Genomic DNA, 114,112 nt, shown 5'->3' on the forward strand with positions numbered 1-114,112 from the left:
CGTGAGCGAGTTGAGCGCGGAGAAGGGCCGATATGTCGAATCCACTGGTGGCCGAAAAGAAGGACTCGACCTCGGCGATCTCCGGCATCTCGATCCTCGAGGCCGGAAAGGGCCTGAAGGACGGTATCGAGTCCGGCGACTGGGCGGCGACCGTGATGGGCGCGGTCGGGGTCGGCATGGAAGCGCTCGCCGCGGTGATGGACCCGTTCGGCGCGATCCTCGCCGCGGGTGTCGGCTGGCTGATCGAACACGTCGGCCCGCTCAAGGAGGCGCTGGACAAACTGGCCGGGGACCCGGACCAGATCCACGCCTACTCCGAGACCTGGAAGAACATCTCCAAAGAGGTCGGCTCCGTCGCGCAGGATCTCGCCGCGCAGGTCAAAAAAGACATCGAGTCCTGGGAGGGCGGCAGCGCCGACGCCTACCGCAAACAGGCCGAGGAGGTCGCCAAAACCCTCGAAGGCGCCGCGCAGGCCTGCGAGGGCGCGGGCAGCGGGGTGAAGACCGCGGGCGAGGTCGTCGGCGCGGTGCGGATGCTCGTGCGCGACATCATCGCCCAGGTCGTGGCGCACCTGATCTCGTGGGCGCTGCAGGTGCTGTTCACCCTCGGCATCGGCATGGCCTGGGTGGTGCCGCAGGTGGTCAACCTGGTGGCCAAGACCGCCAAGCAGATCGCCGAACTGGTCAAGAACCTGACCAAGGCGCTCAAGGAACTCGGCAAGCTGCTCACCAAGGCGCGCGGCCTGTTCGACGACGTCGCCAAGTCGATGAAGGGCATCAAGTCGGGCGGCAAGGACGCCGGGCACACGCCGAAGGACATCAAGACGGGCGGCGGGTCGACCAAACCGTCCGGCGCGAAGGACACCCCGAACGAAAAGGGCGGCGGTGGCGGTGAGAAGCCGCCGCCGGTCAAGGACGAATCCACCACCACCTCCGGAGCCCACGACGGGCCGCCGGAGAACAAAGGCGGCGCGAACCACGAGCCGCCCCCGCGCGAACCCGCGAAAGACGAGACGCCGGGCAACGGGGAATCCGGTGGCGGAGCGGGCAAAAACGACCGCGGCGGAAACGAGCGGTCCAATCCGGAGAAGGACAAGACCGAGGCGTCCAACGCGAAGAACGAGGGCGACGGCGATCCGCCCTGCCTGACCGACCCGGTCGTCATCTCCAGCGGCGAGGTGCTCGTCGAGGACTACGACCTCGAACTGCCGGAATTGCTGGTGCGGCGGACGCATCGCTCGTCCTACCGTTCCGGGGGCTGGTTCGGCCCGACCTGGGCGTCCACTGTGGACCAACGGCTGGAGTCCGGCGACGAATACCTCCGGTTTTACGGGCCGGAGGGCGTCATCCTCTACTACCCGAAGCCCGCTGGGGACGAGCCGGTGCTGCCGATCGAGGGCGCGCGCTGGCCGCTGACCCGGCACGCCGACGGCAGCTGCACGATCGACCAGGCGCGTCCGGACCGGACCATGCGGTTTTCCGGCGAGGGCAAGACTTTGCCGCTCCGCTCGATCGAGGACGCCGACGGCGCGCGGACCGAACTGTCCTACGACGACGCCGGCGCGCCCGCGCTGCTCACGCATTCCAGCGGACTCCAGGTCGGCTTCCGGACCGACGGGCACCGCGTCACCGAACTGCGGATGATCGGCGCCGGCTCGGCTCCGGACGTCGTCGTGCGCGGCTATCGCTACAACTACCAAGGCCAGCTTTCCGAGGTCGTCAACTCCTCGGGAACGGCGATGCGGTACACCTACGACCCCGACGGCAGGGTCACGAGCTGGCAAGACCGCAACGGGGTCTCCTACCGCTACGTCTACGACGCCGAAGGGCGCTGCGTGCGCACCGAGGGCGATCAGGGCTTCTACAGCGGTGCCTTCGAATTCAACCCCGCGGCTCGCATCACCCGGTTCACCGATTCGCTCGGCCACGTCTCGGAATACGAATACAACCTGGAGGGACGCCCGGTCCGGGAGACCGACCCGCTGGGCAACGTGACGCTGTCGGAGTGGGACCGCTATGGCAATCTGCTCCGCCGGGTCGACCCGCTCGGCCGGGTCACCGAGTACACCTACGCCGAGGACGGCACGCCGCTCACCATCGCGCGTCCCGACGGCAGCCTCGCCGAACTGGAGCACGACGGCACCGAGCTGGCCTCGATCACGGTGCACGGCAACGGACGGACCTGGCAGCGCCGGTACGACCAGCCCGCGGAACCGGAGCTGATCGGCTTTCCGGGCGAAGCCGAGGTTTCCGGCGAGGAGCTGGACCAGTTCGGCAGGCCGCGCACGGCGCCCGAGGTCGGCGGCGGACGCGTGCGGCTGGGCTGGACGGTCGACGGCAAACCCGCCTCGCGCGTCGGGGTGCGCCGCGAGCGCGCGATGTGGCGGTACGACCGCGAGGGCAACGAGATCGAGCACGTCGACGAACTCGGCCGGGCGACCCGGCGCGAATACGGCCCGTTCGACGTGGTCACCGCGGTCATCGACCCTTCCGGCGCGCGCACCGGCTACACCTACGACACCGAGCTTCGGCTGACGTCGGTGACCGATCCGCTGAACCGCACCTGGACCTACACCTACGACCCGCTCGGCAGGCTGGTCGCGCAAACCGACTTCGACGGCCGGACCCGGACCTACGCCTACGACGCGGCCGGACAGACCGTCGCGGTGACCGAGCCGGACGGTTCGGTCACCGCGAACGAGTACGACCTGCTCGGCAACCGCATCGAGATCCGCACTCCGCACCGCACTGTGCGCTACGCCTACGACCCGGTCGGCAACGTCGTGCGCGCGGAATCCGCGGACTCGGTGGTGGAGTTCGACCGCGACCTGTACGGCCGGGTCGTCCGCGAGGCGATCGACGGCGTCGAGGTGCGCTTCGCCTACGACGAGGAACAACAGACCATCCGCCGCCGGACCCCGTCCGGCGCGGAAAGCGTGTGGGCCTTCGACGAGGAAGACCGGCCGGTTTCGCTGACCACCGCGGGGCACACCGTGCGCTATCGGCTGGACGGCGAAGGCCGCGTGCTCACCCGCGACACCGACGGGATCAGCACCCTGCAGCAGGCGTTCGGCCCTCGCGGGCTGGTCACCGCGCAGCAGGTTTCCCGTGGAACAACGCCGGTGCGGCGGCGCGGTCTCGAGTACTACGCGGACGGCAGTCTCGCCGCGGTGCAGGACAGCCTTTCCGGGAGAACCGCCTACACGCGGGACCCGGCCGGGCGCGTGGTCGCGGTGTCTTCGCCGGCGGGCACGGAGGAACTGCGCTACAACCCGGCCGGCGAACTGACCGCCTGGTCGGGCAGCTCCGGGCTGTCGTCGGACTACGACTCCCTCGGCCGCCGGATCCGGCACCGCGAGGTGCATCCGGGCGGCGTGCGGGTGTGGGAGTACTCCTGGACCGGCGAACTGCTCACGGGCCTGCGCACGCCGGACGGCGCGCAGTGGCGCTACCGGTACGACCCGCTCGGCCGGCGGATCGCCAAGGAGCGGTTGCTGGCCGACGGCTCCGTAGCGGAATCGACCCGGTTCGTGTGGGACGGCTTCGTGCTCATCGAACAAGAGCACACCGACCCGTCCGGAGTGCGCCGGACGACCACCTGGGAACGCAGGCCGGGCAGCGACGAGCCGGTCACCCAGCTCGAACGCGGCCCCGGCGGCGACCGGTTCGCGTCCGTGGTCACCGACGCCATCGGCACCCCGACCGAACTGATCGACGAGCACGGCGGACTCGCCTGGAGCGCGCGCCGAACGCTCTGGGGCCGGGTCCAGCCGGGCGGCATCCCGCTGCAGTTCCCCGGCCAGTACGCCGACGCCGAATCCGGATTGCACTACAACGTTTTCCGCTACTACGACCCGGCCGTCGCGCGCTACATCAGCCAGGACCCGCTCGGGCTGGAGGGCGGGCCGAACCCGAGCAACTACGTTCCCGACCCGTTCGCCAACACCGACGTGCTCGGCCTCAAATGCGGCGACAAGGACACGAGCCCGCCGCCCGCCGACTCCACGGCCAAGCACAACGCCGACAACGGCGGCGGGAGCACCAGTTCCGCCTCGGCCGACAAGGGCAAAGGCAAGGCCGACAACAAGCGCAAGCGCGACAAGGACGACGACGGTTCCAGCGGCTCCGACGGCAAGTCGAACGCGAAGAAAAAGAAGGACGACGTCTGGGACCGGACGGCGTGGAACTCAGACGCCAAGAACGCGCGCAAGAACCAGACCGGCGACAAAAACGATCCGTTCTACAAGGCCGACAAAAATGTGGCTCAGCGGCACATCATCTCGTTCCAGAAGATGCGCGACGGCTTGAAGAACTGGGTGCACGAGCAGCCGACCGAGAAACAAAGCGCGCTGACCAAGAAGTACGGCGAGGAAGAACTGCCGAAGCTGCACAACCAGCCCAAGAACCTGCCGCTCGGGCCGCAGCACACCAACGCCGGGATCGGCGGCGTGGCCACCCGGATCGACAAGATCGAGGACGGGGTCGCGGGCAAGATCAAGGTGGACAAGAACGACAAGATCACCACCGAGAAGCCGAAGTGGCCGAGCGAGTCCCTTGACAAGACCGGCGGCTACGCCACCAGGGACAACCCGACACTCAACAAGCATTCGACCCCGATCGGCCAGCAGGCGGACCGCATCACCGATCCGAAGGAGATGAACCGGGCCACCCGGGACATCGGCGACAGCGCGGACTTCGACTGGCCCGGCGGAAAGAAAGAGGAATTCGAGAAGTGGCACAAGTCCTTCCTCGAATTCACCGATCTCAAGGAAAATCCGAAGAACTACACGCAGAAAGACGTGGACGGCATCATCGACCGCTTCCATAATCTGCCCACACCGTCCGGGCGGCATCCCACGATCGACGAGTTCAACAAGGCCCCGGACGGCCACCCGTACCGGTTCGACGACAAGGGCAAGCCGGTCGACATCAACTCCGACCAGCACCCGGACTGGAAGCGCCCGGACAAGCCGCTCGACGGCAACGACATGCGCACCGAGTGGGGCAACCGGAACGCGCAGGGCAAGGGTCCGACTGACAAGGACTGGGACGACCTCGAGAACGGGAAGTACGACCCGAAGGAGTGGAGCGACCCCAAGAAAAAGGAGTACCTGGACGGGGTCGGCGAGCCCAGCAAGGACGACATCACAGAGGCCGCTGCCAAGCACGAGGCCACGGCCAAAGAGTGGACGGAGAGAGCGGACGAGAACGCGAGGAAGAACGGCTGGAAGGACTGACGCCGGAAGCCCGGTGCGGCAAGAGAACCGCGCCGGGCTCCGCGGATGTCAGGCGGTTTCCTCCGCGTCGCGGGCGGCGAACACCTCGCGTGCGGCGAAGGTGGCGTTCAACGCTCGCGGGAATCCCGCGTACACCGACGAGTGCAGGAGCGCCTCGGTGATTTCCTCTCGGCTAAGCCCGACGTTCAGCGCCGCGCCGATGTGCACTTTCAGCTGCGGTTCGCAGCCGCCGAGCGCGGTCAGCACGCCGAGGGTGACCAGCTGGCGGCTGCGGGGGTCGAGACCGGGCCGGTCGTAGATGTCGCCGAAGGCGAACGCCGCGACGTGGTGCCCGAAGTCGGGGTTGATGTCGGCGAGGGATTCGATGACGGCTTCGCCCTGGTGACCGTCTATCCGGGACAGCACCTCGAGGCCGTGCTCGCGGCGGGCGACGTTCTCCGGGCTGTCGATGTCGTGCTGAGTCACGGCCGGGGGCCTTCCTGGTAGAGAGCGATCTTGTATTCGGTGGCGGCGAGGGAAAGCTGGAGCTGGGCGATCTGCGCGCGCAAGGTGTCGCGATGCTCAAGCAGCATCTCGACCCGTTCGGGCACCGTGTCCGTGCCGGAATCGATCAGCTCGACGTACCGGCGCAGATCGCTGATCGGCATGCCCGACGTGCGCATCCGCGTGAGAAACACGAGACGGCGCACCGAAGCCGCGTCGTAGACCCGATGTCCGGCACCGTCGCGGGCGACCTGAACCAGCCCGATCCGCTCGTAGTACCGCAGCGTGTGCGGGTTCAGCCCGAGGTGTTCCGCCGTGGTGGCGATGTCCCATTCGGTCGCGTCGTCGTCGCGGGCCAGCTCCCGCAGCGCCTCGACCGACACTCCGCCCGGCGGGTCGACCGCCAGCCGCAGCGCCTCGATCAGCGCGTCTTCCTTCTCCATGCCGCAGACGCTAAGCCTGTGAGCGCGCTCAAACGCAAGCCCTAACCCACCGACCGCACGCGAGTCACCAAAACCCCGGCCAGCAACGTCGCCACGGCGGACGCCCCGAACAGCCCTGGATACCCGCCGAGCCACTGCAGGATCAACGTCGTCAGCAGCGGTGCGACCACCTGCGGCAGCGAGTTCGCGATGTTGACCACGCCGAGGTCCTTGGCGCGGTTCTGCGCGGCGGGCAGCACCTGGGTCAGCATCGCCAGCGCCACCGCCATGTAGGTCCCGAACCCGATGCCCAGCAGCGGCGACGCCACCAGCGCCACCGGCCAGGTCTGCCACACCACCAGCAGCACCGCGGCCAGCGCCATGATCGCCGCCGAGCCGAGGACGTACGGCTTGCGCTTGCCGGACTTGTCCGAGAAGTGCCCGGCCAGCACCGCGCCGATCACCAACGCCACGCCGTACAGCCCCATCATGATCAGCAGCCCGCTGTCCGGATCCGGGTAATGCACCGCGTCCTTGAGGAAGAACAGCAGGTAGAGCGTGCCGAACGCGTTGCCGAGGTTGATCATGAAGTGGCAGCCCCACGCCCACGCGAAATCCGGGTGCCGCCGCGGCGAGACCCACAGGTCGACGAGGATTTCGCGGATCCGGCCACTCGGCCGGAATTCCACCGGGAGCCGCGCGTCCGGCGTGCGCAGCACGAACGCCGCGGCGCCGGCGAGCACGATCGCGGCGCAGACCGCGTAGCCGAGCGGCAGTCCGGCGAGGTCGAGCATCACCACGACCACCACCGCGCCGAGCACGGTGCCGAGCATCTGCGCGATGCCGACCAGCCCGCCGACCTGCGCGCGCTGCCCGACCGGAACCCGGTCGGCGATGCCGGACATCAGCGTCGCGAGCATGCCGTTGAGCCCGGCCTGCACGAGACACCAGCCGATCGTCATCACCACGACGTTCGGGGCCTCGGCCAGCACCAGCAGCCCGGCCGCGCCGAGCGCGCCGCCCGCGATCGTCCACGGATGCCGCCTGCCGAACCGCGAACAGGTGCGGTCCGAGAGCAGGCCGATCGCCGGGTTCGCGACGAGCGCGACGGCCGCGCCGATCCCGGTCACGATGCCGAACACGGCTTCCTTGTGCGCGGCGTCGAGCAGTTCGGCCTGCTGGGGCAGGAGAACCTGAATCGGCGCGTAAATACCCAGCCAGAGCGCGATGTTCGCGAGGAACAGCAGCGTCATCCACCCGGCGCGGACGCGTTTGACCGGCTCGGCGAAGACGTCCGGGACAGCAGCGGCGGCGGTGTCACTCATGGCGGACCAGCTTCCGGTACCAGGCGAAGGAATCCTTGGGCGTACGGCGTTGCGTTTCGTAATCCACGTGCACGAGCCCGAACCGCGGCGCGTAGCCCTTGGACCATTCGAAGTTGTCCAGCAGGGACCAGACGAAGTATCCGCGCACGTCCACGCCGGCATCCATCGCTTCGCGCAGCGCTCGCAGGTGGCTGTCGAGGAATTCGACCCGTTCGGGGTCGGGCACGGTGCCGTCGGCGGCCGGTTCGTCGGCGAAACTGCAGCCGTTCTCGGTGATCTGGATCGGCGGCAGGTGCTCGCGGTAGCGCTCGTGGAAGGACACCAGCAGGTCGCGCAACGCCTGCGGGACGATCGGCGAATCGTTGGTGGTCATCGGATAGCCCTCGATCGGGCGCAATTCGAACGGCAGCGGGTTGCCCTCGCCGGGAGCCGTCACGCCTTGGGGTTCGTAGTAGTTGACGCCGTAGAAATCGAGCGGCTGCGCGATCGTGGCCAGGTCGTCGGCGAAGTTTTCCGGCAGGTGCGGGTGGACCTGTTCGGGGTAGCTGCCGAGCAGCATCGGATCGGCGAAGGTGCGGTTGATCAGCGCGTCGAGCCATTCGGCGGCTTCGCGGTCGGCTGGCGTGCCGTGGTCCGGCCAGATCGGCGAGTGGTTGTTCGCGGTGCCGATGCCGGTCGCGCCCGCCGCGCGCAATGCCTGCACGGCCAGGCCGTGCGCGAGATTCTGGTGGTGCGCGGTGGGGAGCGCGTCGAGCAGGAGGAACTGGCCGGGCGCGTACTCGCCGATGCCGTAGCCGTAAATCGACATGACCATCGGCTCGTTGAGCGGGATCCAGAGTTTCGCCCGATCGGCGAAACGTTCGCCCACGATCGTGGCGTATTCGGCGAAGCGGAAGGCGGTGTCACGGGAACGCCAGCCGCCCGCGTCCTCGATCGCCTGCGGCGTGTCCCAGTGGTACAGCGTGATCGCCGGGGCGATCCCGGCCGCGCACACCTCGTCGATCAGCTTGTCGTAGAAGGAGAGTCCTTCCGCGTTGGGCTTGCCGGTGCCGTCCGGCTGGATCCGCGGCCACGCGATCGACATCCGGTAGGCGCCGACGCCGAGTTCCGCCATCAGAGCGATGTCCTCGGAGTAGCGGTGGTAGTGGTCGGCCGCTACCTTGGCGTCCTCGCCCCTGGCGATCTTGCCTTCGGTGGCGGTGAACGTGTCCCAGATGGACGGTCCGCGGCCGCCTTCGGCCGTCGCCCCCTCGATCTGGAACGCCGAGGTCGAGACACCCCACAGGAAGTCGGGCGGGAAGGTCGGATGGTCCACGCTGAGCACCCCTTGCCTCCGGACACCCTCGCGGGTGAACGTGAAAAGTTCTCATATGTTAGGTCGTCACTCGTCTCGGGGGAAGCCCCGCGGGGCGCTAAAGTCCCAGATCAGATGAGTGAATCGCGAGAGACTCCGAGGAACGACGTGGCCGAGACCCAGGCTGAACCCACGCCGCTGCGGCGAAAGCCGGTTCAGCAACGCAGTGCCCGGCGGGTGGAACAGATGCTCGACGCGAGCGCCGTGCTCATCGACGAGCTGGGCTACGACGCGCTCACCACCACGCTGATCGCCAAACGCGCGGGCGTCGCGGTCGGGTCGCTGTACCAGTTCTTCCCGGACAAACGCGCGGTCGTGCAGGCGCTGACGCAGCGAAACCTGGAACGGTTCGTCGCCGCGGTGAACGAGCGGCTGCAAGAGCTGAGCCCCGAGCACTGGTGGAACATCGTCGACTCGGTGCTGGACATCTACCTGCGGATGCACCGCGAGGTGCCGGGGTTCTCGAAGGTCCACTTCGGAGACGTCATCGACGTCCGGCTGCTGGCCGACGACCGCGACAACAACTCGGTCATCGCGGATTCGCTGGTCGAAATCCTGCGCGGGCACGTCGACCGGCCCGCCGACGAGCTCCGGTTCGCCATCGCGATCGCCAACGAAACGGCGGACGCGCTGCTGAAACTCGCCTTCCGCCGCGATCCGAACGGCGACGAGCGGATCGTCGCCGAGGCGAAGAACGTGGTGAAGGGCTACCTGGCCAGCAAATTCGGCGACTGAGCGCTCAGCCGAAGTTCTGCCCCTCGCCGCGGTAAGTCGGGACGGTGCGTTCCACCTGGCTGCCGCGGACGAGGTGGTAGGCCAGGAACCGCTCGGCCAGTTCCCCGGCTTTCGCGTGCCGCAGCCAGACCCGGTCACCGAGCCGCAGGGTTCGCGCGGCCTCGCCGGTCACCGGCGTCTGCACCTCGCCAGCACCCTCGAAACCCAGCAGGCGCAAGCCTTCCGGCAGGTACGGCGACGGTTCGCGCGAAGGACCGGTCGGGCCGGAGGCGATGTATCCGCCGGAGTACAGCGTCGCCACGTTCTTCGCCGGACGGCGCACGACCGGCAATGCGAACAGCGCCGCCGGGCGCGGGTGGAAGTGCGAGTAGCCGTCGAACAGCGTGGGCGCGAGGAATCCGGAACCGGCGGCGATCTCCGTGACCACGTCCTCCGCGCCGGTGGTCTCGATGCTCCCGGTGCCGCCGCCGTTGACGAACTCCAGGTCCGCGACCTCGCGCACGGCACGCACCGCGGCACTCCGGCGCCGGGCGAGTTCAGCCGCGGAACGGCGTTGCATCCAGGCGACCACCCGGTTCTGCAAGCCTTTTCCCGCGGCGTCGCCGAGTCCGGCGATCTGGCCTTCGTACGCCATCATCCCGACCAGCTGGAAGCCCGGCCGGTCGACGATCTTTCGCGCCACCGCTACGGCCTGCCCCGGTGTGAACACCGGCGAGCGCCGGGTGCCGACGTGCACGCCGGGCAGCGGACGCCAGGACGCGTCGAGTTCGAGGCACACGCGGATGTCCGGGTGACCGTGGCCGAGCGCGGCGTCGACGAGGTCGAGGTGTTCGGTCGAATCGACCATGATCGTGATCGCCGCACGAGCACGTTCACTCGCGGCCAGGCGGCGGAGGGCTTCGTGGTCGGCGGTCGGGTACGCGACCACGATGTCGTCGGAAGTGCCCAGCTCAGCGTGCCAAACGGCCTCGGCGAGCGAGTAGCACATCAGGCCTTCGAAGCCGTCTCGCGCGAGCGCTCGCTCCAGCAGCGCACGGCAGCGCACGGACTTGCTGACCACCCGGATCGGCTTGCCCGCGGCCCGGCGCAGCAGGTCGTCGGAGTTGGCGTCGAAGGCGTCCAGGTCGACAATCGCGAGCGGCGGATCCAGGTCCTTCGTCGCGAGGTCGTACCCGTGCGCTGAGGTGGTCACGGCACTTACGGTACGACAACAAAGCTTGAAACGCGAATACTATTCACTTACGGTTCCGGCATCTATCGTGGGAACCTTCCAGCGAAGAACAGGTGCCGCAATGACGTGGAGCAACTGGGCCGGAACGGCCAAGGCCACCCCGCAACGGGTGCACCGGCCGCGCAGCACGGCCGAGATCGCCGAGGTCGTGCGCGGGGTGACCGAGGCTGGGCACCGCGTGCGGGCCTGGGGCAGCGGGCATTCGTTCACCGCCATCGCCGCCGCCGATTCCGACGCGCTCGACCTCACCTCCTGGACCGGCATCGAACGCGCCGACCTCGAAACGCGGCAGGTCACGGTCCGGTCTGGCACGACTCTGCGCACCCTCAACGCCGCGCTCGACGCGCTCGGGCTCGCCATGACGAACCTCGGCGACATCGACGCACAGACCATCGCGGGCGCGATTTCCACCGGCACGCACGGCACCGGTGCGCGGTTCGGCGGGATCTCGACGCAGATTGTCGCGCTGGAATTGGTGCTCGCGGACGGTTCGGTGGTCCGCTGCGCGGCGGACGAACGTCCGGAGTTGTTCCACGCCGCGCGCGTCGGCCTTGGCGCGCTGGGCGTGATCAGCACCGTGACCCTCCAATGTGAACAGTCCTTTGTGCTCTCCGCGCAGGAACGCCCGGAGCCGCTGGAACAGGTCCTCGAAGCCTTCGACGACAACGCGGCGAACAACGACCACTTCGAGTTCTACTGGTTTCCCTACGGCAGCAAGGCTTTGGTGAAGCGCAACAACCGCCTGCCACTGGACGCCGAGCGGAAACCGCTGTCCCGTCTGCGGCAGTTCGTGGACTACGAGCTCACCGAGAATGTCGCGTTCGGCGGGCTTTGCCGGCTCGGCCGTGCGGTACCGAAGCTGGTGCGGCCGCTCGGCGCGTTCGCGTCGCAGGTCTCGTCGCCCCGGGAGTACAGCGATCTCTCGCACCGCGTTTTCGTGACCCATCGCGGCGTGCGGTTCGTGGAATCGGAGTACGCGGTCCCGCGCGAATCCGTGCTCGACGTGCTGGCCGAACTGCGTGGAGTGGTGCCGCGGCTGAAAGATCCGGTGGCGTTCCCGGTCGAGGTGCGCGTGGCTGCGGCGGACGACATCTGGCTGTCCACCGCGAACGGCCGCGATTCCGCCTACATCGCGATCCACCAGTTCCTCGGCATGCCTTACCGCGAATACTTCGCCGCGTTCGAGGCCATCGCGGGCCAGGTAGGCGGGCGGCCGCACTGGGGCAAGATGCACGACCTCGACGCCTCCGTGCTGCGCACCCGCTACCCGCACTTCGACGATTTCCTGCGGATCCGCAAGGAATGCGACCCGGCCGGGACGTTCGCGAACACCTATCTCGACCGGGTACTCGGCACCGCGTGATCAGCTCGGTTCGAACAGCGAGCTGACCGACTCTCCATTGTGGATTCGCCGCATCGCCTCGGCCAGCGCCGGGGCGATGGACAGGATCCGCAGTTTCTCCGTGCGTTCCTCAGCGGGCACCGGCACGGTGTTCGTGCAGACGATCTCCAGCACGTCCTCCTGGCCGCCGATCCGCTTAAGCGCGCCGTCGGCGAACAGGCCGTGCGTGCAGGCCACCCGGATCGACCGTGCGCCCAGTTCGCGCAGCCGGTCCAGCAGTTCCAGCACCGTGCTGCCGCGCGCGATCTCGTCGTCCAGCACGATGATGTCGCGGCCGGCGATCTCGCCGATCACCGACGTGATCTCGACCCGGTCGTCGGCGAACCGCTGTTTCGCTCCAGCCGCGACCTTCGCGCCGAGCAGCCGGGCGAAATGCGCGGCTTCCTTGGCGTTGCCCAAATCCGGCGACACGACCGTGGTTTCCGAGAGGTCGTATTGCCGGAAGTACTGGGCCAGCTCGTGCAGCGCGTGCAGATGGTCGACCGGCACGCTGAAGAATCCATGCACCTGCGGCGAGTGCAGCGTCATGGTGAGCACGCGGTTCGCGCCCGCGGTCACCATCAAATCCGCGACCAGCCTGCCGCCGATGGAGATCCGCGGCGCGTCCTTTTTGTCCGAGCGCGCGTAGGAATAGTGCGGCATCACGACGGTGGTGCGCGCGGCCGAGGCTCCCCGGGCCGCGTCGAGCATCAGCAGCAGCTCGACCAGGTTTTCCTGCACCGGTTTGACCAGCGGCTGAATCAGGAAGACGTCCCGCTCGCGGCAGTTGGCCTGGAGCTGGACCTGCAGGCAGTCGTTGGCGAACCGGTCGATCTGCACCGGAAGCAGCGGAACGCCCAGGTTGGCGCAGATTTCCTCGGCGAGTTCGGGATGCGCGCTGCCGCTGAAAACCGCGATGTCGCGCATCAGATCCGGGACAACGCGTCGGCGATGGCGTCGTCGCCGGAGACCAGCTCCAGCGTGCGCCGGGCGGTCGCCGGGGTGTCGAGCAGCGCCAGCAGCACCGCGGCGACGTCCTCGCGCGGGATCTCCCCGCCCCCGGTCGTCTCCGCGATCTTCACCCGGCCGGTGCCGGAATCGTTGGTGAGCCGCCCGGGACGCAGGATCGTCCAGTCGAGGTCGCGGGCCTTGAGATCCTCTTCGGCGGCACGCTTGGCCCGCAGGTAAGCGGCGAAAACCGGCTCGTGCCCGGGGTCGTCCGCCTTGTCCGCGTTGATCGAACCGACCTGGATGAACCGGCGGACGCCCGCTCGCTCCGCGGCCTCGGCGAACAGCACGGCCGCGCCGCGGTCCACAGTGTCTTTGCGCCCCTCGCCGCTGCCCGGACCAGCGCCCGCGGAGAACACCGCGGCGTCCGCGCCTTCGAGCGCCGTGGCGACGGCGTCCACATCGGACTTTTCGAGGTCGAGCACGACGGTCTCGGCGCCTACCGCGGTGAGGTCGGCTTCGTGGTCCGGGTTGCGCACGATGCCGACCGGCGCGTCGTGCCGCTGCGCGAGCAGCTTTTCCAAGTGCAGGGCGATCTGGCCGTGTCCACCAGCAATGACGACTCGCATGAGCCCGACTCTATCGCCGCGCCAAGCCCGACGCCGGGAGTTCAGTCCGCCTCGGCGGGGACCGGAGCGTCGGCGTCCTCGCGCAGCAGCAGGTCGTAGGCCATCTCGTTGACCCAGCGCGAAACCGGGTCCTCCTGCAGCAGCACCCGGTCGTGATGGGTGTCGAGGTCGAGGTCGGTGGTGGCGTACGGGTCTGCGGTGACGACCGCGAGGCCGTAGGCGCGGGCGCGCGGCAGGCAGTTCGTCACGTAGTCATCGGTCAGCACGGCAGGCGATGGGAGCACCATCGCGGCCTCGCCGTAGCGCGAGAAGGGCACCGCGGAGGCCATCGCGGTCCGCCAGTGCCGGGCGACCGCGAGGACGCCGATGATCTCGGCGGCCGGCGCGGGTGCGGTCGCGGCCAGCTCTGGCCAGGTCCAGGTGTCGACGAGGGCGCGATCGGCGACGGGACCGACACCCATCGCGATCCGCTCCGCGTGCACGTCGGTCTTGAGCTTCGCGACGATGCTGACCTTGCGGCCGAGCAGGGTCGTCGCGGGCAGCACTACGCCGTTCCAGCCCAGCAGGGCCGCGGCCTTGCGCGCCAGCTCGTCGACGCTCGCGGGGAGCTCGATCGGCGGCAGCACCCGGCTCGCTGTCGTCCGGCTGCGCTTCGCACCGCCGGCGACCGTCGAGCGCTCGGTGTTCTGTGGGGTAGCCGCCACGAGTCCGCCTCCTTCAAGCACCTGTTCCTCGTACCGGCGAAAACCGGTACATGAACTGAGTACCAGGGCAAAGTCGCGAGGTCTCCGGGTTGCCGAGGCACGTGCGATCGGCGGCGCTCAGCGGTCGGTGACCGGTCGGTAGGCGGTCATTCGACTTCAGCCCGACCGTGCGGCCAACCGAGTGAGACGGAGGTGAGTGGCGGGTACGGAGCGCGTCCCCTGGGGTGTCGCGCCGCCCCGCGCGAGGCAGGGCAGGCGGCGCAATGGCTTACTCCGATCGGCCTAATAACCTCGGTTCCACAGTGGACTTCCGCTGGTCACCGGCGTCACCCGGATGGCGGGTGAGCTTCGCCGCAGCGAGGGTCCGGGTCTCCGGTTTAGGGTTACTCGTCGGTCAAGTACCCGCCGGGAGGACCAGGATGCGCTCGCCGAAGGACTTCTTCGCCCCGCTCGCCGTCGGAGCGCCGCAGCCGCCGCGGCAGATCCCGGTGCGGCCGTCGCGCATGATCCACTTTTTCGATCCCGGCAACGAAAAGATGGCCGCGAAGGTCCCCGACCTCGCGAAGAAGACCGACGTGCTGCTGGGCAACCTCGAGGACGCCGTCCGCGCTGACCGCAAGGAAGCCGCGCGCGCCGGGCTGGTGTCGATCGCGAAGGCGACGGATTTCGGCCGCACCCAGCTGTGGACCCGGGTGAACAGCCTCGACTCGCCCTGGGTGCTGGACGACCTGATCACGCTGGTCACCGAGATCGGCGACAAGCTCGACGTGATCATGATCCCGAAGGTCGAAGGCGCGCAGGACATTCATTACGTCGACCGGTTGCTGGCGCAGCTGGAAGCGCGGGCCGGACTGACGGAACCGCTGCTGGTGCACGCGATCCTGGAAACGGCGAGCGGCGTGGCGAACGTCGAGGAGATCGCCGGGGCGTCGCCGCGCATGCAGGGCATCTCCCTGGGCCCGGCCGACCTGGCCGCGAGCCGCCGGATGAAGACGACCCGCGTCGGCGGCGGGCACCCGGGTTATCTGGTGCGCACCGACCCGGTCGGTGAAGATCTCAACGAGGGCCGGTCGACGTATCAGCAGGATCTGTGGCACTACACGGTCGCGCGGATGGTCGACGCGTGTGCGATGAACGGCATCCTGCCGTACTACGGACCGTTCGGTGACATCCGCGACGTGGTGGCGTGCGAGGACCAGTTCCGCAACGCGTTCCTGCTCGGCTGCGTCGGTGCCTGGAGCCTGCACCCGGTGCAGATCGACATCGCGAAGAAGGTGTTCTCGCCTTCGCCCGCCGACGTGGCCTGGGCTCGCCGCGTGATCGCCGAGATGGGCGACGGCACCGGCGCGGTGATGATCGACGGGAAAATGCAGGACGACGCCTCGGTCAAGCAGTGCCGGGTGGTCGTGGAACTGGCCGACGAACTGGCCGCGACCGACCCCGAACTGGCCGCCGCGTACGACGCCGCGACGAAGGAGATCCAGTCATGACCGAGCTGCGCCCGCGGCGGTCCGTGCTCTATATGCCTGGCGCGAACGAACGCGCGCTGGAGAAGGCGAAGACCCTTCCGGCGGACGCGTTGATCCTGGACCTGGAAGACGCCGTCGCCCCTGACGCGAAGGAAGCCGCACGGGAGCGGGTCTGCGCCGCAGTCGGTACTTATGGCTCGCGCGAGGTGACGATCCGGGTCAACGGCCTGGACACCGAATGGCACGACGCCGACTTGCGCGCCGCAGCCGCCGCCGGTCCGGCCGCTGTGGTGGTGCCGAAGGTGAATTCGGCGGCCGAGGTTCACAACATCGAGCGCGCGCTGGAGCTGGGCGGAGCGCCGGAGCACACGAAGATCTGGGCGATGGTGGAAACGCCCGTCGCGATGCTGCACGCGGAAGAGATCGCCGGGGCGTCGGAACGGCTGACCGTACTGGTGATGGGCACGAACGACCTGGCGAAGGAATTACACGCGGAGTTCGTCCCCGGCCGGGGTCCGTTGCTGGGCGGGCTTTCGCTGTGCCTGCTGGCCGCCCGGGCGACCGGAAAGGTGATCCTGGACGGGGTCTACAACGACGTCAAGGACGCGGCCGGCTTCGAGGCGGAATGCGTGCAGGGGCGGCAGTACGGCTTCGACGGGAAGACGTTGATCCACCCTTCGCAGGTGGAGCCGTGCAACCGGATCTTCGCGCCGTCAGAGGAGGAGATCGACCGGTCGCGACGGATCATCGCGGCGTTCGAAGAGGCTTCGGCCGAGGGACGCGGTGTGGTGACGGTGGACGGGCGGATGATCGAGAACCTGCACGTGGAGAACGCCCGGCGGGTGCTGGCGTTGGCGGAGGCGATCGGCGCGGGCAAGCCGCTCAGCTGACCGGCCAAGGACGCTGTTCCCCGCGCAGCTCCTCGAATGCCGCCGCGACCCGCAGCACCTCCAGGTCCGCGAAGCGACGTCCCGCGATCTGCAGGCCGATCGGCAAGCCCTCCGGGGTGTAGCCGCAGTTCAGCGACACCGCGGGCTGGCCGGACATGTTGTACGGGACGGTGAAAGCGATGTGCTCGAACGGCCGCTTCGGGTCATTCGTCGGGGACGGCCAGTCCGCGGGCGGGGGCCCGACGGGGCAGGTTGGCGACAGGACAACGTCGTACGGTTCCGTCGCACGCAGGGCTGCCACGCTGATCGCGTCGATGGCGGCGAAACCGCGGTAAGTGTCCACACCGGACGCGGCTGCTCCCCCGGCAGCCCATTCCGCGATGTACGGCAACACTTTCGCGCGCTGGTCTTCGGACAACGCGGCCATGTCCGACCAGGCTCGGACGCGCCAGAAGGTGTCCAGGCCGTCCAGGTGCTCGCGGGTCAGGAAAGGGGCGATGGGTTCCACGATCGCACCGGCGGCGGAAAACAGGTTGGCCGCGGCCGTGACCGCGTCAGCGATCACCGGGGTGACGGAGAGGCCGACGCCCGGGTCCAGGTGGAGGCCGACGCGAAGGCCAGCGAGGGAACCGGACAGGGAAAGCCAGTCGATCGAAGCGGGTGGCAGGCTGAGGTGGTCTCGCGGGTCGGGTTGGGCCAGGACGCTCATCAGCAGGGCGGTGTCCGCGACGGTCCTGGTCAAGGGTCCGGCGACGCGGCCGAGGAAGGGCGGGTCGACGGGCACGCGGCCGAAGCTGGGTTTCAAGCCGACCAAACCGCACCAGCCGGCGGGGAGACGGATCGAGCCACCGATGTCGGTGCCTACGTGGAGAGGGCCGTAACCCGCGGCGGCTGCGGAGGCGGCACCGGCGCTGGAGCCGCCGGGGGTGCGCGTGACATCCCACGGGTTGCGCGAGGCGGCGTGGAAGCTTGAAAGGCCGGAGGTGAGCATGCCGTAGTCGGGCATGGTCGTCTTCGCGAGCAGTACTGCGCCTGACTCGCGTACGCGCGCCGCGGCGGGAGCGTCGGTCGAAGCAGGCGTTAGTGAAGTGGCGGCGGTGCCTAGCGGCGTGGGGACGCCGACGGAGGCGATGTTTTCCTTCAACGTCAGCGGGACGCCATCAATGGGTCCGGAGGGTTCGCCGGCGTGCCAGCGTGCTTCGGACGCCTTCGCTGCTTCGCGGGCCGAAGCGGCGTCGTACGCGTACAGGGTGCGTAGTTCCGGCTCGCGGGCGTCGATGCGGGCGAGGACGGCTTCGGTGACTTCGACCGGCGAGAACGTCTGCGCGCGGTACCCGGCTACCAGCTCGTTAGCGGTCAGGTCGGCCAATTCGGTCATCGCGGAACCTCCGATTCACGAAGCGGGTGGGTCAAAGCGACCGTCGACTGCGGTCCAGCCGCCGTCGACGGCGAGGACGGAGCCGGTGACGAAGGTCGAAGCGTCCGAAGCGAGGTACACGACTGCGCCGGCCAGCTCGTCGGCGCGCGCCCAGCGGCCGAGGGCTCCCTTCTGGGCGTAGGCGTCGTACCAGTCGGGGCGCGCTTTGATCTGCGCGGTCAGTGGTGTCTCTACAACGCCAGGGGCGATGGCGTTGACGCGTACGCCGGACGGTCCGAACTCAGCGGCCGCGGTGCGGAACAGCTGCACTAGGCCGCCCTTCGTCGCTGCGTACGGGCCTTGGCCGGGTTCGACGGTGGTACCGCGGATCGAAGAGAAGCCGATGATGCTTCCCCGGCCTTGCGCGACCATCGGAGCGCCGAACGCGCGTAGCACCTCGAAGGCGACGCCTAGGTTCAGCTCCACCACCCGGTCGAACTCTTCGCGCGTGTAGTCGAGCAGGCGTTTCCGGACGTTGGTGGCTGCGGTCAGCACGACGGCGTCCAGCGGGCCTAGTTCGGTGGCGGCAGCAGAGATGGCACCAGGGGCGAGCAGGTCGATCTCGTACGCCTCGCCGACGCCGGTCTCCCGAGCGGCGGTGACGTCGCGGTCCGCGCAGATCACCGACGCACCGTGGGCGGCCAGCGCTCGGGCGGCCTCGCGGCCGATTCCGCTGCCCGCGCCGAGCACGACGGCCCGGCGGCCGTCCATGCGGAACAGTCCGGCGTAGTTCACGGGCGCAGCACCGCCATCCTGGTCACGGTCAGCTCTTCCACGGCGAATCGCGGCCCCTCGCGGCCGATCCCGGAGTCCTTGACCCCGCCGTACGGCATCGTGTCGGACCGGAAACCCGGCACCTCGTTCACCACTACCCCGCCGACCTCCAGCTCGTCCAGCGCCCGGAACGCGGTCTTCAACGAACGGCTGAACACGCTCGCGTGCAAGCCGTACCGCGACGCGTTGACCGCGGCGAACGCTTCGTCCACATCGGACACTGTGCGCAGACAGACGACCGGGCCGAAGATCTCCTCGTCCCAGCATTCGACGCCGTCCGGGACGTCCGCGAGCACAGTCGGCTCCAGTACGCCGTCGCGCACCGAGCCACCAGCCAGCAGCCGTGCACCCGCGGCGAGCGCTTTGTCGATCCATTCGGCTACGCGGGCGGTCGAACGTTCATCTATCAGCGCCGAGACGCGAGTGTCCGGCGAACGTGGGTCACCAATAGTCACTTCACCGAGCCGCGCGAGCACCTTGTCGGTGAACTCCGCGGCCACGGCCGACACCACCAACACCCGTTGTACGGAAATGCAGGCCTGTCCGGACGCATAGAACCCGCCACGCAGCACGGCATCGGCGGCCGCATCGAGATCGGCGTCCTCCGCGACCACCAGCGCAGCGTTCGAGCCCAACTCCAGCAGGGTCTTCGTCGGCGCGGCGTCGCGGGCGATCTGGTGGCCGACGGCGGCCGAGCCAGTGAAGGACACCGCACCGATCCGCCGGTCCGTGACCAGCGCCGACCCGACGGAAGCGTCTCCGGTGACCAGCTGAACCATCGCGGGCAGGTCAGTGCACGAGCGCACCAGGTGCACCAGCCACAGCGTCGCCAACGGCGTTTGCGGCGCGGGCTTCACCACCACCGGACAGCCCGCCGCGATCGCGGGGGCGATTTTGTGCGACGCCAGCAGCAGCGGATAGTTGAACCCCGCGATGCCGACCACCACGCCGATCGGCTTGCGCTTCCAGAACCCGACCAGCCCGTCGCCGGACGGCAACAGGTCGAGCGGCACGGTTTCGCCATGCAGCCGCGACACTTCCTCAGCCGCGGCCTCCCAGGTGACGATCGTCCGCGCGACCTCGACCTGGCAGTCGACCAGCGGTTTTCCAGTCTCCAGCACGAGCAGTCGCTCAAATTCCGCTCGACGTTCGCGGATCACCGAAGCGACGTCGTTCAGCAACGTCCGACGGGTCCGCGAAGGCAGCGAAGCGACTTCGCGAGCAACCGCCACCGCCTCGTCGACAGCCCGCGCAGCCAGCTCCGCGGTGCCGACCGGTGCTTTGCCGATCACGCTGCCATCGTAGGGAAACACGACGTCCGCAGTATCCACTGTGGACACCCAGCCGGGACCGATCGGCAGGCCGTCCGGGTAGTCAGGCATCCGTTTCTCCCTTCAACCGGGCCAGCTCGGTCCGCAGATTGGGCGCGGCGGCCAGCAGTTCCCGGGTGTACTCGTGCTCCGGCGCGGCGTAAACCTGGTCGACCGCACCGATTTCCACGATCTCCCCGCTCCGCATCACCGCGACGCGATCGCAGACATGCCGCACCACGCCGAGGTCGTGCGATACGAAAACCAGCGTCAGCGAGAACTCGTCGACCAGCCGGGCCAGCAGATCCAAAATCTGCGCGCGTACCGAAACGTCCAGTGCGCTCACTGGTTCGTCCGCGATCAGCACACTCGGGTTCGGCGCGAGCGCGCGAGCGATCGAGATCCGTTGCCGTTGCCCGCCGGAGAACTGGTGCGGGTACCGCATCGCCGCGTCCTCGGGCAGTCCGACCGCGGTCAGCAGCTCGGCGACGCGCTCCGGCGACCGGCGACCGAGCGGTTCCGACACGATATCCCGCACACGCATCCGCGGATCGAGGGAGCCCATTGGATCCTGGAAAACGATCTGCATTTCCCGGCGCAGGAACCTCAGCTTTCGTTCGGGCAGCGCGTCAATCCGCTTTCCCTGGAACGACACCGTGCCCGCGGTCGGCCGGTCCAGCGCGGCGAGCAAACGCACCAGCGTGGACTTCCCCGAGCCCGACTCGCCGACGATCCCGAACCGTTCACCAGCGGAAACGTCGAAACTCACGCCGCGCAACGCGTGCACGTCCCGCCGTGCGTACCGCCGCTCCAAGTCCCGTACGGAGATCATCGCGCGCCCTCCAGGTCAGACGCCGCAAGCAACCGCTGGGTGTAGGCGTGCTTCGGTGCGGTCAAAACCTCCCGCGTCGAACCATGCTCCACAATGGACCCGTTGAGCATCACCAGCACCCGGTCGCACATCTGCGCCACCACCGCCAGATCGTGCGTGATGAACAGCAGCGAGCTTTCCGCCGACAGCCGCTGCCTGATCAGCGACAAAATCTGCGCCTGCACGGTGACGTCCAGCGCGGTCGTCGGTTCGTCGCAGATCAGCAGCGCCGGGTCGTTGGCCAGCGCGATCGCCAGCACCACCCGCTGCCGCTGCCCGCCGGACAGCTGATGCGGGTACGCCCGCGCGACCCCCGGCAAGCCAACCGCGGCAAGCAGTTCCTCCGCCGGACGCCCGCGACGGCCGTGCACCCGGAACGGCTCGGTGACCTGCCGTCCGATCCGCATCGCCGGGTTCAGCGCCGTCATCGGCTCCTGAAACACCATCGCCATCCCGTTGCCGCGCAACCGGGACAGCTCCTTTTCCGGCGCACCGAGCAGCTCCCGGCCGTCGAGCCGCACCGAGCCGGTGGCCGACAGCCCTTCCGGCAGCAGGCCCAGCACGGACAGCGCGGTCAGCGATTTCCCCGACCCGGATTCGCCGATCAGCCCGACCCGCTCACCCGCGCCCAGTTCGAACGAGATCCCGCGCACCAGGTCCGCGACCTGCAGGTTCTCCACCGTCAGCGTCATACCCGCGCCGCCAATCGGGGGTCGAGACGGTCGCGCAGACCGTCGCCGAGGAGGTTGAACCCGAGCACTGCCAACGCGATCGCGACACCGGGCACGAGCGCCAGCCGCGGATGCGCGGTGAGCAGCTCTTGCGATTCCTGCAGCATCCGGCCCCACGACGGCGTCGGCGGCCGGGTGCCGAACCCGAGGAACGACAGCGCCGCCTCGGCCAGCACCGCGATCGCGAACGACACCGAAGCCTGCACGATCAGCAGCCCACCGATGTTCGGCAGCACGTGCGTCCAGGCGATCCGCGGCCGGGACCGTCCGCCGGCCCGCGCCGCCAGCACGTACTCGCTGCTCATCACCTGCAGCGACCCGGACCGGGCGATCCGGGCGAACGACGGGATGGTCGCGATGCCGATGGCGGCCATCGCGGTGAGCGTGTCCGCACCGAAGACCGCGCCGAACATGATCGCCAGCAGCAGCGCGGGAAACGCGAGCACCAGGTCGTTCACCCGCATCACGAACTCGCCGAGCCAGCGCGGGGACATCGCCGCCAGCACACCCAGCGGCGTGCCGATCACCGCCGCGATTCCGACCGCGACGACGCCGACGTACAGCGTCGTCCGTGCACCGACGAGGAGCTGGCTGAAGACGTCGCGGCCGAATTTGTCCGTCCCAAACAGATGCTGCGCGGAGAAGCCGAGCAACCGGTCCGCCGCGTTGACCTGCACCGGGTCGTACGGCGTCCAGACGAACGACACCAGCGCGGCCAGCACGACGAGCGCGACCAGAATCCCGCCGAGCAGGAGATTTCCGTTGCGGCGCATCAGGACCCCCGCAGTCTCGGGTCGAGCACCGAATACAGCACGTCGACCACGAAGTTCACCAGCAGCACCCCGGCGACCAGTACCAGCACGATCCCTTGCACGGTCAGCAAATCGCGCCGCGCGACCGCGTCCAGCAGCATGCTGCCGAGCCCGGGCAGCACGAACACCCGCTCCACCACGACCGCGCCGATCAGCAGCGTCGTCAGCTGCAGGCCGAGCACGGTGACCACCGGGACGGACGCGTTGCGCAACCCATGCCGAAACAACGCCTGACCAGGCAGCAGGCCCTTGGACCTCGCGGTGCGCAGGTAGTCCTGGCCGAGCGTGTCGAGTACCGCGGAGCGGACGTAGCGGGTGAGCACCGCGCCTTGCACGAGCCCGAGCGACAACGCCGGGAGGATCAGTCCGCGCAGGAATTCGCCCGCGTCCTGGTCCGGTGGCGTCCATCCGCCGCTCGGCAGCCAGCGCAGCTGGACGGCGAAAATCTGCACCAGGATGATGCCCGCGAGGAACGCCGGGATCGCCACCCCCACCTGCGACAGCCCGGAAACCGCGACGCCGCTGGCCTTGCGATGCCGCACCGCGGCGAACGCGCCAGCGGGCAGAGCGATCACCAGCGCGACGATCATTCCCGCGCCGACCAGCCACAACGTGACGCCGAGCCGGTCCACCAGCTGCGGGCTGATCGCCTCGCGCGTGACATACGAACGGCCGAAGTCGCCGTGCAGCACGCCGCCCATCCAGCTCAGGTATTGCTCGACCAGCGGCCGGTCGATGCCGAATTCGGCGCGGGTCTTCGCGAGCAGCTCCGGCGTCGCGTTCACGCCCAGCGCGACCTGCGCGGGATCGCCCGGCAGCACCGCCATGAACAGGAACACCACAATGGACGCCACGAACAGGCTCACCGCGAAGACGGCCACCCGCCGCAGCACGCGCGCGGTCATGCGGGCCTCACCCCGGTCAGGTCGAAGGATTCGCTGACCTGGTTGCGCGCGAGCCCGGTCACCTTCTTCTTGGCGACCACGACGTTCGGGAACAGGAAAAGCCAGTCCGCGGCCGCGTCGGTGTTCAGCTGCCGCGCGACCTCCTTCATGTCCGCCACCTGCTCCTGCGGCGTGCCGCTGTCCGCCGCGGCGAGCAGCTGCTGCACGCGCTTGCTGTCGTAACCCCAGTAGTACTTGGGCTTTCCGAACGTCGCGATGTCGCGGGCCTCGACGTGCTGGATGATCGACAGGTCGAAGTCGTGGTCGGTGAAGACCTGCTTGAGCCACACCGCCGGGAAGTCGAGCGGCTCGATCGTCGCGGTGACGCCGATGTCCGCCAGCTGCGACTGCACGACCTGCGCCGCCGATACCGCGTAGGGAAGGTTCGGAATCCGTAGCCGCAGCTTGAGGTCGTGCACGCCCGCCTCGGCGAGCAACTGCTTCGCCTTCGCCGGGTCGTACGAGTAGACCTTCGATAGGTCCTCGTACCACGGATCGGTGGGCGGGACCATGCTGCCGATGAGCGTGCCGCGACCGCTGAAAACCAGGTCCAGGACGGCTTTCCGATCGATGGCGTAGGTGAGCGCACGGCGGACGCGCACGTCGTTCAGCGGCGCGCGACGGCCGTTGAACGCCAGCGTGACCTCGCTGTTCGTGGTGCCCTGCTGCACGGTGAACCGGTCGTCGCCCTGGAACTGCGGGATCGAATCGGCCGAGGTGAGATTGGAGATCACGTCGATCCCGTTGGACAGCAGTGCGTTGTTGAGCGCGGTCGGATCGGCGAAGTACTTGAGCACCACGGTGCGATACGCCGGTTTCTGGCCCCAGTACCGCGGATTCTCCCGCAGCACAATGGAATCGCCACGCCGGCGCGAGGCCACCTCGTACGGCCCGGTGCCGACCGGATGGTTCGCCAGATCCGCGACGCCGGTCGGGCTGAACATCGCCCCGAGCCTGCTGGTGAGGCTGAACAGCCAGCCGTTGCTGGGCTTCGACAGCACCACGCGAGCGTGGTCCGGCGCGACGACCTCGACGTGGTCTACGACGTCCATCGCCGACTTGAGCGAGATCGTCCAGTCGGTCTTGACCCGCATCAGCGAAAACTGGACGTCGGAGGCGGTGAACGGAGCGCCGTTGCTGAACTTGACGCCCTGCTGCAGCTGGAAATCGTAGGTTTTGCGGTCCGGGCTGATCGTCCAGGACTTCGCGAGCAGCGGCTCGATCCGGCCCTGCGGATCGAGCTTCACCAGGCCCTCGTAGACGTTGTAGAGCAGCGCCTGCGGGATGGCCACGCCGTCGGAACGGGTGAAGTCGAAGTTCGCCGGTTCCGCCGTGTAGCCCACGGAAAGCGTGTCCGGACCTGGGGAAACGCTCGCGCTGGAGCCTGCCGAGCAGCCGGACGTCACGAGCAGCAGCGCCAGTGCCGCCGCAAGGCTCCGGGCTTTCATTCCGCCTCCTGTGCCCTGCGGGATACCCGCACCCAGTCGGCGTCGCGAGCAGGCTGTCGCGATGATATGCCCACGCCGCCTCCAACTCAGTACACTGGTCTGACCAGTAACCCTAGGCAGACTCGCATCCGGCAGACACCGAGGTCAAGATGAAGTTCGAACCGGTGGCTCCGGTCCGCGCCTACGAGCGGATCGTCGAGCAGATCGAGGAAGCCGTGGTGAGCGGCCGCCTCAAACCCGGTGAACGGCTGCCCGGGGAACGGGAGCTGATGACGCAGTTCGGCGTCGGCCGCTCGACCGTGCGCGAGGCGCTGCGGGTGCTCCAGGCCGCCGAGCTGATCCGATCGCGACCGGGCGATCCACGCGGACCCGAGGTGCTGGCCGCTTCGCCGGGCGCGCTGCACCGGTCGATGCACCGGCTGGCGAGAGCGGAACACGTCGGACTGGCGGAACTGCTGCAATTCCGGATGGTGCTGGACGGTTCGTCGCATCTGCTGGCCGCGGAACTGCGCACCGCCGAGGATTTGTCCGCGCTCGACGCCGCGTTGGAAGGAATGGCGACCGCGGACGGATACGCCGAATTCAGCCGCGCGGACGTCGCTTTCCATGACGTCATCGCGCGAGTTTCGCGGAATCCACTGCTGGTGGTCAGCGGCGAAGTGGTCCGCGGCGTGGTGCTGGAATTGATCGAGGACAAACTCAGCCACGCCAACGACCGCGGCACGCTGATGCACTCGTGGCTGCGGCACCACGAAGAGGTGCTGAACGCGATCCGCGCCGCCGACGGGGAGTCGGCGGCGCGGCTGGCGCGTCAAGCGCTGTATGACAATTACGCGGAATACGTGCCGAAGGACCAGCGAACGCTGCTCACTCCGCTGCTGACCTGAGTCAGGAGACCAGGTTCGCGTACACCACGATGTTGTCTTTGTAGCTGTGCTCGGCGCGGTCGAACACGCCGCCGCAGGTGATGATGCGCAGCTGCGGCTTGTCCGTGTTGCCGAAGACGGCCTGGGTCGGGAACGTGTCCTTGGGGACCTGGTCCTTGTGGTCCACCACGAACCTCAGCTTCTTGCCGTCGCTGCGTTCGACGTCGACCTCGTCGCCCGGGTTCACGTCCTTGAGCTTGTAGAAGATCCCCGGCTTGTGGTCGCCGTCGACGTGCCCGAGCACGATCGCCGGGCCCACGTCGCCCGGCACCGGCGAAAGCCGGTACCACGCGGCCTGCATCGGGTTCTTCACCGACGGCACCGAAATCTGCCCGTCCTTGTTGGGCATCACGGTGATCAGCGACGATTTCGCGCCGATCTTCGGGATCTCGACCGACGTCGGCCGCAGCCCGGTGAACGGCTTGGTCACCGGGACCGCCGCACTGGCCGGAGCCTGCGCGGCGGGCGCCGCCGGGGCGTCCGAACCGCACGCGCTCAGCGAGAGGGAGAGGAGCAGAGCGCCCGCGAGAGCGACGCCCTGCCCGTACTTCCTGGTCATCAGGCGGCCATGCCCCCGAAGCCGGTTTCGACGCCGTGCTTCGGCGCGTACTTCACCTGCGAACCGCCGTGGCCGCCGGTGGTGCCAGCGGAACCCGCGCCCGCGCCGCCCGCCGGGGGAAGCTTGCCGCCGTCAGTCGGCTTGCCACCGCAGGTCCAGACCGCGCGCACGGTGCCGTTGTCGAACGAAACGCCTTCGTGGCGCTTGACGATCCACGACCAGTAGCGGCCGTCGGTCTCGTCCTGGTGCGGGCCCTCGACGAGGTCGAAGTCGTTGGAGTGCAAGCCGGTCGGCTCCCCCGCGGCGCACGCGATCACCACAGCGCCGTAGCCGTCCTCGAGGTCGAGGCCGAAGCCGATGTCGTCCACGTACGGCGGCTCTTCCGGAGTGCTGGTCTCCGAGGTCGGCGTGGTCGGCTTGCTCGAGTCGGTCGGCTTGCCGGTCTCGGTCGGCTTGCCCGTCTCGGTGGGCTTGCCGGTCTCGGTCGGCTTGCCCGTCTCGGTCGGCTTGCCGGTCTCCGTCGGCTTGCCCGGCTCAGTCGGCTTGCCGGTCTCGCTGGCCGGAGCCTCCGAGGTGGGAGCCGTCTCGCCGGAGGTGGCCGGCGCCGAGGAGGACGTCGCCGGGGCCTCCTCCGCGTTCGCGGCAGGCACGACGGCAAGGCTGATCAGGGCGCCCGCGAGCACAGCGCCCGCGAGTCTGCCCAGGGTCTTCTTCAAGATGATTACCCCTCTGAGAAATGCGCGATGACCCCCACCGCGCCCGCTGATCCTGCCGAAGATTCAGCCCAAAGAGGTAACCCTTTAGCTGGTGATTAATGACACGAGAGAAAGCGGTAACGAACGCCTTCCTGGCGGCGATGATTTCGCCCGGATGCCGGAATTCCGGCCCGCCGTGCCCATACCGTAACAGTCGCCAGGCAACCCGCACAGCCCTCGTTAATAAGTGGCGGAAATCAGCCGAGCGCGGTCAGCAAATCCCGCCACAGGTCCTCCGGGTCTTCCAGCCCGACGGAAAACCGGATCAGCCCCGGCGGCACGCGTTCCTCGCCGGGAAGCCACGCACGCCGTTCCACCAGGCTTTCTACCCCGCCGAGGCTCGTCGCCGACCGGATCAACCGCACGCTCGCGCACACCTTGTCCGCCGCGTCGGTGCCGGCGACCTCGAACGCCACCATCATCCCGAAACCGGGGTAGCGAACCTTGGTTACCGCCGGGTGTTCCGCCAACCGGGACACCAGCAACTCCGCGGTCCGGGTCTGCTCGGCGAGCCGCACCGGAAGCGTCCGCAGACCGCGTAAAGCGAGCCAAGTCTCGAGCGTGCCCGGTGTCGCGCCGACCCGAGTCCGTGCCGCGCGAAGTTCGTCCACAGTGTTCTCATCGTTCGCGACCGCGACGCCGAGCAGAAGGTCGCTGTGTCCGCCGATGAGCTTCGTCGCGCTGTGCACCACGATGTCCGCGCCGAGCGACAGTGGTTGCTGATACAGCGAAGTCGCGAAGGTGTTGTCGACAACCACGCGTCCCCGCGTGCCGCGCGCGATCGTCTCGATCTCCATCACGTCGAGCGTCGGATTAGTCGGCGATTCAAGCCACAACAGATCGGCATCGCAGTCGAGCCACGCCTGAGTGTCCGTCGGCTCCAATTCGGTGACCGTGAGGCGGCCGATTTGCTGTGCGTGCTTCAACGCTCCGCGCGTGACGGCGTAACTGAATGACGGAACCGCAACCGTCGACCCGACCGGCAACGAATCCAGCACTGCGGACAACGTCGCGACCCCCGACGCGAAGGCGACCGCAGTGCCGCCTTCCAGCGACCCGACGACCTCTTCGAACGAGTCCCAAGTGGCCGTTCCGTCGGAGCGGGAATACACCGCGTCCCCGCCGGCCTCGAAGGTGCTCGTGGCCACGATCGGCGTGTTCAGCGGCTCGCCGGGGCCGTGCGGCCGGCCCGCCGCGATCGCGCGGGTCCGCGGAGTCCAGTCGTCCATGCGGACACGGTAACTTCGCGACCGCGGGAACGGCAGGGCGACGAATATCACCAGGTGGGCAGTCGTTCCACAAAGTGGGCGGCGTCCTGGTCGGCCGAGCGATAGTGCAGGTAGACGGCGCGCGACAGCCGCGGCTCCAGCGGCCGGACCGCGACGGAGGGCGGTGGCGGATCCGGCAATGCCATCGCCGGCGCGACCCCCGCAGTAATTCCGGCGGCAGCCATCGCGACCACGGTCCCGACGTCGCGAACCACATGATCCGGCCGCCATTCGACCCCGTGCGCGGCGAATCCCTCCGCCAACGCGGGACCACACGTTCCGCCCGGATCGGCGACCCCAAGCTGGATCAGCTCCGCGAGCCCGACCCGGTCCCGACGACTGGCCGGATGCTCCTTCGGCACTACGGCAAGGAATTCGTCGTCGATCATCCGCTGAGAATCCGGACCGGACTGGGTGGTCACGGCGAGATCGATGGTGCCGTCGGCGAGCCAGCTGACGAGTTCGTCGTCCTCACCCTGCAACGTGAGCACCTGGCTCCGCGGCCAATCCCGGCGCAGCCGCTGCACTGCCGTCGGCACGAAGCGCACCAACGCACTCGCCACCGCACCGACCCGCAACGTCGGCGCGCGAACGTCCGCGGCGAGCTCGTTGATCGTCCGCAATCCGCCCAGCACCACCGAAGCGTGCGCCGCCACCGTGCGGCCCAATTCGGTGAAACCGACCTCGCCGCGATGCACGACCGGCCCGCCGAGCGCGCCTTCCAGTGCGGCAACCGCCCGGCTGACCGCCGACTGCGTCCGCCCGAGCGCTTCCCCGGCGCGCGTGAAGCTGCCGTGCTCCCCCACCGCGAGCAAGGCTTCAAGCTGGGCCACCGTCACGTCCACCGCTCGATGATCTCACCGCATCCTGCGAATGACGAGAAGTTGTTGGACGCATAACCTCAGGTGAGCTGTCCTGGAGCGCATGGTCGTTTTCGCGTTGGCGGGTCTCTGGCTGTGCTGGGGAACGTCGTTTCCGGCGATGCGGGTCATGGCGCAGACGCTGCCGCCGCTGTCCGCTTCCGGTGCCGCGTTCCTCGCCGCAGGCCTGGCACTGTGCGCACTCCGGCCGACCGCGTTGCGTGGCTTGAGCTTCCGCCAATTCGCTGCCGCCGCGGCGATCGGCATCTGTCTGCTTGGTGCACAAGGCACTGTCGCGCTCGCCGAACGCACGACCTTCGCCGGAACCGCAGCACTGGTAGTCGCCGCGCTTCCGCTATGGGTAGCCGTACTCTGCGAACGCCCGACCCGAGCCGGTTTGGTCCGGATCCTCGTCGGTTTCTCCGGTGTCGCTCTGCTGACCGGCACGCAAGCCAGCGCCTGGACCTTCGTCGTAGCGGCCGCCGGTTTCGTCTGGGCGATCGGCACCGTCCTCACCGCCCGCACGACCAACCTCCCCGGCCCGTGGGCAACCACCGCTATCCAACTGCTCAGCGGCGGCCTAGTGCTGCTCGTCATCGGTACGGCGACCGGCGAAATGGTCAACCAGCCCACAACCGCATCCTGGCTGGCGCTGGCCTACCTCGCACTGGTTGACTCCCTGGCCGGTTTCGGCCTCTACACCTGGCTGCTGCGCACGGCCTCCCCCGCTCTCGTCAGCACCTACGCCTACGCCGTGCCCATCCTCGCCTGCCTGATCAGCGTCCTGTTCATGAAAGAACCGCTCCGGCCGATCATGCTGGCCGGAGCGGTTCTCATCGTCACTTCAGTAGCGACCGAAGTCAGTGCGCGTAGACCTCGAACTCGTACAGCGAATACCCGTACTTAGTCCCGCGCGAGACTCCTTGCATCCGCACGAACCGCGCGTCCGAAGGCGCGAACGAGACGTTGTCCGTCCCGCCGTTCCCCTCCGTCACCACCGCGGCGTCGTGCCAGTCGGTGCCGTCCGTGGACAGCTGGATCTTGTATCCCTTCCCGTACGCCTTCTCCCACGACAGCACCGCTCGCGAAACCTGCTGCACTGACCCGAGATCCACGGTGATCGACTGGTTGTCGCTCCAGTCGCTCGCCCAGCGGGTGCCGGGGTTGCCGTCGACCGCGTTCGAGGCGGGCGAGTTGTAGAAGCCGGTTTCCGCGCTGGAAGCGTTCACCGGTTTGCCCGCCGCGAGGTTCGAGACGTTGTCGCCGCGGTGTGCGGGGTACTCCACGACCTGCTGGAACGTCGGCCGGTTCTGCGTGCTGATCTTGCCGTGCGTGATCCCGCCCAGCGGACGCTGGATCACCGTGTCGGCGCACCACTGGTCGCCGGCCGAGCAATCGCCGTCGCCCGGGTACACGGTGTTCGCGGGCTGGCCGGCCGCCGCGGTCAGCGAGTCGACCAGCGTCTGCCGGCACGCGGTCAGGTCGCCGCCGCCGCAGAACTTCGCGCCGAGCGGGCCCGCCACCGGCTGGCCGAGCGCGGTGCGGATGTCCTTGCTGACGTAACCCCACCAGCCGTGCTGATACGCCGAACCCTGGTGCGGCTGCCCGACATGCTTGCCCGGCGTTTCGTTCTGGAAGCCGGACGGGCTTTCGTTGATCTGCGACACGTTCACCATCGCGCCGAACGCGTCGTCGCCCATCGCCGGTTTGAACTCGCCGGTGACCAGCAGCGGCCACCAGGCGTCCATGATCCGGATCGCGTCGGCGTCGTTGTAGGTCTTGCTGCCCGGACTGGACTCGACGCGCTGGTGCCCGTGCTGCATCCACGTCTTCAGCTTCGCCTCGGCGTCGGCCGCGGCACCGGTGAGCGGGGCCTTGTCGAGCACCTGCAGCAGCAGCGGCAGCACCTTCTCCGCCCGCAGGTCGGCCAGCGCCGCGTCCTCCATCGCCTGGGTCAGATTCACCCGGGTCACCTTGGTGCCGCTGGAAAGCAGCGCCTTGACGCGGGCGTCCAGCAGATCGCCGCGGTGCACGGCGGACTTGTCCGCGCCGCCGGACGCGTAGCCGTTGGCCTGCGCGTTGTTCCAGCTGATGTAGTAGTCCTGGTTCACCGACTGCGGGTGCTGCGACGCGGGCGTGTAGTCGGCCTTGTTGCCCGCCGGGTTCCAGCCCGACCAGTCGAACCCGCGGTCGCCCCACGTCGGCATCATCGGGTCCACAGTGGAATTGCGCACCGGGTTCGCGCCGGAGTTGAAGTACGCGATGTCCTTCGAATCGGCGTAGAACCAGTTGAAGGTGAAGTTGACGTCGTTCGCGGCGCGCTGGAAGTCCGCGGCCGATTTGACGAAGCCTGGGTCGTTGAACTCCTGGAACCCGATCAGCGAATCCACCTCGTGCTGGAACGACGACCGCAGCGAGGAGTACGCCACCGGCTTCCCGCCCACCGTCGCCCGCGAGGTCACCGGGCCGTATTTCGTGCGGTAGCTGCGCAGGGTGTAGGACCCGGCGGCGGTGCCGTCCGCGACCGTCGGCGACCAGGCGTTCTTGCGCTCCACGGTGTCCATCGGGAGGCACTTGCCCTGGTAGAGATAGTAGTTCGAGTCCTTTGTGGCCGGTTTGCCGCTCGGGTCGCACAGCGGCAGCGCGTAAGTGTCGATGATGTCCTGCGCCGCGGTCGTCGCGCTCCACGAGTAGTCCTGGCCGCGGCCGAGCAGCACGTACATGCTGATCCCGGCGAACGACGCGCCCCGCGCGCTGATGCCGGGACCCTGGATTTCCTGCAGCAGCAACAGCTGCGGCGCGAAATACCCGGTCTGCGGACCGAACACGGCGACCGGATGCCCGCTGGCGGTCTTCGCGCCGGACACCAGCAGCGCGTTGGACATGCCGTGCTTTTCCTTGAGCATGTTGCCCGGCAGCACGCCGTTGTCGAACATCCCGCGCGCCGATTCCTGATCCTTCGGCGCGGGCACCTTGACCTTCGGCTGTGCCGAGGCGGCCGAACCGGTCTGATCGAACACGAGCTGCTGGTTCGTCACCGACCCCTTGTCCGGCAACGCCGCGCCCTGCGGGTTCGCCGGAGTGTTGCCGTACGGGAAAGTCTGCCCGTCGTGCAGGGTCTTCACGGCCTCGGGATCGTCCGCGGCGCGCAGGCTTTGCCACACCTTCTCGCCCTGCTCGACGCCGTACTTCTCCTGCAGCGCCAGCTTCGCGACCGCGTTCTGCACCTCGCCGCCGCCACCGGCGCCGAACTGCGCGCCGACCACCGAGGCGAGCACGACAAGGTCGGTGAGCTTGAACGGTTCGATGGTTCCCGCGTTGGTGATCGCGTCGACGTGCCCGGTGAGCACGTACTCGCCCGGGAAATACCGGCCGTTGTGCGAATCGGTGATGTATTTGTTGATGCCTTCGATGTAGTCCTGCGCGTCGGCGAGCCCCTGCTTGCCGCGCGGGCCGCTCGCCGCCACCGCGTCGATCTGCTGCTGCAGTTCTTCCTCGGTGTAGGGCGCGGAGGCGAAGAAGGACTGCTCCAGCTCGCGGTTCGCTTCCGCGCCACCGGCATACGACGTCAGCTGGCCGCGCCCGACCCGGCGCATGATGTCCATGAGCCACAAGCGATCCTGCGCCGCCGCGTAGCCCGCGCCGTATTCGGTGCCGGACCGCGTCGTGCCCTGGATGTGCGGGACGCCGGTGGCCTTGTCGCGCGTGATCGTCACGTCGTCGCGCGGTTTGATCGTGCTCGCGACCTGGTCGGCGGGCACCCCGAAGGACGAGTCGTTGAAGAATTTGCCGATGGTGTCGGTCGTCAGCGTCTTGTACCCGCCCGCCAGATCGGCGTATTTGCCGAGCTGGTCGTCGGCGTGCCCGGGCTGGGTGCCGAACGCTTTGTTGGCGAGGATTTCGGCGAGCGTCGCGCTGCCGTTCTCCCCCGGCGGGAGGATGTCGTTGCACTGGCCCGCGCAATAGTCGTTGCCGGGCAACGCGGCGGAAGCCGGTGCCGCGGTCCCGATCTGCACTAGCCCGGCCGTGAGCACGGCTACCGCGCCCGCGGCCAGGATGGGGATGCGTCGTCGCATGCCACAGCTCCGTCCACGAAGGATGCCCCAGGGTGACCCAGCGCACGCTACCGACGGGTAGGACACATGTGAAGAGTTTTCGCGTTTATCCCCCTATTGGGAGTAGTCCATCCGGCGGTACTCCATCCGGCGCAGCGATTAAGCGATAGGTACGGTGAGCCCCATGAGCGTGGAAAAGCCCCAAGTCGAGCGCCCGGACGGACCGCCGCCCGCCGAGCTGCAGATCACGGACATCACCGTCGGCGACGGCCCCGAAGCCAAGTCGGGCAATGCCGTCAGCGTGCACTACGTCGGGGTCTCGCACTCCACCGGCGCGCAATTCGACGCCTCTTACGACCGCGGCGCGCCGCTCGATTTCCAGCTCGGCGCGGGACAGGTCATCCCGGGCTGGGACCAGGGCGTGACCGGCATGAAGGTCGGCGGCCGCCGCCAGCTGGTGATCCCGCCGCACCTGGCGTACGGCGAACGCGGCGCGGGCGGCGTGATCGCGCCGAACGAAACGCTGATTTTCGTCGTCGATCTCGTCGGCGTGAGCTGAGCCGGAAAGAAACGCGGGCAGCCGGGCAAGCCCGATCGGGCAGCCCCGGCTGATCCCCCTTTCGGGGGAAACGGAAGGCGCCTAACGTTCGCGTTGAGTAGTCGTCTTCCGGAGGATATTTCATGCGTTTGCGTGCCGCCCTTTCCGCTGCCTTCCTCGCCGCCGGAGCCGCGCTAGCCGTCGCGGCTCCCGCGTCCGCGGTCGCGAACGGCAACGATGTGGCACCCGGCGAATATCCGTTCGCGGCCAAGCTGTCCATGCCTGTCATCCCAAAGGCGGACGGCACCACCTATTCGAGCGGATGCTCGGGTTCGCTGATCGCGCCGCAATGGATCATCACCGCCGGACACTGTTTCCACGACGTCAACCGCAAGCCGGTTTCCGGCCCGGTGCCGTACGCGACTTCGGTGCTTCTCGGCACGAATGTCGATCAGCCCGGCCAGGGCGAGCGGCGCAGCGTCACCGAGGTGCAGCAGTCCGGCGTCAACGACGTCGCGATCGCCAAACTCGACCGGCCGGTCACCGACATCAAGCCGCTGACGGTCTCGCCCGCCGCGCCGGTCAACGGCCAGAAGGTGCTGCTCGCCGGCTGGGGCAGCCTGACCGAGGTTTCGCCGAAGCCGTCGGACAAACTGCAGCAGGGCGAAATGCGGGTGGTCGGCTCGGACGCCACCACCGCGAGCATCGTCGGGGTTTCGCCGCAGAAGAACACCAGCGCGTGCAGCTACGACTCGGGCGCGCCGTACTTCGTCGACGACGGCGACCACACCGGCCGCCTCGTCTCGGTCGAATCGACCGGCCCGGACTGCCCCCACTCCACCCCCGAGACCACCGCGCGCGTCGACATCCTCAAGAACTGGATCACCTCGCACATCCAGTGAGGGCAAGTCGCGAGATCGGTCGGTTTTAGTCGCCCATCAAGGGAATTCCGCCGTGCGGACGGTGTCGTTAGCGTGGAAGGCCGAGTGCATCGGCATCCGCCGGTGACCCGGACGAAGGGACAGAATGCGCGTCCGCGCCGCGATCTCCGCAGCAGTTCTCCTGCCCATCCTCACCGCGAGCCCGGCCTTGGCCGTCGCCAACGGTTCTGACGTCCCAGCAGGCCAATACGGCTTCGCCGCGAAGCTGAGCATGACCGGAATCCCGCTGCCGAACGGAAGCACGTACTCGAGCTTCTGTTCGGCAGCGCTCGTCGCGCCGCAGTGGATCGTGACCACCGGCCACTGTTTCCACGACGCGAACAAGAACCGGGTCTCCGGCCCAGTCCCGTACCCGACGACGGTGTCGCTCGGCCTGGTCGACGAAACCAAGGAAAAAGGCGTCCAGCGCAAGGTCACCCAAGTGCTGCAAGCGGGCCCGAACGACGTCGCGCTGGCCCGGCTGGACAGTCCGGTCACCGAGGTCGAGCCGCTCACCGTGAACCATCTGGTGCCGGGCGTCGGACAGCAGGTCACGCTGGCCGGCTGGGGCAGCCGGACGGCGCAGAACCCGGTGCCGTCCAAGCAGTTGCAGCAGGGCACGATGAAGGTCTCGTCGGTCGGCGGCACGACCGTCGGCATTCGCGGGGTCTCGCCCTCGGCGTCCACCAGCGCGTGCGCCTTCGACACGGGCGCGCCGTATTTCACCGACGGCAAGCTGATCTCGATCGAGAACAACGGCCCGGACTGCCCGCACAGTGCCGCGGAGACAACCTCCCGCATCGATGTCATCGCGGAGTGGATCGACGAGCACGCGAAGTGAGTACGGTGGAAGGGCCGTCGACCTGAGGAGAGTCGCATGCCCGAGCCGATCCTGACCGCTGTCGCCACCGCGCTGGCCACAAAGGCCGCGACCGGCCTGTACGACCTGGTCAAGCGCAAGTTCTCCGGCAACAGCAAGGCCACCGCGGAACTGGAGGCAGCCACTCCCGAGAACCCGGCCACCGTCACCGCGCTGGCCGAGCGGCTCGACGAGGTCAGCCGCCAGGACCCGGAATTCGGCGCGGCGCTGCGCACCGAGTTCGAGGTGCACCAGGAAGCACGCAGCGGCGGGGTGACGAACCACGTGGGCACCGTGGCCGAAGGGGCCAAGGTCGTTCAGCTGCGTGACGTACAAGGCAATATCAGCCTCTGAGCCTTTACGGACGACCGGCACGGAGCGCGATCGGTAAGATCGCTCTCCGTGCCTTCGTCGTCCTACCCCGTGCCGCGCCGCTGGCGCACCGTGCCCACGGAACGGACGATGCTGGCGGTAGTGCACAACGTCACCGCGGCGACGCGGCTGCTGGACGTACTGCCGTTGTTCGCCGGGGATCCGCGGGTGCAGGTGGTGTTCACCTGCCCGGATTCGAGCGCGTTCACCCGGGGGACGCAGGAGTACCTCGCCGCGCGCGGAATCCCGCTGGAGCCGTGGGAAGACGTCGTGACGGAGGATTTCGACTGGGCATTGGCGGCCAGTTACGGCGGGGATTTGCATCGCTTGCGTGCACCATTGACGGTTTTGCCGCACGGAATGGGTTACAATAAGTTTTTGGAAACCGGAAACCGGAAACCGGAAACCGGAAACCGGAAACCGGAAACCGGAAACCGGAAACCGGAAACCGGAAACCGGAAACCGGAAACCGGTTTTCGGGTTGTCCGAGCAATGGCTGATGCACAACGGCGAGGTGATCGCCGAACATCACGTCCTGTCCCACCCCGAGCAGCTCACCCGCCTGCGGCAGTACTGCCCGGCAGCCGCCGACCGCGCCGTCATCGCCGGAGATTCCTGCCTTGACCGCCTGCGAGATGCCCGAGAACTGCGCGAAACCTACCGCCAAGCCCTGGGCGTCACCGGCGAGCAAACCCTGGTGCTGATGTCGTCCACCTGGGGCCAGCTCTCGTCCTACGGCTCCGGCCCCGACCTCCCCGCCCGCATTGCCAAGCAATTACCACTGGACGAATTCGCCGTCGTTCTCGCCCTGCATCCCAACATCGGCCAAGGCCATTACCCATGGCAGCTGAAAATGTGGCTGCGAGATTGCCAGCGCGCGGGCGTAATCGTCCTCCCGGAAGAAGATCTGTGGCAACCAGCCGCGGTGGCCGCCGACGTCACCATCGGCGACCACGGCTCCGTCACCTACTACTCCGCCTGCCTGGGCACCCCGATCCTGCTGGCCGCTACCCCGCACGAGGCCGTCGACCCGGATTCCCCGGTAGCCGCCCTGCTGCGCACCGCCCCCGTCCTGACCGACGAAAACCTCGCCGACCAGCTGCGCACCGCCACCCAACCCGCGACCCTGGCCGCCGCGACCGCACTCGCCACCAGCGTCCCCGGACAGTCCGCGGCCCTGCTGACCGAACTCGGCTACCGCACGCTTCAACTCCCGCCCCCAGCTCAACCAGCCGGTTTCACCGCCTTCCCGCTGCCACGAGTCCACCGCCCAGAGCCCGGCGCGCAATGGATCCAGGTCCGCGGTGACGAAGTCACCAGATTCGCCGCGGAATCCGCCGACGCCCACCTAGTCGTCCACGTCGACGGCCCCGATCCCCGTCTATTGCGCCGCGCCGACATCGTGCTGGGCGACCGTTTCCCCGAGCCGGGACGCTGGATCGCCCTCACCCTCGCCGAATTCCCCGGCTGCGAATGGGCCGCCTGTCCAGCCGGATCAGGCTGGCTCGCGGGCAGCCGCGACGGCCTCGTCGTGTCCTTCACCGGCACTGACCTGCCGCAAGCCGTGCCGTCGCTGCTCTACACGCGCGACCAGCTTGGCCTGGATTTCCCCGAACAGCTGCCCTTCACCGCAGGCGGCCGCAAACACGAGGCACGCCTTACTGTCCACTATGGATAGTCAGAGCTGTTCGAGCCAGATCAGCAGATCAGTCGCCTCGGCCGTGAACCCGTGCATCCGAGCGATATTCACCGCGTCATTCACGTGCGCCTTCGCCTGCTCGCGGAACCCGCGAGCCACCGCCGCCTCCGCGCGCGACCGCAACGCGGCAATACGCTCCCGCTGCAGATTGGCCTGCTCCGCCGCCGAATCGAGTTCAGCCAGCACAGCCGCGCCTTCCTCGTAGGCACCGCCCTCGATCAGCTTCCGCCCCTGCCACAACCGGACCTTCACCAGGTTGCCCGGCTCGCTCTTCAACCCCTGCTCGGCCCGCGCTAGCAGATCGGCCGCTTCCTCCGGCGACACAACCTTGGCCAAATGCATCCGAATCAACGCGAGCCGACGACCGTTGCCGATCTCCTCAGCCAGCGCGAGACTTTCCCGAAAACAAACTTCCGCCTGGCCCAGCAACGAAGCCGCGTCCTCGAGCCGCCCCTGCTGTCGCGCGACCCAGCCAGGTTCGAAAAACGCGAGCCCCCGCGCTTCCAACGCGGACGCGTGCTCCTCCGACGTCGTGGCCAGCTCGGCCACCGCGGCGAACTGCTCCTGCGCCGCCGCCCAATCCCGCCGCTGCATCTGTGCGAACCCAAGCTGGGTACGGACCAACCCCTCGGCAAGCGGCATCCCCGCAGCCTGCGCCGCCTGAACCGCGTCCTGGCTCACCACCGCCAGTTCCGCGGGATACGCGCCGTCTTTGTAGACCGGCCACAACGCCCTCGCCAGCCGGATGACGTCCTCATGCGCCCCGGCCTGCAACGCGTCCTCCGCCGCGGCAAGCAAATTCGCCTGTTCCGCGAACAACCACTCCCAGGCATCCACCTCGGACGACGCCGGAGTGAAGCCCGGCCAAATCTTCGCGGGCCAGCCAGTAGGCAGTGCGCGTTCCGCGATCCGCAACCCCTGCTCGGCGTAGTACCCGACCACGACGCCGGATAGTTCGCCAGCCAGCCCAGCCGCGTGCAGACGAGCCAGCTCGGACATCCGGTACCGGCCCCGGATCACCTCGATCAGTTTGGCGGAAACCAGTTTCTGCAACGCGTCCTCAGCGTCGAACTCGTCGAGACTGAGCACCGCTGCGACCGTTTCCAGCCGGACGTCCCCGCTGCCCGGATGCGCACCGAAGAACCGGTAGACCGCTTGTTCCCGTTCGGTCAGCAGTTCGTACGCGACGTCGAACACCGCACTGGCCAAGGCGCCTTTGGCCCGGATCCGCGCGATCAGCCGCCGCACCGTCCCGCCTTGCCGGGCGAGGATCATTCCCGCGACGTTGAGTTCCGCGGCGGAACCAGCACAAATCCGAAGCAGCTCTTCCCGCTGCTCCGGCTCCGCGGCGAGCTTCTCCTCGCCCACGAGCTCGGTCAGCACACCCAGCGCCGCCTCGTTGCTCAACGGTTCCAGCTCGACCTCGCGAGCGGAATACCGAGCACGCAACGCTTCGAGCCCAGACCCGACCACGAGCACGTACGAGCCGGGATGTGTCGGCAGCAGCGCCTTCACCTCAGCCGCACTCAACGCGTCGTCGACCAGCAGCGCGACCCTGAAGTCGGCGGTCTGCGACTGCCACATCGCCGCCCGCCCCTCGAGACTCGCCTGCATCTCGTCCGGCCCGTACCCCAGCTTGGACAGCAACTCGGCGAGGACGTCAGCGCCCGCCCGATGCCCCACGCGCACGGAGTAGAAGCGATCAAATCGAGTCCGGTTCTGATGCAGCCAGGTCTCACACAGCGTCGTACGCCCACTGCCCGGCGCGCCCCGCACAATCGCGACCGCCACCCGATCAAGCGCCTCGTCGTGAATTTCGGTGAGTGCGGCCAGCTGACGCTCATTGTTCCGGTAATGCTTCGGCGGTGCCTGGACTTGCAATGCCGGCGTCGCCGGCCGCCGCGGCCCGTGGAAATGCACGTCGCCGTACACCTTGCCAGCCTGGAAGACCTTGTCCGCCTGGCCGTCGAAGTAGTTGCCGTCGCTCACCGCTTCCCCCCTCCCAGCTCAGGCTACCGGAAGCGTCACGTTCCGTGTCCAGCCTTTCACCGCGGCGCGGCATCAACATCGAGCCGTCCTCCCAGTACAAACACGCAGGCGACGGACTCCACTGCGCACTCCCCTCCCACAACACGACCGGCACGGCGTCCCCGACCTCAACCAACGCCACCCGCCCCGCCCCACGCACCACGGCGATCTCTCCGTCGCGCCCCTTCAACGCCGAAGCCGCTTCGAACGCCCGCCCTCGCGCTGGCCCGCTCGGCACTGCCACCAGCTTCCGGCGTCGCTTCGGAACGGTCACGAATTCCCAGAGCACCATGAAAGGCCAGGCGAGATTGGCGGCTATCTCGAGAAAAGTCTCCGCCACGCATCCCAGCGACCGATCGGTCCGCCTTCGCCGCCGATCGCGCCCTGCCTTGACCCGGCCGAGCACCACCACCCGCACCGGCTCCTGCCAGTCGCGCTCGAAGTGCTGCTCCAGCTCGTGCTCCATCAGCTGCTCAACCTACGGGGAGAGGGGAAGAAAAGAGAATAGGCGATGATCAGATTGACCGAGTTGAGGAGAGCCGCGATGACGGGAAGGACCAGATAAAGCACGATGGGCACCGTGAAATGGATTTGCCCCACTCCGGAATAGTTACCCGAAGTAACCACGATAACGACGTACCAGACAACGAATCCGATCGCCGCCAGCCACCCTGGGATAGCCGTCCCCAGCTGAACTCCCAGTACGGTGTACTCCTTCCGAAGCTTGAGGTGCCCGGACACCACATAGGTACGCGACACCATCAGCCCCACCCCGGAAACCAGCAAACAACACGCGGCGATAATCCCCAAGAAAACCGTCAGAGCGATTGTCACGTCATAGGAAGTCGGGAGGCTGTACCCCCAGACGGGCACGGCGATGACTATGAGCAGACCGATTCCGGCGCTCGCGGATCCCCGGCGCATCGTGGTGGCACGGATCTTCCTGACCAGAGCGGGAGGAAACCACCGACCGATCGGTGCCGGGGACGCGTAGGGGTTCATCCCTGAACACGCCAGTCAGCCGGATTCGCCATAGCTCCGTGTCGGAGGCCGACCAGGTGGAACCGAGCGTGTTCGCCAGCAGCCGCTGGCGCGATAACCACAGAGTCAGTCGCCGCCCACCGCGCGCCGATACCAGGCCGAAGCCCGACCTCGCTTGACAAAGCTCAGCCACCAAGCCCTCCCCAGGCCTTGCCGGTAGTAGCTGTCCGTATTCAGTGGACGCTCCGACGTTACAACACAACACTGCCGAAGCGACCGATTCGCACCTCACCCACCGACCACTCACAAAAATGTGTCCTGGCCCACCCCCGAGCCTCCCCCGCCAAGCGCAAACCCACCCAGCCTCCCAACCGGCACCGACAAGCACCGTGGGCTCCGAAGGCTTGGAACCTTCATATCCCATTAGCTGTCTTGACCAGTCACTTCCGAAGGAGCGCGACCACGTCCCACGGGTCGCGGCCGCGCAGGGGATCGAGGTACCACTCATTGCGATCGGTCACATCGGCGGCGCGGGGACGCAGGCGATGGCTGTACCGCTGCCGCAGCCGCTTGGACCGCCGATTCGCGCACCAGCGCATTCTCAATACGACAGGCGACAACCCCCGGCCTGCCCGATCAGCGTGACTAGGGGGCTTCTCGCCACCCAAACCCCCGCCATAGGCGAGGACGCCGACGTCGTACCTCACATCGCCCTCGGCATGCACCTCGTCCTGGCCAGCAGCAACCGAGGAACAGCAGCCGTCAAGCTCATCGACTCCGTCCTCGCACGTGGCCGCGAAATCCGGGAGATCGCCGCGGACCGCGGCTACACCCCCGCATACCGGAGAGCTTCGTCTGGCCGCTGTGGCAACGCGACATCGACATCATCGGCGACCTGCACCCAATCAGCGCAGAACCGTCCCGGGCCGAAACCCGGCACGATCTGGCTCGACGGCGACCGCTACTCCGAAGCTCCCTCCTCCAGACTCCCCGGCTTCAAACGCAACATGCCCGCCGAAGAAGAAGCGAAACTCCGCGCCATATACGACAAACGCGTCCCGCACGCCTTCACACCGCACAGCGCCCACGGCAAGGACGGCTACCAGCGGCTCAAAGGCCCCGCCGTTGCGGGCAAAGCCCACTACCCGAACGTTCCCCAGTCAACCTCCTGCTGGCCTTCCCGATGCTCGGCTACAACCTCGTCAAACTCCGCCGCTGGCACGCCCTGCGCTACCTGCCCGACCCCTGGACCCAATTCCTCGAGAACCAGACACCACCCCCGCGCCTCCAAAACCGACACGGGTCCGAACCCGTCGCCGTGCAAACGTCCTCGGCGATCGACCGGCCTAACCTTCTACCCCACTCCCACAACCCCGAATCACACTGGCCGATCGGCGGTAACCCCAGCCCGAAATCCGGTCCGCATCAGCCGCTGGCCCCGTTCAGTGCCTCCCGCAGCACACCCCACCCAGGAAATGTGTCCTGGCTCACGCCCTCAGCCCCAAGGCAAAGCCCACCCACTCAGCCCAACCCACCCCCCAACCGCCACCAACAAGCACCGCGGGGCTCCGGGGGCTCGGCCCCCGGGCGGAAGGACGACCGACAAACGGAAAAGGCCCCCAGTCGCGCAAGCGGCTGGGGGCCTGACCATGGTGGGCGAGGAGGGAGTTGAACCCTCACGTCCTTTCGGACACACGGACCTGAACCGTGCGCGTCTGCCATTCCGCCACTCGCCCGAGTTGCTTCCTTGAGGCAGCCAGCAAAGCTTAGCAGGGCCTTCTGACGGGTTTCACCGGGGGCATGCCCAACCCTTCCTCCCCCGGATAGGATCGATGCGGAAGCACACATGTGAGGAGGTTGTCCCCGGTGGGTCGCGTTGAGCGCTTCGACAGGCGGCTCGAGAACCTAGTGGGGAATACTTTCGCGCGCATGTTCGGCGGCAACGTCGTCACGCAGGAAGTGGCGGTTGCGCTCGAGAGGGAAGGCGAGGAGAACGTTCGTGAGCTGGCAGGCGGTCGGCAGCTCGCCCCGAATCACTACATCGTGTCGTTGGGGGCGGCTGACCACGATCGCATGGCCGGCGATGAGCAGCGGGTCACCGGGGTTCTCGCGAGGGCGGTGGCGGAACACCTCGCCGCGCAGGGCTGGGACACCTATGGTGACGTCGTCGTATCACTCGAGCGCAACGAGGCGCTGCATACTGGACAGTTCAAGACCCGTTCGTCCGTCGATCCCGACGCCCGCGCCAGCGCGGGGGAAGGTCCGTCACGGTCGGCACGACCCAGCAACGCAGGAGACCCACCAATGAGCCAGCCCCCCGGCTACGGCCAATACGACCAGGGTGACCCGTACGGCCAGCAGGGCCAGTACGGCTACGGACAGCAGGGTGGCCAGCAGCCCGGGTACGACCAGGGTTACGGCGGTCAGCCGCAGCAGGGCTACGACCAGGGCTACGGCGCTCAGCCGCAGCAGGGTTACGACCAGTACGGCGCTCAGGGCCAGCCGCCCGCCGCCGGGTACGACCAGGGCTATGGCGCTCAGCCGCCGGCCGCGGGGTACGACCAGGGTTACGGCCAGCAGGGCGGCTACGACCAGGGTTACGGCGGCCAGGCTCCGCAGGGCGGGTACGACCAGGGCTACGGGCAGCCGCCCGCCGGGGGCTATGACCAGGGTTACGGCCAGCCGCCCGCCGCCGGGTACGACCAGGGTTACGGGCAGCAGGGCGGGTACGACCAGTACGGCGGCCAGCCGCAGGCGGCCTACGGCCAGGACCCGTACGCGCAGCAGGGCGCTCCGGCCGCGGGACGTCAGCTCCAGGCGAGCCTTCAGCTGGACGACGGCTCCAACCGCACCTACTCGCTCAAGCAGGGCGGCAACGTCGTCGGCCGCGGGCAGGACGCGGACTTCCGGCTTCCGGACACCGGCGTTTCGCGGCGGCATCTGGAGATCACCTGGGACGGGCAGAGCGCGACGCTCGCCGACATCGGGTCGACCAACGGGACCACGGTCAACGGCACTCCGGTGCAGACGTGGCAGCTGGCCGACGGCGACGTGATCCGGGTGGGCCATTCGTCCCTGGTGTTCCGAACCCAGGGCTGATCGCAGACCGTCCACGGGGTTCCCGCAGAATTGTCGTGCGGGGGGGAACCGCGGCGTGCGTGGCGCCGCGGCTTGCAGGCACAGGCGGGAGCGGACACAACAAGTGCCAGAGCTGGTCGTTCAACTCACCAGAGTGGGCTTTCTCGTGCTGCTCTGGCTCTTTGTGTTCGCCGCGCTCCGAGTCGTGCGCTCGGACCTCTACGCCGCGTCGGGCCTCCGGGTCCAGGTGCCCTCCTTCCGCCGCAGCAAAGAGAAGAAGCCGCGGGGCAGCAAGGCCCCGCAGCAACTGCTCGTCACGCACGGAGCCCTCGCGGGCACCCGCATCGCGCTCGACGGGCGGCCGATCCTCATCGGCCGGGCCGACGACTCGACGCTGGTGCTCGACGACGACTACGCGTCGACCCGGCACGCCCGGATCGCGCTGCGCGGGGAGGACTGGTACGTGGAAGATCTGGGCTCGACGAACGGGACCTATCTCGACCGGGCTAAGGTCACTGCACCCCTCCGGGTCCCGCTCGGAGTCCCCATCCGGATCGGCAAGACGGTGATCGAGCTTCGCCCATGACTCTCGTCCTCCGCTACGCGGCCCGCAGCGACCGGGGCCTGGTGCGTTCCAACAACCAGGACTCCGTCTACGCCGGCCCGCGTCTTCTCGCGCTCGCCGACGGCATGGGCGGGCACGCCGCAGGTGAGGTGGCCAGCAAGGTCGTCATCGCCTCGCTCGCCCCGCTCGACGACGACGAGCCGGGAGACGACCTGCTCGCCCAGCTTCGCGAAGCCGTCCAGAACGGCAACGCGGCGATCGCCGAACTGGTGTCTCAGGACCCCGATCTGGACGGCATGGGCACGACGCTCACCGCCGTCCTGTTCGCTGGAAGCAGACTTGGCCTCGTCCACGTCGGCGACTCGCGGGCTTATCTCCTGCGCGGCGGCCAGTTCGCCCAGATCACCCGGGACGACAGCTTCGTAAACGAACTGCTCGAACAGGGCCGCATCACGCCGGAAGAGGCGGCGGTGCACCCGCAGCGGTCGCTGCTGCTCAAGGCGCTCACCGGACACGAGGTCGAGCCGAGCCTGACCGTGCGCGAGGCGCGTCCCGGTGACCGGTACCTGATTTGCTCCGACGGTTTGTCCGGAATGGTCAGCGACGAGACGCTCGCGGAGGCCGTGCAGATCCCGGATCCGCAGGATTGCGCCGACCGGATGATCGAACTGGCGCTCAAGGGCGGCGGCACGGACAACGTGACCGTCATCATCGCCGACGTGGTCGACGTCGATTTCGGCGACGACGCCCCGATCGTGGGCGGAGCCGCGGGCGACGGCAGCGACGAAATGCATCAGGGCGATTCCCCCGCGGCCCGGGCGCGCGCGCTGACTCAGCCGCCGCCTCCGCCCCGGCAGGAACCGCAGGCCCCGCAAGAAGATCCCAAGGCGAAGCGGCGGAAACGGTTTCGCTGGCTCGTGGGAGCGGTCGTGGTGCTGATCGTGCTGGGCGCCGCCGCGATCGCGACTCGATACTTCGTGCTCAGCCAATACTACGTCGGGGAAGGCCCTGATCAGGAGGTCGTGATCTACCGCGGCGTCCCGGGCAGCATCCTCGGCATCGACCTGCACTCGCTCGAGCAGGGCTCGTGCCCGCCGGGCCAGCTGTGCACCGACAAGCTCCGCGTCTCCGCGTTGCAGGAGGACGCGCGGATCGCCGTGCAGAACGGCGTGAAACGCGAAAGCCTCGACGACGCGCGCAAGTACATCGACGATTTCCTGCGTCTCAAGAAGAAATTGTCGGACTGCAAGCCGGCCAATTCCACGGGCGTCCCGCAGTCGGGCGCGCCCTCGTCCAGCGTGGCGCCTCCCGGCGGCACGCCTTCGTCGGCGAACCAGCCTGCGGGGAGGGACTGCTCGACGGCGGGTACGCCGCCGACAGGGGGCGGTCACTGATGGGCCAGCCGCTGGCCGACCCGACGTCCGCCCAATTCGCCACGAATCCGCCGCGAGACCTCCCCAAACGCCGGGGCACGGAGCTCGCGTTGCTGGCGTTCGCGGCGGGCATCGTCACCCTCGCCCTGGTCATCGTCGAGGCCAACCAGGAGCAGGAGCTGACGCTCTCGATCCTGTGGGTGGGGCTCGCGTATCTCGGCGTGCTCGCCACGACGCACCTCGCCGTGCGCCGCTGGGCCCCGTACGCCGACCCGGTGCTGCTGCCGTGCGTCGCGCTGCTGAACGGGATCGGGCTGGTGATGATTCACCGGCTCGATCTGGCGAAGGCCGAATCCGCGTTGCAGCGCGGCAAGGACTACTCGCCGGAGATCACCAAGCAGCTGCTGTTCACCGCCGTTTCACTGGTGCTGTTCGTGGTCGTGCTGGTGGTGGTCAACGACCACCGCACGCTGACCCGCTACAGCTACATCTGCGGCCTGGTCGGGCTCGGCGCGCTCGCGCTGCCCGCGGTGCTGCCCGCGAGCCTGTCCGAGGCCGGCGGCGCGAAGGTGTGGCTGAAACTGCCGTTCTTCTCGATCCAGCCGGGTGAGTTCGCGAAGCTGCTGCTGATGGTGTTCTTCGCGTCGTTCCTGGTGTCCAAACGCGACTTGTTCATGGTGGCGGGCAAGAAGTTCCTCGGTGTGGAACTGCCCCGCGCGCGCGACCTCGGCCCGATCCTGATCGCCGCCGCCGTCGCGATCGGCGTGCTCGTGTTCGAGAAGGACCTCGGCACGTCGCTGCTGTATTTCAGCATCATCCTGGTGATGCTCTACGTCGCGACCGAGCGCGCGATCTGGGTCGTGGTCGGGCTGTCGTTCTTCGTCGGCGGCTGCCTCATCGCCTACAACCTCTTCGGCCACGTCCAGCAGCGCGTGGAGAACTGGACCGACCCGCTCGGCCCGCGCTACGACGTGCTCGGCGGCTCCTACCAGCTCGCCCAGGGCCTGTTCGGGCTCGGCACCGGCGGCGTCGGCGGCACCGGGCTCGGCGCCGGCCGTCCGGACATCCCGCCCGCCGCGAGCACCGACTTCATCACCGCCGCGATCGGCGAGGAGCTCGGCTTCATCGGGCTGGCCGCGGTGCTGATGCTGTACACGCTGCTCGCGATGCGCGGCATGCGCAGCGCGCTCGCCGTGCGCGACACGTTCGGCAAACTGCTCGGCGGCGGGCTCGCCTTCACCATCGTGATCCAGATTTTCGTGGTCGTCGGCGGCGTCACCGCCCTCATCCCGGAAACCGGCGTCACCGCGCCGTTCCTGTCCTACGGCGGCTCTTCGCTGCTGGCGAACTACATCCTGGTCGCCCTGATGCTGCGCATTTCGGACGCGGCGCGCAGGCCGGCCACCCGGCCGAAGCCGCAGCAGCCGCAGGCTCCGATCGCCGAGGCGCACACCGTGATGGTGCGGCGTCCGCCAGCCGAGAACGACCCGAACGGGAGGACCGCGTGAACGCCCCCCTGCGCAAGGTCGGCATGGCGATGCTCGCGATGATCGTGCTGCTGCTGGCCAACGACACCTACGTCCAGGTCATCAAGGCCGACACGTACCGCACCGATTCGCGCAACCAGCGCGTGCTCTACGACGAGTACTCCCGCCAGCGCGGCCAGATCGTCACGCCGGACGGCACCGTGCTCGCCGGGGTGAAGCCCTCGACCGACAAGTTCAAGTTCTTCCGCACCTACGCCGACGGCCCGATGTACGCCCCGGTCACCGGGTACTACTCGATCAACTACGGCGCGGGCGGGCTCGAGCGCGCCGAGGACGACGTGCTGAACGGGTCGGACCCGCGGCTGTTCGTGCGCCGGCTCTCGGACATGGTCACCGGCCGCGATCCGCGCGGCGGCAACGTGAAGCTCACCATCGACCCGAAGGTGCAGAAGGCCGCCTACGACCTGATGACCAAGCGCGGCTACACCGGCGCGGTGGTCGCGATGGAGCCGAAGACCGGCCGCATCCTGGCGATGGTGTCGACCCCGTCGTACGACCCGAACCAGCTGGCGACGCACGGCACCGACCAGAACAAGGCCTGGGACGCCTACTCCAAAGACAAGAACAACCCGATGCTGAACCGGGCGATCTCGGAGAACTACCCGCCGGGATCGACGTTCAAGATCGTCACCGCGGCCGCGGCGCTGGAAGCCGGGATCGGCCCGGACACCCAGGTCAGCACCGCTCCGAACGTGCAGCTGCCGGGCACGAACACGACGCTGGAGAACTACGGCGGCGAGACCTGCCCGGGCAACACGTTCAAGGACGCGCTGGCGCACTCGTGCAACGTCCCGTTCGCGACCTTCGCCGGCCAGCTCGGCGCGGACAAGATGAAGGCGGCCGCGGCCAACTTCGGCATCGGGCAGAACGACCTGACCGTGCCGATGCGGGTCGTCGGCTCGACCGTCGGCCCGCTCGACTCGCCGGGCGCGCTGTATCAGAGCGGCATCGGCCAGCGCGACGTCCGGCTCACCCCGCTGCAGGACTGCCTGCTCTCGGCGACCGTCGCGAACAACGGCTACGCGATGAAGCCGCAGCTGATCCAGTCGATCCTGGCCCCGGACCTGTCGACGATCGAGAACGTCGACCCGGAGCAGCTCACCGGCAAGCCCGCGCTGTCGCCGGAGAACAACAAGATCCTCACCGACATGATGATCGCGTCGGAGTCCTTCACCAAGGGCGGCGGCAAGGACGACTCGCTGAAGATCGCGTCGAAGACCGGTACCGCCGAGCACGGCGCCGACTCGAAGAACACCGCGCCGCACGCGTGGTACACCGCGTTCGCGCCGTCGGACAACCCGCAGATCGCCGTGTCGGTCATCGTCGAGAACGGCGGCAACCGCGGTCTCGCCGCGACCGGCGGCACGGTGGCCGCCGAGATCGGCCGTGCCGCCATCGCCGCCCGGCTCGGGGGTGGATAGCCGATGCTGTCCTCGGGTCAGCTGCTGGCCGAGCGCTACAAGCTGACGAACCGGATCGCCGTCGGCGGGATGGGCGAGGTCTGGCAGGCGAGCGACACCCGGCTCGACCGGGTCGTCGCGGTGAAGGTGCTGAAAGCCGAACTGTCCGGCGACGCCGAATTCCTGCACCGGTTCCGCACCGAGGCGCGGATGACCGCGTCGCTCAACCACGCCGGGATCGCCGCGGTGCACGACTACGGCGAGACGGTCGACGAGGATCTGTCCATCGCGTACCTGGTGATGGAGTACGTGGAGGGCGATCCGCTGGCGGGCATCCTCGCCAAGCACGGCAGGCTCACCGCGGACTACACGCTCGACCTGCTCGAACAGGCGGGCACCGCGCTGCAGGCCGCGCACGAGCAGGGCTTGGTGCACCGCGACGTGAAACCGGGCAACATCCTGGTCACCCCCGCGGGCAAGGTGAAGATCACCGACTTCGGCGTGGCCAAGGCCGCCGACGCGGCCCCGGTCACCCGGTCCGGGATGGTCATGGGCACCGCGCATTACATCGCGCCGGAGCAGGCGCTCGGCCAGGACGCGGAGCCGGCCAGCGACGTCTATTCGCTCGCGGTGTGTGGTTACGAATGCCTTGCCGGGCACCGGCCGTTCCTGTCCGAGAACGCGGTGACCGTCGCGATGATGCACATTCGCGACGTCCCGCCGCCGCTGCCGCCGGACGTCCCGCCAGGCGCGCGGGCCGTCATCGAGGCGACGCTCGTGAAGGACCCCCGGCAGCGCTACGCCAGCGGCGGCGAATTCGCCGGCGCGGTCGCCGCGGTCCGTGCCGGCCGCCCGCTGCCCACCCCGCTCGGCCTGGTCAACGCCGCCTACGCGGCGGGACAGGCGCCACCGGTACCGCCGCCTCCAGTGCCGCAGGCGGCCGCCGGCACGCCGGTCGGGCCGAGTTCCAACCCGGCGTTCCGGCCGCTCTCGGCTCCGCCGGGTCCCCCGGTCCCGCCGCCGAAGCGGAACCAGTGGGGCTGGTGGGTGCTGCTCGCGGTGGTCGTCGTCGTGGTTCTGGTGGCCGTGGCGTTCCTGATCGCGAGAGTGGTGTCGGCCGGCAACGGCGGACCGCCGCGAAGCGTGGACAGCGGGAGCGGACCGACCTCAGCCACCCCGGCCGGTACGAGCGAGGCCCAGGGCCTGCAAGGCATGATGACCACACCTTGGACGGAATGGAACGGCACGAAGCGATGACGACACCCAGACTGCTCTCCAATCGGTACGAGCTGGGCGACACGCTCGGGTACGGAGGTATGTCCGAGGTCCACCACGGGCACGACGTGCGGCTGGGCCGGGAAGTCGCGATCAAGGTCCTGCGCGCGGACCTGGCCCGCGATCCGCAGTTCCAGGAGCGGTTCCGGCGCGAGGCGCAGAACGCCGCCGCGCTGAACCACCCCGCGATCGTCGCCGTGTACGACACCGGCGAGGCGAACACCGACGTCGGGCCGCTGCCCTACATCGTGATGGAGTACGTCGAAGGCCGGACGCTGCGCGACATCGTCAAGACCGAGGGTCCGCTGTCGCAGAAGCGCGCGATGGAGGTCATGGCCGACGTCTGCGCCGCGCTCGACTTCTCGCACCGGCACGGCATCGTGCACCGCGACGTGAAGCCGGCGAACGTGATGATCACGAAGAACGGCGCCGTCAAGGTGATGGACTTCGGCATCGCGCGCGCCATGCACGACGGCCAGTCGGCGATGACGCAGACCGCGGCCGTCATCGGCACCGCCCAGTACCTCTCGCCGGAGCAGGCGCGCGGCGAATCGGTGGACGCCCGCTCGGACGTCTACGCGGCGGGCTGTGTGCTGTACGAACTCATCACCGGCGAGCCGCCGTTCACCGGCGATTCCCCGGTCGCGGTGGCGTATCAGCACGTGCGGGAGGACCCGAACCCGCCGTCGTCGGTGAACCCGGCGGTGTCGCCGGAGCTGGACGCGGTCGTGCTGAAAGCGCTGGCCAAGGGCCCGGCGAACCGGTACCAGTCGGCCGCCGAGATGCGCTCGGACCTGGTCCGGACGCTGTCCGGGCAGCGTCCGTCGGCCCCGATGGTGATGTCGGACGACGAGCGCACCCAGGTGATGAACGCCGACCGCCGCCAGCCGGTGGCCTACGACGAATACCCCGACGACCCGGAAGAGGACCCGCGGGCCAAGCGCCGCCGCCGGATCATCTTCGGGGTGATCGCCGCGCTGCTCGTGGCGGGTGTGGTGCTGCTGATCTTCTGGCTGAGCGGATCGTTCCGCGACAAGGCCGAGAACGCGCAGATCCCGCAGGTGGTCAACCACCAGGTGACCCAGGCGAAGTCGGAACTGCAGCAGGCGGGCTTCTCGTCGTTCGCGCCGAACAAGTACGTGGTGTGCGGCCCGGAGGCGAGCAACCCCGGCGGCCTGACCTGCACCGAGGACCAGATCGACAAGGTCATCGCGGTCGACCCGGAGGTCGGCAAGTCGGTGCCGACCTCGTCCACGATCACGCTCACCGTCGGTCAGAAGCCGGGCAGCACCACCGTGCCGGACCTGCACGGCAAGTCGCAAGATGAAGCGAAATCGGCGCTCGAGCAGGCGAAGCTGAAACTCGGCAACACGACGTCGCAGCCCGTCGACAACCCGAGCGACGTCGGCAAGGTCGTGCAGCAGAACCCGACCGCGAACTCCTCGGCCACCGAGGGCACGGCGGTGGACATCGTCGTCGGGTCCGGCGTGAACCAGAAGGAAGTCCCGAACACGGTCGGCAAGGACTACGCGACGGCGAAGCAGATCCTGCAGAACGCCGGTTTCAAGCCCCAGCGGATCGACCAGGCCTCGGACCAGCCGAAGGACCAGGTCATCGATCAGCAGCCGAACGGTGGCAACCTGCCGCCGAACAGCGTGGTGAAGCTGACCGTGTCGTCCGGTCCGCAGCAGATCCAGATGCCGGACCTGACCGGGATGACCGAGGAGCAGGCGACGCAGAAGCTGCAGAGCCTTGGCTGGTCGGGCGCCATCCAGACGCAGTCGACCTCGTCCGGCGGCGGCAAGCCCTACACCGTGGTGAAGCAGAACCCGCAGGCAGGCAGCCAGATCAGCCCGACCCAGTCGATCACGCTGACGATCAAGGCCGACGACGGCAGCGGCGGCTCGACGACGTCCAGCTCCAGCGGCGGCGGGATCTTCCCGCCCGGCCACAACTGATCCGCTCGTAAGGAGGGCCCGCACGGTGCGCACCGTGCGGGCCCTTTTTTCGCGCCGGCCGATCAGTCCTGGTCGAGGAAACTCCGCACGCTGGCGAGCACCTCGTCTACGTCGTGTCCGCCGCCGCAGTCGACGTCCAGCTCTTCGACGGCCCCAGAGCGTTTCACGGTGAGCGACACCCGCCGTCCGTCGCACTGCCCGCGCAGCCAGCCGAAGAGGGACCGGCAGAAGGTGCCCGCCGACCGGCTGCTCACCATCACCACGACGCCGCTGCCCGGCCCGCCGAGCCGGACCCGGCCGGCGAGCTCGTCCTCGGCGCCGAGCCAGGAAACGAGCTGCTGCAACTCGTCCGCGGAGCCGTCCACGGTGATCGCGGCGATCCCTGCCGTCACGGATGCTCCCCTCCCGGGCCCAACAGACGGCGCGAGGGTAACCGACTCGATACCGCACCGGGAACCCCCAAATCGGCATTTGCTCAATGCAATTTGCAAGCTACATCGGCCGCGGTGGCCGGAAATACGGCTTGACCAGCGCGGAGATGCACATCGTCGCGCCGCGCGGGAAAGCTGCCGAAATCGCTACATTGCTGCCCAAACGCAGAATATTCCGGCCTCGACACCGCTGTCGGCAAGCATTAAGACCGGCGCGCGGAAACCGCGCCCACCACCGTCATACTGGCCGCCAGCAAAACCACCGACGTACCGATCGCCAACGCGAGCGGGCCGCCGTACGGGGTTCCGCTCATGAGCGATTCCAGCAGCGGATGCACCAGCGGAACCCATTTCCCCAGCAGCACCACGCCAAGTACGAGAACAGCCGCGAGAACTGTCCAGCCGATCCGCGACACCAGCAGTCGCGAGCACGGCAGGCCGATCGCGATGCCCATCAAAGCGCACGCCAGATGGGTCGCCAATCCGGCGCTGATGATCTGCCCGTGCAGTTGATTCCGATGCGTCGCGGACCATCCGACGGTCACCAGCGTGCAGACCACGGTGCAGCCGAAGACCGCCAGCACCGCGCCGCCGATGGTTTTGCGGTTGCCGCCGGCGTGGTTGAGGGTGATCAGGCGTTGCACCGGATCTTCGATGTCCAGCACCGCGATCGTCAGCCAGCAGCCGAGTACGAGCACCCCGGCGCCGCTCACGCCATACAGCGGCAGCACTGGCGAGCTCGGGTCCGCGTAGAGGATTGAGCACAACGCGAGGTAGGCGAGGCCGGCGGGTAAATACCGCTGCGAATGTCCCAGTAGCGCCAGGTAATAGCGGCTCACTGCGAGCACGGCGCCACCTCCCGCACGGACCAGCCGCCGGACAGCGCACGCAGCAGCACGGCGTCGGCGTGTTCGGCGTCGACCGTCAAAACCACGCCGCCTGCCTGATCCGCGACCGCGTGCACGCCGGGTTCGGCGGACCAGTTGTCGATGCTCGACGAGACCGGCTGCAGCGTGATCCGCTTGCGTTCCGGATGGATTTCCAGCGGCGCGATCCGGCCGGATTCGAGCCGGTATACCTCGTCGGCGTGTTCGCGCACGACGTCCGGCCGATGGTCGGTGAACACGACACTCGCGCCGCGCGCCCGGGTTTCCGCGACCAGTTCGCCGAGCACCGCGTGCGTGCCGACGTCGAGACCGGACCAGGGTTCGTCGAGGATCAGCAGCTCCGGCCGTACCAGCACGGCTTGCGCCAGGCCGACCTTCTGCGCGTTGCCTTTCGACAGCGTGCGCAGCTGCGCGTCCGGGCTGCCGACCAGCGCGAGCCGGTTCAGCAGCGGGTCGATTCCGGACAGGTCAGTCAGCCCGCGGATCCGCGCGAGATGCCGCAGGTACGCCCGCGCGCTCAGCCGCTGGCCACCCGGGAAGCGGTCGGGCAGGTAGCCGACCGCCGGGGTGCCGGTGAGCTCGCCGTACGACGCTCGCGACACCCCGGCGAGGATCCGCAGCAGCGTCGATTTGCCCGAACCATTGGCGCCAAGAATGCCGACCACCCGCCCGGCGGGCACCTCGAAATCGATGTGCGTCAGGACGGGTTCGCCGGTGCCGTAACGCTTTCCGACTCCGCTGAGCCGGATCAGCGGAGTCGGCGCGGTCACGCAGCCGCGGCCTTCTGCAGAGCGCGGGTGGCCCGCTCCAGGTCGTCGACGAGGGTCGGTTCGACCGGGTGGCCCGCCGAGGCCATCCAGTTCGCCAGCATCCGGTGGCCGTATTCGGTGAGCACGGATTCGGGGTGGAACTGCACACCTTCCAGCGGCAGTTCGCGGTGCCGCATGCCCATCACGATGCCGCTCTCGGTGGTGCCGGTGACCTCGAAAACGCCCCGGTCGATGGTGTCCGGCAGCACGGTGAGCGAGTGATAGCGGGTGGCGGTGAACTCCTCCGGCAGCCCGGCGAGGATGCCGGAGCCGGTGTGCCGCACCTGGCTGGTCTTGCCGTGCAGCAGCTCGTCCGCCCGGTCGACGGTGGCTCCGAAGTGCACGCCCAGCGCCTGGTGGCCGAGGCACACGCCCAGCATCGGCGTGCGCGTCTCAGCGCATTTCGCGATCACTTCAATGCTCTGACCTGCACGTTCCGGCGTTCCCGGCCCCGGGGACACGAGCACCGCGTCGAACTCGGGGACGCGATCGAGGTCGACGACGTCGTTGCGCCACACCGTGCAGTCGGCGCCGAGCTGCGCCAGGTACTGGACGAGGTTGTAGACGAAGCTGTCGTAGTTGTCGACGACGAGAACGCGCATGCCGCCAGCTTAGCGGCTCCCACCTGCTGGACCGTACGCCAGATCACAGTGATTGTTAGGATCGCCTAACTTACCGTGGAGCGGGTGAGCCGAATCCTTCGTGTCGCCGTCGTGGGCGCCGGTCCCGCCGGCATCTACGCCGCCGACCTGCTGGACAAGTCCGACGCGAGCGTCGAGATCGACCTGTTCGAGCGCATGCCCGCGCCGTTCGGGCTGATCCGCTATGGCGTCGCACCCGACCACCCGCGCATCAAGGGCATCGTGAACGCCCTGCACAAGGTGCTCGACCGGCCGAATATCCGGCTGCTCGGCAACGTCGACTACGGCACCGATCTCAAGCTCGACGACCTGCGCGAGTTCTACGACGCGGTCATCTTCGCGACCGGCGCGATGGCCGACCGCGCGCTGGACATCCCCGGCATCGACCTCGAAGGCAGCCACGGCGCCGCCGACTTCGTCTCCTGGTACGACGGCCACCCGGACGTCCCGCGCACCTGGCCGCTCACCGCGTCCTCGGTCGCGGTCCTCGGCGTCGGCAACGTCGCGCTGGACGTGGCGCGCGTGCTCGCCAAGACCGCCGACGAACTGCTGCCGACCGACATCCCGGCGAACGTCTACGAGGGATTGAAGGCCAGCCCGGTCACCGACGTGCACGTGTTCGGCCGCCGCGGTCCGGCGCAGGCGAAGTTCTCGCCGCTGGAACTGCGCGAACTGGACCATTCGCCGAACGTCGAGGTGATCGTGCACCCCGAGGACATGGAGTTCGACGAGGCGAGCGTCGCCGAACTGCGCTCGTCCAAGCAGACCGACATGGTCGTGAAGACGCTGCAGGAATGGGCGATTCGCGACGAGGGCACCCGTCCGCGCCGGCTGCACCTGCACTTCTTCCACGCGCCGGTCGAGGTCCTCGGCGAGGACGGCAAGGTCGTCGGCCTGCGCACCGAACGCACCGAGTACCGCGACGGCAAGGTCGTCGGCACCGGCGAGTTCCACGACTGGGACGTCCAGGCGGTGTACCGCGCGGTCGGATACCTGTCGTCGCACCTGCCGGAAATCCCGTTCGACCACACCGCGGGCGTGATCCCGAACCAGGGCGGCCGGGTGCTGGACCTGGACGAGAACCAGGTCCCCGGCGTGTACGTGACCGGCTGGATCAAACGCGGCCCGGTCGGCCTGATCGGGCACACCAAGGGCGACGCGGCCGAGACCGTCGCGAACCTGCTGGCGGACGCGGACACTCTCGCCGCGCCGCGGCATTCGTCGCCGGACGCGATCCTGGAATTCCTCGCCACGCGCGGAATCGAGTTCACCACCTGGGAAGGCTGGGGCAAGCTCGACGCGCACGAGAAGTCGCTCGGCGAGCCCGAGGGACGCGAGCGGGTGAAGGTCGTGGAGCGGGACGAGATGGTGCGGGTTTCGCGCGGCTGACGTCAGTTCACGTAGACGATCTTCCCGGGCGCGTGCTTGCGTTCGCTCAGCTCGTGCGCGGCCGCGGCTTCGGCGAGCGGGAAGGTCGCCGCGACGGGGATCTTTAGTCGGCCGTCCTCGGCGAGTTTTACCGCGGCGGCAAGGCCGTGGACCGCGAGCGGATCCGCGCCCGGGATCGTGGCGCTGTGCGAGAAGTGCACGCCATGTTGTGCTGCCGTGGCGTCGGTGATCGTGATGACCCTTGCGGGGTTTCCGGCGATCTTGATCAGGTCTGGCAATGCTCCCCCGGCGCAGTCGAAAACCGCGTCGGCGCTGTGGACTCGGTCGGCCAAGCCGGGACCGTAAGTCGTCGGCTCGGCACCGAGGGAACGTAGGAAATCGTGGTTTCGCGGGCTCGCGGTGCCGATAACGGTGGCCCCGCGAGCGATCGCCAACTGGACGGCGACCGTCCCGACCCCGCCCGCCGCGCCATGGACCAGGATCGTTTCGCCGGGGAGCTGATCCAACACCCGGGTGGCGGTTTCGATCGCACCCGCCGCACCACCCGCCTCGGCCCAGCTCCACGCGACCGGTTTGGCCGCCCAATGAACGAGAACGGCGTACTCGGCGTTGGCTCCGCGCCGATTCGCCGCCGTCATGCCGAAGACCTGCGCACCGGGTTCGATGCCGGTGACTCCGTCGCCGACCTCGTCCACCACTCCGGCAGCGTCGTAGCCGGTCCGGAACGGGAAGGTCACCGGCAGCATTTCTTTGCGCGCACCGGAGCGGATACTGGTTTCCCCGGTGGAAAAACCGGACGCCCGCACGGAAATGCGAATTTCACCCGGCCCGGCGTGCGGTTCGGCGACATCGGCGACGTGCACGACGCTCGGCGGGCCATACTGGGAAAACTGGACAGCTTTCATGCGTCCGACGGTATTCCGGCAGCTCAGCGGTTCCGCGGGAAGTGAGAGGGGTGGCGGCCGAAGTGAGACGGACCGACGCCGCGCACAACCGCGTGCGCATTCTCGCCGCCGCTCGGATGGCTGGCGCCGACGCGCCGATGCGGGAGATTGCGCGGCGGGCGCAGGTGAGCGTCGCGACGGTTTATCGGCATTTTCCGAACAAAGACGCACTGATCGTCGAAGCGTTCGCCGAGGAACTGGCGTTGTGTTCGGCCATCGTCGAGGAGGGGCTCGCCGCGGCTGATCCGTGGCAGGGCTTCGTCTCGGTGCTGGAGAAACTCACCGAGGTGCACGCGCGTGAACAGGGGTTTCGCGCGTTCGTCGCACAACTGCCGCGACGTCTCGACTTCGCCGCTGACCGCACCCGGACGCTGCGGATGCTGCTCGACCTCATCCGCCGGGCCAAGGAATCCGGAGACCTGCGACCGGATTTCGTGCTGGAGGACCTCGTGCTGGCCCTGGTCGCCAACGAAGGCATCCGGGTGGAACCAGCCGACGCGCGCGTCGCGGCGGTGCGGCGGTTCACGGCGTTGCTGATCCAGTCGTTCCGGGCTCATCCGGATGCCGCACCGCTTCCGCCCGCGGTGCGGGTGCCGATCAGCCGCGCTTAGCGGGCGGTGCTCGCCGTGCGGCTGTTCCGGTGGGAGTGATCCACCAAAGTGGTGATGAAACTCGTTTTCTCTTGTGGCCGGGTCCGGCGGGCCGGTAGCTCTGAGGGGTACCGCTGACCATGGAGGTTGTCTTGTCCTTGGACGTATCGCCCGCGCTGCTGGAAAAAGCCGAACGCGGGGAGGTCTCCGACGCCGAGTTCGTGGCCTGCGTGCGGGAATCGCTGCCGTACGCCTGGGAGGTCATCACCGGGGTGATCGCCGAAGCGGACGCCGCCGCGGACGGGTTCGCGGACAACGAAACCCCGCCGCCGAGCGAGGCTGAGCGCGGTCAGCTCCTGCGGGCGCTGGCTTCGGACGCGATCCGGGGCGGGCTGGAGCGGCATTTCGGGGTGAAGCTGGCGTTCCAGAACTGCCACCGGGTGGCGGTGTTCCGGGAGGCGGACGGCGACCGGTACCGGGCGTTTGTCTCGCCGCGGGGGCAATTGCTGAACCAGAGCCCGGAACTGCGGGACTGCTAGTCCGCACGCAGCGCGGGAAGCACCTCAGCACCGATCCGCGCGATATTGGCCATCGTGCCCTCCGGCGTACCGGACGCTTCCACGAACATGATCACGTGGGACACCCCGGTACGCCGGAGGCTCGTCCGCAGGGTCTCGACGCAATACTCAACCGACCCAACCGGATGGATCGCGCACAGTTTTTCCGTGTATTCCTGTGGATCCCGAGCCGGACCGGGTCGGTCATCCACCGGAACATGCGCGGCTAGGCCATCCGCCAGCCAACCCGGCAGAGCGCGACGCACCGCCTCGCGGGCATCCTCACCGACCTGGCACAGCACGGTCGAGACATGAGCCGCGGGCGCACCGTAAGCAGCCACAGTCGCCGCCTTCTCGGCATCATCCGCGTGCAGGCCCAGCAACAACGGCAACTCGCGTTCCGCCGCCAACCGGACCGCGGAGGAATCCGGGCCGCCGCAAGCCACCACGACTTGCGGAGCGCTTCGTGGAGTGGGACGCACCTGTACCTCGCGAAAGGCGAAATGCGCTCCTTGAGCCGAAACTCGCCCAGTGGCGGCGGTCAGCAAAAGATCCAGCGACTCGGCGAAACCCGTTTCATAGCGCGGCAATCCGGTCCCGAACACCTCTAAGTCCTGCCACGGACCACCCCGCCCGACGCCCAGCCGCAGGCGGCCGCCGGAAACCACGTCGAGCATCGACCATTGCTCCGCCAACGCGACCGGATGCGTCGTGGACAGCACGCTCACCGCGGTCCCGACGCTGATCCGCGAGGTCTGGCCGAGCACGTACGCGGCGAGCGTGATTGCTGACGGGCACACCCCATACGGCATGAAGTGATGCTCGGCCAGCCATACGTCGTCGAAACCCGCCGCCTCGGCCGCGCACGCCGCGCGGACGGTACGCCGCAGGACGGCAGCGTCGTCCTGGCCCGGAAACCGGCCCGAGACCAGGAAGACGCCGAACCTCAGTTGTTCACCGACACGTTGTTGAACCACAGCAGCGGGTCCAGCCACGGGAACACCACGAACATCAGCAACGCCACGATTCCGAGCACCAGCACGAGCGCGATCGCGAACTTCACCGCGAACGGACCGGGCAGATGCCGCCAGAGCCAGCCGTACATCAGGAACCGACTCCGATCTTCTTCAGCAACGTCGTGTAATCCGGCACCTGCGTCTTCGGCACCTGGCGGGTCAGCACGGAGGTGATGATCAGCCGCTCCTTCGCCGAGAACTGCGGGTGGCACGTGGTGAGCGTGAGCAGCGAAGCCTGCTGCGCCTTCGGCAACGCGTCAGCCGGCTTGTACGGCACCGCGTTCACCGCGTCGCCCTGGCTCGGCTGGACGACCTTGCGGCCGAACGTCTCGTCGTACGGGCCGCCGCCGGGGATGCTCGAATTGCGCAGCGTCCCCACGCCCTTGCACTCCGGCTGCGCACCCTTGCCGCTGCTCCAGCCCTTGATCTCGTCTTCGTAGGGCAGCACCTGGTAGATGAAGAAATCGGTGTGCGTCTCGATGACGATCTGGTCGCAAGAGCTCAGGTTGTCCAGGTCGTTGAACGGCGCGCCCTTGCCGACGCGGTGCCCGGCGATGCCGAAGTTGCCCGGTTCGCCCGGCAGCGCGGTGCCCTTGTAGTGGCCCGGGCCGACCGCCAGCGAATCCTCGCCGGTGCCTTCCTGGATGGTGAAGTTGAAGTCCGCGCCGAACGACGGGATGTGGATGCGCGCGAACGCCTTGCCGTCGATCAGTTCGGGGTGCAGCGTGCGGTCCTTCGACCAGTCGCCGTCGAGCTGATCGCTCGCGGTGTGCTGTTTCTCCGCGGAGAACAGGTCGGTGACCCACACCTCGTACACCATGAACAGCAGCACGATCACGCCCAGCGTGATGAAGATTTCGCCCGCGGTGCGGATCGCCACCCCGCCCTTGCCCAGCGGCGGCGGGGTTTTCTTGGCCTTCTTGTCGCCCTTGTCGTCCTTGTCGGCGACCGCGACCGCGGAGAACACCTCGGTCGGCTGCTCGGCGAACTCCGGACCGGTCATCCGCCGCCGGGACGGATCCGGGGCCCCCGGGCCCACCCGGCGAGGCATTTGACGGCCTTCTTCAGGCTGACGGCGGGGAGGACGGCCGGGGTCTCCGGGCTGGGCGCGGAATTCGCCGGTGCGGCGCGGGCCGTCGGGGCGTCGTTGCGGGGTGCCTTCGGCACGGAACTCAGCGGTGCGGCGGGGTCCGTTCTCGCGCGGTCCGCCGAAATCCCCACCGCGGGGGTCCCCCTCGCGGGGCCGACCCTGCGCCGGCCGGTTTTCGGGGACGTCCGGACGCGGTCCGCCCCGGTCGATCGGCGTGCGCTGTTCGGGTGATCTCCGGCCAGGGTCGCCGGCCACTCTCCGCCGCGGCGGGGTCTGGCCGGACTGCCGCCTCGGCGGCGGTGGCTGGCGGCGGACCGGGCGGTCAGGTCCGGTGCCGGGGCGGCGGTCGTCCTCGCCCGGCCAATCTTGCGGCGTCACGCAAGCTCCTCCCGCGCCCGGCCGGAGCCCTCCTCGGGACTCCAGGTGGCGCTATTGTCACAGTCTGAGAAACCCGACCGCTCCCGCCCGGTGCTGCGGAGCCGTCCTTTACGTTAACGTGTGCACGTGGCGCTGGTTGCGCACCCCGACAGCGGGACCTCGTCCAGGATGCCGCCACCAGGAATGCCCGAGAGCACGCGAGGAAACGATGCCGAAGTCGAAGGTCCGCAAGAAGACCGCGTACACCCCGCCTGTCGACCGCCGCACCCCGGTGAAGGTCCAGGCCGCGGGACCGTCGAACCTGTTCTACAAGATCGTCATGTTCGGCCTCATGCTCCTCGGGCTGGTGTGGCTGGTCGTGAACTACATCGCCGGCGACAAAGTTTCGTTCCTCAGCGAGCTCGGAAACTGGAATTTCGCCATCGGATTCGCCGCGATGATCGCCGGCCTGCTGATGACGATGCGGTGGCGCTGACCATCCGCCGGATCAGCTTTGCTCCGGACGGCCGATTGACACCGAATCACACCGGTGTGACTCATCCCCAGTGTGGATAACCCCTGTGGATAACCACCCGACCTCCTGGGCCCCACGCCGAAACCTCGTGGTAGTGGCGTGGGGCCTGACCACGTTGCTGCTGGTCGGAACCGTTCTGGACGCGCTCTTCGGCGACGGCAAGGGCGCGGTGCTCACCGGCCTCGCGACGCTGGCCGTCGGCGCGTTCGCGGTCCACTGGACGCTCGTGCGGCCTCGTCTGACCGCGGACGAGCACGGTCTGCGGGCCCGCACGCTCCACGGCACGCACCAGCTCCCCTGGATCGGCACGACGGTCCGGCTGCGCAGCACTCGGCGGCTCGGCCGGGACGGCGTGACCCTCGAGCTGGAACACGACGACCAGCTGTTCATCTTCGGGCAGACCGACCTCGGCGAGGATCCTCGCGACGTGCTGGACGTGCTTACCGAGCTGCGGGCCCGGTCAGCCGGAGCCTGAGAACTTGCAGGAGTACGAGTACTCCCCTTGAGCCTGCCGGAGAGAACAATCCAGCGAGGGGAACTCGGTGGCCCGCCAACTGACCAGCCCGACGAGCGCGATCGCCACGACGGCCGTGCCGATCGCCTGCCACCGGGCCAGATTGCGGGCCGGGGCGTAGAGCATCGCGCCCGTCACCAGCGCACCGGTGACAAGGCCGCCAGCGTGCGCCCAAATCGAAATGCTGGGGATGGAGAAGGTGATGTAGGCGTTGATCACCAGGTTGATGAGCAACGCCGTCGGGTTCAGCCGCAGCTTGAGAGTGATCACCGCGTAGCTGCCGAGTAGTCCGAAGATCGCGCCGGACGCGCCGACAGTGGGCGCGGAGCCCCCGAAAAGCAGCACCGCGGTGGAGGCGCCGAGCATCGACACGAAGTAGAGCGCGAGGTAACGGACCTTGCCGAAGACCTGCTCCAGCGCGCGACCCATCATCCACAGCGAGAACGCGTTCGCCGCGATGTGAATCGGGCCGTAGTGCAGGAAGCCGGAGGTGAAAATCCGCCACCACTCGCCGCCGCCGAGCGTGACCAGCGGTTGCAGTGCCCCCTGGATCCAGATGGTGGCCAGATCGTTTCTGAACAGGCTCTTCGCCTGGACGACGGTGATCAGGAAGACCACCACGTTCACCGCGATCAGCGTGGCGGTGACGGTGTAGGAGTTCGACAGCCGGGCCCCGGCGATCGTGCGGGAGCCCAAACCGGCGTCGCGATACTGCCGTTGCTGCTGTTTCCGCTGGTGCGCCCCGGCCTGGACGCAGTCGGTGCACTGGAACCCCACCGGGGCTTCGCGCAGGCAGTCCGGGCAGGCCGGACGCCCGCAGCGGGCACAGCTGAGACCGGTTGGGCGGTTCGGATGCCACCAGCAACCGGGAAGGGACGGCGCGGACGGGTTCGGCGGTTGGCTCACGATGACTCCAACCTACCGAAACCCCATCCCTGCCTGCGGCGCGTCAGTCTTCGACGGTGATCTTCTCGATGACCACGTCGGACAGCGGGCGGTCCGCCGGTCCGGTCGCGGTCGTCGCGATGGCGTCGACGACGTTGCGGGACTCCTGGTCCGCCACCTCGCCGAAGATCGTGTGCCGGAAGTTCAGGTGCGAGGTCGGCGCGACGGTGATGAAGAACTGCGAGCCGTTGGTGCCCGGCCCGGCGTTCGCCATGGCCAGCAGGTACGGCTTGGAGAACTGCAGCTCCGGGTGGAACTCGTCGCCGAACTTGTAGCCGGGGCCGCCGCGGCCGGTGCCCGTCGGGTCACCGCCCTGGATCATGAAGCCGTCGATGACCCGGTGGAAGATCGAGCCGTCGTAGAAGGGACCGGAGTTGCCGCCCTTCGCGTTCGGCTGGGTGTACTCCTTGGAGCCGGTGGCCAGCCCCACGAAGTTCGCCACGGTCTTCGGCGCGTGGTCGGGCAGCAGGTTCACGTGGATGTCACCCTGGTTGGTGTGCAGGGTGGCCTTGCGGGCGCTTTCAGTCACGCCCGCCATCGTGCCACCCCTTCGCACAAATGGGGGGTTCAGGGGGCCGTCCCGGCCCGTCGCGCCGGACGTCGGCCCAGGAAGAACACACTTTCCCGAGGTTTCCGAGACGCCCGCAGCGGGAAGCCGCAGCGGTGCGGGCGGAAAAAGGGCAGGATAGATGTCAAGCAACAGATCTGTTTCACAACGATTGATGAGGTGAAGACCATGACCCGGGCCGTGGAATCGGTCGGTGAGTCGGCCAAATCCGACTCGGCGGACCTGCGGAAGCTGGTCGTCGAGGCGGGCAAGGCGGGCGCGAAGGCCGCCGAGGCCGGCGCGGAGGAGCTGGGTAAGCGGAGCCGCCGTGCCCGGCGCAAGCTGGCGAAGAAGACGGAGCTGACCCGCAAGGAGCTCAAGAAGAGCTCCGCCGCGGCGCGCAAGGAAGCGCTCGCCCGCCTCGCCGAGATGAAGAAGCCGGGCCGCAAGGCCAAGAAGGCCGCGATCAAGGCCGCCGCGTCGGCGGGCGAGTCGAAGCGCCGCGGCAAGAAGGACTTCAAGGCGGCCAAGAAGGAGTTCCGGGCCGCTCTGGTGGAGGCGAAGAGCGCCGCCAAGGGCGTCCGCAAGCGCCGCCGCTGGCCGTGGATCCTCGGTCTCGGCGCGGTCGCGGTCGGCACCGCCGTCGCGCTGAAGTCGCGGCAGCAGGAGCCGCCGGTCGCCCCGGCGCCGCCGAAGGCCACGCCGCCCGCTCCCCCCGCCCCGAAGCCGGCTCCGGAAGCCAAGGACGCGAAGGACGCCAAGCCGGGCGAGCCGAAGACGAACGGCAAGGCGCCGAGCACCTCGGCTGCCGAGAAGAAGAACTGAACGCGCGAAAAGGGCCCGGGAAGTGCGTCCCGGGGCCCTTTTTCGTATCGCTTAAGCGGTTCCGCCGCCGATCCGGCCAGCCTCCCGGCGCGCCCCCCTGACGGGGCGGCCGGTGGCCGGAAGCTGGGCGGAGCCTGGCCTGATCAGGCCGCGGCGGCGTGCTTGTCGATCAGCTGGCCGAGACGCGGCAGCGCCTCCTCGACGTTCTTCTTGCCGTTCGGGCGCAGCTTCGAGTAGACCTTCTTGATGCTGTCGCGGCTGCTGCGCTCGGCGCGGGCGTCGGTGACCCCGAGCAGCGCGTCCGAAGCCTCGTCCGAGCGGCTGCTCAGGTAGGCGCCGAAGTCGTTGCCGCCCTGGGCGCGGTAGTCGCTGTAGAACGGCTCGAGGGCGTTGGAGAAGTCGTCCAGCAGGCTGTCGATCGCGGACGGGATGATGCCCGGCTTGATCTTCTTGACGGCGGCGAAGCCGGTCTTCACGACCGCGCCGGAGACCCCGCCCTTGTCGGCGACCTCGGCGTCCACGAGCTCCGCGAAGTCGGCGACCACGGTGGGGCGACGGCTCGAGTCAAGCAGGATTTCCTTGAGGGTGTCAGCCACGAATCTGTCCTTGTCGTCGAAAAGGGGTAACCAAAGTATTCGGTGCCGGACGGGCACCCGCCGCGCGAGTGTTGGGGGAACCGCGCGTGCTGCTTAGAGTAATACAAGATCAACTTCACTCACCCGTGCGGAGCCCGTTACTCAGAGCTTCAGGGCAGCGATAGCCTTTTTCGCCACTGTGCGTGCTTTGATGCTCTGCTTCTGGTTGCTCGTCACGATGACGGCGGCGTCCCCCTTGGCGACCGCGTACACCACCCCGTCGCCGGAGGGCTGGTAGCCGCCCTTCCAGCCGGCGGGATCCGAAGCCGGGTTCGACGTGTCGACCGGCGCGGCCTTGTTGACCAGCGCGGTCGCGACGTCGCTTTTGCCCACGTACACCCGCACGCTCAGCTGGAGGCTGCCGTCCGGGCGATAGAAAAAGCACGTCGGATGCGGCTCGTCGTCGGAAACGCTCACCTTGGTGACGTGCTGTCCGTTCGCGTCCTGCACTGTCTCGTTCGACAGGTACGGACACTCCGCGGTGCGCGCGGGCTGCGGGTCGGGCGGCAGGCCCGCCGAGGCCGACGCGGAACTCGCCGGCGCCGAAGACGGAGTCTCCTTCGCCGGGCTCGACGGAGTGCAGCCGGCGAGCAGGACCAGGGCTGGGGCGAGAACGAGAAGTCGGCGCATGGCGGGCACAGTCAACCATGCCCGGTGAAGTCCGCGCGAAGGCGGCGCGTGCGACGATGACCCCGGATTCCGCTCAGCCCCGGGGAGGTCGCGGACGTGCTCACGCCCGAGCAGTACTTGCAAGTGGTCGCCGAACGCGTGGTGCGCAGCGGCGGCAGGCTCAACACCGTCCAGATCGGACCGGTGACGACCGCGGTCGGCCTGTTCACCGAGTCGATCATGTTGTCGACGATGAACTACTGCGTGGTGGCCGGGGCGTATCCGGAGGTCGACGCGGCGACGTTGCAGCAGTTCACCGGCATGGCCACCCAGCACGCCCGCGCCAACGTGCAGGGCACGATCGGCTGGACCGCCGCCTCGGTGGTGATCTGCGGGCTGGTCGGCCGCGTGCATCCGGACGCCGCGCAGCTGGCGAGCGCGAAGACGAGCAACCAGTTCGGCGGCGAAACCCGGATGGTCGCGGTGGATCCGTACGCGGGCATGACGTACGCCTTTGTCGGCGGGAAGCTCTGGGGCGCGGCGATGCACGGCGCGATCAACGCGAAGCTGCAGTTCTGCTTCCCGCAGCCGGGCGAGGCTTTCCAGCAGGTGCAGTGGCAGGCCCAGCAGCAGGCGGCCTACGGGCAGCCGCAGCAGCAGCCTCCGCAGCAGGGTCCCGGCGGGTTCCCGGGGCAGATTCCGTCCGGCCCGATGCCGCAGACCGGCCCTCCGCCCGCCGCGGGTCCGGCCGGTCCGCAGCCGCCGCACTACCCGCCGCCGGGGCAACCGCCGTACGGTCGGTGACATGGTCTCGTTGCGCGGCTGGCAGTCCTTCCCCGAACAGCTTCCGGAATTCGACCCGGACCAGACCCCGGAAACGCCCGAGGAACTGTTCCTCGCCTGGCTGACCGAAGCGGGCGAGCACGTACTGGCCCCGCACGCGGTCACTCTGTCCACAGTGGACTCCGATGGCGCGCCGGACGCCCGCGTGGTGATCCTGAAAAGCGTCGACGAGGACGGCTGGGCGGTCGCGACCAGTTCGGAAAGCCCGAAGGGCCAGCAGCTGACGGCGAACCCGCGCGCGGCTCTGACGTTCTTCTGGCCTGGTCGCGGACGGCAGGTGCGCGTGCGCGGCCTGGTGGTTCCGGCCGCGCCCGAGGTGTCCGCCGCGGACTTCCTCGATCGCCCGCCGGCGTCGCGGGCCGAGGCGTACGTCGGGCACCAGTCGGAGGTTCTGACCGATCCGGCGAAGCTCGTCGAAGCGGCCGCGGCGGCCGCGGACTGGGTGGCGGAAAACCCGGACGTGGCACCGGAAACGTGGACGCGCTACCTGATCCAGCCGGAAACGGTGGAGTTCTGGCAGGCCTCGCACGACCGGCAGCACCTCCGGGTCCGCTACCGCCGCGAACCCGCGGGCTGGGTCCGCGAACGCCTCTGGCCCTAGAGCCGGGAGTTGGCGCGCAGCTTGGAGATCGCGCCGACGGTGGCGTAGCCGCGCCACTCCAGCGCGGCCGCCGGGGAGAAGCTGGCGAAGTCGACCGTCCAGCCGCCGTCGGGCTGCTGGCCCTGTTCCAGCCGGGTCAGGTCCGCCTCGATCGCCTCGGGGGTGAACAGCCGCCGGGACGGGCCGGGCACCGGGCTGAAATCCAGCGGACGCAGCACCTCGCCCTCGGAACCGCCCGGCACCGGGACGATCCCGTTGTCCGGCAGGAATCTCACCAGGCCAGTGAGCAGTTCGTCGGCTTCCGGATACCGGTCGTACGCGGCGTCGAGCAGGTGGATCGCGAAGCTCAGCTCGATGGCGTGCGGCATCTCCTCGATGTCCCGGATCGCCCGCAGGCACGTCTCGGTCGCCCGCGCGAGCCACGGATGCGCCGCGACCGCCGGATCGTGTTCGGCGACCCGCCACGCGGCCGACGCGGTGAACGCCGTGCTCTGCAACGAGAACACCGTCGGATCGGCTCCGGTCCAAAAGGGAGCGCACGCGGTCGGGTCGGCGACCGGGAACGCGAACGGCAACCCGCCGTCGGGGAACGAGACAGAGTCCAGCCAGTCGCACAGCTGCACGGCATGCGGCGTGGTCACCGGCGCGACGTCGGCGAACACCTCGAACGCGTGCAGCGCGCCGCCCGGCTGGCTTTCCGGCGCGCGCAGGTCGGGTTCCAGGCCCCAGCCGTAACCGCCGTCCGGATTCCGGTAGGCCGCGACCGCCGCGAGCACCTCCTCGGCCCGTCCGTTTCCGTACCGCAGCTCGAACCGCCGCTGGTCCAGCAACCGGCCGTGCCCGGCGAGGAACGGGGCGACGGCCTCCCATTTCACAGTCACCCGGACACCGTCGCACGGGCGTAGCGCGAGGGTCTTGAACGAATCGGCCACCCAGCCCGAAGGGATTACTGGGACTAGGGCGATCGTCGTGGCACGATTCGGAAGTGACCAGCAAACCGGACGACGCGCAGCGATTGGCCGATCTCGCACGGTTGCGCCGGGTGCGCGACCGGATCGACCGCGAGTACGCCCGTCCCCTGGACGTCGAGGCGCTCGCGCGGAGCGTCAACGTCTCGGCCGGGCACCTGAGCCGGCAATTCCGCGCCGCTTACGGAGAGTCGCCGTATTCGTATCTGATGACCCGCCGCATCGAGCGCGCGATGGCGTTGCTCCGGCGCGGCGATCTGAGCGTCACCGAGGTGTGTTTCGAGGTCGGGTTCTCGTCGCTGGGGACGTTCAGCACACGCTTCACTGAGCTGGTCGGGAAGCCGCCAAGCGTTTACCGCCAAGAGGAGACCGGAGCGACCGAAGGCATGGCGCCGTGCGTCGCGAAACAGGTCACGCGACCGATCAGGAATCGAGAAGCACCCCGCTCGGCGCGCACCTAGTGTGATCGCCATGGAGATGACCATTCACGCGAGCTTCCTCCCGCACACCGATCCGGAAGCGACGCTGACCTTCTACCGCGACATCCTCGGCTTCGAGGTGCGCAACAACGTCAAATACGGCGACATGGCCTGGATTACCGTCGGCCCGCCCGGACAGCCGGACACCTCGGTCGTGCTGCAGCCGGTCGCCGCGTTCCCCGGCCTCACCGACGACGAACGCCGGATGATCACCGAAATGATGGCCAAGGGCACCTACGCCGCGCTGAACCTGGCCACCAAGGACGTCGACGCGACCTTCAACCGGTTGCAGGCCAGCGAAGCCGAGGTCGTGCAGGAGCCCACCGACCAGCCCTACGGCGTCCGCGACTGCTCTTTCCGCGACCCGGCCGGGAACCTGATCCGCATCCAGCAAGCGAGCTGAAGAAGTCCGAGCCGGACCTCTGGGGAAAGAAACGGGGAGAGACGATGACGAAGGCCAAGGGGAAGACCACGCCGGGGCACGCCGCCGACAGCCATGACCTGATCCGCGTGCAGGGCGCCCGCGTGAACAACCTCAAGGACGTCAGCGTCGAGCTCCCGAAGCGCCGGTTGACGGTGTTCACCGGAGTGTCCGGCTCGGGCAAGAGCTCGCTGGTGTTCAGCACGATCGCGGCGGAATCGCAGCGGCTGATCAACGAGACCTACAGCAGTTTCGTGCAGGGCTTCATGCCGACGCTGGCCCGGCCCGAGGTCGACGTGCTCGACGGGCTGACCACCGCGATCATCGTCGACCAGCAGCGGATGGGGGCCGACCCGCGTTCGACGGTCGGCACCGCCACCGACGCCAACGCGATGCTGCGGATCCTGTTCAGCCGCCTCGGCACGCCGCACATCGGGTCGTCGCAGGCGTTCTCGTTCAACGTCGCCTCGATCAGCGGCGCGGGCGCGGTCACCGTGCAGCGTGCCGGGAAGCAGATCAAGGAGCGGCGCAGTTTCAGCGTCACCGGCGGCATGTGCCCGCGCTGCGAGGGCCGCGGGTCGATCAACGACATCGACCTCACTCAGCTGTACGACGACACGAAATCGCTCGCCGAGGGCGCGCTGACCATCCCCGGCTACACCCCAGGCGGCTGGAACTACCGGCTCTACACCGGCTCCGGGCTGGTCGACCCGGACAAGCCGATCCGCAAGTACACGAAGCGCGAATTGCAGGACTTCCTGTACAAGGAACCGACGCGGATGAAGATCGAAGGCATCAACATGACCTACGAGGGGCTGGTGCCGAGGATCCAGAAGTCGTATCTGTCCAAGGACGTTGAGGCGATGCAGCCGCACATCCGGGCGTTCGTGGACCGCGCGGTCACCTTCGCGACGTGCCCGGACTGCGACGGGACGCGGCTGAGCGAGCTGGCGCGGTCGTCCAAAATCGACGGGATGAGCATCGCCGACGTCTGCGCGATGCAGATCAGCGACCTCGCCGAATGGGTCGGGAAACTGTCCGAACCGTCGGTGGCTCCACTGCTGAAATCGCTGCACGAGACGCTCGAATCGTTCGTCGAGATCGGGCTCGGCTACCTGTCGCTCGACCGGCCGGCGGGCACGCTGTCCGGCGGCGAGGCGCAGCGGGTGAAGATGGTCCGGCACCTCGGATCCTCGCTCACGGACGTCACCTACGTCTTCGACGAGCCCACCATCGGCCTGCACCCGCACGACATCCAGCGGATGAACGACCTGCTGCTCCGCTTGCGGGACAAGGGAAACACCGTCCTCGTCGTCGAGCACAAACCGGAGGCGATCGCGATCGCCGACCACGTGGTCGACCTCGGACCGGGCGCGGGCACGAACGGCGGCACGGTCTGTTTCGAGGGCACTGTGGACGGTCTGCGCGCGAGCAAGACGTTGACCGGCAAGCATTTGGACGACCGCGCCTCGCTCAAGCCGTCGGTGCGGGAGCGCACCGGCGTGCTGGAGATTCGCGGCGCGAACACGCACAACCTGCAGGACGTGGACGTCGACATCCCGCTCGGCGTCCTGTGCGTGATCACCGGTGTGGCCGGTTCGGGCAAGAGCTCGCTGATCCACGGGTCCATCCGGGAATCCGACGACGTCGTTTCGGTCGACCAGGCCCCGATCCGCGGTTCGCGGCGGAGCAACCCGGCGACCTACACCGGGCTGCTCGAACCGATCCGCAAGGCCTTCGCCAAGGCCAACAACGTGAAGCCCGCGCTGTTCAGCGCCAACTCCGAGGGCGCGTGCCCGAACTGCAACGGCAACGGCGTCATCTACACCGACCTCGGGATGATGGCCGGGGTGGCCACCACCTGTGAGGTCTGCGAGGGCAAACGGTTCGACGCCTCGGTGCTGGAGTACCGCTTCGGCGGACGGGACATCAGCGAAGTGCTCGCGATGTCGGTCGCGCAGGCCACCGCGTTCTTCGCCGAAGGCGACGCGAAAACCCCCGCCGCGCACCGGATCCTCGAGCGGATGGAGCAGGTCGGGCTCGGCTACCTGACGCTCGGCCAGCCGCTGACCACGCTGTCCGGCGGCGAGCGGCAACGGCTGAAACTGGCCACGCACATGGGGTCGAACGGCGGCGTGTACATCCTCGACGAGCCGACCACCGGCCTGCACCTCGCCGACGTGGAGCAGCTGCTCGGCTTGCTGGACCACCTGGTCGAGTCGGGCAAATCGGTGATCGTGATCGAGCACCACCAGGCCGTGATGGCGCACGCCGACTGGATCATCGACCTCGGTCCGGGAGCCGGGCACGACGGCGGCCAGGTGGTCTTCGAGGGCACGCCCGCCGAGCTGGTGAAGAAGAAGCGGACGCTGACCGGGAAGCACCTGGCCGCCTATGTCGGCTAGTGCAGCGGCGGCCGCCGGTCGGCCCAAGGCAGCGCCTGCTCCAGCGTGCGGGAGACCTGCAACAGCAAGTCTTCCCGCCACGGAGCGGCCACCAGTTGGACGCCGACCGGCAGGCCGCTGGCCTCGTCGTGGTGCAGCGGGAGGGAGATCGCCGGCTGGCCGGTCACGTTGAACAGCGACGTGAAGACGCCCATCGGGTACGCGGCCACCACCGGGTTTCCGCTCGCTCGCCACGCGCCGATCTTCGGCGGCAAGCAGGCCATTGTGGGTGTGACCAGCAGATCGAAGCTGTCCATGAAGGCCTCGACAATGCGGCGGGACAACACCTGGGTCTGATGCACGCTCTCCGCGTAGGTCCAGGAATCGACCGACTTCGCGGCTTCGCGCTGCGCCCGGTTGTGCGGTTCGACGCGGTCCGGATCGACTAGCGGGATGCCCGCGCTGGCGACGTTCCAGACCTTCATGAACGTCGAGATCAGCTCCTCGGACGTCGGCAACGGAAGCGGTTTATCGACAATCTGGTGTCCGGCTTCTTCCAGCGCACGGAGGGTTTTGTCGACCGCGGTCAGGCAAGCCGGGTCGACGGTGATGCCATCGATCAGGGAGGTGGTGAGGACCCCGATCCGCAGGCCGGTCGGTGCTTCGGTGCTCAACGCATCGGCGAGCGACCGCGTGGACGTCGGCTGCGACCACCACGCACCCGGGTCGTGCCGGGCGAGGACGTCCAGCACCGCGGCGGTGTCGGCCAGCGTCCGGCTGACGACGCCGCTGGTCGCGAAGCCTTCGACCTCCACCACGGCGTTCGTGACCAGGCCGCGGGTCGGCTTCAACCCGACGAGACCGGTGCACGACGCCGGAATCCGGATCGATCCGCCGCCGTCCTCCGCGTGCGCGACCGGAGCCATTCCGGCGCTGACGGAGATCCCCGCGCCGCTGGACGAACCGCCGGGGGTGCGGTCCGGATCCCACGGGTTGCGCGAGATGCCCTGTGCCTCGCTTTCGGTGAACGGCACCGCGCCGAACTCCGACGTCGTGGTCTTGCCGAGCGGGAGGAAACCCGCGTCGGCGAACCGCTGCACAATCGGGTCTGACTTCGGCTGCGGAGACCGGTCGGTGGCCAGCGAGCCGTACGTGGTCGGCCAGCCTTTGACGTTGACGAGGTCTTTGATCGGCAACGGAACCCCGTGGAACGGCGGCAGTTCCTCCGGCTCGGACCGCACCACGGCGTCGGCGGCGGCTCTCGCGGCGGCCCGGACCTCGTCGTCGGCGCGGAAGCAGAAGGCGTTGAACTTCGGATCCAGTTCGGCGATGCGGTCGAGATAGCAGTCGGCGACCTCGACCGGGCTCACCTCCTTCGCCCGGACGGCGGCGGCGAGTTCGACGGCGGAGCTGAACGGATTGACCATGACGGATCCCCTTTCCGGTACCCGTTCAGCCTGGTCGGGGCGCTGGTCGCCGGTCTTGGAGAAATGTCGCGCCGCCGTACGATGGCGGCATGCGACCAGCCGAGTGGGCTCGCGACGGGGCAGCGGTGTGGGGCATCGCCGTGCCGTCCCGACCGCTCCGGCTGCCGGGCGTGCGGATGGCCGGGTTCGTCGGCGACACCGTCGATCTGGTCGACCTGACCGTGGTCCCGTACCCGGCGGTCACGCTGTTCCTCAACCTCCGCGAAAAGCTGCTCGTCAACGGCGTGGCTCGCGGCAGCATCGTCGCCGGGCTGGCTCCGCAAGGGATGCGGGTGCGCGGACAGGACATCGAATGCGTGCAGATCCGGCTATCGCCCGCGGTCGCGCACGCGGTGCTCGGGACGGAACTGAGCGGTGAGGTCGTGTCCCTCGAAGACGTCTGGCCTACCGAACTGCCCGGCCAGCTGCGCTCGCTCACCTCATGGAACGACCGGTTTGCCCTGGTAGAAGCCGCTTTGGGGAAACGGTACGAGGCCGGGCGGACGGTCGATCCAGAAGTCGCCTTCGCCTGGCGGCGGATGGACGCACACCGCGGTCAGGTGCGGATCGAGCAACTGGCCGACGAGACCGGGTGGAGCCGGAAACGGCTGTGGTCCCGGTTCCGCGGCCAGCTCGGGCTCAGCCCGAAACGCGCGGCGAGACTGGTCCGGTTCGACCACGCGGTTCACCGGCTCGCCGCGGGCGAAAGCCCGGCGTCGGTGGCCGCGGAAAGCGGATATGTCGACCAGGCTCACCTGCACCACGAGGTCAAAGCCTTCGCCGGAGTCACCCCCTCGGCCGCCGCGAACGCACCGTGGCTCGCGGTGGACGAGGTCGCCTGGTCCCGCCCCCACTGCGCGAACGGGTGATCGCGGTAGGCATGATCGCGGAGTGACTTCCCTCCGGCCCCCCGCTGTCGCGCTGCGCCGGTGGCTAGACCACGCCGGCACCCGCCGACCGGCAGTGTTCGCGCTAGTCCTCGCCGCGGTCGCCGCAGCCGCGGTAATTCTGTGGCTCGTCTGCACGATGTGGCCGCTCGACCTGGAGATCTACCGCTCCGGCGCGCGGGCGCTCGCCCAGGGCGAGGACATTTACGGCCCGCTCCCGCCGACCCGCACCGGGCTGATCCTGCCGTTCATCTACCCGCCGTTCGCCGCCGTCGTGTTCCTGGTGTTCGCCGCGCTGCCGCTGCCGCTGGGCGCGATGGTGATGCTCGCCGTCTCGCTGGCCTGTCTGTGCGGCACGGTCTACCTCGTGGTCCGGCCGCACGCCGGACGGCGGACCGCGTTGCTCGCCGCGCTGCTGATCGGCGCTGGCTCACTGGCCTTCGAACCCGTCCGCGAAACGTTGTGGTTCGGGCAGATCAACCTGCTGCTGATGGCGCTCGTGGCGATCGACTGCCTCGGCCCCCGGACCCGGCTGCCGCGCGGCGTCCTGCTGGGCCTCGCCGCCGCCATGAAGATCACCCCAGCCGGGTTCCTGCTGTTCTTCCTGCTGAAAAAGGACTTCCGCGCGGCCGTGACCACCGTGGTCACGTTCCTGCTCGCCGGTGCGGCCGGATTCCTGATCGCGCCGGAAGCGTCGATGAAGTACTGGTTCGGCGGCGGACTGACCGGCGCGTCCGGGATGAGCGGGTCGATTTTCGCGACCAACCAGACGATCCAGGGCGCGGTGCACCGATTCGGACTTCCGGACACGCCGACGCTGATCCTGGTCGCAGTGCTGACGCTGGCCGCGCTCGCGCTGACCATCCCCGCGATGCTGCGCGCCGACCCGCCGATGGCGTTCCTGCTCAACACCGCGGCGATCCTGGTGTGCTCACCGATTTCGTGGTCGCACCACTGGGTGTGGATCGTGCCCGCGATCGTGCTGTTCGCCGCTCGCGCGCACACCCGGCTCGCCGTCGCCGGACTGGCCGCCGTGGCGGCGATTTTCGTGATCGCCCCGCATTCGTGGCTGCCGAAGAACGGGTACCTGGAGCTGTCCTGGAGCCCCGTCGAGCACGTGATCGGCAACAGTTATCTGCTGCTGGCGCTGGGTTTTCTGGGCTGGCAATTCTTTTCGACGCGCCGTCACACCGCCGCGGCCTGAGCCAGCAGCGGCTCCGGCAACCGATCCGCGTGGAGGACGTGCAGCGTGCTGACCGCTCGGGTGAGCGCGACGTACAACCGTTGCAGCCCACGCTCTTCCGCCGCCACGATGTGCGCCGGTTCGACCACCAAGACCGTGTCGTACTCCAGCCCCTTCGCCAAACTCACCGGTGCCACCGTGATCCTGGCCGTCCCTTCGGCGCCCAACACCGTGTAGTCGAGCCCGTGCTCACTAAGCGCCCGGCTCAACTCCGGGATATCCGCGTCCGCGGCCAGCAACCCGATCGACCCTTCCTGCTTTAGCGCCTCCGCACAGATCTCGACCGCAGCGGCGACCGTCTCGTCCGTTTCGGTCAGGTGCAAGGCATCCGCGGAATGCCGGAACGACGTGGGACTACGCAGCTCCGGCGCGATGTGCGGAAGCAGCCGAGCCGCGAAGTCAAGAACATCCGCCGGGACGCGGTAGCCGTGCGTGAGTTCTTCGATCCGCCCGCCTGGCCGCTCCAGGTGGGTCAGCACAGTGGCCCAATCGCGGACCGCGGACGGACTGGTCGCCTGTGCGACGTCGCCGAGAACCGTGCACGCGCCGGCCAGCCTGCGCGCGATCGCCCGCAGCTGCATTGGGCTGAGATCCTGCGCCTCATCGACCACGACGTGCCCGAGCTTCGCCGGACGCTCAATCAACGCGGCGGCCTCGTCCAGCAACGCCAGGTCGAGTGTCGACCAGGTCATCGCCTTGCGGCTGCGCGGCCGTGGCCGGATGAGGGCTTCTTGTTCCTCGGCAGTGAGAATTCCGTCCGCTGCTTCGGCGAGACACGTCCGCTCGGTCAGCAGGTCGTAGATCAGCCGGGCAGGATCAACGGCCGGCCACATGTCGCGGACCGCCTTGGTGATCGCGGCGTTGCGCTGGAGTTGATGGAGCGTCGCGTTCGTGCCGCCGGACCGCTCCATCTCGCGCAGGATCCGATGTGCGAGCCGCTGCGTCAGCAATTCCCGCCCAGCGCGGTAATCCGCGCCGCGGCTGAGGGTTTCGCGGAGTTCCTCGGCGATGTCCTCGGGATACAACCGCCACGTCCGGTGCTGGTACTTGACCTCAAGCGTCCGGTCCACCGGTTGAATCCGCGCCCACAGCTGCCTCCGGACGACCTCCGCCATCCGAACGTCACCTTTGATGCGCGCCGTCCGCGGATCGTCTACATACGAGACGAGGTGCCCACGGCCGGTCAATTCGTCAATTGTGGCCTGGGAAACCGCCACCTCACCCAACGCCGGAAGCACCCCCGCGATGTACGCGAGAAACGCCCGGTTCGGCCCGATCACCGCGACCCCGCCCGCCTTCTGCAACCGCACCCGCTCGGTGTAGAGCAGATACGCGAGCCGATGCAGGCCAACCGCCGTCTTGCCGGTGCCCGGAGCCCCCTGGATGCACAGCGTCCGCTCGGCAGGCGCCCGGACGAGCCGCATCTGATCCGGCTGAATCGTGGCGACGATGTCCCGCATCGGCCCCTGCCGCGGCCGCTCGATCTCCGCGGTGAGCAGCCGATTCGCCGACGAACCGGGCCGATCGAGCGGCTCGTCCTCGTACGCGCTGAGCAGCCCGGAGTGGTCGAAACCGTAGCGGCGGCGAACCCGCACCCCCATCGGATGCTCATGATCGGCTTCGTAAAACGCCCTGGCGAGCGGTGCCCGCCAATCGATCACCAGAGGTTCGCCGTCGTCGTCACGAATCCCTCTGCGGCCGAGGTAAACGAGGTCGCGTTCGAGCGACCGGGTATGCGACCCTCGCGCGGCTTCGTAGACCTCGCCCGGCGGGTAGTCGAGGCGGCCGAAGAAGAGCGGTGCGTCGTCGATATCCGCTAGCTCCTCGGCGATCTCGCTGCGAAACTGCTTGAGCATGTGGTTGAAGTACTTGTCGTCGACCGCGTCGCCCTCGCCCATCCCCGTCGCGATCGCGGTCTTGACCTCCGCCCGCATCCGGTCCAGCTCCGCGTGACAGGCCTGGAGATACTCGCGCTCCGCCCGGATCTCTGGTTCCACTCCCGCCCCCTGTTTCTTGACTGAGTTAAATATACAACCGAGTCAAGCTTTTATCCGGGTTCGAGTTGGAGCTAGGCTGACGCCCGTGTCAGGACTGCGCGAGCGCAAACGCCGCCGCACGAGGGAATCCATCGCCTCGGCGGCGCTGCGCCTGTTCCGGGAATCCGGCTTCGACGGGGTCTCGGTAGCCGACATCGCCGCCGCGGCCGAGGTCTCGAAGCCGACGCTGTTCGCGTACTTCCCGACCAAGGAAGACCTGGTCATCCACCAGTTCGTCGACGAAAACGGCCCCGCGGAGATCGTCCGCGCCCGAGCTGACGGGGTGTCGGCGCTGTCCGCGCTGGAACGGTCTTTCCTCGACCGCCTGGCCGAACGCGACCCACTGACCGGCCTGAACGATTCTCCAGACGCGATCACCTGCCACACGCTGCTGTACTCGACGCCCGCATTGCTGGCCCGACTTGCCACTTACCTGCTGGAGAAGGAGCAGGAGCTGGTCGATGAGCTGCGGTCGTCGTGCGGGATCGAGGACGAGTTCACGGCCCGATTGGCGGCTTCGCAGATCTTTGGCGCACAACGGATCTTGGGATTCCACAATGCCCAGGAGATTCGCGGTGGTCGAAGCGCTGATGAGACGTACCCGGACGCTGTCGCGCGGGCAAAGACGGCTTATCGGATGCTGCGGGATGGCCTGTCTTCGGTGTTGTAGTCCGCAGGCCGGGTGTACGGGTTCAGGTCTGATCCGGGCTGTCGATCGGCAAACCCTGGTACCCCGTCCCCTGGTCCTGCTCCGCAGGCGGGTCCACCGGCACCCCGTTGCACCCCGTGCCCTGCTCTTGCGGGTCCGGAGTGTTCTCGTCCTTCGGCGGAGTCGTGTGCAGCTTGAAACCGTCCTTCTCGCACCGGATCTCGTGCGTGCCCTCCGCACCGGTGTCGGTCAGGCATCGCCAACCCCGGACGGTCATCAGGTAATTCGACCCGACAGCTTTGTCGATGTTATCGAAATACCCAGTGATGACATTGAACGCTTCCACGCAACCAACGGTACCGGCTTCGGTTTCGTCCGCGATCAAATCAACTTTGCGCGGTCCGACAGCGCCGCCTAGCTCGCTGCAATTAACACTCTCACTGGCCCGCCACCACCGCTGCCACCCTTTTTCACGGGCGCATTCGGCTGGCTCTTCGCCGCTACGTTGACCGGGGCGGACTGGTTGCTCGCCGGGGCTGCGGAATTCTGGCCTGAGCACGCGGAAAGCAGTGCGACCGCACCGAGAGCAGCTGCGACGGTGGCCAATTTGACAGTCTTCCTGAGCATTTCAATTCTCCCCTGACCAGCTCTTGGATTTCCCTTTGCCTATAGAGACGCACACCGCTGGGCAGGGTTGCGAAGAAATTCCGCGGACTTATCGATCAGCCCCAAAACCGCACTTCGGGATACCTGCGCGACGGCCCGTCCAGCAATCGCTGATGCACTCCGCGCAGGTGCTCGTCCAGGAACGCCGTCAAGTACGCCTCGCTGACCCGGATCCCCCGCAACGGATCGATCTTCAATCCCGGTATCCGCACCCCGGCCTGCTGAACGAGCAGCAGTTGATCGGTGAACATGCTGTGTTCCCCGTCGTCAACAGTGATCCACCGCTTCCAGCCAGCCATCTCGCGCCACGCCGAATCCCACGACGGGTCGACCGTCCCGCCCGGCTCGTGCACCGGTGTCCCGAACTGCAGAAACGGCCGATCCAGGCCAGTCACCGGAAGGTAATACATGCCGTCCAGCATCGCCCCGGCGCGAATCCGCCGGTCGGCCAGCATCGCCGGCACCGTGCTGGCTCCGCCGATCGAATGCCCGATCATCGCGATCCGCCGAGCGTCGATCAACTTTCCGCCGCCCCACACCGGGTTCCGGCCGACGAGCTGATCAAGCACGAACGACACGTCCGCCGCCCGGTTCTTGACGAGCTTTTCCCAGTCCTTGATCTGACATGCCACGCATTCGGTCGTATGCCCGTCCGGGAAGCTGATCGCGGTCGACTCGTAGTTATGCCCGATCCCCGCGACGACGTATCCCCGGCTGGCCAGTTCCTCCGCCAACGCCGACAACGTCGCACGCGGCAACGTGAACCCGGGTGAGAGCACCACCAACGGCACTCGCCGGTACTGCGGCGGAGCGTCCACAGTGGAATTCGTGCGCACCTTCGTCAGCGCGTCCTCAGGCACCGAAGGATCACCAAGCTCCTTCACCATCAACGACGATTCCCGCTGCGTGAGGTACTGTGTCGCCCGCCATCCGGGATATTGCGCCGGATACCACAGCGTCACCATCATTTCCCGCCGCTGCGAAGGAACCCACGGATCCGCGCGGGAGGTGTCGGTGAAGTGAAAGCTGGTAGTCCCGACCGGAGCGAAACCACCCGGCGCTGGCAACGCCAATCGCGGTGCCGCCTGCGCGGTGCCCGCCCCGGCCACGACGAGCATCGCCGCGATGACCGCTATCACGCGTAATCTCATGCTCTCAGCTTGGAGCGGCCAGCACCCGGGAACATCGGTGATGCCCCGGAGGCACCCCCGATGTCGGAATCATCTTCCGGGACGATGGATCAGCCGACGACGTCCGCCAGCCGGACGACTTCGTCCAGATCGTCGGTCACTGGCATGAAAATCAGCTCGTCCACACCCAACTCGGCGAACTCCGCGATGGACTTCTTCACCAGCTCCGGAGACACACAGGGCGCGACGCTGTCCGCGACTTCCTTTGGAGCCAACCGGTAAAAGTCCCGGACGTTCGCCAATCCGGCATCGACATTCCCCAAAACGAAGTACGCCAACGAAACCAGCCGCGGCCGCCCGTCCCGGCCGCCCTCGCTCCACGCACGTTTCGCCGCTTCAAACAGCGGCGCGCTCACCGACACCGATCCCGAACCAGCGATATAACCGGTGCCCCAACGCACCATCCGCCGCAACGCCTGCTCGGTATAGCCACCAAACAACATGGGCACCTGCCGAGCCCCTGCCGGCACCGCCGGGTTCTCCCCGCGAGGCTTGCCAGCCCACACTTCGCGGTAAATCTCCAGGTCAGCGTCAAACCGCGCACCCCGGTCACGCGCACCGAGCCCCGGCACCGTGAATTCCTCTTCCCGAAGTCCCACCCCGGCCCCGAACGTCAGCCGATGCCCGGAAACCCCGTCGATGCTCGCGATTTCCTTGGCCAGCAACGCAGCCGGCCAGGTCGGCGCGAGCAACACGCCGCTGAGCAGCCCGATCCGCGTCGTCGCCCCCGCCGCGGCCGCCAGCGAAACCGTGTCGCTCACCCCCGGATACGCGTACCTGCCGATCGTCGCCAGCGAAGAAAAACCCGCCTCCTCCGCCCGCGCCGCCCAGCGCGGCACCACCGCGGGGTCGACATCGCGCACTTGATTCGGAAGTCCTATGCCGATTCGCACCAGATGATCCTCTCGAACTGTTGCCTGCCCCCTGGCTAGATGACAGCATGCTGTCATGAACGAGAAGCTAGCGATACGACAGCATGCTGTCAAGAAGGCCTGCGACGCCTACAACGACCTGATGGACGAGGTCATCCGGCTCTCCGACGTCCTGGAGGCAGTCGGCAACGGCATCGCCCGCCCCACGGGATTGAGCGTCGCGCGGTACCAGGTGCTAGCCGCGGTCGAAGCGGAACCCGCCCCGGTCGCGTCGATCGCCTCGCAGCTGGGCCACACGAGGCAAAGCGTCCAGCGCGTCGCCGATCTGCTGGTCGACGACGACCTGGCCCGCTACCGCCCGAACCCCGCGCACCAGCGAGCCAAACTGCTCGAAGTCACCCCGAACGGCCGCGCGGCTTTGCACCGAATGCAAGCGGCGTACGAGGATCTGGCCCTCCGCACGACCGACGGCCTGGACCTGGAACGACTCGAACTGGCCCGGCAGACGCTCATCGAACTGCAACATCGGTTGAAGTCCGAACTGCCCTCCTGATCATTAAGCTGGTGCCACGCCAAGGAGGAAACCCGCGATGCGCAAGAGAAAAACGCTGCCGAAGAACTTCGACGAAATGCTGACGTCCACGTCACTCGCCGAACTCCAGGCAGTATTCGCACGCACCGAGTTGGACGCTCGCGGTGGATACTGCAAAGCAACGGCGCTCGGCTACCTCGATTGCCCGGACGAACTCATCGTCTGGCTGGTCGGCCAAGGCCTCGACGTCAACGCGGCCGACCAGTTCGGCGAGACTCCACTGTGGACTCGCGCCGCGAGAGGCGCGGCCGCGCAAATCCCGCTGCTGCTCTCCCTCGGCGCAGACCTCGAAGAATCACCACCCCGCCGCGGCACCCCCTTGCACGGCGCAGCCAGCCGACAACAACCGGCGACAGTGCGAGTGCTGCTCGAACACGGTGCGAATGTCCACGCCACGATCGCGGGCAAGCCGGGACTCACCCCGCTGATGTCCGGTCTGCGGGAAACCACGAACATCCGGATCGCGGGCATGGCCGAAACCGCCACGATTCTTCTCGAAGCCGGCGCGGTCGTAACCGATGAGGCGCGAGAGCAGGTACGCCGGATCGGCACCGAGTTCGAGTTTTACCGCGAGGGTTTCAATCCCGATTACCTCGACGAGATCGACGCGGGTCTACGCGAGTTGTACCGATTGTTCGACGTAGAGCCAGTCCCGCCACGGCTGACCCACGACGGCGTTTCCCCCATCACGGTGCCCGACGGCACCTGGCAGAAGCAGCACCAACAGCTGTGGAAACTGCTTGTCCCGGGCTCGGGCGCGGCGAAAACCCTTCAGGGAGAAGTGATCCGCTTGTCCGGGAAGCTCTCTCGCGAGATCCTCGACAACGGCAGCGTGAATTGGGACCGCGACTTCCGCACGCTGACCGACGCACTCTCCGGCTACTTCGCTTCTGGCTCCCCGCTACCCGAGCTTCCGGAAGCGCAGGCCCTCGCCAAACGCATCCGCTCGGGTAACGGCGACGACGAAGAACTGGCCCGGCTGTGCGAATTCGCCGTCGCGTGGGTCCGGCTCAACCCCACGCCCTTGCCGCTGGCCTCACCGGAATACCACCGTTAACCGGACAGCGCGCCACTGTCTGGCCAGCCCGCGGTACTGCGGCAGCCTTGATCAGGCGAGCTCCTTAGTCTCCAGCGAAAGACTGCGCACCATCCGATACCTCCGGAACCCACTGCCGCGCACGCCCGGAAACTCCTGCACCTTCCGCCACTCGTCAGACACCCCGACCGTCCCCCGGCCGGACCGCTCCAACGCCTCGCGATGCGACCGTTCGTCGGTCCACTCCGCATAATTGAGCACCCGGGTCCCGTCGGTGCTGACATGGAAATGCCCGGATATCCCGCCCGGCGCGGGCTCGTCCTCACTGGCCAACGCGCTGAACACGGTGTCCACCCAACGCCGCTGCCGCTGAGCATCCGCGTCGGCGAACTCCACACTCACCACGACGATGCATCCCGGAACCTCCTCGTTGTCCCGATTTCCGCTGCGATACAACCGATATTCCACCGGATCACCACCGGAAACCCGACGCACGAAATCAGGGTCCGCCGTTCCCTCCGCCCACTGGGTGTAGATCAGGGACGCTTCGGTGCTACCCAACGCATTGAACGAAAGCAGCCCCGCAGGCCACGGCTCGTTTTCCAGCCGAGCAAGAACATCTGCCGCCTCGACGGCCGTCTCCGCAACCAGCACAGCATCGACGTCCGTGCGAGCAAAGTCCGGCCGCACAACCTCGTTGATAGTCATGAATGTCCCTTCGCGATCAGTGCTGACCTACGAAGGATGGAACTTCAAGAGAAGTTGAAGTCAAGCCAGCGGCCGGTTCCGGGATCGCGCTGCGAAACCTCGGCATCAGCCCAGTCAAGCGACATCAAACCGGAAGGTCGGCGAGATCTGCTGGATTCCGATGCCCCGGCCACTCGGATCTGTCCCTCAACACGGGCCGCCGCCTGGTCACCATCCGCGCTCAACCCGGCGTTCGGGAGACCGTCTTCAAGATCATCGACTGGCTGAAGCAGATCCCCGAACGCACGAATCCCCGCCCGGCGATAGCCGAGCGGGGACTGTGAGTGGACCTGAGGGGAATCGAACCCCTGACCCCCGCCTTGCAAAGGCGGTGCTCTACCAATTGAGCTACAGGCCCGGTGCGGACCGGGGTCCGCGAAGTGGGTCAGTTGCGCGAGGCGTCCGCGGCCTTGACCGGCGCACTGCCATTCGCCGACGGGGCGGCAGGCGTCGTGGCTTCGCGCCACAGGTCAGCCTCGGCCTTGGCCGCCTTGTTCCGCTTGACGACGAACAGGACGCCGCCCGCGACGACCGCGAGTGCCAACAGCTTCTTCACCTGAAGCCCCCTTCTGAGTGCTTGCGCTACCCCACGATGCTACCGGACCCGCCGCGCGTCCCGTCCAGCGGTTCCGTCTCTCGTTCCACGTGGAACACCGGGAATATCCGGAGTGCTCGGTCCGTTGACTCCGACGGCCCCCGCGGCCACGCAACACTCAGCCCTGCCGGTCCTTCTCTTCCCGGCAGGGCTGACTCGTCTCCGCGAGCCGGGCGCGGGCACCAGCGAGACCCGATTCGACCAGGTCAGGCCGGTTGTTCTCCAGCCCGTACGTCACCTCGTACCACGGACCCAGCTGATTCCACGCCCACGCGCGACGGCGTAGTTCGGGCGTGACTTCGTACTCGTCCGAGAACGCCGCGACGCACTCCGCCGAGGTCCAGTGCAGCAGCCAAGCCAGGTCTCGCGCCGGATCGCCGAGCGACACGTCGGTCCAGTCGATCACCCCGCTCATCCGACCGTCCCGCTTGAGCAGGTGTTCCGGCCCAAGGTCAGCATGGATCAGGGTGTCCGCTGGATAACCCTGGACTTCCGCCACCAGCGCGCGAGCGCGGTCAGCCAACGGGCCGAGCAACGGCGGAACAGCATCGAGGGCCAGAACTTCCGGCACGGCACCGAGTTCGCGCGCCTTCGCCACGTCCGCACTGTGCAGAGCCCGAAGAAACCGCCCAAGCACCCGGCCGTCCTCGGCAGTCAGGTCGCCGGGCTCGCCGGGTACCAGTTCATGCCGCACGACCAACGGATTTTCATGCCACACCAACGGAATCGGCACCGTCAACGGCAACTGCGGCCCTAGCCACGGCAATACCCTCGTCTCGCGCAGCAGCCACGCGCGCACCTCGTCCCGTTTGGGCCGCCGCTCGACCCACCGTCCGTCGACAAGTGTCGCGACGCTGTCCCAACCCTCGCCCAGTTCCTCGCCATTCATGCCGAAATCCCGGCCGCGAACGCGATCTCCGAAACCTGCCTGCTGCCAACGGGAAGCGTGCCGAGCAGATCCGCGATCCGTTGCCGCTGCGCCGCCGTCGGCTGGAAATACATCGGCAGCACCATCCGATCCCACCACGCCCCGGTCTCCAGATCGACGATCACTGCCTCCCATCCGCCAAGACTGCGGTGCAGCCACCATCCCCGACGGCGCAGCTCTGGATCCGCGGATTCCTTCAATACAGCCAAATCCGCCAACGACCACAGCTGCGGACTGCTGCTGAGCACATCCCCCGCCAACCGGGCCACCCGCGAGTCTTCGCCGCTCATTTCCCGCAGCAGCCAAGGCACTTCCGAAGCGACAGCCTTCCCGCGAAGCAACGACAACCCGGTCTTCTTCAAAGCCAAGTCCGCACTCCGCGCAAGCTCGACGATCTCCGCACGGTCCAGCTCAACTCCGGTGTCCACCAGCCCGACGTACGCACGCGCCCGCACCACCGGCTCGGCAGAAGACCGCGCGACCGCCGCATAAACCGCAGCAGGATCGCGCCCCATTTGCTGCCATCGCAACCGCGCCCACATCCGCACCAGCACCGACCGGTCGAGCAGAAGTTGTTCCACCACAACGGGATCGAGCTGCGCCGCGGTCAGCTTCACCAATCCCAGCACCCGGCTTTCCGCGGACCGCCCGCGAAGCAGCGAATCGGCGATGACGTCCGGCGTCGCCTTCTCGGCGATCACCTGGATCAGCTGCCGCCGGACGAGCTGATCCCGTTCCCGAGGCAGCATCCGGACCGCGTCCGGCAACCCGAGCAGCCCGGACTCGAAGCTGCGCCGGAACGCCGATCTCCGCACGGCGAAGGTCTCGGAGTTTCGCAGGCACGCCCACACCGACGCCTCGTCGTGCGCGGCGACCAACGCACGCAAGTAGCGCGCATAAACCTCCGCACCCCGCTCACGCTGCGAAATCCGCTGCAGCACCGGCACGATCTGCTCCGCCTGCGCCAACGTCGTGCGCCGCAGCACCTCGTGTTCAGCCAGTTCGCGGACCACCTCGACGTGGTCGGCCACCCGGACCGCCAGCGCCCGATCGCTCACCACACCGTCCACAGAGCACAACACGTGTACGGCCTGCTCCCGGAGACGGCCGTCGGGATGCATCGAAGCCAACGCCGCGTCCACCAGTGTGGCGTTCTTGAGCTTCCACGCCTTCCCCAGCACCGGCTTCGGATAGCGGGACTGGCGGGCGTAGTAGTCGATCCGCAGCAGCTCGCGCGCAGTCGCCGACGAAAGCCAGGCCGCGGTTTCGGCCAGACCAGACTGGTAACGCCTGGTGGCCGCGGCGAGGCGCAACTGCTCACGGATCTGCGCTGGAGACTGCATGCGGTTGATTCTGGCGACCGCGCTACCGGACAGTCATCCGAAATACCAGAAAGGCCGGTCCGCGACTGCGAACCGGCCTTCCGGGGAACTGTGGGCCCAGGAGGACTTGAACCTCCGACCTCTTCGTTATCAGCGAAGCGCTCTAACCGCCTGAGCTATGGGCCCGTCGAACGAGGAGAACTCTACCGGACCCCTCATCCGCCCTTGCAACCGGGTAGCCGCCTTCCGAACCGCGCAGGCCTCCGCGACCCAAGAGGTTGGCCGACGCGAGGGACGGAGCCCCTGCAACCGGGTTACTCGCGCTCCGAGAGCGTGACCTCCAGCCCACCCGCGAGGTCCGCCGACACGTTGTAGATGAACGCGCTCACCGTGGCCAGCGCGGACACCAGCACGATGTTGATCGCCCCGATGATGGCCGCGATGCCGAACACGCGACCGGCGCTGATCAGCGGTTCCGGGGACGCGTTCGCGCCCTCGCCGCCGACCAGGGACGAGTACGTGCCGTTCAGCTTGTCCCATACGCCCATGCCGTCGAGCACGGTGTAGAGCACGCCGACCGCGACCAGCCAGACGAAGAACATCGCGACGCCGAGCACCAGTGCCAGCTTCAGCACCGACCACGGGTCGAACCGCTTGATCTGCAGGCTCGCCCGCCGCGGGCCCCGGCCGGGGCGGCGCAGCGCGCTCGGCGTCGGCCGGGTGCGGCCCGCGGGCGGCACGTCGGCCGCCGCCGGCGGTGCCTCGCCTCCGAAGAGCCGGGGCGCCGCCGAGCCGGTCACCGGGTAGTCGTTCTCGGCCGCGGCCGGTTCTGGAGCCGCGGTGGGCACGTCCTCGGTCGCGATCCGCGCCGTGGCCATGGCCTCGGAGTCGCCGCCGCCGTCCTTGGCGGTGCGCTGCCAGGGCGGGTTGGCCGACGCGTCGTCGGCCTTGTCGGATGGTGCCACGTTGAGTCAGTCCTTACCCGTGCGTGGGGCGCCGATCACTGCTCCGGCGCCGTGCCGTCTTCTGCTGTGGGCTCCTCCGGCGTAGCCTCGGCCGCTTCCTCCGAAACCACCTCGGAAGCCGAAACTTCCGAGCCCTCCGAACCTTCACCGGCTTCGGAAGCCTCTTCGCCACCATTGGCGACGTCCGAACCCTCGTCCGCGTTGCGTGCGACCGCGAGAAGAGTGGTTCCGTCACCCAGGTTCATCAGCCGAACGCCCTTGGTCTGCCTGCCCGCCTTGCGCACGTCCCGCGCCGGCGTGCGGATGACCCCGCCGCTGGACGTGATGGCGAACAGCTCGTCGTCCTCGTCGACGATGAGTGCCCCCACCAGCCTGCCACGTTTGCTGTCGTGCTGAATGGTGAGCACGCCCTTGCCGCCGCGGCCCTGGACCGGATAGTCCTCGATCGGCGTCCGCTTCGCATACGCGCCGTCCGTCGCGACCAGCAGGAACTTGTCCGGTTTGACCACGCTGATGCCGAGCAGTTCGTCACCCTCGTTGAACCGCATGCCCAGCACGCCCGAGGTCGGGCGGCCCATCGGGCGCAGCGCCTCGTCGGTGGCGTGGAAGCGGATCGACTGCCCGCCCGCCGACACCAGCAGCAGGTCGTCGTCGGCCGCGGCCAGCACCGCGCCCACCAGCTCGTCGCCCTCGCGCAGGTTGATCGCGATGAGCCCGCCCGCGCGGTTGGAGTCGAAGTCGGTGAGCTTCGTCTTCTTCACCAGGCCGCGCTGCGTGGCGAGCACCAGGTACGGCGCGACCTCGTAGTTCGGGATCTCGATGACCTGGGCGATCTGCTCGTCCGGCTGGAACGCGAGCAGGTTCGCCACGTGCTGGCCGCGCGCATTGCGGTTGGCCTCGGGCAGGTCGTAGGCCTTCGCCCGGTACACCCGGCCCTTGTTCGTGAAGAACAGGATCCAGTCGTGCGTGGAGCAGACGAAGAAGTGCTGGACGATGTCGTCCTGCTTCAGCGTCGCGCCCTGCACGCCCTTGCCGCCGCGCTTCTGCGAGCGGTACAGATCGGTTTTCGTCCGCTTGGCGTAGCCCGTGCGGGTGATGGTGACGACGACGTCTTCCTGCGCGATCAGGTCCTCGACCGACACGTCGCCGTCGAACGGGATGATCTGGGTGCGCCGGTCGTCGCCGTACTTGTCGACGATCTCCATCAGCTCGTCGCGGATGATCGACCGCTGCCGCTCGGGCTTCTCGAGGATGTCCTTGAGGTCGGCGATCTCGAGCTCGATCTCGGCCAGCGTGTCGATGATCCGCTGCCGTTCCAGCGCGGCCAGCCGGCGCAGCTGCATGTCCAGGATCGCGGTGGCCTGGATCTCGTCGATCTCGAGCAGCGACATCAGGCCCGGCCGGGCCTCGTCCGCCGAGGGCGACCGCCGGATCAGGGCGATCACCTCGTCGAGCATGTCGAGCGCCTTGACCAGGCCGCGCAGGATGTGGGCCCGTTCCTCGGCCTTGCGCAGCCGGAACCGGGTCCGCCGCACGATCACGTCGACCTGGTGCTTCACGTAGTGCCGGATGATCTGGTCGAGCCGCAGCGTGCGCGGCACGTCGTCGACCAGCGCCAGCATGTTGACGCCGAAGTTCTGCTGCAGCTGGGTGTGCTTGAACAGGTTGTTCAGCACGACCTTCGCGACCGCGTCGCGTTTGATCGTGACGACGATCCGCATGCCGGAGCGGCTGTTGGACTCGTCGGCGATGTCGGCGATCCCGGTGAGCTTGCCGTCGCGCACCAGGTGCGCGATGTTCTCCACCAGGTTGTCCGGGTTCACCTGGTACGGCAGCTCGGACACGACCAGGATGGTGCGGCCCTTCGCGTCCTCTTCGACCTCGACGACCGCGCGCATCCGGATCGAACCGCGGCCAGTGCGGTAGGCGTCCTCGATGCCGGACGTGCCGAGGATCATCGCCTTGGTCGGGAAGTCCGGGCCCTTGATCCGCACGAGCAGCGCGGCCAGCAGTTCGTCGTCGGTCGCGTCCGGGTTCTCCAGCGCCCACACGACGCCCTCGGACACCTCGCGCAGGTTGTGCGGCGGGATGTTCGTCGCCATCCCGACCGCGATCCCGGAACCGCCGTTGACCAGCAGGTTCGGGAACCGCGACGGCAGGACGTCGGGTTCCTGGGTGCGGCCGTCGTAGTTGTCGCGGAAATCGACGGTGTCCTCTTCGATGTCCGCGAGCATCTGCATCGCGAGCGGCGCGAGCCGGGACTCGGTGTACCGCATCGCGGCCGCCGGGTCGTTGCCCGACGAGCCGAAGTTGCCCTGCCCGTCGATCAGCGGGTAGCGCAGCGACCACGGCTGGGCGAGCCGTACGAGCGCGTCGTAGATCGCCGAGTCGCCGTGCGGGTGGTAGTTGCCCATGACGTCGCCGACGACGCGGGAGCACTTGTTGTACCCGCGGTCCGGGCGGAACCCGGAGTCGAACATCGAGTACAGGATCCGGCGCGCCACCGGCTTGAGGCCGTCGCGCACGTCCGGCAGCGCCCGCGACACGATGACGCTCATCGCGTAGTCGATGTAGGAGCGCTGCATCTCCTGCTGGATGTCGACCGGTTCGATCCGGTCGTGTTCCGGCGGCAAGGTTTCCGTCATGGGGTCCTTCTTGTGAGCAGTCCTGGGAAGCGGGTGAGAAGGGGACGCCTACACGTCCAGGAAGCGCACGTCCTTGGCGTTGCGCGTGATGAACGAACGGCGGGCTTCCACGTCCTCGCCCATCAGCACGGAGAACAGTTCGTCGGCCTGCGCGGCGTCGTCGAGGGTGACCTGCCCGAGAAGCCGGTTCGCCGGGTCCATCGTGGTCTCCCACAACTCCTCGGCGTTCATCTCGCCGAGACCCTTGTACCGCTGGATCGCGTCGTCCTTGGGAAGACGGCGACCCGCCTCGACGCCGGCCTGGATGACCGCGTCGCGTTCCTTGTCTGAGTACGCGTACTCCGGCTCCGACCGCGGCCACTTGATCTTGTACAGCGGCGGCCGCGACAGGAACACGTGGCCGTGCTCGATCAGCGGCGTCATGAACCGGAACAGCAGGGTGAGCAGCAGCGTGGTGATGTGCTGGCCGTCGACGTCGGCGTCGGCCATCAGCACGATCTTGTGATAGCGCAGCTTCGAGATGTCGAAATCGTCGTGGATGCCGGTGCCGAGCGCGGTGATCAGCGACTGGACCTCGGTGTTTTTGAGGACGCGGTCGATACGGGCCTTCTCGACATTGATGATCTTGCCCCGGATCGGCAGGATCGCCTGGTACATCGAGTCGCGGCCTTCCTTGGCCGAACCACCGGCCGAGTCGCCCTCCACGATGTAGAGCTCGCATTCGCCGGGGTCGTTCGACCGGCAGTCCTTGAGCTTGCCCGGCAGGCCGCCGATCTCCAGCGCGCCCTTGCGCCGCACCAGGTCGCGCGCCTTGCGGGCGGCGAGCCGGGCCTGCGCCGACGAGATCGACTTGTTGATGATCGTCTTGGCTTCGCTCGGGTTGCGCTCGAACCAGTCGCCGAGCCATTCGTTCGACTGCTGCTGCACGAACGTCTTGGCCTCGCTGTTGCCCAGCTTGGTCTTCGTCTGGCCCTCGAACTGCGGTTCGGCCAGCTTGATCGACACGATCGCGGCGAGACCCTCGCGCACGTCGTCGCCGGTCAGGTTCGCGTCCTTCTCCTTGAGCAGCTTCTTCTCGCGCGCGTACGCGTTGACGACGCGGGTGAGCGCGGCGCGGAAGCCCTCTTCGTGCGTGCCGCCCTCGTGCGTGTTGATCGTGTTGGCGAAGGTGTACACCGACGGCGTGAACCCGGTGTTCCACTGCATCGCGACCTCGACCTCAAGCCCGGCTCCCTTGGCGTCGAAGGAGATGACGCTCTCGTGGATCGGGTCCTTGCTGCCGTTGATGTGCTTGACGAAGTCCTCGAGCCCGCCCGGGTAGCAGTAGACGACTTCCTTGACCCTGGCCTGCTTGCCCGCGGCGTCCTCTTCGGTCTCCTCGTCGGCGACGCGCTCGTCGCGCAGCGACAGGGTGAGGCCCTTGTTGAGGAACGCCATCTCCTGCAGCCGGCGCGAGATGGTCTCGAAGTTGTAGGTGGTGGTCTCGAAGATGTCGCCATCGGCCCAGAACGTGATGGTGGTGCCGGTGTCGGAGGCCGGGCCGAGGTCCTCCAGCGGGCCGGGGACCTGGTTCGTGTACTCCTGGCGCCAGCTGCGGCCGCCGACCTTGATCTCCGCCAGCAGCTTCGTCGAGAGCGCGTTCACCACCGAGACGCCGACGCCGTGCAGGCCGCCGGACACCGCGTAGGAGTCGCTGTCGAACTTGCCGCCCGCGTGCAGGATGGTGAGCACGACCTCGAGGGTCGGCTTCTTTTCCTTGGGGTGGATGTCGACCGGGATGCCGCGGCCGTCGTCGACTACCCGCACCCCGCCGTCCGCGAGCAGGGTAACCTCGACCTTGGTGGCGTACCCCGCCATCGCCTCGTCCACGGAGTTGTCCACCACCTCCTGGACCAGGTGGTGGAGACCGCGCTCACCGGTGGAACCGATGTACATGCCGGGGCGCTTGCGAACTGCTTCGAGGCCTTCGAGCACGGTGATGGACGACGCGTTGTACTCGCTCTTGTTCTCGGTCACCGGCGTTGTTTCTCCTCGTCTCGCCCGAGCGGACGCCCGCTACTACAACAGTGTACTTGCCCGCACGCGCTCACATGCGGCTAGGACACCCCTCAGCCGGTCGCAGAGGGACGAAATCACCCTGGCTTGAGTCATCTCGTATCCGAAGCCGCGCGGCCCGGTCCTCGGGGAACTCATCAGCCAGAGCGCAACCCACGTCAGCCGTACGTGTCACGCGGCCCGCGGCCAGGCACGTGCCGGGGCCCTTTCCGCCAGCTCGGAGCGGTCGGACCTTGGATCCGCATCCGCTTGACCACGCCGTTCCCGACGCCCGCGGCGATCTTCGCCAGCAATTTGCCCTGCAGCAACCGCAGCTGCGTGGCCCACGCGGTGGAACTCGCGCGCACGGTCAGCTCGCCGTCTTTCAGCGCCACCGGCTGGGCGTGTTCGGCGACGTCCTCGCCGACCAGCCGGGCCCACTGCCCGAACACGCGCGCGTTGGTCATGGTGTCCTGCCAGCCGCTGTCGGAGATCAGCCGCGAGACGAGCCTGCCGAGCGGCTGCGGGTCGCGCGGGTCCGCGCCCGGACCGGACCAGCGCCGCCGCGCCCGGTTCTGCCCGCTCCCCCCGATCCGGCCGCGCCTGAGGTTCGGCGGGGCTCCGCGTTCGCGGGCTTTCGCCTTCGCCGCTTCGAGCGCGGCGTGCGCGAGGTCGCGGCCGCTCGGTTTGTCCCCAGCGGCCGTCTCGTTCGGCCCAGTGGAACTGTCACGCTCCGTCGCGCCACGCGCGGAATTTCGGGAAGCATCGCCCGTTTCCGGGGTGTCAAGACCGCCATCTGGCCGGTTCGTCACGCGCGGCGATAACGCGGCTCCGGGTTTATCCACACTGTCCACAGGTTTGTCCCCAGATCGGTGGGCAACCCGCGTGACCCCGGTCACCCCGCGTGGTCGTCGTGGCTGTTCAGGCACGGTTCACCTCCCCGTCGGCCACCGTGAACCTCGCGCCGGCGAGCTCCTCGGGCACGTCCTCGGCCACCGCCGCGGTGATGAGCACCTGCTCGGCTCCCGCGGAGACCTCGGCCAGCCGGGCCCGGCGCTTGCGGTCGAGTTCGGCGAAGACATCGTCCAGCAACAGGACCGGTTCGCCCGCTTCGGCGCGCAGAAGCTCGTAACTTCCCAGCCGCAACGCGAGCGCGAACGACCACGACTCGCCGTGGCTCGCGTATCCCTTCGCCGGTGCTTCACCGAGGATCAGCTCCAGCTCGTCCCGGTGCGGTCCGACGAGGCTGATCCCTCGCTCCAGTTCCTGCCGCCGCGTGTCGGCCAACGCCTTCAACAGCAGTTCGCGCAGTACCTCCGCCTCGGCCCGCTCTCCGCCAGGCACTCCGTACGAGGGTGGAAGCGCTTCGCCGAGCGAAGACTTGTACGCGATCTTCGCCGGGCGAGAGTCGGGCGCGACTCCCATATAAGCGTCGGCCGTGTACGGCGCGAGGTCTGCGATGAGGTTCAACCGTGCCGCCAGCAACTGCGCGCCAGCCACCGAGAGATGGTCGTCCCACACATCGAGCGTCGAGAGCGCGTACGGATCTTCGCGACCAGTACGACGTTTGCCCGCAGTCTTAAGAAGCGCGTTGCGCTGCTTAAGCACCTTCTCGTAGTCCGCGCGCACGCCTGCGTACCGAGGCGCGCGAAGCACGAGCAGTTCGTCCATGAACCGACGGCGTTCACTCGGATCGCCGCGCACGAGCGAAAGGTCCTCTGGAGAGAACAGCACCGTACGCAGAATGCCGAGCACGTCGCGCGGTTTTCCGACCGCGCCGCGATTCACGCGGGCACGGTTGGCGCGGCCGGGCGTGATCTCGAGTTCGACCGTCAGCTCGCGGTCTTCATTGACGACCGCGACCCGGACGAGCGCGCGCTCACAACCGTGACGGACGAGCGGGGCGTCCGTGGCGACCCGGTGCGAACCGAGGGTCGCCACGTAGCCGATCGCTTCGAGCAGGTTCGTCTTCCCCCGGCCGTTCTGGCCGACGAGCACGACCGGCCCCGGTTCGAGGGCGAGGTCGGCCAGCGGCCAGGACCGGAAGTCGGTGACCTGGAGATGTCGCAGATACACGGGCGGGGACCGGGGAGCTAGCTCCCGGCCTTCTTCACCGCGTGCCCGCCGAACTGGTTGCGCAGCGCGGCGACGGCGCGCATCGCGGCGGAGTCCTTCTGCCGCGAGGAGAACCGGGCGAACAGCGCGGCCGACAGAACCGGGGCCGGAACCGCGTGGTTGACCGCTTCCTCCAGCGTCCAGCGGCCCTCGCCGGAGTCCTCGACGTACCCTTCGAGGTCGTCCAGTTCCGGGTCCTCGTCGAGCGCGCGCACCAGCAGGTCGAGCAGCCAGGAGCGGACCACGGTGCCGCGCTGCCAGCCCTTGATCACGGCGGGCACGTCGTCGACGATCTTCGCCGCTTCCAGCAGCTCGAAGCCCTCGGCGTAGGCCTGCATGATGCCGTACTCGATGCCGTTGTGGATCATCTTCGCGTAGTGCCCGGCACCGACCGAGCCAGCGTGCGAGAAGCCTTCCTCGCGCGGACCCTCCGGACGAAGCGCGTCGAAGATCGGCATCGCGCGCTGGACGTCCGACGCCGCGCCGCCGACCATCAGGCCGTAGCCGTTGTCCTTGCCCCACACGCCGCCGGAGACGCCGCAGTCGAGGTAGCCGACGCCGTGCGCCGCGAGCAGGTCGGCGTTCAGCTTGTCGTCGGTGAACTTCGAGTTCCCGCCGTCGATCACCAGATCGCCCTCGGACAGCAGCTGCCCGAGCTCGGTCACGGTCTGCCGGGTCGGCTCGCCCGCCGGGACCATGATCCACACGATGCGCGGACCGGACAGCTGGGAGACCATGTCCTCGAGCGAGGTCGAGTCGCTGACGTCGGGGTTGCGGTCATAGCCGACCACCTCGTGCCCGGCGGCACGCAGCCGCTCGCGCATGTTGAAGCCCATCTTGCCCAGGCCGACGAGACCCAGCTGAACCATGAGATCCCCTTTGGATTGGATCGGTTTTCCTCGGTTGGACGCGCCGCTCAGCCCGGCAGCCGGACCGGCATGAGCAGGTAGAGATACCCGGGGACGACGTTGCCCTCGGCGTCGGCTGGCTTGATCAGCGCCGGCCGGTTGGGCGTGGTGAAGGTCAGCTCGGCGCGGTCGCTGTGCAGCGCGCCGAGCCCGTCGACGAGGTAGCCGGGGTTGAACGCGATGGTGACCGGCTCGCCCTCGTAGTCGACCTGCAGTTCCTCTTCGGCGCTGCCTTCGTCGTCGCCGCCCGCGGACAGCCGCAGGGAGCCGTCGCCGAACTCGAGCCGCACCTGGGTGCCGCGCTCGGCGACCAGCGACACGCGCTTGATCGACTCGGTGAGCGCGCTGACCTCGATGACGGCGCGCGAGGTGTGGTTCGCGGGCAGCAGCTGGCGGTACGGCGGGAACTCGGCGTCGAGCAGCCGGGTGGTCGTGTAGCGGCCCGCGCCGGAGAGACCGAGCAGCCCGTCGCCGGAAGCGAGCGCGAGCTGCACGGTGGTGCCCGCGCCGCCGAGCGTCTTGGCGGCCTCGGCGAGCGTGCGCGCCGGGACGAGCACCGCGGCGTCGGACAGGCCCTCGGCCGGCTTCCAGGTGAACTCGCGCATGGCGAGCCGGAACCGGTCGGTGGCGACGAGGGTGAGCGTCTCGCCGGAGATCTCCAGCCGCATGCCGGTGAGCATGGGAAGCGTGTCGTCCTTGCCGGCCGCGGTGGCGACCTGGGTGACCGCCTGGCCGAAGACGTCACCGGTGAGCTCGCCCGCGTGCGCGGGCTGCGACGGCAGCTGCGGGTAGTCCTCGACCGGCATGGTCGGGAGGCTGAACCGGGCGCTGCCGCAGGTGATGGTGGCGCGGGCGCCGTCGACGGAGATTTCCACCGGCTGCGCGGGCAGCGCCTTGGTGATGTCGGCCAGCAGTCGGCCGGAGACGAGCAGCCGTCCGCCGTCGGCGATGGTCGCGGGCACGCCGACCGTGGCCGAGACCTCGTAGTCGAAGCCGGAGACCGTGAGCGCGTCGGACTCCCCGTCCGCGCCCGCGTCGAGGAGAACACCGCCCAGCACCGGCACCGGAGGCCGGGAGGGGAGGCTTCTGGCCACCCACGCGACGGCGTCGGCGAGCCCGTCGCGCTCGACGCGGATCTTCATGCGCGCTTCCTTTCGACAGCCGAGCCCCTCGGCTCGTGAAGGGGTCGCCGGGTACCGGTCGTGAGCACCGCGTGCGACCGGGTCCCCGCCGGTCCGGTCCGCCCCGCGCGGGAACGGACCAGCTGCAGACATCCACGTTAGGCCGTCGCCGGGGTCGCCGTCACCTCGGCCTCCCCTTCACTTTGTCGACAAGACGACACGAATCTCGGCTTGTCCCCAGTTTCCTCCTCCGCCTGTTTTTGTTCTGTTCTTTCTTAGAAGAGATGAAAAACCAGTAGCAGTAATAGGTGTTGTGGATTGTGTGGACAGAGCCCGTTCTCGCTGGTCGTAGCGTGCGGCGGCCTGTGGGCAGCCCTGGTGGCGGATCGGTGGATGGTTCGGGCGATCCGTGGATGGTTTCGAGCCCTCCCCGATTCATCCACAGTTGTCCCCAGTTGTCCCCAAGGTTGTCCCCAGGTTCAGGGCGAGTTGTACCCAGGCTCTGGGGGCAGCCGAAGCGGCCGGGATCGCCCTGGTGAGTGACGACCCACAGTTGTGGATCACCTGTGGGCAACCTGGGGAATCCGCGTGGACAACCCTGGGGACAACCTGTGGATTCGGTGTGGGCGGGGTGTGGAGCAAATCCGGGTCGCCGCAGCTCTGAGATCTGTTGGCACTGTGGGCAAACTGCGCACACCCTGGGGAAAACCCCTTGTGTATCAATGAGTTTGAGAAATTCTCTGTACACAGCCTGTGGACGTCTGTGGATACACGGATCGGCGTACGCGCCTTCACTCGCACAGCCGTACGTACGCACGCTTCGTGCGCGAAGCCAGTCATGGCAACAAAAAAGGACGCCACGGTGACTCCGTGGCGTCCTTTCGAGAAGGTCAGTGTCTACAAGCGAGTGTCCAAACGCGGCAGTCGGCTACTGCCGTGCACGCTGCTTTATCCGCGACGTCAGCTCTTGCACCTGGTCGTAAATCCGCCGGCGCTCGGCCATCTCCTTGCGGATCTTCTTGTCCGCGTGCATGACGGTCGTGTGGTCGCGGCCGCCGAAGGTCTGCCCGATCTTCGGCAGCGACATCTCGGTCAGCTCGCGGCAGAGGTACATCGCGATCTGGCGGGCCGTGGCGAGCGCCTTCGTCTTGCCCGGGCCGCACAGCTCGTCGAGCGTCACGTCGAAGAACTCGGCCGTGACGCCCATGATCGTCGGTGCGGTGATCTCCGGCGTGTGCGAATCCGGGATCAGATCGCGGAGCACGATCTCGGCGAGCCCGACTTCCACCGGCTGCTGGTTGAGCGACGCGAACGCGGTGACGCGGATCAGCGCCCCCTCCAGCTCGCGGATGTTCGCCTCGACCCGCGACGCGATGAACTCCAGCACGTCGCCGGGCACCGCGAGCCGGTCCTGCGCCGCCTTCTTGCGGAGGATCGCGATCCGGGTTTCCAGCTCAGGCGGCTGGATGTCGGTGATCAGGCCCCATTCGAACCGCGTCCGCAGCCGGTCCTCCAGCGTTTCCAGCCGCTTGGGCGGCCGGTCGGAGCTGACCACGATCTGCTTGTTCTGGTTGTGCAGCGTGTTGAAGGTGTGGAAGAACTCCTCCTGGGTGCCTTCCTTGCCCTCCAGGAACTGGATGTCGTCCACCAGCAGGATGTCGACATCGCGATAACGCCGCTGGAAGGCGACCTTGCGGTCGTCTCGCAGCGAGTTGATGAAGTCGTTCGTGAACTCTTCGGTCGAGACGTAGCGCACGCGCATGCCGGGGAACAGCCGCTGCGCGTAGTGCCCGACGGCGTGCAGCAGGTGCGTCTTGCCGAGCCCGGACTCGCCCCAGATGAAGAGCGGGTTGTACGCCCGGGCAGGCGCCTCGGCGACGGCGACCGCGGCGGCGTGCGCGAAGCGGTTGGAGGCGCCGATCACGAAGGTGTCGAAGTTGTACTTCTCGTTCAGCTTCGTCTTCGACGTCTGCGGCTGCGCGGGCGCGGTGTAGGGCTGTCCCGCGATCGGCTGGCCGGCGAACCGGGGCCAGATCTCGTTGGCGGTGGCGAGCGCCTCGCCCTCTTCGTCGACTTCCTCGTCCGGGTCCTCGACGTCGTCCAGGCCCGGGTGCACCGGCTGCTGTTGCGGCGGCGGGGGAGGCGGCGGGTCGACGCGCGCCGGAGGAAGACCGGCCGCCTCGACCTGCGGACGGCGCGGCGGCGGCATCGGCTTCGGACGCTCCGCGCGCACGTGGTCGGCGTGGCCGTTCTCGGTGTGCGGACTCGGCTGCGGCACCGGCTCCGGGCGGGGGACATCGTTTTCCACCCGGGCGGGTGACGCCGGATAGCGGGGGGCCGGGGCGACCGGCTCAGTGCTGTCGACCTTCACCGCGAGCGACACCGGACGGCCGAGCCGCCGGGACAGCGCTTCGGTGATCGAGGTGCGCAACGCGCGTTCGATGGCTTCCTTCGCGAAATCGCTCGGCGCGGCGAGCAGCGCGGTGCCGTCGAGGAGGCCGATCGGCCGGGTCACCCGCATCCAGGCCCGTTGCTGCGGGGAGAGGGTGCCGTCGGACAGCTCCCGCACCACCTGCTCCCAGATGACGCCCAGATTGTGCTGGTGCTCCGACACCGGTCTGACTCCCCTCCCCTCGTCGGCGCGCACGCCTCGGACCACCCCGAGCACGTCCTGGACGCTCGCCTCGAGCACGCGGTCCGGACTCACCCGCGCGACGGCACAGCGATATCCACAAAGTTGTCCACAGCTGTGCACTAATGTACGGCCGTCCGCAGCCACGCCCCCTGCGGGCTCGGCGTACCTCCCCGGGCGCCTCCACGCCCCCGGCGCCAGCGAGGCGCGTCAGTCCTGCCCGGAGGTCGAGAGAGGCACGCTAACAAGCCCTGCTCGATGCCACAAGACGTGGTGCTGCGCAAGCATTTCACGGTGTACGGCGTGTTGCCATTCGGTGCCGCGCCGTGCCGGGAGAGCAGTCTGGCCGGTCGGTCGCCGAGGGTGGCGGAGGGGCGCCTGCGGCGTTCACGACCGGGGTGCGTACCCTCGTAAGGTCTCCCGTATGCGACGGGTGCGTTTCGCGTGCCTACGTATGTCGTCGCTCGTCGTGACGAGGCCACCCGGTGGTAGGAGACAGCACGAACTTCCGTGCGACCCGCACGACACGCCGGGCGCCGGGGAATCCGCCGTCGCCCGACGGCCGAGACACAGGAGAAGCAGTGAGCAAGGGCAAGCGCACCTTCCAGCCGAACAACCGTCGTCGCGCGAAGACCCACGGTTTCCGCCTGCGCATGCGGACCCGTGCGGGCCGGGCGATCCTCGCGGCACGCCGTCGCAAGGGCCGCGCCGAGCTGTCCGCCTGATCCGGCTCCGCGCGACCGCGTCGTGCTGCCCGCTGGCGCACGTCTGCGGCGGAGCGAGGACTTCCGGGTCGTCCTCCGCCGGGGGTCCCGAGCCGGCAGGCGCCGCCTCGTCGTCCATGCGTTGACCACGGACCCGTCCGTGGCCGCTTCGTTCGCGGCCAGGGCGGGTTTTGTGGTGAGCAAGGCCGTCGGGAACTCGGTGGTGCGCCACCGGGTGACCCGGCGGTTGCGGCACCTCGTTTCCGCGCGTCTCGGAACACTGCCCGCGGGCAGCTCGTTGGTGGTACGGGCATTGCCTCCGGCCGCGTCCGCGTCGAGCGCGGAGCTCGGCGCGGATCTCGACGCCGCGCTGCGCCGGCTCGGCCTCGCGCCGTCCGGCCGTCCGGCCCGGGCCGATGCTCCCCGGCAGCCGCGTCAGCAGGACGCGGCACCCGACCACGGATCAGCGGTGTAAACGGCCATGGACGCCACCTCCGAACACAGCACCACCGAAGTACCTGAGGACGAGTTGCCGCCCCGGCCGGGTCCGGTCGCGTGGGTGCTGCTCCTCCCCGTGCGGTTCTACCGCAAGGCGATTTCGCCCTTCCTTCCTCCGGCCTGCCGGTTCTACCCGAGCTGCAGCGCGTACGCAGTCGAAGCCCTGACCCGCCACGGCGCGGCCAAGGGCTCCTATCTCGCGCTGCGCCGGCTGCTTCGCTGCGGCCCGTGGACCCCGCCCGGCCGCGACCCGGTGCCCGAGAAGTTCTCGTGGCGGCACCGCACGCCTGAAACACCGATCGAGGAGTAGCTCAGTGCTCGATTTCATCTACTACCCCGTGTCCTTCATCTTGTGGTGTTGGCACAAGGTCTTCGGGTTCGTGTTCGGGGAAGCGACCGCGATCTCGTGGATCCTCGGCATCATCTTCCTGACGTTCACCGTCCGCGGCATCATGTTCAAGCCGTTCGTGAACCAGGTCCGGTCGATGAAGAAGATGCAAGACTTCGCGCCGGAAATGAAGAAGATCCAGAAGAAGTACGCGAACGACCGGCAGCGCCAGGCGCAGGAGATGCAGAAGCTCCAGCGCGAGCACGGCGTCAACCCGCTCGGCAGCTGTCTTCCGATGATCCTGCAGATCCCGGTCTTCATCGGCCTGAACCACGTGCTGCGCGCGTTCACCATGGGGCCGGCGAACGGCGGTCCGAAGACCGAGAACTACTTCTTCAACGCGCACGACGTGAATTCCTACGTCAGCGCGAAGCTCTTCGGCGTCAACCTGGGCGAGGCCGTCAACAACGGCGTCGGCGCCGTCGCCGGGCACGTCGCGAACGGCGGCTGGCACTGGGAGGTCCTCCCGGTCGCGCTGCCGCTGATGATCATCGCCTCGATCGCGACGCACCTCACCGCGCGGCACTCGGTCTCCCGGCAGAACGCCTCGGCCGCGGGCACCCCGCAGACCGCGATCATGAACAAGCTCACCATGTACGTCTTCCCGCTCGGTGTGCTTGTCTTCGGTGCCTTCTTCCCGCTCGGCCTGCTCTTCTACTGGCTGGCGAACAACGGCTGGACGCTCATGCAGCAGCGCCTCGTCTACACGAAGATCGACAAGGAAGAGGCGGCCCGCAAGGCCGAAGCCGCCGAGAAGCGCGCGTCGCTCGGCCCGAAGCCGGGCCAGAAGCCGACCGCGCCGAAGGTCGGCCAGAAGCCGGTGCAGCAGAAGAAGAACCAGCAGCAGGGTCAGCAGGGCAAGGTGACCAAGGCCGGTTCGGCGCACGGCTTCGCGCAGACCGCGTCCGCCGCCAAGTCCGGTGGTGCCACTGCCTCCGAGAAGAAGACGGACGGAGCGGCGGAGAGCGCGCCGGAGCAGACGTCGACCCAGAACGGATCGAAGGAGAACGGCACCGGGGTGCCCGGACTCCTCAAGGACTCGAACAGGAAGTCGGGCCGGAAGCGTCGCTGACGCTTCGGGTTCGGAGAGGAGACTAAAGATGTCGGAGACGGTCGACACGATCGACGCCGATCAGGAAGAGACCAGCGCTTCGGCCGAGCCGAAGGTGAGCGGAGACGACGCCCTCGTGCAAGAGGGCGACATCGCCGGCGACTACCTCGAGCGGCTGCTGGACCTGCTCGACTACGACGGCGACATCGACCTGGACGTCGAAGCCGGCCGCGCGATCGTCAGCATCGACGGCGGCGACGACCTGGAGAAGCTGGTCGGCCCGCGCGGCACGGTGCTCGAAGCGCTGCAGGAGCTGACCCGCCTCGCGGTCCAGCAGGAGACCGGCTCGCGCAGCCGGCTGATGCTGGACATCGCCGGCTGGCGCGCGGACCGCCGCGAGGAGCTCCGCGAGCTCGGCCGGTCCACCGCCGAGTCGGTGCTGTCGAGCGGCGAGCGGGTGCGGCTGCAGCCGATGAGCCCGTTCGAACGCAAGGTCGTCCACGACGCGGTCGCGACGGTCAAGGGCGTCACGAGCGAGAGCGAGGGCGAGGACCCGAAGCGTCGCGTGGTGATCTTCCCCGAGGACTGAGCCCTCGGAGCAGTTGGACGCGCTGAGCACTGAGCCGAAGCGGCCCACCGGAATCACTCCGGTGGCCCGCTTCTTTTATGCCCGTCGCCTGACTCGGTTACCGGCGCGTTCCGACCATCGCGGTTGCTCCCTGAAACCGCGCTCAGGCGGCTTCACCGAAGAGGACCGTGCCCCTGTTCGATGGTGACTTCGTCGAGCAGGTCAGCTTCCAGGCATTGCCGCGCCCTCTGTTCTCCGTTGGCGACGACGTTCCGCTCCTCTGGTTACCTTTTCGTGGTTTCTGATCAAGGCGCTGTGGTCGCCGAGCCCGGTATGACTTTGTCCTCTGTCGCATGCAGATCTGATTCGGTGACGGCCTGGCGGGCCAGGCCACCCGGATCGGCACCGCATCTGAAACCTGCAGCATCCACCCCGCACTCGAATGCGCCATCGGTGCCCGAGCTCGCGCGGGCCCCGCTTTCGATGAGTCCGGGTGGGCGCGGCTTTCGATCGCGAGTGGCACCCGGTACGCCGAGGCGAATTACAAGCGTGGCGTTTCACGTGAAACCCGCTGCAGCTCTCCCCGTGCGATCGAGTTTCACGTGAAACCACCTGTGGATCACTCGACGTCTTGAGTGGAGTTGTCCACAGGTGCGGTCTGTCGGCTCGATTTGGCGTCGCCATCAGGGACAATCAAGCGGGCGCGTTTCACGTGAAACGCGCGGAGCGAGGAGTGGGAGTAGTGAGCTTGGACGGCGCCACCGGCACGGTCCGGACCGCGGCGGTGGAGGTGTTCGGCGAGCGCGTCGAGCAAGCCGCCGGGTATGTGGAGCTGCTGGCGACTCATGGGGTCGAGCGAGGGTTGATCGGACCGCGGGAGGTGGACCGGCTCTGGGAGCGGCACGTGCTGAACTCCGCGGTGATCGGTGAGCAGATCCCGTCCGAGGCGCGCGTGGTCGACGTCGGATCGGGGGCCGGGCTTCCGGGAGTACCGCTGGCGATCGCTCGACCGGACCTCGATATCGTGCTCCTGGAACCCATGGCTCGCCGGGTTGACTGGTTGGCCGAGGTCGCCGAGAAGCTGGAACTCCCGATCACCATCGTCCGTGGACGCGCCGAGGAGCGGTCCGTACGCGAGCAGCTGGGTGGCGCAGACGTCGTCACCGCCCGCGCGGTCGCCCCTCTTGCTCGGCTCGCGGGCTGGTGCCTTCCCCTGGTTCGTCCCGAAGGTCGACTGGTTGCCCTCAAGGGAGCCAGCGCCGCCGAAGAGATCTCCCGTGACCGCGACGCGGTACGCAAGGCCGGTGGTGCCGAACCACAAGTCGCGGAATGCGGGAAGGCAGTACTCGAAGTCCCCAGCACGGTGGTCCTGATCCGTCGCCTGCCGCCGAAGCCGAACCGGCCACGCGGCAGGCGGAGCTAGCGAACGACAAGAGCCGCGCCGTTCCACGTGAAACAACGCGGTGCGCACGTCCCCGAATCGTCTACCAGGAGGAGGTGTCGAGACCGGTGAATCCCCCGCCGTCCGACTCCGCGGAGGCCAGCCAGGAGATGGGCTGGACGCCGATCGCTGAAGAAGCCGTTCGCGCCGCGAGCGTGCTCCACCCCAAGGAAGGGGTGCTCCCCCGCCCGTCTCGCCGTCGCGTGCTCACCGTCGCCAACCAGAAGGGCGGGGTCGGCAAGACGACCAGCACCGTCAACCTGGCCGCAGCGCTCGCGGTGCACGGGCTGAAAACCTTGGTGATCGACCTCGACCCGCAGGGCAACGCCAGTACCGCGCTCGACATCGACCACCGCTCCGGGACGCCCTCCATCTATGAGGTGCTCATCGGCGAGGTCTCGATCGCCGAGGCCGCGGCGCAGAGCGAGCAGTCCCCCAACCTGTACTGCGTGCCCGCGACGATCGACCTCGCCGGTGCCGAGATCGAACTTGTCTCCATGGCGAACCGTGAGACGCGGCTCAAGGAGGCTCTGTCGTCGGGGGCGCTCGATCAGCTCGGCGTCGACTACGTCTTCATCGACTGCCCGCCCTCGCTCGGTCTGCTGACCGTCAACGCGATGGTGGCCGCGCAGGAAGTGCTCATCCCGATCCAGTGCGAGTACTACGCACTCGAAGGTCTCGGGCAACTCCTCAGCAACATCGAACTCGTGCAGCAGCACCTCAACCGCGAACTCAGCGTGTCGACGATTCTGCTCACCATGTACGACGGACGCACCAAACTGGCCGACCAGGTGACCAACGAGGTCCGGAACCACTTCGGCGACACGGTGCTGAAGACCGTCATCCCGCGCAGCGTGAAGGTGTCCGAGGCACCTGGCTACGGCCAGACCGTCCTCGCCTACGACCCCGGTTCACGCGGTGCCATGAGCTATCTCGACGCGGCGAAGGAGATCGCCGAGCGGGGTGTGAAGGAGAGGAGCAGCACCACATGACTGAGCGCAGAGGAGGGCTCGGCCGCGGACTGGCGGCCCTGATCCCGACCGGACCGGCGACGCCTCCTCCGGCCGCGACCGAGGCCAGCACGTCCGCGGAGAACGCGGCACGCGAGGACAAGGGCTGGTTCGCGGCGAACGGCGCGGCGGGCCAGGTCGCGGGCGGCGAGGTCGCCGGAGCGGTGTACCGCGAGATCCCGGTCAGCTCGGTCAAGCCGAACCCGAAGCAGCCCCGTCAGGTTTTCGACGAGGAAGCGCTCGCCGAACTCGAGCACTCGATCCGCGAGTTCGGGCTCATGCAGCCGATCGTCGTCCGCGAACTCGGCGAGGACGAGTACGAGCTCGTCATGGGCGAGCGCCGGTTGCGGGCCTCGCAGCAAGCGGAGCTCGAAGCGATTCCGGCGATCGTGCGGCAGACCGCCGACGAGTCGATGCTGCGGGACGCGCTGCTGGAGAACATCCACCGCGTGCAGCTGAACCCGCTCGAGGAAGCGGCGGCCTATCAACAGTTGCTCGACGAGTTCGCGGTGACGCACGAGGAGCTGGCGGGGCGCATCGGCCGCAGCCGTCCGGTCATCACGAACACCATCCGGCTGCTCAAACTGCCCCTCCCCGTGCAGCGGCGAGTGGCCGCCGGAGTCCTGTCCGCTGGGCACGCGCGGGCGCTGCTGTCGTTGGAGGATCCGGACAGCCAGGAAGAACTGGCGGCTCGGATCGTCGCCGAGGGCATGTCGGTGCGCGCCACCGAAGAAGCCGTCACGCTGAAGAAGAGCGAGAAGCCGACCAAGCAGAAGGCCGCTCCCCGCAAGCCGATTCAGGCACCCGGATTGCAGGAACTCGCGAACCGGCTGTCCGATCGATTCGACACCCGGGTGAAGGTCGACCTCGGCCGGCGCAAGGGACGCATCGTTCTCGAGTTCGGATCGGTGGACGATCTTGAGCGGATCGTCGGGATCATCGACGCGAATTCCGGGGAAAAATCGGCGAATCAGACCGACGAAACCGATTAGGGATCACCCAGGGTCGTTTCGTCACGGTGATGATTGCGGATCGAAACGGCCGTGGTCACCCGGAGTGGCCGCCGGAAAACCGGCGCGGGGAAGGGCGGCGGACCGCCGCCCGCCCCGTCCGCCTGAGTCGTTCAGTTCGCGCGGGCGACGGCGCGCGCGACGAGATCCGCGAAAACTGAACCGAGGGTGGTGCCGGCGGCTTCGACCGCCATCGGCACCGTCGACGTTTCGGTGAGACCCGGCGAGAGGTTCACTTCGAGGAAGTGGACTCCCCCATCGGGGGTGATCACCGCGTCGGTGCGCGAGATGTCGCGGAGCCCGAGCCACCGGTGCGCGCCGACGGCGAGTTCGCTGACCGCCTTCGCGGCTTCGTCGGAGATTCGGGCTGGGGTGAAGAAGTCGGTAAGACCCGCGGTGTAGCGAGCGGTGTAGTCGTAGACGCCGCTCTCCGGCACGATCTCCACCGCGGGCAGGGCCTCGGCCCCGTTCTCCCCTTCGATGACCGTGACGGCCACTTCAACGCCATCCACGAACCGTTCCGCGAGCACGGTGTCGCCGTACGCGAAGCAGCCGACCATCGCCGCGGGCAGCTCCGCCGCTTCGCGAACCACCTGCGTGCCAAGCGCGGACCCGCCCTGATCCGGCTTGAGGATCAGCGGCAGGCCAAGCCGCTCGACCATCGCGTCGAGCACCGACTGGGCACCCAGCTCACGGAAGGTACTGTGCGGCAACACAATCCAGTCCGGCGTCGAGAACCCGGCCTGCTGCACGAACGCCTTCGCGGTCGGCTTGTCCCAGGCGCGGCGGCAACCCTGCGAGTGGGTGCCGACGAATGGCACGTCGAGCATTTCCAGCACGGTCTGCACTGAGCCGTTCTCGCCCTCGCCGCCGTGCAGGGCGACGACAACCGCGTCCGGACGCTGTGTGCGCAGCCGCTCCAGCAGCCCGGCGTCGGTGTCCCACTCCTCCACCGTCAGGCCCTCAGCCCGCAGCGCGGCGGACAGCCTGCGCCCGGAGCGAAGCGAGACGTCGCGTTCGTGGGAAAGCCCGCCGGCGAGCACGGCAACGGTACGGTCGACCACCGTGGGAACTCCTTAGTGTTGCTGGGCCGGTCAGACCGTGTCCGGAGACGGGGTCTCGGGCCCCGGGATGGTGCGCGCCTTCACGCTACCGAAGGTGCGGCTGAGGTCCATTTCGGACTCAAGGACCGCGGCGAGCCGGCGCACGCCCTCGCGGATGCGCTCCGGGGTCGGATAGCAGTACGACAACCGCATCTGGCGGGAGCCGAAACCGTCGGCGTAGAACCCGGTGCCGGACGCGTAGGCCACCCGAGCGGTGACCGCGCGCGGCAACATCGCTTTGGTGTCAACGCCTTCCGGCACGGTGACCCATACGTAGAAGCCGCCGTCGGGATTGGTCCAGGAGCAGCCAGGCGGCAAATACTGTTGCAGTGCCGACAACATCGCGTCGCGGCGTTCGCGGTAGTTCTCCCGGAACTTCTTGATCTGGCCCTTCCAGTCGTGCGTCGCGAGATAGCGCGAGACGATCATCTGGTTGAAGGTCGGCGGGCACAGTGTCGCGGATTCCGCTGCCAGCACAAGCTTTTCGCGCACCGCGTGCGGCGCGAGCACCCAGCCGACGCGCAGCCCGGAGGCGAACGTTTTCGAGAACGAACCGAGGTACACGACGTTGTCCGGGTCGAGGGAGCGCAGCGCCGGGTAGGTCTGGCCGTCGAAACCGAGCAGGCCGTACGGGTTGTCCTCGATGATCAGCACACCGTGTTCGCGGCAGATCTCGACGATCTCCGGACGCCGTTCAGCGGACAGGGTAACGCCAGCCGGGTTGTGGAAATTCGGGATGGTGTAAAGGAATTTGACCCGCTGCCCCGCCTTTTCGGCCTGGCGCAAGGCTTCCCGCAACCCTTCGGGCACGAGACCGTGCTCGTCCATCGCGACGTGCACGACGTTCGCCTGATAGGCGGAAAACGAACCGAGCGCGCCGACATACGACGGGCCTTCGGCGATCACGACGTCGCCGGGGTCGCAGAAAAGCCGGGTCACCATGTCGAGGCCCATCTGGGAACCGACGGTGACCACGACGTCGTCGGGGTGCGCCTTGATCCCCTCGAGAGCCATGATTTCGCAGATCTGGTCACGCAGCGCGGGAATTCCGTGCGCGGACCCGTACTGCAGGGCGACGAGCCCTTCCTCGGCGATGATCTCGCCGACCTGAGCCGAGAGCGTGTCGAGCGGCAGCGCGGCCAGGTTCGGCATGCCGCCGGCGAGCGAAACGACCTCCGGCCGGCTCGCCACTGCGAAAAGCGCGCGAATCTCGGATGCGGTCATCCCGGCGGTACGTGCCGCGTACCGGTCGAGATGCGGGTCGAGATTGTGGCGGCCGGTCTGCGGCTTGGCGGGGCGGTTCTCGGTCATCGGACACCTGAGGGCTCGGTGGGTACCTGCTGGTAGATCCATCGAGTGTAACCGCGGCCTCTTCCGGCTCCCCGCTCTTCCGGCGCTTGTCACATCGGCCTATCCTCGGGGTGGTTCTTCCGGTTCTGCCTGCGCTCTTGCGGGCGTCGCGGCCGGAGTTGCGGGGTCCAGGGAGGTTTCAGGTGTCACGTCGCGTGGTGGGCGTCACCCTGGACAACCTCGAGCATCTGCCCAAGAGCTGCCGGCAGTGCGTGTACTGGGAGCTCGCGCCGCACCTGAAGGCGCAAGCCGAGGAGTACGGCTCCACCGAGGTCGAGAAGGAAGCCTGGGTGTCCAGCGTGCTGCTGGAATGGGGTTCCTGCGGCCGCATCGTCTACAGCGACACCCTGCCGGTCGGCTTCGTGCTTTATGCTCCGCCGAACGCGGTGCCCCGGTCGCTCGCCTTCCCGACGTCGCCGCCCAGCGCCGACGCCGTCCTGCTCACCGCTTTCCAGGTCCTGCCGGAATTCCGCGGTGGCGGCCTCGGCCGGATGCTGGTGCAGGCCGTGGCGAAGGACCTGACCAAACGCGGCGTCCGCGCGATCGAAGCCTTCGGCGACGCCACCCCCGACGACGAGGACCCGCTGGGCCAGCACTCGTGCGTGCTGCCCGCCGCGTTCCTGCAGAGCGTCGGCTTCAAAACGGTGCGCCCGCACCCGAAGTACCCGCGGCTGCGCCTGGAACTGCGCTCGGCGATCACCTGGAAGGAAGACGTCGAAGCGGCGCTGGAGCGCCTGCTCGGCCAGGTGACCATCACGACCGCGGAACCGAGCCTCGGCCGCGCCTGATTTTCTCGCCCGCCAGATCAGCCAGAATGACCTCGCGGACACCCACCATGAACGACCCTGTCGACTCGCTCTGCGCGGTCCACAACTCCCGGCTCCACCTCGGCTCGGCCGTCACTCTCTGTATCGATCCCCCGGCCACCCCCGCTTGCCAGCTTGCCCGACGCTTGCCGTAATCCACCCTCTTTCGCCCCGGCTCGAACCGCATCAATCGAGGTCAGCCCGGTGGTTCCCCTTCCGCGCGCCCACGTCAGCCAACCCCCCGCTCGACCCTCTTCAAGGGGCCCATACCACCTCTGCTGCGAGGGGAAAACACCCACTCCCGGTAGGTGTGCACAACTGTGGAAGAACACCCAAGTTATCCACAGATTGCAGATAGAGGCCGTGGAAAAGCTGTGGATGGATAGAATGGATCTGGGGACGCCCCCCGGTGAGGGCGGGGGTTGCCCCCAGGTGTGGTGGATGGTGGAGCAGTGGGGCGCAAGTTCTTGTGGCGCCGGTTAAGCGGTGTGGTGGCTCCGGATATTCGGCGTCGAAGGGAGCCGTAAAGGGGCGAGAGGGGCCGCCGGTGGGCGTGGCCGGAGTTGCGGGTATCCGCCTGGGGGCAATGCGGCCGGTGGTGACGGTGAGTAGTGATCGGCTGGGGTGAAGGTCTGGTCAGCACAGGTAAACAGGCGCGGGAAAAACAGCGCACTGAGAGGGGCTGCGGCGGGTTGGGGCGTGCGGGAGGGAGCCCTGGGCCGGATTCGGTGGGGAAAGGCCGGGGCGGGGTGAATCAGGGGGGCGTACTGGTGCGGGGAGAGCTATTCGGCCTTGGCCAGTTCGTGGGCCAGGACGTCGGCGAAGGTGAAGGTGCCGGTCGGCTGGTCGCCTTCGCCGAGGAGGTAGAGGCGCTTCACCGCGATGAGGATGCCCTCGGCCACGACGTCGCGGAAGGCGGGGTCGGCCAGGCGGGCGGCGTCGTCCGGGTTGGTCAGGTAGCCGATTTCCACGCGGACCGCGGGGCAGCGGGTGCGGGTGAAGATTTCCCACGTCTTGTAGTGCGTGCGGCAGTCCAGCAGGCCCGTGCGGGCGGCGACCTCGCGCTGGATGAAGCCGGCCAGCAGTTCGCCGACCGTGGACGTGGTGCCGTTGCCGGTGCCGAAGTGGAAGCTCGCCACGCCCTGCGCGCGCGGCGACGGGTTGCCGTCGTTGTGCAGGGACAGGAACAGGTCCGCGCCGGCGTCGTTGGCGAACCGGGCGCGTTCGAAATCGGTGGGGCTGTGGTTCGGGCCCCGGCTGATCAGGGCCTCCATGCCGGTGGCCTGCATCCGGCCTTCGAGCCGCCGCGCCAGGTCCCAGGCGATGTCCGCTTCGCGCAGGCCGCCGGCGACGACACCGAGGTCCTCGCCGCCGTGGCCCGGGTCGATCACGATGCGCTTGCCGCGCAGGCGCGGGCCAGCCTGGCGCACCTGCTCCTGCTCGCGCAGGAAGACCGGGCGGCCGCCGCGGGCGCGCGGCGACGACAGGCGGTGCAGTTCGCGGATGGTGGCCGGGCCGCAGATGCCGTCGGACGTCAGCCGCATGTCGCGCTGGAACGTGCGCAGGGCGCGCTCGGTCTGCGGACCGAAATACCCGTCCGGGCGGCCCGCGTCGAAGCCCAGTTCGGTGAGCCGCTCCTGAAGAGTGAAAACGTCGTCGCCGTGCACCGGCGCCGACAAAAGGTACTGGAGCGGGCGGCTCCCGAGGTGATAGCTCGCGCCCTTGAGCGCCTGGTACGTCGCTGGGCCCACTACGCCGTCGGTGATGAGCCCACGGCGCTGCTGGAACGCGCGCACGGCCTGCTCCACCGCGACGTCGAACGTGTTGTACCGCTCGGTCCCCGCCACCGGCGGGAGCAGATCCATCCCGGCAAGGATCGACCTGATCTCGGCGACGTCGGGACCGGCGTCACCGCGGCGGAGTACCCGCATGCACTCCTCGCTCTTCCTCAGGCACCGAAACCGGCTCGATGCGAAACAGAAACCCGGGTAGGGGTGTACCCAGGCACCTATTGTGCCCTGTGAACTCTCGGTAAGGACGCAGGCCCGGTCGGTGCGCCACCGGCGGGTGGGGCTCCGGCCGCCGGACACGCCGGGTGCACCTGCGCGCACACCCCCGCGCGGGTGGTTCCCGAACGTGCGAGAACCCGGGCCGGCGAGTCGATCGTCGCTGGCCCGGGTTCTCAGCAGGTGGACCGCTCAGAGCACGTCGGCGAGATCGGACAGCAGCGCGGCCTTCGGCTTCGCGCCCACGATCTGCTTCACCGGCTTGCCGCCCTGGAACAGGATCAGCGTCGGAATCGACATCACCTGATAGTCACGCGCCGTGTTCGGGTTCTCGTCGATGTCGAGCTTGGCGACCGTGATCTTGTCGCCGTTTTCCTTCGCGATCTCCTCGAGCACCGGGGCGACCATCTTGCACGGTCCGCACCAGGTCGCCCAGAAATCGACGAGAACGGGCTTCTCGCTGGTCAGGACGTCGTCCACGAACGACTTGTCGGTCACCTTCACGGGTTCGGACATCGCTTGCTCCTTCAACTCGGTGGGAAAGTCAGTGCTCGCCGGCGCCGTAGCCGCCGCCGACCAGTTCCGGTGCCTCGTTCGCCTCGGCCTCGCCGTGCTCCGCGAGCCATCGTTCCGCGTCGATCGCCGCGCTGCAGCCGGAACCGGCCGCGGTGATCGCCTGCCGGTAGGTGCGGTCCACCAGGTCGCCAGCGGCGAACACGCCGGGCAGGTTCGTGTAGGACGTGCGGCCCTGCGTGAGCACATAACCGTCCTCGTCCACGTCCACCTGCCCGCGCACCAGTTCGCTGCGCGGATCGTGGCCGATCGCGACGAAGAACCCGGTCACGTCGAGCGTCTTCTCCTCGCCGGACTTCGTGTCGCGCACCTTCAACCCGGACACCGTCCCGTCGCCCTCGACGCCGGTGATCTGCGAGTTCAGCTGCCACTTGATCTTGTCGTTCGCGCGAGCGCGCTCCAGCATGATCTTCGACGCCCGGAACTCGTCGCGGCGGTGCACGATGGTCACGGACTTGGCGAACTTCGTCAGGAAGGTCGCCTCCTCCATCGCCGAGTCGCCGCCGCCGGCCACCGCGATGTCGTGGTCGCGGAAGAAGAAACCGTCACAGGTCGCACAGGCGGACACGCCGCGGCCGAGCAGCTCCTGCTCGCCCGGCACCTTCAAGTACCGCGCGGCGGCGCCCATGGCGAGGATGACCGCGCGCGCGGCATAGCGCTTGCCGTTCGCGACGACGTACTTCACGTCGCCGGTCAGCTCAAGCGACTCGACGTCCTCCGCGCGCAGCTCGGCGCCGAACCGTTCGGCCTGCTTGCGCATCTCCTCCATCAGGTCCGGGCCCTGGATCCCGTCGCGGAAACCCGGGAAGTTCTCGACCTCGGTGGTGGTCATCAGCGCGCCGCCGAACTGCGTGCCCTCGAACACCAGCGGTTCGAGCTGTGCGCGCGCCGCGTAGACCGCTGCGGTGTAACCGGCAGGACCCGACCCGACGACGATCAGGTTCCTGATTTCCTCGGCAGCCACCCGTCAACCCTCCGCTCGTCATGACCTGTGCTCCAGGCTCAACACGATCGTAGGTGGAGGTGTTCCCGGCGGTGACGCCCGCTACGTCCGGGCGCTACTTCTTGCCGACGACCTTGTCGAACAGCTTGTCCGGGTTCCCCGGCCCGCAGTCCGCGCCGAACGCGACCAGCCGGAACTGCGCGAGCTTGCCGGTGGTGTAAATCGCCACCACCCCCGGCTTGCCCTCGACGGTCACCGGCCGCACGCCTGTGGGCCGCACCGCCGGATCCATCCCGGCCGCGGCGACACAGGCGTCGAACCGCTTCGCGTCCTGCAGCGGGCCGTAGTTCCGCACGCCGAGGCCACCGCCGAGCAGAGCTTCCGCCCCGCTGCCGTCGCTGCCGACGGTCGGGCCGCCTACCGCGGACGGTGCGGGCGCGGCGACGCCGGACGTGTCCGTCTTGGTCGCACTGGGCACGGTCAGCGTGATGGCCACCGCGGCGGCCGCGGCGGCGGTCAGGATCCCCGCGCCCCAGCCGAGCTGCCGGTTCCGCCGCTTCCGCGCCGCAGACAGGTCCACCACCGGCGCGACCTGCTGCTCAGCGGGTTCCGGTGCGGCCGCCGGAAACGTCGCCTCCTGCCGGGCCGCCGACTCCGCGGCGAGCGCGGCGTCGAGCCGGGCCGCGAACTCGGCGGGCATCGGCGGGGCCGGTTCCGCGGCGAGCGCGGATAGGTCGGCGGTGGTCGCTTCGAGGGCGTCGATGATCGCGCGCGCCTCCGGATCCGCGTTCACCCGCGGCCACAGCTGCGCTGCCTCCCGGTCGTCGAGGACCCCGGCGTGGAGGTCGGCGAGCAGGTCGACAGACCAGGGCGGCCCGATGGTTCCGCCTGCCCCCCGGCTCTCGTCCGTCATCGTCCCTCCCCGTTCCCCGGCGAGCGCTGGGCCCGCCCGGCACTCCGGGACTCCTCCGAAGTGGCGTGCTTGCGTTTGCTTTCGTTAGTTGGGACGTCGCCACCCCCGTCCGGGTTCCGCAGATGCCCGAGAACCTTCGCGAGTTTTCCCCGCCCGCGCGCGCATCGGCTCTTCACCGTGCCCTCGGCGATGCCGAGCATTTTCGCGGTCTCGGCCACCGAATAGCCCTCGACGTCGACGAGCAGGATCGGCGCGCGCTGATCCTCGGGCAGTTCGTCGAGCGCCTTGCGGACCAGGAGGCTGGTTTCCTTCTCCGCCATCGAATCGCCGGGCGCGGCCGGTTCGTTGAACTCCCCGGTCTCCGGCAGCGGCACGGTCGGCCGGACCTGCCTTCGCCGGATCCGGTCGAGGCAGGCGTTCACCACGATCCGGTGCAGCCAGGTCGTGACCTGCGACTCCGCGCGGAATTTGCCCGCCGCGCGGAAGGCCGAGATGAACGCCTCCTGCAGCGCGTCCGCCGCCTCTTCCGGATCGCGCAGCGTGCGCAGCGCTACCGCCCACATGCGGTCTCGATGCCGCCGGACCAGTTCACTGAACGCATGCGGATCGCCCGCGGCGTGTGCCGCGATCAGATCCGCATCCGTGGGAGCTGCAGCCGTCACCCGGCAGAGCCTACTGAGTCGCGATCGCAGGTCACGCCGCAGGCAGGAAGCTCAGTTCTCCGATCTGGGTCAGGAAGCCGTCGCCGCCGTTGTCGCCCAGCTGGGTGATCCAGACGATGAAGTACTGGCTTTGCGTCGGCTGCTGCAGCGTGATCGTGGTGTCCGGCCCGTTCAGATCGCCGCTTCCGACCACCTTGGTGTCGTCGAGCTGCGGGTTCTTGCTGTCCGCCGACCGGATCTCGACCTTCGTGCCCGGGCTGTTCGCGCTGATCTTCACCTGCGCGAGGTTCACCGGGTTGTCGAACGAGACCGCGATCCCGACGCCGGGTTTCAGCGAGGGGAGCTGCTGCTGGTACTGATCGGTCTTCCAGATCGTGCCCGGGTCGCCGTCGATCGTGTTCTTCGCCCGGCCCGGGTTGTCGCCGGAGCCCTGCGGGTTGTAGACCGAGGCCGACTTCGGGGCCACCGGATCGCCGATCTTCGGGCCCGCGGGCTGCTGGTTCGCCGGCGGCGGGGCCGGGTTGCCCGGTTTGGCCGGGGCCGAACTGCTCGGCGGGGCCGCGACGTTGATGGTCGGACCGGTCGGCTTTCCGTCGCCCTGGAACAGGTTGATCAGCATCAGCCCGCCCCACGCGAGGATCACCACGGTGGCGACCACCAGCACGGTGACGCCGAAGGCCAGCTTCCGCCGCCGCGCGACGTCCTTCACCGGCTTCTTCGTGGTCCAGATCGTGCCGTCGGCGTCGGCCGCCGGGTCTTCCTTGCCGACCGCGTTGATCAGCTGGGTGCGTTCCTCCTGCTCGGCGACCTGGCCGAGCACGCGCAGGATGGCCGAACTGGTGCGGATGCCACCGGCCCCGCCGTCCTCGATCGTGCGCACGGCCAGCGAGGACAGCTCCGGCGGCACCGCGGGCACCAGCGACCGCGGCGGCACCACGTGCCCCTGCGGGGTGAGCGGTGCCGCGGGGATCGCGGGAGGTCCGCCTGGCAGCGCCCAGCGTCCGGTGAGCAGCAGATACAAGACCGCGCCGAGCGCCTTGACGTCGTCGCGGAGGGTGGCTTCCGGCAGCGGACCGGGGAAGGCGAGCTTGAGCGCGCCGCCTGGTGTGAGCCGCAGCCGCTGCGGGTGGTCGAGGCCGAGGACGAGGCCGTTCTGGTGGGCGTGGTCGACCGCTTCGGCGAGCGCCTGCACCATCCGCGCGGCCGCGGCGGGGGCCACCGGGCGCTGCGCGACCAGGTCCACCAGGTCGCTGCCCTTGGTCCACTCCGCCACCACGACGCCGAGCAGT

106 protein-coding genes and 3 tRNA genes (1 of these 109 only partly in view) are annotated in these 114,112 nt (G+C 68.3%); 44 read left to right on the forward strand and 65 right to left on the reverse strand.

Features of this window, described 5'->3' with window-relative positions:
* The first annotated feature begins 32 nt into the window (after nt 1-32).
* Nucleotides 33-5,237, forward strand: coding sequence for an RHS repeat-associated core domain-containing protein (locus tag ACZ63D_RS15110; RefSeq protein ID WP_465354909.1), 5,205 nt, complete (start codon nt 33-35; stop codon nt 5,235-5,237).
* 48 nt (nt 5,238-5,285) lie between these two features.
* Here the strand turns inward: ACZ63D_RS15110 and ACZ63D_RS15115 are convergent, their stop codons facing one another.
* Genes ACZ63D_RS15115 through ACZ63D_RS15130 form a run of 4 tightly spaced genes read right to left on the reverse strand, consistent with a single transcriptional unit; the run spans nt 5,286 to nt 8,782 of the window.
* Nucleotides 5,286-5,702, reverse strand: coding sequence for a carboxymuconolactone decarboxylase family protein (locus tag ACZ63D_RS15115; protein WP_465354910.1), 417 nt, complete (start codon nt 5,700-5,702; stop codon nt 5,286-5,288).
* On the reverse strand, nt 5,699-6,163 hold the full coding sequence (locus ACZ63D_RS15120) for a MerR family transcriptional regulator (protein WP_465354911.1): 465 nt from the start codon (nt 6,161-6,163) through the stop codon (nt 5,699-5,701). The genes ACZ63D_RS15115 and ACZ63D_RS15120 overlap by 4 nt, the downstream gene beginning before the upstream one ends.
* A 41-nt stretch (nt 6,164-6,204) precedes the next feature.
* Complete coding sequence (locus ACZ63D_RS15125; protein WP_465354912.1) at nt 6,205-7,467, reverse strand: MFS transporter; 1,263 nt, start codon at nt 7,465-7,467, stop codon at nt 6,205-6,207.
* Nucleotides 7,460-8,782 carry a GH1 family beta-glucosidase gene (locus ACZ63D_RS15130; protein WP_465354913.1) on the reverse strand — a complete coding sequence of 441 codons (1,323 nt, stop codon included), beginning with the start codon at nt 8,780-8,782 and terminating at the stop codon, nt 7,460-7,462. The genes ACZ63D_RS15125 and ACZ63D_RS15130 overlap by 8 nt, the downstream gene beginning before the upstream one ends.
* 114 nt (nt 8,783-8,896) lie before the next feature.
* On the opposite strand from ACZ63D_RS15130, the gene ACZ63D_RS15135 reads away from it, so the two are divergent.
* Nucleotides 8,897-9,556, forward strand: a complete 660-nt coding sequence (locus ACZ63D_RS15135; RefSeq protein WP_465354914.1) for a TetR family transcriptional regulator — start codon at nt 8,897-8,899, stop codon at nt 9,554-9,556.
* Nucleotides 9,557-9,560: 4 nt separating this feature from the next.
* On the opposite strand, the gene ACZ63D_RS15140 is transcribed toward ACZ63D_RS15135, so the two are convergent.
* Entirely contained in the window at nt 9,561-10,748 is a 1,188-nt protein-coding gene (locus ACZ63D_RS15140; RefSeq protein ID WP_465354915.1) for an amino acid deaminase/aldolase, read from the reverse strand.
* Between the two features lie 100 nt (nt 10,749-10,848).
* Between ACZ63D_RS15140 and ACZ63D_RS15145 the strand changes: the two genes are divergently transcribed.
* Nucleotides 10,849-12,150 (forward strand): D-arabinono-1,4-lactone oxidase, encoded by a 1,302-nt coding sequence (locus tag ACZ63D_RS15145; protein WP_465354916.1) that lies wholly within the window; start codon nt 10,849-10,851, stop codon nt 12,148-12,150.
* Here ACZ63D_RS15145 and ACZ63D_RS15150 read toward each other — a convergent pair whose 3' ends face one another.
* Genes ACZ63D_RS15150 through ACZ63D_RS15160 form a run of 3 tightly spaced genes read right to left on the reverse strand, consistent with a single transcriptional unit; the run spans nt 12,151 to nt 14,449 of the window.
* On the reverse strand, nt 12,151-13,095 hold the full coding sequence (locus tag ACZ63D_RS15150; RefSeq protein WP_465354917.1) for a ribose-phosphate diphosphokinase: 945 nt from the start codon (nt 13,093-13,095) through the stop codon (nt 12,151-12,153).
* Nucleotides 13,095-13,745, reverse strand: coding sequence for an SDR family oxidoreductase (locus ACZ63D_RS15155; protein WP_465354918.1), 651 nt, complete (start codon nt 13,743-13,745; stop codon nt 13,095-13,097). Before ACZ63D_RS15155 ends, ACZ63D_RS15150 begins: the two co-directional genes overlap by 1 nt.
* Before the next feature lie 41 nt (nt 13,746-13,786).
* Entirely contained in the window at nt 13,787-14,449 is a 663-nt protein-coding gene (locus ACZ63D_RS15160) for a hypothetical protein (protein WP_344282138.1), read from the reverse strand.
* Nucleotides 14,450-14,868: 419 nt separating this feature from the next.
* Here ACZ63D_RS15160 and ACZ63D_RS15165 point away from each other — a divergent pair, with 419 nt between their 5' ends.
* Both ACZ63D_RS15165 and ACZ63D_RS15170 read left to right on the forward strand, forming a co-directional pair.
* Entirely contained in the window at nt 14,869-15,939 is a 1,071-nt protein-coding gene (locus ACZ63D_RS15165; RefSeq protein ID WP_037809257.1) for an HpcH/HpaI aldolase/citrate lyase family protein, read from the forward strand.
* A complete protein-coding gene (locus ACZ63D_RS15170; RefSeq protein WP_465354919.1) occupies nt 15,936-16,808 on the forward strand; it encodes an HpcH/HpaI aldolase/citrate lyase family protein in 873 nt (290 codons plus the stop codon). Before ACZ63D_RS15165 ends, ACZ63D_RS15170 begins: the two co-directional genes overlap by 4 nt.
* Here ACZ63D_RS15170 and ACZ63D_RS15175 read toward each other — a convergent pair.
* The 8 genes from ACZ63D_RS15175 to ACZ63D_RS15210 are packed head-to-tail and all read right to left on the reverse strand — an operon-like array spanning nt 16,801 to nt 25,115.
* Entirely contained in the window at nt 16,801-18,186 is a 1,386-nt protein-coding gene (locus tag ACZ63D_RS15175; RefSeq protein WP_465354920.1) for an amidase, read from the reverse strand. The genes ACZ63D_RS15170 and ACZ63D_RS15175 overlap by 8 nt on opposite strands.
* A gap of 15 nt (nt 18,187-18,201) precedes the next feature.
* Nucleotides 18,202-18,960 (reverse strand): SDR family NAD(P)-dependent oxidoreductase, encoded by a 759-nt coding sequence (locus ACZ63D_RS15180; RefSeq protein WP_465354921.1) that lies wholly within the window; start codon nt 18,958-18,960, stop codon nt 18,202-18,204.
* Nucleotides 18,957-20,381 (reverse strand): aldehyde dehydrogenase family protein, encoded by a 1,425-nt coding sequence (locus tag ACZ63D_RS15185; RefSeq protein WP_465354922.1) that lies wholly within the window; start codon nt 20,379-20,381, stop codon nt 18,957-18,959. The genes ACZ63D_RS15180 and ACZ63D_RS15185 overlap by 4 nt, the downstream gene beginning before the upstream one ends.
* A complete protein-coding gene (locus ACZ63D_RS15190; protein WP_465354923.1) occupies nt 20,374-21,141 on the reverse strand; it encodes an ATP-binding cassette domain-containing protein in 768 nt (255 codons plus the stop codon). The genes ACZ63D_RS15185 and ACZ63D_RS15190 overlap by 8 nt, the downstream gene beginning before the upstream one ends.
* Entirely contained in the window at nt 21,138-21,872 is a 735-nt protein-coding gene (locus tag ACZ63D_RS15195; protein WP_465354924.1) for an ABC transporter ATP-binding protein, read from the reverse strand. Before ACZ63D_RS15195 ends, ACZ63D_RS15190 begins: the two co-directional genes overlap by 4 nt.
* Nucleotides 21,869-22,684: an ABC transporter permease gene (locus tag ACZ63D_RS15200; RefSeq protein ID WP_465354925.1), complete on the reverse strand. Its 816-nt coding sequence runs from the start codon at nt 22,682-22,684 to the stop codon at nt 21,869-21,871. The genes ACZ63D_RS15195 and ACZ63D_RS15200 overlap by 4 nt, the downstream gene beginning before the upstream one ends.
* Complete coding sequence (locus tag ACZ63D_RS15205) at nt 22,684-23,628, reverse strand: ABC transporter permease (RefSeq protein ID WP_465354926.1); 945 nt, start codon at nt 23,626-23,628, stop codon at nt 22,684-22,686. The genes ACZ63D_RS15200 and ACZ63D_RS15205 overlap by 1 nt, the downstream gene beginning before the upstream one ends.
* Entirely contained in the window at nt 23,625-25,115 is a 1,491-nt protein-coding gene (locus ACZ63D_RS15210; RefSeq protein ID WP_465354927.1) for an ABC transporter substrate-binding protein, read from the reverse strand. The genes ACZ63D_RS15205 and ACZ63D_RS15210 overlap by 4 nt, the downstream gene beginning before the upstream one ends.
* A gap of 149 nt (nt 25,116-25,264) precedes the next feature.
* On the opposite strand from ACZ63D_RS15210, the gene ACZ63D_RS15215 reads away from it, so the two are divergent.
* Nucleotides 25,265-26,002, forward strand: coding sequence for a FadR/GntR family transcriptional regulator (locus tag ACZ63D_RS15215; protein ID WP_465354928.1), 738 nt, complete (start codon nt 25,265-25,267; stop codon nt 26,000-26,002).
* A gap of 1 nt (nt 26,003) precedes the next feature.
* Here ACZ63D_RS15215 and ACZ63D_RS15220 read toward each other — a convergent pair whose 3' ends face one another.
* From ACZ63D_RS15220 to ACZ63D_RS15235, 4 genes are all read right to left on the reverse strand, one after another.
* Nucleotides 26,004-26,600, reverse strand: coding sequence for a class F sortase (locus ACZ63D_RS15220; RefSeq protein WP_465354929.1), 597 nt, complete (start codon nt 26,598-26,600; stop codon nt 26,004-26,006).
* Nucleotides 26,600-27,316, reverse strand: a complete 717-nt coding sequence (locus ACZ63D_RS15225) for a hypothetical protein (RefSeq protein WP_465354930.1) — start codon at nt 27,314-27,316, stop codon at nt 26,600-26,602. Before ACZ63D_RS15225 ends, ACZ63D_RS15220 begins: the two co-directional genes overlap by 1 nt.
* A 236-nt stretch (nt 27,317-27,552) precedes the next feature.
* The gene (locus ACZ63D_RS15230; protein WP_465354931.1) at nt 27,553-28,584 is read right to left on the reverse strand and encodes a trans-sulfuration enzyme family protein; all 1,032 of its coding nucleotides are present in this window, start codon (nt 28,582-28,584) and stop codon (nt 27,553-27,555) included.
* A gap of 47 nt (nt 28,585-28,631) precedes the next feature.
* Nucleotides 28,632-29,468, reverse strand: coding sequence for a LysR family transcriptional regulator (locus ACZ63D_RS15235; RefSeq protein ID WP_465354932.1), 837 nt, complete (start codon nt 29,466-29,468; stop codon nt 28,632-28,634).
* A gap of 79 nt (nt 29,469-29,547) precedes the next feature.
* Here ACZ63D_RS15235 and ACZ63D_RS15240 point away from each other — a divergent pair, with 79 nt between their 5' ends.
* Nucleotides 29,548-30,390, forward strand: a complete 843-nt coding sequence (locus ACZ63D_RS15240; RefSeq protein ID WP_465354933.1) for an EamA family transporter — start codon at nt 29,548-29,550, stop codon at nt 30,388-30,390.
* Here ACZ63D_RS15240 and ACZ63D_RS15245 read toward each other — a convergent pair.
* Entirely contained in the window at nt 30,344-33,559 is a 3,216-nt protein-coding gene (locus ACZ63D_RS15245) for a penicillin acylase family protein (protein WP_465354934.1), read from the reverse strand. The genes ACZ63D_RS15240 and ACZ63D_RS15245 overlap by 47 nt on opposite strands.
* A gap of 163 nt (nt 33,560-33,722) precedes the next feature.
* Between ACZ63D_RS15245 and ACZ63D_RS15250 the strand changes: the two genes are divergently transcribed.
* The 4 genes from ACZ63D_RS15250 (at nt 33,723) to ACZ63D_RS15265 (ending at nt 36,209) form a co-directional block, all read left to right on the forward strand.
* Nucleotides 33,723-34,097 carry an FKBP-type peptidyl-prolyl cis-trans isomerase gene (locus tag ACZ63D_RS15250; protein WP_465354935.1) on the forward strand — a complete coding sequence of 125 codons (375 nt, stop codon included), beginning with the start codon at nt 33,723-33,725 and terminating at the stop codon, nt 34,095-34,097.
* A gap of 122 nt (nt 34,098-34,219) precedes the next feature.
* Nucleotides 34,220-34,978, forward strand: a complete 759-nt coding sequence (locus tag ACZ63D_RS15255) for a S1 family peptidase (protein ID WP_465354936.1) — start codon at nt 34,220-34,222, stop codon at nt 34,976-34,978.
* Nucleotides 34,979-35,102: 124 nt separating this feature from the next.
* Nucleotides 35,103-35,837, forward strand: a complete 735-nt coding sequence (locus ACZ63D_RS15260) for a S1 family peptidase (RefSeq protein ID WP_465354937.1) — start codon at nt 35,103-35,105, stop codon at nt 35,835-35,837.
* A gap of 36 nt (nt 35,838-35,873) precedes the next feature.
* A complete protein-coding gene (locus tag ACZ63D_RS15265; RefSeq protein WP_344282217.1) occupies nt 35,874-36,209 on the forward strand; it encodes a hypothetical protein in 336 nt (111 codons plus the stop codon).
* A gap of 62 nt (nt 36,210-36,271) precedes the next feature.
* On the opposite strand, the gene ACZ63D_RS15270 is transcribed toward ACZ63D_RS15265, so the two are convergent.
* The gene (locus tag ACZ63D_RS15270; RefSeq protein WP_465354938.1) at nt 36,272-36,436 is read right to left on the reverse strand and encodes a hypothetical protein; all 165 of its coding nucleotides are present in this window, start codon (nt 36,434-36,436) and stop codon (nt 36,272-36,274) included.
* Nucleotides 36,437-36,726: 290 nt separating this feature from the next.
* On the opposite strand from ACZ63D_RS15270, the gene ACZ63D_RS15275 reads away from it, so the two are divergent.
* Nucleotides 36,727-37,905: a hypothetical protein gene (locus ACZ63D_RS15275; protein WP_465354939.1), complete on the forward strand. Its 1,179-nt coding sequence runs from the start codon at nt 36,727-36,729 to the stop codon at nt 37,903-37,905.
* On the opposite strand, the gene ACZ63D_RS15280 is transcribed toward ACZ63D_RS15275, so the two are convergent.
* The 3 genes from ACZ63D_RS15280 to ACZ63D_RS15290 form a co-directional block, all read right to left on the reverse strand.
* The gene (locus ACZ63D_RS15280; protein WP_465354940.1) at nt 37,906-39,915 is read right to left on the reverse strand and encodes a hypothetical protein; all 2,010 of its coding nucleotides are present in this window, start codon (nt 39,913-39,915) and stop codon (nt 37,906-37,908) included.
* A gap of 504 nt (nt 39,916-40,419) precedes the next feature.
* Nucleotides 40,420-40,956: a hypothetical protein gene (locus tag ACZ63D_RS15285; protein ID WP_465354941.1), complete on the reverse strand. Its 537-nt coding sequence runs from the start codon at nt 40,954-40,956 to the stop codon at nt 40,420-40,422.
* Between the two features lie 1,629 nt (nt 40,957-42,585).
* Nucleotides 42,586-42,671 (reverse strand) — tRNA-Leu (locus ACZ63D_RS15290).
* Between the two features lie 130 nt (nt 42,672-42,801).
* Here ACZ63D_RS15290 and ACZ63D_RS15295 point away from each other — a divergent pair.
* From ACZ63D_RS15295 to pknB, 7 genes are all read left to right on the forward strand, one after another.
* A complete protein-coding gene (locus tag ACZ63D_RS15295; RefSeq protein ID WP_465354942.1) occupies nt 42,802-44,034 on the forward strand; it encodes a DUF3662 and FHA domain-containing protein in 1,233 nt (410 codons plus the stop codon).
* A 103-nt stretch (nt 44,035-44,137) separates the two neighbouring features.
* Nucleotides 44,138-44,599, forward strand: a complete 462-nt coding sequence (locus ACZ63D_RS15300; protein ID WP_033291485.1) for an FHA domain-containing protein FhaB/FipA — start codon at nt 44,138-44,140, stop codon at nt 44,597-44,599.
* Nucleotides 44,596-45,972, forward strand: coding sequence for a PP2C family protein-serine/threonine phosphatase (locus ACZ63D_RS15305; protein ID WP_465354943.1), 1,377 nt, complete (start codon nt 44,596-44,598; stop codon nt 45,970-45,972). Before ACZ63D_RS15300 ends, ACZ63D_RS15305 begins: the two co-directional genes overlap by 4 nt.
* Nucleotides 45,972-47,459 carry an FtsW/RodA/SpoVE family cell cycle protein gene (locus tag ACZ63D_RS15310; protein ID WP_465354944.1) on the forward strand — a complete coding sequence of 496 codons (1,488 nt, stop codon included), beginning with the start codon at nt 45,972-45,974 and terminating at the stop codon, nt 47,457-47,459. The genes ACZ63D_RS15305 and ACZ63D_RS15310 overlap by 1 nt, the downstream gene beginning before the upstream one ends.
* Complete coding sequence (locus ACZ63D_RS15315; RefSeq protein WP_465354945.1) at nt 47,456-48,919, forward strand: peptidoglycan D,D-transpeptidase FtsI family protein; 1,464 nt, start codon at nt 47,456-47,458, stop codon at nt 48,917-48,919. The genes ACZ63D_RS15310 and ACZ63D_RS15315 overlap by 4 nt, the downstream gene beginning before the upstream one ends.
* Nucleotides 48,920-48,922: 3 nt before the next feature.
* Complete coding sequence (locus ACZ63D_RS15320; RefSeq protein WP_465354946.1) at nt 48,923-50,155, forward strand: serine/threonine-protein kinase; 1,233 nt, start codon at nt 48,923-48,925, stop codon at nt 50,153-50,155.
* On the forward strand, nt 50,152-52,131 hold the full coding sequence (gene pknB, locus ACZ63D_RS15325) for a Stk1 family PASTA domain-containing Ser/Thr kinase (protein ID WP_465355549.1): 1,980 nt from the start codon (nt 50,152-50,154) through the stop codon (nt 52,129-52,131). The genes ACZ63D_RS15320 and pknB overlap by 4 nt, the downstream gene beginning before the upstream one ends.
* Before the next feature lie 62 nt (nt 52,132-52,193).
* Here pknB and ACZ63D_RS15330 read toward each other — a convergent pair whose 3' ends face one another.
* From ACZ63D_RS15330 to ACZ63D_RS15345, 4 genes are all read right to left on the reverse strand, one after another.
* Nucleotides 52,194-52,523 (reverse strand): effector-associated constant component EACC1, encoded by a 330-nt coding sequence (locus ACZ63D_RS15330; RefSeq protein ID WP_465354947.1) that lies wholly within the window; start codon nt 52,521-52,523, stop codon nt 52,194-52,196.
* 242 nt (nt 52,524-52,765) lie between these two features.
* Entirely contained in the window at nt 52,766-53,410 is a 645-nt protein-coding gene (locus ACZ63D_RS15335; RefSeq protein ID WP_465354948.1) for a hypothetical protein, read from the reverse strand.
* Nucleotides 53,398-54,201, reverse strand: a complete 804-nt coding sequence (locus tag ACZ63D_RS15340; protein ID WP_465355550.1) for an ATP-binding cassette domain-containing protein — start codon at nt 54,199-54,201, stop codon at nt 53,398-53,400. Before ACZ63D_RS15340 ends, ACZ63D_RS15335 begins: the two co-directional genes overlap by 13 nt.
* Nucleotides 54,202-54,215: 14 nt before the next feature.
* Nucleotides 54,216-54,860: an aminodeoxychorismate/anthranilate synthase component II gene (locus ACZ63D_RS15345; RefSeq protein WP_465354949.1), complete on the reverse strand. Its 645-nt coding sequence runs from the start codon at nt 54,858-54,860 to the stop codon at nt 54,216-54,218.
* Nucleotides 54,861-54,971: 111 nt separating this feature from the next.
* Between ACZ63D_RS15345 and ACZ63D_RS15350 the strand changes: the two genes are divergently transcribed.
* Nucleotides 54,972-56,288, forward strand: a complete 1,317-nt coding sequence (locus ACZ63D_RS15350; RefSeq protein ID WP_465355551.1) for an FAD-dependent oxidoreductase — start codon at nt 54,972-54,974, stop codon at nt 56,286-56,288.
* A gap of 2 nt (nt 56,289-56,290) precedes the next feature.
* Here the strand turns inward: ACZ63D_RS15350 and ACZ63D_RS15355 are convergent, their stop codons facing one another.
* Entirely contained in the window at nt 56,291-57,193 is a 903-nt protein-coding gene (locus ACZ63D_RS15355; protein ID WP_465354950.1) for an NADP-dependent oxidoreductase, read from the reverse strand.
* 62 nt (nt 57,194-57,255) lie between these two features.
* On the opposite strand from ACZ63D_RS15355, the gene ACZ63D_RS15360 reads away from it, so the two are divergent.
* Nucleotides 57,256-57,843 carry a TetR/AcrR family transcriptional regulator gene (locus ACZ63D_RS15360; protein ID WP_465354951.1) on the forward strand — a complete coding sequence of 196 codons (588 nt, stop codon included), beginning with the start codon at nt 57,256-57,258 and terminating at the stop codon, nt 57,841-57,843.
* Between the two features lie 131 nt (nt 57,844-57,974).
* Nucleotides 57,975-58,361, forward strand: coding sequence for an SCO5389 family protein (locus ACZ63D_RS15365; protein ID WP_465354952.1), 387 nt, complete (start codon nt 57,975-57,977; stop codon nt 58,359-58,361).
* Here the strand turns inward: ACZ63D_RS15365 and ACZ63D_RS15370 are convergent.
* The 3 genes from ACZ63D_RS15370 to ACZ63D_RS15380 are packed head-to-tail and all read right to left on the reverse strand — an operon-like array spanning nt 58,358 to nt 60,446.
* On the reverse strand, nt 58,358-59,356 hold the full coding sequence (locus tag ACZ63D_RS15370) for an LLM class flavin-dependent oxidoreductase (RefSeq protein WP_465354953.1): 999 nt from the start codon (nt 59,354-59,356) through the stop codon (nt 58,358-58,360). The two genes, ACZ63D_RS15365 and ACZ63D_RS15370, sit on opposite strands and share 4 nt — an antisense overlap.
* Nucleotides 59,326-59,484: a hypothetical protein gene (locus ACZ63D_RS15375; RefSeq protein ID WP_093572273.1), complete on the reverse strand. Its 159-nt coding sequence runs from the start codon at nt 59,482-59,484 to the stop codon at nt 59,326-59,328. The genes ACZ63D_RS15370 and ACZ63D_RS15375 overlap by 31 nt, the downstream gene beginning before the upstream one ends.
* On the reverse strand, nt 59,484-60,446 hold the full coding sequence (locus ACZ63D_RS15380) for a class E sortase (RefSeq protein WP_465354954.1): 963 nt from the start codon (nt 60,444-60,446) through the stop codon (nt 59,484-59,486). The genes ACZ63D_RS15375 and ACZ63D_RS15380 overlap by 1 nt, the downstream gene beginning before the upstream one ends.
* A gap of 625 nt (nt 60,447-61,071) precedes the next feature.
* Between ACZ63D_RS15380 and crgA the strand changes: the two genes are divergently transcribed.
* Both crgA and ACZ63D_RS15390 read left to right on the forward strand, forming a co-directional pair.
* A complete protein-coding gene (gene crgA / locus ACZ63D_RS15385) occupies nt 61,072-61,338 on the forward strand; it encodes a cell division protein CrgA (RefSeq protein ID WP_037809181.1) in 267 nt (88 codons plus the stop codon).
* Nucleotides 61,339-61,471: 133 nt separating this feature from the next.
* Complete coding sequence (locus ACZ63D_RS15390; protein WP_465354955.1) at nt 61,472-61,852, forward strand: PH domain-containing protein; 381 nt, start codon at nt 61,472-61,474, stop codon at nt 61,850-61,852.
* Here the strand turns inward: ACZ63D_RS15390 and ACZ63D_RS15395 are convergent.
* Together ACZ63D_RS15395 and ACZ63D_RS15400 are read right to left on the reverse strand one after the other, a co-directional pair.
* Nucleotides 61,838-62,797, reverse strand: a complete 960-nt coding sequence (locus ACZ63D_RS15395) for a rhomboid family intramembrane serine protease (RefSeq protein WP_465354956.1) — start codon at nt 62,795-62,797, stop codon at nt 61,838-61,840. The genes ACZ63D_RS15390 and ACZ63D_RS15395 overlap by 15 nt on opposite strands.
* Before the next feature lie 43 nt (nt 62,798-62,840).
* Nucleotides 62,841-63,365, reverse strand: coding sequence for a peptidylprolyl isomerase (locus ACZ63D_RS15400; RefSeq protein ID WP_009085526.1), 525 nt, complete (start codon nt 63,363-63,365; stop codon nt 62,841-62,843).
* A gap of 207 nt (nt 63,366-63,572) precedes the next feature.
* On the opposite strand from ACZ63D_RS15400, the gene ACZ63D_RS15405 reads away from it, so the two are divergent.
* Complete coding sequence (locus ACZ63D_RS15405) at nt 63,573-64,208, forward strand: hypothetical protein (RefSeq protein WP_465354957.1); 636 nt, start codon at nt 63,573-63,575, stop codon at nt 64,206-64,208.
* 143 nt (nt 64,209-64,351) lie between these two features.
* Here ACZ63D_RS15405 and ACZ63D_RS15410 read toward each other — a convergent pair whose 3' ends face one another.
* Both ACZ63D_RS15410 and ACZ63D_RS15415 read right to left on the reverse strand, forming a co-directional pair.
* Nucleotides 64,352-64,804 (reverse strand): DUF6918 family protein, encoded by a 453-nt coding sequence (locus ACZ63D_RS15410; protein WP_465354958.1) that lies wholly within the window; start codon nt 64,802-64,804, stop codon nt 64,352-64,354.
* Between the two features lie 141 nt (nt 64,805-64,945).
* The gene (locus ACZ63D_RS15415; RefSeq protein WP_465354959.1) at nt 64,946-65,473 is read right to left on the reverse strand and encodes a DUF2020 domain-containing protein; all 528 of its coding nucleotides are present in this window, start codon (nt 65,471-65,473) and stop codon (nt 64,946-64,948) included.
* A gap of 96 nt (nt 65,474-65,569) precedes the next feature.
* Here ACZ63D_RS15415 and ACZ63D_RS15420 point away from each other — a divergent pair, with 96 nt between their 5' ends.
* Together ACZ63D_RS15420 and ACZ63D_RS15425 are read left to right on the forward strand one after the other, a co-directional pair.
* Entirely contained in the window at nt 65,570-66,256 is a 687-nt protein-coding gene (locus tag ACZ63D_RS15420; RefSeq protein WP_465354960.1) for a hypothetical protein, read from the forward strand.
* 1 nt (nt 66,257) lies between these two features.
* Nucleotides 66,258-66,896, forward strand: coding sequence for a pyridoxine/pyridoxamine 5'-phosphate oxidase (locus tag ACZ63D_RS15425; RefSeq protein ID WP_465354961.1), 639 nt, complete (start codon nt 66,258-66,260; stop codon nt 66,894-66,896).
* Here ACZ63D_RS15425 and ACZ63D_RS15430 read toward each other — a convergent pair.
* Complete coding sequence (locus ACZ63D_RS15430) at nt 66,893-67,777, reverse strand: hypothetical protein (protein WP_465354962.1); 885 nt, start codon at nt 67,775-67,777, stop codon at nt 66,893-66,895. The two genes, ACZ63D_RS15425 and ACZ63D_RS15430, sit on opposite strands and share 4 nt — an antisense overlap.
* A gap of 104 nt (nt 67,778-67,881) precedes the next feature.
* Between ACZ63D_RS15430 and ACZ63D_RS15435 the strand changes: the two genes are divergently transcribed.
* The 3 genes from ACZ63D_RS15435 to ACZ63D_RS15445 are packed head-to-tail and all read left to right on the forward strand — an operon-like array spanning nt 67,882 to nt 71,169.
* Nucleotides 67,882-68,325: a helix-turn-helix transcriptional regulator gene (locus ACZ63D_RS15435; protein ID WP_009085513.1), complete on the forward strand. Its 444-nt coding sequence runs from the start codon at nt 67,882-67,884 to the stop codon at nt 68,323-68,325.
* A gap of 10 nt (nt 68,326-68,335) precedes the next feature.
* Nucleotides 68,336-68,746, forward strand: coding sequence for a VOC family protein (locus ACZ63D_RS15440; RefSeq protein ID WP_465354963.1), 411 nt, complete (start codon nt 68,336-68,338; stop codon nt 68,744-68,746).
* Between the two features lie 44 nt (nt 68,747-68,790).
* Nucleotides 68,791-71,169 carry an ATP-binding cassette domain-containing protein gene (locus ACZ63D_RS15445; protein WP_465354964.1) on the forward strand — a complete coding sequence of 793 codons (2,379 nt, stop codon included), beginning with the start codon at nt 68,791-68,793 and terminating at the stop codon, nt 71,167-71,169.
* On the opposite strand, the gene ACZ63D_RS15450 is transcribed toward ACZ63D_RS15445, so the two are convergent.
* Nucleotides 71,166-72,575 carry an amidase gene (locus ACZ63D_RS15450; protein ID WP_465354965.1) on the reverse strand — a complete coding sequence of 470 codons (1,410 nt, stop codon included), beginning with the start codon at nt 72,573-72,575 and terminating at the stop codon, nt 71,166-71,168. The genes ACZ63D_RS15445 and ACZ63D_RS15450 overlap by 4 nt on opposite strands.
* Before the next feature lie 89 nt (nt 72,576-72,664).
* Here ACZ63D_RS15450 and ACZ63D_RS15455 point away from each other — a divergent pair, with 89 nt between their 5' ends.
* Together ACZ63D_RS15455 and ACZ63D_RS15460 are read left to right on the forward strand one after the other, a co-directional pair.
* A complete protein-coding gene (locus ACZ63D_RS15455; protein ID WP_465354966.1) occupies nt 72,665-73,483 on the forward strand; it encodes an AraC family transcriptional regulator in 819 nt (272 codons plus the stop codon).
* A 22-nt stretch (nt 73,484-73,505) separates the two neighbouring features.
* A complete protein-coding gene (locus ACZ63D_RS15460) occupies nt 73,506-74,705 on the forward strand; it encodes a glycosyltransferase 87 family protein (RefSeq protein WP_465354967.1) in 1,200 nt (399 codons plus the stop codon).
* Here ACZ63D_RS15460 and ACZ63D_RS15465 read toward each other — a convergent pair.
* Nucleotides 74,687-76,741 (reverse strand): HelD family protein, encoded by a 2,055-nt coding sequence (locus ACZ63D_RS15465; RefSeq protein WP_465354968.1) that lies wholly within the window; start codon nt 76,739-76,741, stop codon nt 74,687-74,689. The two genes, ACZ63D_RS15460 and ACZ63D_RS15465, sit on opposite strands and share 19 nt — an antisense overlap.
* Nucleotides 76,742-76,826: 85 nt before the next feature.
* On the opposite strand from ACZ63D_RS15465, the gene ACZ63D_RS15470 reads away from it, so the two are divergent.
* Nucleotides 76,827-77,450, forward strand: coding sequence for a TetR/AcrR family transcriptional regulator (locus tag ACZ63D_RS15470; protein ID WP_465354969.1), 624 nt, complete (start codon nt 76,827-76,829; stop codon nt 77,448-77,450).
* 22 nt (nt 77,451-77,472) lie between these two features.
* Here ACZ63D_RS15470 and ACZ63D_RS15475 read toward each other — a convergent pair whose 3' ends face one another.
* From ACZ63D_RS15475 to ACZ63D_RS15485, 3 genes are all read right to left on the reverse strand, one after another.
* Nucleotides 77,473-77,775 (reverse strand): hypothetical protein, encoded by a 303-nt coding sequence (locus tag ACZ63D_RS15475; RefSeq protein WP_465354970.1) that lies wholly within the window; start codon nt 77,773-77,775, stop codon nt 77,473-77,475.
* Nucleotides 77,776-78,151: 376 nt separating this feature from the next.
* Nucleotides 78,152-79,246 (reverse strand): alpha/beta hydrolase family protein, encoded by a 1,095-nt coding sequence (locus ACZ63D_RS15480; RefSeq protein ID WP_465354971.1) that lies wholly within the window; start codon nt 79,244-79,246, stop codon nt 78,152-78,154.
* Nucleotides 79,247-79,335: 89 nt separating this feature from the next.
* Nucleotides 79,336-80,148, reverse strand: coding sequence for an LLM class flavin-dependent oxidoreductase (locus tag ACZ63D_RS15485; RefSeq protein ID WP_465354972.1), 813 nt, complete (start codon nt 80,146-80,148; stop codon nt 79,336-79,338).
* 85 nt (nt 80,149-80,233) lie between these two features.
* On the opposite strand from ACZ63D_RS15485, the gene ACZ63D_RS15490 reads away from it, so the two are divergent.
* Entirely contained in the window at nt 80,234-80,710 is a 477-nt protein-coding gene (locus tag ACZ63D_RS15490) for a MarR family winged helix-turn-helix transcriptional regulator (protein WP_465354973.1), read from the forward strand.
* A 37-nt stretch (nt 80,711-80,747) separates the two neighbouring features.
* The gene (locus ACZ63D_RS15495) at nt 80,748-81,806 is read left to right on the forward strand and encodes an ankyrin repeat domain-containing protein (RefSeq protein WP_465354974.1); all 1,059 of its coding nucleotides are present in this window, start codon (nt 80,748-80,750) and stop codon (nt 81,804-81,806) included.
* A 51-nt stretch (nt 81,807-81,857) separates the two neighbouring features.
* Here ACZ63D_RS15495 and ACZ63D_RS15500 read toward each other — a convergent pair whose 3' ends face one another.
* The 14 genes from ACZ63D_RS15500 to dnaA all read right to left on the reverse strand — a co-directional run bounded on the left by ACZ63D_RS15500 (nt 81,858) and on the right by dnaA (nt 97,779).
* A complete protein-coding gene (locus ACZ63D_RS15500) occupies nt 81,858-82,493 on the reverse strand; it encodes a hypothetical protein (RefSeq protein WP_465354975.1) in 636 nt (211 codons plus the stop codon).
* 324 nt (nt 82,494-82,817) lie between these two features.
* A tRNA-Ala gene (locus ACZ63D_RS15505) sits at nt 82,818-82,890 on the reverse strand.
* 27 nt (nt 82,891-82,917) lie between these two features.
* Nucleotides 82,918-83,088 (reverse strand): DLW-39 family protein, encoded by a 171-nt coding sequence (locus ACZ63D_RS15510; protein WP_009085484.1) that lies wholly within the window; start codon nt 83,086-83,088, stop codon nt 82,918-82,920.
* 157 nt (nt 83,089-83,245) lie between these two features.
* The gene (locus ACZ63D_RS15515) at nt 83,246-84,016 is read right to left on the reverse strand and encodes a phosphotransferase (RefSeq protein ID WP_465354976.1); all 771 of its coding nucleotides are present in this window, start codon (nt 84,014-84,016) and stop codon (nt 83,246-83,248) included.
* The gene (locus ACZ63D_RS15520) at nt 84,013-85,398 is read right to left on the reverse strand and encodes a hypothetical protein (protein WP_465354977.1); all 1,386 of its coding nucleotides are present in this window, start codon (nt 85,396-85,398) and stop codon (nt 84,013-84,015) included. The genes ACZ63D_RS15515 and ACZ63D_RS15520 overlap by 4 nt, the downstream gene beginning before the upstream one ends.
* Before the next feature lie 91 nt (nt 85,399-85,489).
* Nucleotides 85,490-85,563, reverse strand: a tRNA-Ile gene (locus tag ACZ63D_RS15525).
* Nucleotides 85,564-85,691: 128 nt separating this feature from the next.
* Complete coding sequence (locus ACZ63D_RS15530) at nt 85,692-86,342, reverse strand: DUF3566 domain-containing protein (protein ID WP_465354978.1); 651 nt, start codon at nt 86,340-86,342, stop codon at nt 85,692-85,694.
* 35 nt (nt 86,343-86,377) lie between these two features.
* Nucleotides 86,378-88,987, reverse strand: coding sequence for a DNA gyrase subunit A (gene gyrA, locus ACZ63D_RS15535; RefSeq protein WP_465354979.1), 2,610 nt, complete (start codon nt 88,985-88,987; stop codon nt 86,378-86,380).
* Between the two features lie 48 nt (nt 88,988-89,035).
* Complete coding sequence (gyrB, locus tag ACZ63D_RS15540) at nt 89,036-91,003, reverse strand: DNA topoisomerase (ATP-hydrolyzing) subunit B (RefSeq protein WP_465354980.1); 1,968 nt, start codon at nt 91,001-91,003, stop codon at nt 89,036-89,038.
* A gap of 197 nt (nt 91,004-91,200) precedes the next feature.
* Nucleotides 91,201-91,833 (reverse strand): DciA family protein, encoded by a 633-nt coding sequence (locus ACZ63D_RS15545; protein WP_465355552.1) that lies wholly within the window; start codon nt 91,831-91,833, stop codon nt 91,201-91,203.
* A gap of 109 nt (nt 91,834-91,942) precedes the next feature.
* Nucleotides 91,943-93,097 carry a DNA replication/repair protein RecF gene (gene recF / locus ACZ63D_RS15550; protein WP_465354981.1) on the reverse strand — a complete coding sequence of 385 codons (1,155 nt, stop codon included), beginning with the start codon at nt 93,095-93,097 and terminating at the stop codon, nt 91,943-91,945.
* A gap of 17 nt (nt 93,098-93,114) precedes the next feature.
* Nucleotides 93,115-94,005: a phosphogluconate dehydrogenase (NAD(+)-dependent, decarboxylating) gene (gene gnd / locus ACZ63D_RS15555; protein ID WP_465354982.1), complete on the reverse strand. Its 891-nt coding sequence runs from the start codon at nt 94,003-94,005 to the stop codon at nt 93,115-93,117.
* Nucleotides 94,006-94,052: 47 nt separating this feature from the next.
* The gene (gene dnaN / locus ACZ63D_RS15560; protein WP_037809143.1) at nt 94,053-95,186 is read right to left on the reverse strand and encodes a DNA polymerase III subunit beta; all 1,134 of its coding nucleotides are present in this window, start codon (nt 95,184-95,186) and stop codon (nt 94,053-94,055) included.
* Nucleotides 95,187-96,093: 907 nt separating this feature from the next.
* Nucleotides 96,094-97,779 (reverse strand): chromosomal replication initiator protein DnaA, encoded by a 1,686-nt coding sequence (gene dnaA, locus ACZ63D_RS15565; protein ID WP_465355553.1) that lies wholly within the window; start codon nt 97,777-97,779, stop codon nt 96,094-96,096.
* Between the two features lie 599 nt (nt 97,780-98,378).
* Between dnaA and rpmH the strand changes: the two genes are divergently transcribed.
* The 8 genes from rpmH (at nt 98,379) to ACZ63D_RS15605 (ending at nt 104,449) form a co-directional block, all read left to right on the forward strand.
* The gene (gene rpmH, locus ACZ63D_RS15570) at nt 98,379-98,522 is read left to right on the forward strand and encodes a 50S ribosomal protein L34 (RefSeq protein WP_037363527.1); all 144 of its coding nucleotides are present in this window, start codon (nt 98,379-98,381) and stop codon (nt 98,520-98,522) included.
* A 22-nt stretch (nt 98,523-98,544) separates the two neighbouring features.
* The gene (rnpA, locus tag ACZ63D_RS15575) at nt 98,545-98,976 is read left to right on the forward strand and encodes a ribonuclease P protein component (protein ID WP_452075455.1); all 432 of its coding nucleotides are present in this window, start codon (nt 98,545-98,547) and stop codon (nt 98,974-98,976) included.
* 6 nt (nt 98,977-98,982) lie between these two features.
* Nucleotides 98,983-99,309 carry a membrane protein insertion efficiency factor YidD gene (gene yidD / locus ACZ63D_RS15580; protein WP_465354983.1) on the forward strand — a complete coding sequence of 109 codons (327 nt, stop codon included), beginning with the start codon at nt 98,983-98,985 and terminating at the stop codon, nt 99,307-99,309.
* A gap of 4 nt (nt 99,310-99,313) precedes the next feature.
* Nucleotides 99,314-100,459, forward strand: a complete 1,146-nt coding sequence (yidC, locus tag ACZ63D_RS15585; RefSeq protein WP_465354984.1) for a membrane protein insertase YidC — start codon at nt 99,314-99,316, stop codon at nt 100,457-100,459.
* Nucleotides 100,460-100,487: 28 nt separating this feature from the next.
* Entirely contained in the window at nt 100,488-101,027 is a 540-nt protein-coding gene (locus tag ACZ63D_RS15590; RefSeq protein WP_465354985.1) for a Jag family protein, read from the forward strand.
* Nucleotides 101,028-101,748: 721 nt separating this feature from the next.
* The gene (gene rsmG, locus ACZ63D_RS15595) at nt 101,749-102,429 is read left to right on the forward strand and encodes a 16S rRNA (guanine(527)-N(7))-methyltransferase RsmG (RefSeq protein WP_465354986.1); all 681 of its coding nucleotides are present in this window, start codon (nt 101,749-101,751) and stop codon (nt 102,427-102,429) included.
* Nucleotides 102,430-102,515: 86 nt separating this feature from the next.
* Entirely contained in the window at nt 102,516-103,439 is a 924-nt protein-coding gene (locus ACZ63D_RS15600) for a ParA family protein (protein ID WP_465354987.1), read from the forward strand.
* Nucleotides 103,436-104,449, forward strand: coding sequence for a ParB/RepB/Spo0J family partition protein (locus tag ACZ63D_RS15605; RefSeq protein WP_465354988.1), 1,014 nt, complete (start codon nt 103,436-103,438; stop codon nt 104,447-104,449). Before ACZ63D_RS15600 ends, ACZ63D_RS15605 begins: the two co-directional genes overlap by 4 nt.
* A gap of 131 nt (nt 104,450-104,580) precedes the next feature.
* Here the strand turns inward: ACZ63D_RS15605 and ACZ63D_RS15610 are convergent, their stop codons facing one another.
* Entirely contained in the window at nt 104,581-105,531 is a 951-nt protein-coding gene (locus ACZ63D_RS15610; RefSeq protein ID WP_009085339.1) for a D-alanine--D-alanine ligase family protein, read from the reverse strand.
* 30 nt (nt 105,532-105,561) lie between these two features.
* Nucleotides 105,562-106,881 (reverse strand): aminotransferase-like domain-containing protein, encoded by a 1,320-nt coding sequence (locus ACZ63D_RS15615; protein ID WP_465354989.1) that lies wholly within the window; start codon nt 106,879-106,881, stop codon nt 105,562-105,564.
* A 182-nt stretch (nt 106,882-107,063) separates the two neighbouring features.
* Here ACZ63D_RS15615 and ACZ63D_RS15620 point away from each other — a divergent pair, with 182 nt between their 5' ends.
* Entirely contained in the window at nt 107,064-107,708 is a 645-nt protein-coding gene (locus tag ACZ63D_RS15620; RefSeq protein WP_465354990.1) for a GNAT family N-acetyltransferase, read from the forward strand.
* Between the two features lie 800 nt (nt 107,709-108,508).
* On the opposite strand, the gene ACZ63D_RS15625 is transcribed toward ACZ63D_RS15620, so the two are convergent.
* From ACZ63D_RS15625 to ACZ63D_RS15650, 6 genes are all read right to left on the reverse strand, one after another.
* Complete coding sequence (locus ACZ63D_RS15625) at nt 108,509-109,657, reverse strand: N-acetylmuramoyl-L-alanine amidase (RefSeq protein WP_465354991.1); 1,149 nt, start codon at nt 109,655-109,657, stop codon at nt 108,509-108,511.
* A gap of 267 nt (nt 109,658-109,924) precedes the next feature.
* On the reverse strand, nt 109,925-110,248 hold the full coding sequence (trxA, locus tag ACZ63D_RS15630) for a thioredoxin (RefSeq protein WP_009085330.1): 324 nt from the start codon (nt 110,246-110,248) through the stop codon (nt 109,925-109,927).
* 28 nt (nt 110,249-110,276) lie between these two features.
* Complete coding sequence (gene trxB / locus ACZ63D_RS15635) at nt 110,277-111,269, reverse strand: thioredoxin-disulfide reductase (protein ID WP_465354992.1); 993 nt, start codon at nt 111,267-111,269, stop codon at nt 110,277-110,279.
* A 94-nt stretch (nt 111,270-111,363) separates the two neighbouring features.
* On the reverse strand, nt 111,364-112,161 hold the full coding sequence (locus ACZ63D_RS15640) for a hypothetical protein (RefSeq protein ID WP_465354993.1): 798 nt from the start codon (nt 112,159-112,161) through the stop codon (nt 111,364-111,366).
* Nucleotides 112,158-112,823 (reverse strand): RNA polymerase sigma factor SigM, encoded by a 666-nt coding sequence (sigM, locus tag ACZ63D_RS15645; RefSeq protein ID WP_465354994.1) that lies wholly within the window; start codon nt 112,821-112,823, stop codon nt 112,158-112,160. Before sigM ends, ACZ63D_RS15640 begins: the two co-directional genes overlap by 4 nt.
* 31 nt (nt 112,824-112,854) lie before the next feature.
* Nucleotides 112,855-114,112, reverse strand: the 3' portion of a protein-coding gene (locus tag ACZ63D_RS15650) for a hypothetical protein (RefSeq protein WP_465354995.1). It continues 344 nt past the right edge of the window; the window shows 1,258 of its 1,602 coding nt (coding positions 345-1,602); its start codon lies beyond the right edge, outside the window — the gene reads right to left on this strand; the stop codon is at nt 112,855-112,857.

This window comes from Amycolatopsis sp. NPDC104775, from assembly GCF_055583325.1.

What these genes read in the sequence shown, in the direction of transcription:
- ACZ63D_RS15440 (WP_465354963.1), top strand. Translation starts at nt 68,336, where the DNA reads ATGGAGATGACCATTCACGCGAGCTTCCTCCCGCACACCGATCCGGAA.
- ACZ63D_RS15190 (WP_465354923.1), bottom strand. Translation starts at nt 21,141, where the DNA reads ATGATCTCCGTACGGGACTTGGAGCGGCGGTACGCACGGCGGGACGTG.
- ACZ63D_RS15490 (WP_465354973.1), top strand. Translation starts at nt 80,234, where the DNA reads ATGAACGAGAAGCTAGCGATACGACAGCATGCTGTCAAGAAGGCCTGC.
- ACZ63D_RS15245 (WP_465354934.1), bottom strand. Translation starts at nt 33,559, where the DNA reads ATGCGACGACGCATCCCCATCCTGGCCGCGGGCGCGGTAGCCGTGCTC.
- ACZ63D_RS15120 (WP_465354911.1), bottom strand. Translation starts at nt 6,163, where the DNA reads ATGGAGAAGGAAGACGCGCTGATCGAGGCGCTGCGGCTGGCGGTCGAC.
- ACZ63D_RS15200 (WP_465354925.1), bottom strand. Translation starts at nt 22,684, where the DNA reads ATGCGCCGCAACGGAAATCTCCTGCTCGGCGGGATTCTGGTCGCGCTC.
- ACZ63D_RS15445 (WP_465354964.1), top strand. Translation starts at nt 68,791, where the DNA reads ATGACGAAGGCCAAGGGGAAGACCACGCCGGGGCACGCCGCCGACAGC.
- ACZ63D_RS15320 (WP_465354946.1), top strand. Translation starts at nt 48,923, where the DNA reads ATGCTGTCCTCGGGTCAGCTGCTGGCCGAGCGCTACAAGCTGACGAAC.
- ACZ63D_RS15590 (WP_465354985.1), top strand. Translation starts at nt 100,488, where the DNA reads ATGTCGGAGACGGTCGACACGATCGACGCCGATCAGGAAGAGACCAGC.
- ACZ63D_RS15425 (WP_465354961.1), top strand. Translation starts at nt 66,258, where the DNA reads ATGGTCTCGTTGCGCGGCTGGCAGTCCTTCCCCGAACAGCTTCCGGAA.
- ACZ63D_RS15375 (WP_093572273.1), bottom strand. Translation starts at nt 59,484, where the DNA reads ATGTACGGCTGGCTCTGGCGGCATCTGCCCGGTCCGTTCGCGGTGAAG.
- yidD (WP_465354983.1), top strand. Translation starts at nt 98,983, where the DNA reads ATGGACGCCACCTCCGAACACAGCACCACCGAAGTACCTGAGGACGAG.
- ACZ63D_RS15175 (WP_465354920.1), bottom strand. Translation starts at nt 18,186, where the DNA reads ATGACCGAATTGGCCGACCTGACCGCTAACGAGCTGGTAGCCGGGTAC.
- ACZ63D_RS15305 (WP_465354943.1), top strand. Translation starts at nt 44,596, where the DNA reads ATGACTCTCGTCCTCCGCTACGCGGCCCGCAGCGACCGGGGCCTGGTG.
- ACZ63D_RS15495 (WP_465354974.1), top strand. Translation starts at nt 80,748, where the DNA reads ATGCGCAAGAGAAAAACGCTGCCGAAGAACTTCGACGAAATGCTGACG.
- ACZ63D_RS15380 (WP_465354954.1), bottom strand. Translation starts at nt 60,446, where the DNA reads ATGCCTCGCCGGGTGGGCCCGGGGGCCCCGGATCCGTCCCGGCGGCGG.
- ACZ63D_RS15275 (WP_465354939.1), top strand. Translation starts at nt 36,727, where the DNA reads ATGCACAACGGCGAGGTGATCGCCGAACATCACGTCCTGTCCCACCCC.
- ACZ63D_RS15150 (WP_465354917.1), bottom strand. Translation starts at nt 13,095, where the DNA reads ATGCGCGACATCGCGGTTTTCAGCGGCAGCGCGCATCCCGAACTCGCC.
- crgA (WP_037809181.1), top strand. Translation starts at nt 61,072, where the DNA reads ATGCCGAAGTCGAAGGTCCGCAAGAAGACCGCGTACACCCCGCCTGTC.
- ACZ63D_RS15135 (WP_465354914.1), top strand. Translation starts at nt 8,897, where the DNA reads ATGAGTGAATCGCGAGAGACTCCGAGGAACGACGTGGCCGAGACCCAG.
- ACZ63D_RS15215 (WP_465354928.1), top strand. Translation starts at nt 25,265, where the DNA reads ATGAAGTTCGAACCGGTGGCTCCGGTCCGCGCCTACGAGCGGATCGTC.
- ACZ63D_RS15185 (WP_465354922.1), bottom strand. Translation starts at nt 20,381, where the DNA reads ATGCCTGACTACCCGGACGGCCTGCCGATCGGTCCCGGCTGGGTGTCC.
- ACZ63D_RS15405 (WP_465354957.1), top strand. Translation starts at nt 63,573, where the DNA reads ATGACCCGGGCCGTGGAATCGGTCGGTGAGTCGGCCAAATCCGACTCG.
- ACZ63D_RS15625 (WP_465354991.1), bottom strand. Translation starts at nt 109,657, where the DNA reads ATGCGGGTACTCCGCCGCGGTGACGCCGGTCCCGACGTCGCCGAGATC.
- ACZ63D_RS15205 (WP_465354926.1), bottom strand. Translation starts at nt 23,628, where the DNA reads ATGACCGCGCGCGTGCTGCGGCGGGTGGCCGTCTTCGCGGTGAGCCTG.
- ACZ63D_RS15605 (WP_465354988.1), top strand. Translation starts at nt 103,436, where the DNA reads ATGACTGAGCGCAGAGGAGGGCTCGGCCGCGGACTGGCGGCCCTGATC.
- ACZ63D_RS15345 (WP_465354949.1), bottom strand. Translation starts at nt 54,860, where the DNA reads ATGCGCGTTCTCGTCGTCGACAACTACGACAGCTTCGTCTACAACCTC.
- ACZ63D_RS15415 (WP_465354959.1), bottom strand. Translation starts at nt 65,473, where the DNA reads ATGCGCCGACTTCTCGTTCTCGCCCCAGCCCTGGTCCTGCTCGCCGGC.
- ACZ63D_RS15125 (WP_465354912.1), bottom strand. Translation starts at nt 7,467, where the DNA reads ATGAGTGACACCGCCGCCGCTGCTGTCCCGGACGTCTTCGCCGAGCCG.
- ACZ63D_RS15265 (WP_344282217.1), top strand. Translation starts at nt 35,874, where the DNA reads ATGCCCGAGCCGATCCTGACCGCTGTCGCCACCGCGCTGGCCACAAAG.
- ACZ63D_RS15310 (WP_465354944.1), top strand. Translation starts at nt 45,972, where the DNA reads ATGGGCCAGCCGCTGGCCGACCCGACGTCCGCCCAATTCGCCACGAAT.
- ACZ63D_RS15520 (WP_465354977.1), bottom strand. Translation starts at nt 85,398, where the DNA reads ATGCAGTCTCCAGCGCAGATCCGTGAGCAGTTGCGCCTCGCCGCGGCC.
- ACZ63D_RS15240 (WP_465354933.1), top strand. Translation starts at nt 29,548, where the DNA reads ATGGTCGTTTTCGCGTTGGCGGGTCTCTGGCTGTGCTGGGGAACGTCG.
- ACZ63D_RS15145 (WP_465354916.1), top strand. Translation starts at nt 10,849, where the DNA reads ATGACGTGGAGCAACTGGGCCGGAACGGCCAAGGCCACCCCGCAACGG.
- pknB (WP_465355549.1), top strand. Translation starts at nt 50,152, where the DNA reads ATGACGACACCCAGACTGCTCTCCAATCGGTACGAGCTGGGCGACACG.
- trxA (WP_009085330.1), bottom strand. Translation starts at nt 110,248, where the DNA reads ATGTCCGAACCCGTGAAGGTGACCGACAAGTCGTTCGTGGACGACGTC.
- ACZ63D_RS15195 (WP_465354924.1), bottom strand. Translation starts at nt 21,872, where the DNA reads ATGACGCTGACGGTGGAGAACCTGCAGGTCGCGGACCTGGTGCGCGGG.
- ACZ63D_RS15515 (WP_465354976.1), bottom strand. Translation starts at nt 84,016, where the DNA reads ATGAATGGCGAGGAACTGGGCGAGGGTTGGGACAGCGTCGCGACACTT.
- ACZ63D_RS15450 (WP_465354965.1), bottom strand. Translation starts at nt 72,575, where the DNA reads ATGGTCAATCCGTTCAGCTCCGCCGTCGAACTCGCCGCCGCCGTCCGG.
- ACZ63D_RS15165 (WP_037809257.1), top strand. Translation starts at nt 14,869, where the DNA reads ATGCGCTCGCCGAAGGACTTCTTCGCCCCGCTCGCCGTCGGAGCGCCG.
- ACZ63D_RS15500 (WP_465354975.1), bottom strand. Translation starts at nt 82,493, where the DNA reads ATGACTATCAACGAGGTTGTGCGGCCGGACTTTGCTCGCACGGACGTC.
- ACZ63D_RS15455 (WP_465354966.1), top strand. Translation starts at nt 72,665, where the DNA reads ATGCGACCAGCCGAGTGGGCTCGCGACGGGGCAGCGGTGTGGGGCATC.
- ACZ63D_RS15230 (WP_465354931.1), bottom strand. Translation starts at nt 28,584, where the DNA reads ATGGACGACTGGACTCCGCGGACCCGCGCGATCGCGGCGGGCCGGCCG.
- ACZ63D_RS15170 (WP_465354919.1), top strand. Translation starts at nt 15,936, where the DNA reads ATGACCGAGCTGCGCCCGCGGCGGTCCGTGCTCTATATGCCTGGCGCG.
- ACZ63D_RS15255 (WP_465354936.1), top strand. Translation starts at nt 34,220, where the DNA reads ATGCGTTTGCGTGCCGCCCTTTCCGCTGCCTTCCTCGCCGCCGGAGCC.
- ACZ63D_RS15640 (WP_465354993.1), bottom strand. Translation starts at nt 112,161, where the DNA reads ATGACGGACGAGAGCCGGGGGGCAGGCGGAACCATCGGGCCGCCCTGG.
- ACZ63D_RS15355 (WP_465354950.1), bottom strand. Translation starts at nt 57,193, where the DNA reads ATGAAAGCTGTCCAGTTTTCCCAGTATGGCCCGCCGAGCGTCGTGCAC.
- gyrA (WP_465354979.1), bottom strand. Translation starts at nt 88,987, where the DNA reads ATGACGGAAACCTTGCCGCCGGAACACGACCGGATCGAACCGGTCGAC.
- ACZ63D_RS15250 (WP_465354935.1), top strand. Translation starts at nt 33,723, where the DNA reads ATGAGCGTGGAAAAGCCCCAAGTCGAGCGCCCGGACGGACCGCCGCCC.
- ACZ63D_RS15155 (WP_465354918.1), bottom strand. Translation starts at nt 13,745, where the DNA reads ATGCGAGTCGTCATTGCTGGTGGACACGGCCAGATCGCCCTGCACTTG.
- ACZ63D_RS15285 (WP_465354941.1), bottom strand. Translation starts at nt 40,956, where the DNA reads ATGAACCCCTACGCGTCCCCGGCACCGATCGGTCGGTGGTTTCCTCCC.
- ACZ63D_RS15480 (WP_465354971.1), bottom strand. Translation starts at nt 79,246, where the DNA reads ATGAGATTACGCGTGATAGCGGTCATCGCGGCGATGCTCGTCGTGGCC.
- ACZ63D_RS15260 (WP_465354937.1), top strand. Translation starts at nt 35,103, where the DNA reads ATGCGCGTCCGCGCCGCGATCTCCGCAGCAGTTCTCCTGCCCATCCTC.
- ACZ63D_RS15110 (WP_465354909.1), top strand. Translation starts at nt 33, where the DNA reads ATGTCGAATCCACTGGTGGCCGAAAAGAAGGACTCGACCTCGGCGATC.
- ACZ63D_RS15210 (WP_465354927.1), bottom strand. Translation starts at nt 25,115, where the DNA reads ATGAAAGCCCGGAGCCTTGCGGCGGCACTGGCGCTGCTGCTCGTGACG.
- dnaN (WP_037809143.1), bottom strand. Translation starts at nt 95,186, where the DNA reads ATGAAGATCCGCGTCGAGCGCGACGGGCTCGCCGACGCCGTCGCGTGG.
- ACZ63D_RS15220 (WP_465354929.1), bottom strand. Translation starts at nt 26,600, where the DNA reads ATGACCAGGAAGTACGGGCAGGGCGTCGCTCTCGCGGGCGCTCTGCTC.
- gnd (WP_465354982.1), bottom strand. Translation starts at nt 94,005, where the DNA reads ATGGTTCAGCTGGGTCTCGTCGGCCTGGGCAAGATGGGCTTCAACATG.
- ACZ63D_RS15615 (WP_465354989.1), bottom strand. Translation starts at nt 106,881, where the DNA reads ATGACCGAGAACCGCCCCGCCAAGCCGCAGACCGGCCGCCACAATCTC.